71 protein-coding genes, 1 pseudogene and 1 other annotated feature (1 of these 73 running past the window's edge) are annotated in these 81,661 nt (G+C 40.5%); of the genes and pseudogenes, 26 read left to right on the top strand and 46 right to left on the bottom strand.

What is annotated here, in order from left to right:
• From B5D59_RS08605 to B5D59_RS08615, 3 genes are all read right to left on the bottom strand, one after another.
• On the bottom strand, positions 1-653 hold the 5' portion of the coding sequence (locus tag B5D59_RS08605) for a cation:dicarboxylate symporter family transporter (protein ID WP_009766589.1). It extends 631 nt beyond the left edge of the window; 653 of the gene's 1,284 nt are visible here — the first part of the coding sequence; the start codon lies at positions 651-653; the stop codon falls past the left edge of the window.
• Between the two features lie 90 nt (positions 654-743).
• Positions 744-1,631: a response regulator gene (locus B5D59_RS08610; RefSeq protein ID WP_009766590.1), complete on the bottom strand. Its 888-nt coding sequence runs from the start codon at positions 1,629-1,631 to the stop codon at positions 744-746.
• Positions 1,628-2,902 carry a sensor histidine kinase gene (locus B5D59_RS08615; protein WP_245799489.1) on the bottom strand — a complete coding sequence of 425 codons (1,275 nt, stop codon included), beginning with the start codon at positions 2,900-2,902 and terminating at the stop codon, positions 1,628-1,630. Before B5D59_RS08615 ends, B5D59_RS08610 begins: the two co-directional genes overlap by 4 nt.
• Positions 2,903-3,053: 151 nt before the next feature.
• Here B5D59_RS08615 and B5D59_RS08620 point away from each other — a divergent pair, with 151 nt between their 5' ends.
• The 3 genes from B5D59_RS08620 (at position 3,054) to B5D59_RS08630 (ending at position 6,004) form a co-directional block, all read left to right on the top strand.
• A complete protein-coding gene (locus B5D59_RS08620) occupies positions 3,054-3,479 on the top strand; it encodes a putative periplasmic lipoprotein (RefSeq protein ID WP_078817630.1) in 426 nt (141 codons plus the stop codon).
• A 258-nt stretch (positions 3,480-3,737) separates the two neighbouring features.
• Entirely contained in the window at positions 3,738-5,270 is a 1,533-nt protein-coding gene (locus B5D59_RS08625) for an AbgT family transporter (RefSeq protein ID WP_009766598.1), read from the top strand.
• Positions 5,271-5,431: 161 nt separating this feature from the next.
• Positions 5,432-6,004, top strand: a complete 573-nt coding sequence (locus B5D59_RS08630; protein WP_009766599.1) for a nitroreductase family protein — start codon at positions 5,432-5,434, stop codon at positions 6,002-6,004.
• Between the two features lie 98 nt (positions 6,005-6,102).
• Here B5D59_RS08630 and B5D59_RS08635 read toward each other — a convergent pair whose 3' ends face one another.
• Positions 6,103-6,975, bottom strand: coding sequence for a YitT family protein (locus B5D59_RS08635; protein ID WP_171805912.1), 873 nt, complete (start codon positions 6,973-6,975; stop codon positions 6,103-6,105).
• 313 nt (positions 6,976-7,288) lie between these two features.
• Positions 7,289-7,816, bottom strand: coding sequence for a YceI family protein (locus B5D59_RS08640; protein ID WP_040758686.1), 528 nt, complete (start codon positions 7,814-7,816; stop codon positions 7,289-7,291).
• A gap of 213 nt (positions 7,817-8,029) precedes the next feature.
• On the opposite strand from B5D59_RS08640, the gene B5D59_RS08645 reads away from it, so the two are divergent.
• The 3 genes from B5D59_RS08645 to B5D59_RS08655 all read left to right on the top strand — a co-directional run bounded on the left by B5D59_RS08645 (position 8,030) and on the right by B5D59_RS08655 (position 10,156).
• Entirely contained in the window at positions 8,030-8,476 is a 447-nt protein-coding gene (locus B5D59_RS08645) for a MarR family winged helix-turn-helix transcriptional regulator (RefSeq protein ID WP_009766602.1), read from the top strand.
• A 64-nt stretch (positions 8,477-8,540) separates the two neighbouring features.
• Positions 8,541-9,479, top strand: coding sequence for a ring-cleaving dioxygenase (locus B5D59_RS08650; RefSeq protein ID WP_078817631.1), 939 nt, complete (start codon positions 8,541-8,543; stop codon positions 9,477-9,479).
• Between the two features lie 74 nt (positions 9,480-9,553).
• Positions 9,554-10,156 (top strand): alpha/beta hydrolase, encoded by a 603-nt coding sequence (locus B5D59_RS08655; protein WP_009766604.1) that lies wholly within the window; start codon positions 9,554-9,556, stop codon positions 10,154-10,156.
• A gap of 63 nt (positions 10,157-10,219) precedes the next feature.
• Here the strand turns inward: B5D59_RS08655 and B5D59_RS08660 are convergent, their stop codons facing one another.
• A complete protein-coding gene (locus B5D59_RS08660) occupies positions 10,220-11,113 on the bottom strand; it encodes a DMT family transporter (protein WP_078817699.1) in 894 nt (297 codons plus the stop codon).
• 213 nt (positions 11,114-11,326) lie between these two features.
• On the opposite strand from B5D59_RS08660, the gene B5D59_RS08665 reads away from it, so the two are divergent.
• The 5 genes from B5D59_RS08665 (at position 11,327) to yedF (ending at position 15,256) form a co-directional block, all read left to right on the top strand.
• Complete coding sequence (locus B5D59_RS08665) at positions 11,327-11,824, top strand: RNA polymerase sigma factor SigV (protein ID WP_078817632.1); 498 nt, start codon at positions 11,327-11,329, stop codon at positions 11,822-11,824.
• Positions 11,821-12,693, top strand: a complete 873-nt coding sequence (rsiV, locus tag B5D59_RS08670; RefSeq protein ID WP_078817633.1) for an anti-sigma-V factor RsiV — start codon at positions 11,821-11,823, stop codon at positions 12,691-12,693. Before B5D59_RS08665 ends, rsiV begins: the two co-directional genes overlap by 4 nt.
• A gap of 150 nt (positions 12,694-12,843) precedes the next feature.
• Positions 12,844-13,707: a polysaccharide deacetylase family protein gene (locus B5D59_RS08675; RefSeq protein WP_078817634.1), complete on the top strand. Its 864-nt coding sequence runs from the start codon at positions 12,844-12,846 to the stop codon at positions 13,705-13,707.
• A 111-nt stretch (positions 13,708-13,818) separates the two neighbouring features.
• Positions 13,819-15,027 (top strand): selenium metabolism membrane protein YedE/FdhT, encoded by a 1,209-nt coding sequence (gene yedE / locus B5D59_RS08680; protein WP_078817635.1) that lies wholly within the window; start codon positions 13,819-13,821, stop codon positions 15,025-15,027.
• Complete coding sequence (gene yedF, locus B5D59_RS08685) at positions 15,017-15,256, top strand: sulfurtransferase-like selenium metabolism protein YedF (RefSeq protein ID WP_078817636.1); 240 nt, start codon at positions 15,017-15,019, stop codon at positions 15,254-15,256. The genes yedE and yedF overlap by 11 nt, the downstream gene beginning before the upstream one ends.
• A 164-nt stretch (positions 15,257-15,420) precedes the next feature.
• Here yedF and B5D59_RS08690 read toward each other — a convergent pair whose 3' ends face one another.
• The 6 genes from B5D59_RS08690 to B5D59_RS08715 form a co-directional block, all read right to left on the bottom strand.
• Positions 15,421-17,073: a BCCT family transporter gene (locus B5D59_RS08690; RefSeq protein ID WP_009766611.1), complete on the bottom strand. Its 1,653-nt coding sequence runs from the start codon at positions 17,071-17,073 to the stop codon at positions 15,421-15,423.
• Positions 17,074-17,198: 125 nt separating this feature from the next.
• Positions 17,199-18,281 (bottom strand): tartrate dehydrogenase, encoded by a 1,083-nt coding sequence (locus B5D59_RS08695; RefSeq protein WP_078817700.1) that lies wholly within the window; start codon positions 18,279-18,281, stop codon positions 17,199-17,201.
• Between the two features lie 19 nt (positions 18,282-18,300).
• A complete protein-coding gene (locus B5D59_RS08700) occupies positions 18,301-19,743 on the bottom strand; it encodes an aldehyde dehydrogenase family protein (protein WP_078817637.1) in 1,443 nt (480 codons plus the stop codon).
• Positions 19,736-20,830, bottom strand: a complete 1,095-nt coding sequence (locus B5D59_RS08705; protein ID WP_078817638.1) for an aromatic ring-hydroxylating oxygenase subunit alpha — start codon at positions 20,828-20,830, stop codon at positions 19,736-19,738. Before B5D59_RS08705 ends, B5D59_RS08700 begins: the two co-directional genes overlap by 8 nt.
• A 43-nt stretch (positions 20,831-20,873) precedes the next feature.
• Positions 20,874-21,122 (bottom strand): ferredoxin, encoded by a 249-nt coding sequence (locus B5D59_RS08710; protein WP_078817639.1) that lies wholly within the window; start codon positions 21,120-21,122, stop codon positions 20,874-20,876.
• A gap of 24 nt (positions 21,123-21,146) precedes the next feature.
• On the bottom strand, positions 21,147-22,181 hold the full coding sequence (locus B5D59_RS08715) for an NAD(P)/FAD-dependent oxidoreductase (RefSeq protein ID WP_078817640.1): 1,035 nt from the start codon (positions 22,179-22,181) through the stop codon (positions 21,147-21,149).
• A gap of 247 nt (positions 22,182-22,428) precedes the next feature.
• Between B5D59_RS08715 and B5D59_RS08720 the strand changes: the two genes are divergently transcribed.
• Positions 22,429-23,793: a sigma-54 interaction domain-containing protein gene (locus B5D59_RS08720; RefSeq protein WP_078817641.1), complete on the top strand. Its 1,365-nt coding sequence runs from the start codon at positions 22,429-22,431 to the stop codon at positions 23,791-23,793.
• A 181-nt stretch (positions 23,794-23,974) separates the two neighbouring features.
• Here the strand turns inward: B5D59_RS08720 and B5D59_RS08725 are convergent, their stop codons facing one another.
• The 5 genes from B5D59_RS08725 to B5D59_RS08745 all read right to left on the bottom strand — a co-directional run bounded on the left by B5D59_RS08725 (position 23,975) and on the right by B5D59_RS08745 (position 29,484).
• Positions 23,975-24,874 carry a stalk domain-containing protein gene (locus B5D59_RS08725; protein WP_078817642.1) on the bottom strand — a complete coding sequence of 300 codons (900 nt, stop codon included), beginning with the start codon at positions 24,872-24,874 and terminating at the stop codon, positions 23,975-23,977.
• A 232-nt stretch (positions 24,875-25,106) separates the two neighbouring features.
• Positions 25,107-26,693 carry a 2-isopropylmalate synthase gene (locus tag B5D59_RS08730; protein ID WP_078817643.1) on the bottom strand — a complete coding sequence of 529 codons (1,587 nt, stop codon included), beginning with the start codon at positions 26,691-26,693 and terminating at the stop codon, positions 25,107-25,109.
• A gap of 54 nt (positions 26,694-26,747) precedes the next feature.
• Positions 26,748-26,985: a binding site (T-box leader), on the bottom strand.
• 199 nt (positions 26,986-27,184) lie between these two features.
• Positions 27,185-27,829, bottom strand: coding sequence for an FMN-dependent NADH-azoreductase (locus B5D59_RS08735; RefSeq protein ID WP_078817644.1), 645 nt, complete (start codon positions 27,827-27,829; stop codon positions 27,185-27,187).
• Positions 27,830-27,980: 151 nt separating this feature from the next.
• A complete protein-coding gene (locus B5D59_RS08740) occupies positions 27,981-28,319 on the bottom strand; it encodes a winged helix-turn-helix transcriptional regulator (protein WP_009766622.1) in 339 nt (112 codons plus the stop codon).
• A 328-nt stretch (positions 28,320-28,647) separates the two neighbouring features.
• Positions 28,648-29,484: a TetR/AcrR family transcriptional regulator gene (locus B5D59_RS08745; protein ID WP_078817645.1), complete on the bottom strand. Its 837-nt coding sequence runs from the start codon at positions 29,482-29,484 to the stop codon at positions 28,648-28,650.
• A gap of 100 nt (positions 29,485-29,584) precedes the next feature.
• On the opposite strand from B5D59_RS08745, the gene B5D59_RS08750 reads away from it, so the two are divergent.
• Positions 29,585-32,671: an efflux RND transporter permease subunit gene (locus B5D59_RS08750; RefSeq protein WP_078817646.1), complete on the top strand. Its 3,087-nt coding sequence runs from the start codon at positions 29,585-29,587 to the stop codon at positions 32,669-32,671.
• 82 nt (positions 32,672-32,753) lie between these two features.
• Here B5D59_RS08750 and B5D59_RS08755 read toward each other — a convergent pair whose 3' ends face one another.
• From B5D59_RS08755 to B5D59_RS08785, 7 genes are read right to left on the bottom strand one after another with little or no spacing between them, the layout of a single operon-like run.
• Complete coding sequence (locus B5D59_RS08755) at positions 32,754-33,344, bottom strand: malonate decarboxylase holo-ACP synthase (protein ID WP_176132537.1); 591 nt, start codon at positions 33,342-33,344, stop codon at positions 32,754-32,756.
• A 2-nt stretch (positions 33,345-33,346) separates the two neighbouring features.
• Complete coding sequence (locus B5D59_RS08760) at positions 33,347-35,029, bottom strand: biotin-independent malonate decarboxylase subunit beta (RefSeq protein ID WP_078817648.1); 1,683 nt, start codon at positions 35,027-35,029, stop codon at positions 33,347-33,349.
• A complete protein-coding gene (locus tag B5D59_RS08765; RefSeq protein ID WP_078817649.1) occupies positions 35,022-35,318 on the bottom strand; it encodes a malonate decarboxylase subunit delta in 297 nt (98 codons plus the stop codon). Before B5D59_RS08765 ends, B5D59_RS08760 begins: the two co-directional genes overlap by 8 nt.
• Positions 35,269-36,138: a triphosphoribosyl-dephospho-CoA synthase gene (locus tag B5D59_RS08770; protein ID WP_078817650.1), complete on the bottom strand. Its 870-nt coding sequence runs from the start codon at positions 36,136-36,138 to the stop codon at positions 35,269-35,271. Before B5D59_RS08770 ends, B5D59_RS08765 begins: the two co-directional genes overlap by 50 nt.
• 13 nt (positions 36,139-36,151) lie before the next feature.
• Entirely contained in the window at positions 36,152-37,798 is a 1,647-nt protein-coding gene (mdcA, locus tag B5D59_RS08775) for a malonate decarboxylase subunit alpha (RefSeq protein WP_009766629.1), read from the bottom strand.
• A gap of 2 nt (positions 37,799-37,800) precedes the next feature.
• On the bottom strand, positions 37,801-38,727 hold the full coding sequence (locus B5D59_RS08780; RefSeq protein WP_040758704.1) for an ACP S-malonyltransferase: 927 nt from the start codon (positions 38,725-38,727) through the stop codon (positions 37,801-37,803).
• A gap of 9 nt (positions 38,728-38,736) precedes the next feature.
• A complete protein-coding gene (locus tag B5D59_RS08785; protein WP_078817651.1) occupies positions 38,737-39,387 on the bottom strand; it encodes a GntR family transcriptional regulator in 651 nt (216 codons plus the stop codon).
• Between the two features lie 189 nt (positions 39,388-39,576).
• Between B5D59_RS08785 and madL the strand changes: the two genes are divergently transcribed.
• Positions 39,577-39,987 (top strand): malonate transporter subunit MadL, encoded by a 411-nt coding sequence (gene madL, locus B5D59_RS08790; RefSeq protein ID WP_078817652.1) that lies wholly within the window; start codon positions 39,577-39,579, stop codon positions 39,985-39,987.
• Position 39,988: 1 nt separating this feature from the next.
• Entirely contained in the window at positions 39,989-40,753 is a 765-nt protein-coding gene (gene madM / locus B5D59_RS08795) for a malonate transporter subunit MadM (protein ID WP_078817653.1), read from the top strand.
• A gap of 280 nt (positions 40,754-41,033) precedes the next feature.
• On the opposite strand, the pseudogene B5D59_RS08800 reads toward madM, so the two are convergent.
• From B5D59_RS08800 to B5D59_RS08815, 4 genes and pseudogenes are all read right to left on the bottom strand, one after another.
• A pseudogene (locus B5D59_RS08800) lies at positions 41,034-41,340 on the bottom strand (tRNA-binding protein).
• A 155-nt stretch (positions 41,341-41,495) separates the two neighbouring features.
• On the bottom strand, positions 41,496-42,134 hold the full coding sequence (locus B5D59_RS08805) for an O-methyltransferase (protein ID WP_078817654.1): 639 nt from the start codon (positions 42,132-42,134) through the stop codon (positions 41,496-41,498).
• Complete coding sequence (locus tag B5D59_RS08810) at positions 42,118-42,450, bottom strand: hypothetical protein (protein WP_078817655.1); 333 nt, start codon at positions 42,448-42,450, stop codon at positions 42,118-42,120. The genes B5D59_RS08805 and B5D59_RS08810 overlap by 17 nt, the downstream gene beginning before the upstream one ends.
• A 585-nt stretch (positions 42,451-43,035) precedes the next feature.
• Positions 43,036-46,143, bottom strand: a complete 3,108-nt coding sequence (locus B5D59_RS08815; protein ID WP_078817656.1) for a hybrid sensor histidine kinase/response regulator — start codon at positions 46,141-46,143, stop codon at positions 43,036-43,038.
• A gap of 272 nt (positions 46,144-46,415) precedes the next feature.
• Between B5D59_RS08815 and B5D59_RS08820 the strand changes: the two genes are divergently transcribed.
• Positions 46,416-47,852 carry an S-layer homology domain-containing protein gene (locus B5D59_RS08820; RefSeq protein WP_078817657.1) on the top strand — a complete coding sequence of 479 codons (1,437 nt, stop codon included), beginning with the start codon at positions 46,416-46,418 and terminating at the stop codon, positions 47,850-47,852.
• Positions 47,853-48,216: 364 nt separating this feature from the next.
• Here B5D59_RS08820 and B5D59_RS08825 read toward each other — a convergent pair whose 3' ends face one another.
• Both B5D59_RS08825 and B5D59_RS08830 read right to left on the bottom strand, forming a co-directional pair.
• Complete coding sequence (locus B5D59_RS08825; protein WP_078817658.1) at positions 48,217-48,525, bottom strand: monooxygenase; 309 nt, start codon at positions 48,523-48,525, stop codon at positions 48,217-48,219.
• Between the two features lie 16 nt (positions 48,526-48,541).
• Entirely contained in the window at positions 48,542-49,465 is a 924-nt protein-coding gene (locus tag B5D59_RS08830; RefSeq protein ID WP_245799490.1) for a DsbA family protein, read from the bottom strand.
• 599 nt (positions 49,466-50,064) lie between these two features.
• On the opposite strand from B5D59_RS08830, the gene B5D59_RS08835 reads away from it, so the two are divergent.
• The 5 genes from B5D59_RS08835 (at position 50,065) to B5D59_RS08855 (ending at position 55,276) form a co-directional block, all read left to right on the top strand.
• A complete protein-coding gene (locus B5D59_RS08835) occupies positions 50,065-50,646 on the top strand; it encodes a TetR/AcrR family transcriptional regulator (RefSeq protein ID WP_078817659.1) in 582 nt (193 codons plus the stop codon).
• A gap of 265 nt (positions 50,647-50,911) precedes the next feature.
• A complete protein-coding gene (gene yiaA, locus B5D59_RS08840) occupies positions 50,912-51,382 on the top strand; it encodes an inner membrane protein YiaA (RefSeq protein ID WP_078817660.1) in 471 nt (156 codons plus the stop codon).
• A gap of 539 nt (positions 51,383-51,921) precedes the next feature.
• Complete coding sequence (locus tag B5D59_RS08845; RefSeq protein ID WP_078817702.1) at positions 51,922-52,827, top strand: LysR family transcriptional regulator; 906 nt, start codon at positions 51,922-51,924, stop codon at positions 52,825-52,827.
• Positions 52,828-52,975: 148 nt separating this feature from the next.
• Positions 52,976-53,563: a LysE family transporter gene (locus B5D59_RS08850; protein ID WP_078817661.1), complete on the top strand. Its 588-nt coding sequence runs from the start codon at positions 52,976-52,978 to the stop codon at positions 53,561-53,563.
• 276 nt (positions 53,564-53,839) lie between these two features.
• Positions 53,840-55,276 (top strand): flavin monoamine oxidase family protein, encoded by a 1,437-nt coding sequence (locus B5D59_RS08855; protein ID WP_245799493.1) that lies wholly within the window; start codon positions 53,840-53,842, stop codon positions 55,274-55,276.
• Between the two features lie 306 nt (positions 55,277-55,582).
• Here B5D59_RS08855 and B5D59_RS08860 read toward each other — a convergent pair whose 3' ends face one another.
• Positions 55,583-56,644: a flavin-containing monooxygenase gene (locus B5D59_RS08860; protein ID WP_078817662.1), complete on the bottom strand. Its 1,062-nt coding sequence runs from the start codon at positions 56,642-56,644 to the stop codon at positions 55,583-55,585.
• A gap of 216 nt (positions 56,645-56,860) precedes the next feature.
• Here B5D59_RS08860 and B5D59_RS08865 point away from each other — a divergent pair, with 216 nt between their 5' ends.
• The gene (locus B5D59_RS08865; RefSeq protein WP_078817663.1) at positions 56,861-59,011 is read left to right on the top strand and encodes a type IA DNA topoisomerase; all 2,151 of its coding nucleotides are present in this window, start codon (positions 56,861-56,863) and stop codon (positions 59,009-59,011) included.
• A 96-nt stretch (positions 59,012-59,107) separates the two neighbouring features.
• Here the strand turns inward: B5D59_RS08865 and B5D59_RS08870 are convergent, their stop codons facing one another.
• Entirely contained in the window at positions 59,108-59,710 is a 603-nt protein-coding gene (locus B5D59_RS08870; protein ID WP_078817664.1) for a class I SAM-dependent methyltransferase, read from the bottom strand.
• A gap of 245 nt (positions 59,711-59,955) precedes the next feature.
• On the opposite strand from B5D59_RS08870, the gene B5D59_RS08875 reads away from it, so the two are divergent.
• The 3 genes from B5D59_RS08875 (at position 59,956) to B5D59_RS08885 (ending at position 64,611) form a co-directional block, all read left to right on the top strand.
• Positions 59,956-61,422, top strand: coding sequence for an MDR family MFS transporter (locus B5D59_RS08875; RefSeq protein WP_078817665.1), 1,467 nt, complete (start codon positions 59,956-59,958; stop codon positions 61,420-61,422).
• 307 nt (positions 61,423-61,729) lie between these two features.
• Positions 61,730-62,992 carry a DUF5068 domain-containing protein gene (locus B5D59_RS08880; RefSeq protein WP_078817666.1) on the top strand — a complete coding sequence of 421 codons (1,263 nt, stop codon included), beginning with the start codon at positions 61,730-61,732 and terminating at the stop codon, positions 62,990-62,992.
• Positions 62,993-63,477: 485 nt separating this feature from the next.
• A complete protein-coding gene (locus B5D59_RS08885; protein WP_078817667.1) occupies positions 63,478-64,611 on the top strand; it encodes a response regulator in 1,134 nt (377 codons plus the stop codon).
• A gap of 29 nt (positions 64,612-64,640) precedes the next feature.
• On the opposite strand, the gene B5D59_RS08890 is transcribed toward B5D59_RS08885, so the two are convergent.
• The 8 genes from B5D59_RS08890 to B5D59_RS18690 all read right to left on the bottom strand — a co-directional run bounded on the left by B5D59_RS08890 (position 64,641) and on the right by B5D59_RS18690 (position 76,000).
• Positions 64,641-67,685 carry an ATP-binding protein gene (locus B5D59_RS08890; RefSeq protein ID WP_078817668.1) on the bottom strand — a complete coding sequence of 1,015 codons (3,045 nt, stop codon included), beginning with the start codon at positions 67,683-67,685 and terminating at the stop codon, positions 64,641-64,643.
• A gap of 39 nt (positions 67,686-67,724) precedes the next feature.
• The gene (locus tag B5D59_RS08895) at positions 67,725-69,836 is read right to left on the bottom strand and encodes a cellulose biosynthesis cyclic di-GMP-binding regulatory protein BcsB (RefSeq protein ID WP_078817669.1); all 2,112 of its coding nucleotides are present in this window, start codon (positions 69,834-69,836) and stop codon (positions 67,725-67,727) included.
• On the bottom strand, positions 69,837-71,105 hold the full coding sequence (locus B5D59_RS08900; protein ID WP_078817670.1) for a glycosyltransferase family 2 protein: 1,269 nt from the start codon (positions 71,103-71,105) through the stop codon (positions 69,837-69,839).
• Entirely contained in the window at positions 71,098-72,807 is a 1,710-nt protein-coding gene (locus B5D59_RS08905; protein WP_078817671.1) for a DUF2334 domain-containing protein, read from the bottom strand. The genes B5D59_RS08900 and B5D59_RS08905 overlap by 8 nt, the downstream gene beginning before the upstream one ends.
• Entirely contained in the window at positions 72,797-73,648 is an 852-nt protein-coding gene (locus B5D59_RS08910) for a diguanylate cyclase domain-containing protein (RefSeq protein WP_176132539.1), read from the bottom strand. The genes B5D59_RS08905 and B5D59_RS08910 overlap by 11 nt, the downstream gene beginning before the upstream one ends.
• Positions 73,632-74,705, bottom strand: coding sequence for a glycosyl hydrolase family 8 (locus B5D59_RS18015; protein WP_176132540.1), 1,074 nt, complete (start codon positions 74,703-74,705; stop codon positions 73,632-73,634). The genes B5D59_RS08910 and B5D59_RS18015 overlap by 17 nt, the downstream gene beginning before the upstream one ends.
• A gap of 24 nt (positions 74,706-74,729) precedes the next feature.
• Positions 74,730-75,638 carry a sensor domain-containing diguanylate cyclase gene (locus B5D59_RS08915; protein WP_078817673.1) on the bottom strand — a complete coding sequence of 303 codons (909 nt, stop codon included), beginning with the start codon at positions 75,636-75,638 and terminating at the stop codon, positions 74,730-74,732.
• Between the two features lie 242 nt (positions 75,639-75,880).
• On the bottom strand, positions 75,881-76,000 hold the full coding sequence (locus B5D59_RS18690) for an LPXTG cell wall anchor domain-containing protein (protein ID WP_425441340.1): 120 nt from the start codon (positions 75,998-76,000) through the stop codon (positions 75,881-75,883).
• Between the two features lie 16 nt (positions 76,001-76,016).
• Between B5D59_RS18690 and B5D59_RS18200 the strand changes: the two genes are divergently transcribed.
• Positions 76,017-76,391 (top strand): hypothetical protein, encoded by a 375-nt coding sequence (locus B5D59_RS18200; RefSeq protein WP_176132520.1) that lies wholly within the window; start codon positions 76,017-76,019, stop codon positions 76,389-76,391.
• Here the strand turns inward: B5D59_RS18200 and B5D59_RS08925 are convergent.
• The 6 genes from B5D59_RS08925 to B5D59_RS08950 form a co-directional block, all read right to left on the bottom strand.
• Positions 76,338-76,664: a hypothetical protein gene (locus B5D59_RS08925; protein WP_139365980.1), complete on the bottom strand. Its 327-nt coding sequence runs from the start codon at positions 76,662-76,664 to the stop codon at positions 76,338-76,340. The genes B5D59_RS18200 and B5D59_RS08925 overlap by 54 nt on opposite strands.
• 393 nt (positions 76,665-77,057) lie before the next feature.
• Positions 77,058-77,711 (bottom strand): hypothetical protein, encoded by a 654-nt coding sequence (locus B5D59_RS08930; protein WP_078817676.1) that lies wholly within the window; start codon positions 77,709-77,711, stop codon positions 77,058-77,060.
• Positions 77,712-77,885: 174 nt separating this feature from the next.
• Positions 77,886-78,287, bottom strand: coding sequence for a hypothetical protein (locus B5D59_RS08935; protein ID WP_078817677.1), 402 nt, complete (start codon positions 78,285-78,287; stop codon positions 77,886-77,888).
• Between the two features lie 74 nt (positions 78,288-78,361).
• The gene (locus B5D59_RS08940) at positions 78,362-79,741 is read right to left on the bottom strand and encodes a sensor histidine kinase (protein WP_078817678.1); all 1,380 of its coding nucleotides are present in this window, start codon (positions 79,739-79,741) and stop codon (positions 78,362-78,364) included.
• Complete coding sequence (locus tag B5D59_RS08945; protein ID WP_078817679.1) at positions 79,738-80,409, bottom strand: response regulator transcription factor; 672 nt, start codon at positions 80,407-80,409, stop codon at positions 79,738-79,740. Before B5D59_RS08945 ends, B5D59_RS08940 begins: the two co-directional genes overlap by 4 nt.
• The gene (locus tag B5D59_RS08950) at positions 80,406-81,212 is read right to left on the bottom strand and encodes a YihY/virulence factor BrkB family protein (protein WP_078817680.1); all 807 of its coding nucleotides are present in this window, start codon (positions 81,210-81,212) and stop codon (positions 80,406-80,408) included. Before B5D59_RS08950 ends, B5D59_RS08945 begins: the two co-directional genes overlap by 4 nt.
• Between the last annotated feature and the right edge of the window lie 449 nt (positions 81,213-81,661).

Below are 81,661 nucleotides of genomic sequence, written 5' to 3' on the forward strand. Positions count from 1 at the left end.
TCCAAACCGAATTTGGAAACGGTTACGCCAATTAGCGCAAATACCCCGAATGGTGCAAACTTCATGATCATATTTGTTACCCAGAACATCGCATCCGCGACTCCTTGGAACACCTCAAGCACCGGCTTTCCGCGTTCACCGATCGCTGCAACGCCTAGCCCAAATAAAACAGAGAAGAAAATAATTGGAAGCATATCAGCGTTTGCCATGGATTCCACGATATTACTCGGTACGATACCAACCAAGACATCCATGAAACCGCCATTCTGCACTTCTTCCGTCGTTTCAACATATTGCGAGATATCTCCTTTTTCAAGAGAAGACATATCGATTCCTTCGCCTGGTTTGAAAATATTAGCAGACATTAAACCGACTATGATCGCAATCGTTGTGACAATTTCAAAATATAGAAGCGTCTTACCGCCTAATTTCCCTAGTTTCTTAATATCTCCTGTGCCTGCCACTCCTATAACCAATGTAGAAATAATAATTGGAACTACAATCATTTTGATCATATTAATAAACATCGTGCCTATCGGCTGCAAATACGTTTCCACTTTAGGATTACCATAAAAAATGGCACCGACTGCAATACCGAGAACAAGCCCGATTAATATTTGATAGGCTAAAGATAATTTAAATTTCTTTTTCATAGATAATCCTCCTTTAGCTTACTCCTGAAAACGCTTTCTCGAAGTAACTTAGGATTATCATAAAAGAATCCTACAAAATTCTACACCATCCTACAAATTCTTTTTTTGTTCTTCCATCGTCTCGATATATAAAACTTGAAGAAACTTCTTACTATTGACCTTGACTGCCTTCATCCCAAAGCTTTCCTCTTGAATTTGTTTCATCCGTTGAGTAATTTCCTGAAAATCAAAGAATCGTGGCGCGTAATACTCAAACTCCGAAATCGTATAATCTACTGCTCCGAGCGAAGCTAAATGATCCATCGCAGTCAAGATGGATCGGCGAATCCTCTGCTCCATCGCTTTGCTTTCCTTTGGTATTTCCTTCGCTTGGACACCCATCTTATGTAATGCCGCCTCGTAAAGCTCTTTCAATGGCGGCAATTGAGCGGCATTTTGTTCTGCGAGCACTTCTACAATTGTCACAATGTCCCGGCTGCCGCTTTCCCCGATTATCCCCATGTCATGAAGTTTAGCTAGCACAATTTCCTTTATTGTACGTTTCACTTTTGGCTGATCCAACGTTCCAATCAGAGCGAGCGATTCACGAATTGTGGTTAGGGAATTTTTCAAACGCAGTTGTTCCGCCGTTCGTCGCAATACGCTTTGTACTTCTATTTGGTTGATCGGCTTATGAATGAAAAACTCCACCCCGACTTGATAGGCTTCTCCCACCATCTCTTTACTGACTACTTGACTCAACATAATGAATTGTCCATTAAATCCTTGCGATTTCAGCTGTTGGATCGTCTCAATACCATCCAAATCCGGCATCAACAAATCAATCAGCACCAAATCCGGCGTCAGCGACAAAATTTGAGGGATGGCTTTCACACCGCTATCCGCCTCACCAATGACCATACCGAGTTCCTGCCCTTCCAGGATATTCTTCAGCATCAAGCGGCTCGCTTTGTCATCATCTACGATAAAATATCTCATACCTGTATCTCCTTCTTAATGGATTGCATGGGAATTTTCACTTCAAATAATGTGCCGACATCCAGACGCTGCATTTGAATTTCGCCTTGCATCGCATCGACGATTGCCGTCACATGCGACAATCCGATACCCGTTGCCGCCACTCCCTGTTCATTGAATTTCGTCGTGTATCCCGGCTCAAAAATCACTTCTTCATGCTCTGCTGGAACCCCTCTGCCTGTATCTTGCACATAAAAACAGACCCATTCTGCGTCACTGTCGACACTAATTTTCACAATACCCTTCCGCTCCGTCGCCTCTACAGCATTGGAAGTCAAATTATTAAGGACCGCCAGAAGTGGTACATGCTGGTCCGTCTGAAAGTCAGTGGCGATTGATTTTTCAATGACACAGTCTTTGCCTATCAATTCACTATACTTTTCATTTGCCGATACGACCAATTCAAGTAGATCTGATAGATAAAAGGCCGCCACTTCTTGTCGGCTTGCCCATTTCGAAAGCCCCGCCAAAATCCGTTGTGAATCCTTTTTCACCTCATGGATCTCTTGGGCAATCTGAAGCGCCTGTGTGCTGAGCTCTCGTTTATCCTCTTTCTTCAACTTGCGATACAAATCGTGGCTGGAAGCTGTAATTTGCTCAATATGATTCATCGACTTCTGTAAATAGAGCGCTTCTGCATATAACTCCGCCCCTACGCCGAGCATTTCCTCCATACGTTGTTTTTCTTTCGATAAAGCTACTGAACTATACAGTCCGACCGTAAAGAAACTACGCAGCAACGCTACTCCCACAAGGATACCCCACTCTTTCATATTTAACAGTGAATCATCCATCCACCAATTCCGAAGTGCATGCTCCGACGTATTGCCGATCACTTCGAATAATAAAGCCAATGCCCCTAGCTGCAATGGCAAAGACTTGTACTTCTCCAAATCGGCAAAATGCCAGCCAACCGCTACTATAAAGTAAAACAGAAAAACCGGAACATGCATCTGCAAACTATCAATTAGCGCAACGCCAAGCCACGTCTCTTCAGCTACCCGAAAAAGCACAACCGTAACCGCTGTAATAAACCCAGTCCGCAGCATGGAAGCTGGCGGATAAATAAGAATCAGCAAAAAGAACACAATCCCGCCCAGCGCAAAACGGAACGTCTCATCCGCGAACGGCAGCACTTTCAATTCACCAGTAAGCGCCGTAATGATCGCAATGACGGCAATGCGTGCAGCTTCAGAATGTAATATTTGGCGCCACGTCGATTTTGAGTTCATCCCCATACTCCTAATTAAAAAATTCTGATGTATGTAGTATAACAATTCAAAAACATTTGTGCAGTTAGAGCAGAAACTATCATGGTTATTACAGTAAACTATTTTCTTTTCCTTTCAATTTACTTATGATTACATAAGGAGGCGATTTAGATTGAAAAAGCTAATCATTTTCATGATGACTGCAGTGCTGTTAGCAGCCTGTAGCAATGAAGAAACACCTGATACTCCAGAGACACAAGAAACTCCTGCTGCCGATAAACAAACCAATATGGGTATGGAAAAAGGGCTTAAGGCGGGAACCACTGAACAAGATTATCTTTCCCTTTCTCAAGACAAAGTTCCTATTAATTCAAAAGTGAAATTTACTGGAATCGTTTTGAGATTCGAACAAGGAACATTTGAATTAAAAAGCAAAACCGATGATTCTTCCAATGAAGTAGTATGGGTTGACGACATTCGGATGAGCGATCGTACAGAAATTCCAGAAGGCACGACGGTCACTGTCTACGGAACTTATGATGGCAAAAATGACGATGGAGACCCTCGCCTTAAAGGAATTTTTATTGACGCAGAATAGATGACAATAGATGAAAAACAACCCACCTCCGTCAAGTAGAATGTGGGCATTTTAATATCTATATACATAAAAAGGTCATTTTCTAAAAATCTATTTTAACTATTCTCCCTCGTCATAACAGTCGAAACCTTTTTCCAATTTAATTATTTCACTAAAGTATTTATTTGGGGAGCTATCTTATATATACTGTACTAAGTTTAAAAAATTATTTATTTTTTTAAATAATGAATAGTAATTTATAGACGGAAGGAGATCTTCATGAATACGGAAAAAAGAGGCTTTTTCCAAAAGTTTTTAGATATGATCGAGAAAACTGGTAACCGATTGCCCCATCCGGTAACGTTGTTTGCGTTGCTCGCTCTTTTAGTTATCGTCTTGTCTGCAGTTGTTTCTTCTTTCGGCATCAGTGCCGCCCATCCAGGAAAAGAAGGGGAAATGATCGAAGTCCATAACCTGCTTAGCGGGGAAGGAATTCATTACATCATTACGAATATGACGGACAATTTCATTGGTTTTGCTCCGCTCGGCGTCGTGCTAATTACGATGCTAGGGATTGGAGTTGCAGAAGGTTCTGGGTTGATCAGTGCATTGCTGCGTGGATTTGTGATGTCTGTTCCGAAACGCTTGATTACACTCGGATTGGTTTTTGCTGGCGTTATGTCTAGCGTAGCTTCCGATGCAGGTTATGTTGTATTGCCGCCACTTGGAGCTGTTTTATTTGCGGCACTTGGCAGACACCCATTAGCGGGTCTGGCCGCTGCCTTCGCTGGAGTTTCGGGCGGGTTCAGTGCGAACTTACTACTGTCTGGTACGGACGCGCTTCTTGGTGAATTGACGATTATGTCTGCAGCAATCATTAACCCCGAGTATGCGGACGGTATGAACATTGCCATGAATTATTATTTCATTGCCTTTTCGGTATTAGTGCTGACAGTTGTTGGTGCTTGGGTGACAGAGAAAATTGTCGAACCACGACTTGGCGAATATAATGGTGAATATCGTGAGAAAGTAGAGAAGCTAACTGCTATTGAGAAGAAGGGTTTAGTATGGGCTGGTATTTCTGTAATTGTTGCTGGAATTCTAGTTGCATTACTCGTTCTATTCCCAGGTGCTCCATTACGTGGCGATGAAGGCGATATGCCGATTATTAAATCGCCATTCATGAAGTCACTCGTTCCAATTATCGCATTCCTATTCTTCGTGCCAGGTTTGGTCTATGGAAAAGTAACAAAATTAATTCGCGATGATAAAGACGTGGCTGCAATGATGTCAACGACGATGTCTGCAATGGGTATGTTCATCGTATTGTCTTTCACTGCGAGTCAATTTGTCGCATTTTTCTCTGAATCGAATATGGGATTGGTTTTAGGCGTGTATGGAGCTAATTTCCTTGATAGCATCAACTTAAAAGGTATTCCATTGCTGCTGTTATTCATTCTCATTGCTGCTTTCATCAACTTGTTTATCGGCAGTGCATCTGCAAAATGGGCTATGATGGCACCGGTATTTGTGCCGATTATGATGCAGCTCGGTTATTCACCCGAATTAACACAGATGGCGTATCGGGTGGCAGATTCATCAACCAATATTATTTCTCCTTTGATGACATACTTTGCGATTATTATCGCATTTGCACAGAAGTATGATAAGAAAATGGGGATCGGAACACTAGTCTCTGTTATGTTCCCTTATTCTATGTTCTTCTTGGCTTTCTGGAGTTTAACTCTCATCGTTTGGATGCTTCTCGGAATCGACTTAGGGCCTGGCTCTCCGATTTATTATGGGAATTAATATGACTCACCACTGAACATTACGTTCAGTGGTTTTTTCTATACCCATCAACCGTAAGCGTTTTGTGTTTATCACTTTCCTTACACATGGTATGATAGTAGTTGATAATGATTTTCATTTGCATGTATTAGTATTATAGGAGAGGAGAGGAGTTTTCTATCATGAGTTACGCAGCAAAAAACGAAGTAGAAAAGTCCATAATTGGCAGAAGGTCTATTAAGGCGTTTAAAACCGATCCAGTGGATGTGGAGGAACTCATTGAATTACTCAATGTCGCCAAATGGGCACCGAATCATAAGCTGACGGAACCTTGGCGATTTCAATTATATACAAGTAACGGAAAAGAGCAGTTTGTACAAGCCTATATAGATTCCCAGCCAAAAACAGACGGCGAAGTACCCGAAAGAGTAAATCGGAAAGCTGATTATTTCCGAAATATTCCCCTTCATCTCGTTGTGATCATGCCGGAAGATCCGCGACAAAGAAGATGGGATGAGGATTATGGAGCAGTCTCCACAATGATTCAAAATTTTCAACTTGCAGCTTGGAAACGTGGCATTGGGATGATTTGGCGATCAAATGATTGGATATACGATCCAGTATTCAGGGAAGGCATCGGCGTAAAACCTGGCGAGAAAGTCGTCGCTACACTGATGATTGGCTATCCAAAACATATACCGGAACCACAAGATCGTACAGATATTCGAGAACTATTAACGATTATAGATAATTAAACATAGCGATTACCGCTCCCTAATTGACAGGAGTGGTAATCGCTTTGATTTATTGCTATGCCGGACCACAGTACAAATAACTTTTTTAGGCAGACACTTTAATGAATGTCACTCTTGGTAAAACTGCCGCCCTTAACTTCCGCAACGTCATATACGGTAACAAAAGCATTCTTGTCAATTTCCCGAATGATCTCTTTCATTTTACTATCTTCCAAACGATTGATGACGCAAGTGATTTCCTTGTATTCTTTATTGCTATAACTGCCTTGAATAAGCTGGTATGTTGCACTGCGTCCCAAACGTTCACGAATTGTCTCTACCATTAATTCAGGCTGGTCTGTAATAATATTGAAGGTTTTTGATCCACTTAAGCCTTCTTCAATAATATGGATTACTTTGGAAGCAATGAAATAAGCAAGCGCAGATAAAATAGCTCCTGTAAGCCCAAATACCGTCGAAACCACGATAAAAACAAAAACATTCAAAAACAGGATCAGATCGCTTGTCCCGAACGGTAACTTTCGGGAAAGAAGTACGGCTAACATATCAATCCCATCTAATGCGCCGCCATTACGCAAGGCAAGTCCCATCCCTACACCTATGATCACACCACCTACCACGGTCACTAACAGAGTGTCCCCTTGAACAATCGTTGGTATATGGTGCATCAGACTAGTGCTGATCGCCAATGAACCAATGCCGATCACCGAATATATAGCAAAACTTTTACCGATCTGTTTGTACCCTAAATATACGAATGGGATATTCAGTAAGGCAATCAAAAGGCCTAGAGGAAACCCAAACAGCTGCGAACCAACAATACTCAAGCCCGTTATCCCACCATCCGATACATTGTTTGGGATTAACACCGATTCAAGTCCATACGCTGTTATTAAGGACCCGATAATAACTAGTACTCCTTGGAAAACCATCCTAAGTTTATTGTTCTTTTGTTTTGTGACTGAATTCATGTGATCACTTCTTTCAATAATAGCGTTCATAACCATATTTCTTAATATTATACCCTTTTTCGTTACAGTCATTCGTTTTCGGATGAACCATTTCCTGATCAATTATGTCGAGGCATAATTGCTTCCAGGTTTTGAACGGCTAGATTAACTGAGTATGAGGAAACAGACGTTTAATTTACCACATTTTATCTTGGAATACACACATTATTTTATCCTGTTACCTAATCCTGTACTCCGCTTCCCTGCGAATCAAAGTAAATAGGAAAAAGCACAAGTTCATGAGTTCGAACTTGTGCTTTTTCCTATTATTTAATTATTGAGCTGGATTCACTTGTAATTCGAGATCAATTTTAATGTCTTTACCTACAAGGACACCACCGGTTTCAAGCGCAGCATTCCATGTTAAACCAAATTCTTCACGGTTCAATTTCATTTCGCCTTCGAACCCATAGACGTCTACGCCCCATGGATTTTTTCCTTTTCCGTTAAATGAAACATCAAATGTTACATGTTTTGTTACATCCTTAATGGTTAGGTCACCCGTTATTTTATAATCATCGCCATCTTTTTCAATGTTTTTTGATTGGAATGTAATCGTCGGATATTGCTCTGCGTCAAAAAAGTCTTCTCCACGTAAGTGATTGTCTCGGTCCTCTGATTTTGTATTGATAGATGCAGTTTGAATTACAAACGATATATTTGCTGTTGACAAATCCGTCATGTCTTCCGCTTCTACAGTTGCAGTGTAGTCTTCAAATGTGCCTTTTACTTTTGAAACCATCATGTGCTTTACTGAAAAACCAATGTGTGAATGTGAATTGTCTACTATCCAATTTGTCATTATCATTGTCCCCTATCTTGAATTTGTTTATCTCGTATTTGAGATATATTAATTACAAGTATAGATGAGCAATGCTTTCTCGTCAAGCGATTACGTTTCAGTGTAATTGCGATGCTTTATGCATTGCGCCGGGTAGACCTATAGTATTGACAAAGAACATGAATCAATACTATAATTGTCTCGAATTCAAGATATTGAAAAGGTGTGAGCTATATGAGTGAGATTCAGAATGAAGAAGAATTATCCCTTAAACTATTTGTCGTATTAACTCGTGCTTTGAATTCCATAAAAAAGCGTGCGGAAGAAGATATTAAAAATTTAGGTTTAAACCCAACTGAATTTGCGGTTCTTGAGTTGATCTATAACAAAGGCGAGCAACCAATACAAAAAATAGGTGAAAAAGTATTGATAGCGAGCAGCAGTATTACGTACGTAGTAGATAAGCTCGAAAAGAAAAAATATCTCGAAAGAAAACCATGCCCTAAAGATCGGCGTGTCACCTATGCAGCGATCACAGAAGCCGGTAATGAGTTAATGAATGAGGTATTCCCTAAACATAAACAAGATATTAAAGAAATTTTTGCAGGTTTAAATACAAGTGAAAAAGAAATGATGATTCAACAGCTCAAAAAACTAGGGTATTACGCAGAGAAACTATAAATTCTACCTAATTAACTTGAATTAACCTCAATCAATTCAACTGATACTATAGGAGTAAATTTCAATGAAACTAGAAACAAGTGGAATTCATCATATTACGGCAATTGTTGGTCATCCGCAAGAAAACATAGACTTTTATGCTGGCGTTCTAGGTTTGCGTTTAGTGAAGCAAACGGTGAATTTTGATGACCCGGGCACCTACCACCTCTATTTTGGAGATGAGGGCGGGAGCCCAGGAACTATCATTACATTCTTCCCATGGATAGGAGCTCGTCAAGGAATTGTTGGAGACGGTCAAGTGGGTGTTACTTCTTATGCTGTTCCCAAAGGAGCACTTGCTTTTTGGAAGAAACGATTAGAGGATTTTCAAATACCTTTTCATCCTGTTGAGCGCTTCGGTGAACAGTGTTTGAAATTTGATGATCCGCATGGTTTACACTTGGAAATCGTTGAACGAGAAGAAGGTAAAGTTAATACTTGGGTGTTTGGTGGTATCAGTCCGGATGTATCAATCAAAGGATTTGGTGGAGCTACGCTATTTTCTTCTCACCCCAACCAAACAGCTGAACTATTAGAAAATGTAATGGGACTAGAACTTCTCGGAGAAGAAGGAGACTTAATCCGATTCCGTTCTTCTGCTGATATCGGCAATATTATCGACTTAAAATCCATACCGACAGAAAAAGGCCAAACGGGTGTCGGGACCGTTCACCATATCGCCTGGAGGGCCCAAGATGATGCTGAGCAAATAGAATGGCAAAAATATGTTGCAGCCAAAGGCTATGGTGTCACTGCTGTGCAGGACCGAAATCACTTTAATGCCATTTACTTTAGAGAACATGGAGAAATTTTATTTGAAATTGCTACAGATCCTCCTGGATTTGCTCTTGATGAATCAAGAGAGACAATGGGCGAAAAGTTAATGCTACCTATGCAGTATGAAAAGTTTAGAGAACAGCTGGAGCAACGTTTGATTCCTATTCAGGTAAGAGAGCTATCATAATAATCTTGGAAACAACAAAGTTTTTAAATGAATCCAATCCTAATTGGAAATTCGGTTTTGGAAGGAGACTTACTATGAAACATCTATTTACCCAAGGGAAAAACCCGGATAAACCAGTACTTCTATTACTACATGGAACAGGAGGAAACGAATTAGATCTATTGCCGATTGCCGCACGAATTGATGACGAAGCCTCTATTTTAAGTGTCCGGGGAAATGTATTAGAAAACGGGATGCCCCGCTTCTTCAGAAGACTGGCCGAAGGAGTATTTGATGAAGAAGATTTGATATTCCGCACGAAAGAATTGAATCAATTTCTAGATGAGGCTGCCGAGAAATACGGCTTTGACAGAAATAATATTATGGCGATTGGTTATTCTAATGGAGCAAATATCGCAGCAAGCTTATTGTTCCACTACTCAGACGCATTAAAAGGTGCAATCCTTCATCATCCGATGGTGCCTAGAAGAGGTATTGCTTTGCCCAATTTGGCCGGTACATCTGTATTTCTTGCAGCTGGAACGAATGACCCCATCTGTCCTCCATCTGAATCAGAAGATTTACAATCCTTATTGCAACAGGCAAATGCCAACGTCACACTTCATTGGGAGCAAAATGGCCATCAGTTGACCGCTGAAGAAGTAGAAGCAGCTCGAAGATGGTATGTAGAATTGTAATCACCCATAACGCGTTAAGGTACCTATGTAAGAAACAAATATAATAGGTACCTTACGTTAATTTTAAGGTAAAGATTGCTTTTTATTTAATGGTTTTCGATAATTCACAAAGTAAATGCTGATTACGACTAATACTAACCCCGCAACGAGCTTGTAAGTAAGTGGCTCTCCTAAAAAAAACGTACTAATGAATACCGATATAACCGGGACAAGAAAAGTGAAAACACCAACTTTACTCGCTTCTCCTGCATTAATTAGACTATAATAAACTACGTAGGCCACGGGAATTCCCACTGTTCCTCCGAATATAAGGCCGAATAAATACATACCATTCCACTCAATTGCAGACCAACTTTCTGTAAAGGAGCCCGCAATAAGAAAAACCATACCGCCTATTGCAAACTGCATAGCTACCATCCAATAAGCATCAACTTCATGACTAACTTTCTTGACGTAAATCACCCCAAGTGTCCAGAAAAGAGCAGTCAGTAAGCCGAGTACCACTCCAACAACCGATATGTGGGTAGTTAAACCATCCAAACTTACGACAATGATTCCAATGAATCCAGTTACGAGACCCATCACTTTAATAAAACTCATATTTTCTCCTAACCATATCCAAGCAAATATCCCTAAGAGTACCGGCTGGAAATAGACCAACACCGAAAAAAGCCCACCAGGTAAATGGTTGAGACCCATTGTATGCAAACCAAAAAAGAGAATCGTATTGAAAAATGCAGAAATACAATATTTAGGCCAATTTTTCCGCCACTTTAATTTTTTCCGCATCCTAAAAATAAAAAGTGCAACCAAGCATCCCCCCAGCAGAGCACGCATACCCGAAAATAATAGAGGCGGTGCGTAGGCTACGGACGATTTATAGATCGGCCAGCTAACACCCCAAATGAGCACTAAGAACAATAAAGCCGCAGTTGACTTCGTAACCAGCCTACCCACTGTTCCATCCTCTCCACATGCAATATTAAGTCTACTTCCTAACAGTTTATTCATCCAACTAACGTAATGATCCAAACAAGAGACGTGGTGTACTGTGGGTTCCATTCCCCTCTGCTAATTGAAAATCATCAAAACTTTTTTAGAACATCGTCCGTCAAATGATTATGACGTGTTCGCGACGTGTTGAAAACTGAAGAAGGTGGATCTTTTGTCATGACAAAAAAAGAAAAATTCGAGCTAGTAGAAAACTTCATAGTGGAAAATCGAGAAGCGCATTATCGACTTGCTTACAGCTATGTTAGGAATAAAGAAAATGCCCTCGATATTGTACAGGAATCTATATTTAAAGCATTGAAATCAATTGATCGTCTCGAAGAAATTACTTACTTAAAAACGTGGTTTTATCGAATTCTTGTAAATACTTCAATTGATTTCATCAGAAAACATCAACGGATGACCGTAATGGATGATGATATTCTCAGTATGCATTTACCTCAAGCAGAAGATGAAATAATCGACATGGATTTGCGTGATGCCATCGATCAGTTAGCTCCATATGATAAAACTCTTATTATTCTTCGCTTTTTTGAGGATTTAAAAATCGATGAAATCGCAACAGTAATGAACGATAACATCAATACGATTAAATCAAGGTTATATCGGATATTAAACAAATTACGCATTAAAGTCGGGGAGGATTTTAAAGTATGAAAGATATGAATAAGTTAAAAAAAGACTATGAGGAAATAGAGATTCCAAATGAATTGGAGAATGTTGTGAAAGAGTCAATTCGACAGGCAAAAGCACCACAAAAGAAGCGCTCTTTTCTTAAACAATGGTCGATTGGAGCGGCAGCAGCGGCAGCTTTATTTGTCGGTAGTATCAATGTAAGTTCGACTTTTGCGCAGGCAATGGTAAACGTTCCTGTTTTAGGATCGATTGTTGAAGTTTTCACCGTTCAAAACTTAACGCTGGATGAAGACACCTATCAAGCTGACCTTTCTGCACCCGCAATTAATGGTTTGGAAAACGAAGGTCTGCAAACTTCATTGAACAAAAAATATATTGAAGAAAACAAGGAACTCTACAAACAATTCGAAAAGGAAGTCGAGGAGATGAAAAAAGCAGGCAATGGTCATATGGGGATCAGTACCGGTTATGAGGTGAAAACCGATACCGACCAGCTCCTTTCGATTGCCCGCTATGTCGAAAACACAATCGGCTCTTCTTCGACAACTATGAAATATGACACAATCGATAAGCAGAAAAACATCGTCATCACGCTGCCAAGCCTTTTTAAAGATAATGCGTACATTGATGTTATTAGTTCATATATCGCAAGCGAAATGAAAAGGCAAATGGCAGAAGATGAAGAAATCACTTACTTCTTAGCCGATGAATCAGAATCGGGCTTTGAGTCAATTCAACCAGATCAAAACTTCTATATTACTGCTGATCATAAACTTGTGATTTCATTTGACGATTACGAAGTCGCACCCGGTTTCATGGGCGTCGTGACGTTCGAAATTCCTTCATCGATCCTCGGAAACTTATTGGTCAGTGACACATATATTAACTAAGCGCTTTACACGGCGGCGTAGCGGACGGTGCATTGTCTGCTATGCCACTTGTACATAATGATTTTTTAACTCTTTATATAAAGAATGAGGTACTCCCTCATTCAATATAAAGTCAGAAGAGAAAGACAGCCCCAGGAGGATTGAATAACAATGAATGTGTCACAAGATACATATGCCGAAAAAAGAAAGGGAAATAAAAAGCGATTTTTCATCTTACTTCTCATACTGCTCATCCCTATTTTTTTTACCGGTTTTTTTGTAGGGAAATCATTTTCTGCTCCCAAAAAACCTATCGAACCCGAAGTAATAGAAGACGTGGAAGCTCCCCTCGTTCAAGAGGAGCAAAAGCCTAAAGAGGAAGAGCAATCTAAAGAAGAAACTAGTGCAGTTGAAAAGCCCACAGGAAAGGTAGTGTATCTCACTTTTGACGATGGCCCCAGCAAACTGACAGACGAATTTCTGAACGTCTTACAAGAGCATGATGTGAAAGCAACGTTTTTCATGCAAGGAAAAAATCTGAAGAAAGAATACTTACAAGAAAGTGTAAAACGCGCAGTAAAAGAAAGACATTATATCGGTGCGCATAGCATGACGCATGATTTTAAAAAATTATATAAAGAGAACCAATTTGTACCTGAGATGCGAGAAACATTAGAATTGATCCGGGATATTACTGGTGAATCCCCGCAATTAGTTCGCCCCCCTTATGGTTCGGCGCCCGGGTTGAAAAATGAACAAATTCGCCAACAACTTGTTGATGCTGAAATAAAAGTGTGGGATTGGACAATTGATTCTCAAGACTGGAAATTAAAAGACAACCCAAATCAAATAATAGAAAATATTAAACTTGGTACAAAGGATGAAAAAGAAATTGTCTTGATGCATGAAAAGACTCAAACTTTGGCTGCACTTCCTGAAGTTATTAAATTTTATAAAGAACAAGGATACCAATTTGCTATTTACGATGAGTCTGATCATTTCGTTCTCAACTTTCTGAATGACATACGACTGTAAATCTTTTAAGAGTTTTTTTGTCCGACTTAACTATTGGATTATAATTTCTCTTGATTTCTCCTCAATTAAGACTAAACTAGAAAAAGGTCTTTCTATGAGGAGCAAAAAGACATGAAAACAATGATTCAAACGACATTACAACGTTATTGGAACCCCTATGTAGTCCTATTGATTGCCGGGATTCTCAGTGCTTTATATTTTGGTCTGACTTCAACTGTTTGGGCAGTGACCGGTGAATTCACTCGGTTGGGGGGAGATCTCCTGAAACTTTTTGGAGTGGATATTTCCGGCTGGCAGTATTTCGACATGGTGCACTTGAAAGGAACAACGTGGAGCCGCCCCGATGGTTGGATTGTCTGGGGAATGTTCATTGGCGCTCTAATCATGGTGTTATTAAGTAATAGTTTTAAAATTCGCCTCCCACAACAGAAGCGCCGCTACGTTCAAGGACTTGTCGGGGGTATTATTGCGGGATTCGGAGCGCGTTTGGCACTCGGCTGCAACTTGGCTGCATTCTTTACAGGTGTCCCTCAGTTTTCCTTTCACTCCTGGATTTTTATTGTCGCAACAGGAGTCGGAACCTTTTTCGGGGCAAAGTTAACTAAAATGCGCTGGTGGAAAGGCCGTCCTTCCCTAACCCGTGGTGCCGCGAAACCTTCTACAGTCAAAAAGCGTGTCATCCAGCCTTATGTTGGCGGTACAATTGCAGTCCTTTACATTGGTCTGGTAACTTACTTCTTCGCCACTGGGCAAAAATTGCTAGGCTTAGGTGCACTATTCGGACTCGCTTTTGGTATTCTTATAGAACGCGGGCAAATTTGCTTCACTTCAGCTTTCCGCGATTTATTTCTAGTTGGACGCAGCATTATGGCAAAAGCAATTATCATCGGAATGGCTGTCAGCTCTGTACTAACTGTCATTGTGATTTCTGTATATGACTTGACGCCAATCACTCAAATCGCTGCCCTTAGCACGTTTGTTGGCGGTGTGTTATTCGGTCTCGGTATTGTGATGGCCTCTGGCTGTGAAACCGGTATGATGTACAGGTTGATGGAAGGTCAGGTTCTTTTCCTGCCCGTCTTTGCCGGCAATATTATCGGTGCAACCTTCCTTGCCTATGCATGGGATCATCTTGGTGTGTATGATGTATTGGTTAAAAGCGGTGCCAAGATCAACCTGTTGGATTCAATCGGTCCGATCGGTGCTATTGCCGCAACGCTTGTTATGCTAGGTTTACTGTATACCTTAACGATCTACTGGGAAAAACGCTATCACCACAAGCTAACTATAAAAAGAGGAGCGGAAATACATGCAAAATGACAAAGAAGCCGATTTCACACTCGACCTACGCGGAGAATCTTGCCCTTACCCAGTCATCTATACGCTGGAGGCACTGGAGGGAATGAACAAAGGTGAGCTTTTACAAGTCATCACCGATTGCCCAGGTTCTTTCCGGAATGTTCCGGAAGAAGCAGTGGCGCACGGATATACCTTTGCTCAGGATCCCATTAAAAATGGACAAGAATATCTATTTTATATTTACGCATGAGAAAAGGCAGTGTCCCCGGAGGACACTGCCTTTTCTTTTTTAACGTAGGGCTGTCCTGGTAACGAATTCTCGGAACAGCCCTTTTCATTTAATCTCTTACTTTACCAATCGGTGTCACCGCTTACAACGGTACTGGCTCACCCATTGCTTTTTGATAAAGCAAATCATTTGTTCATGACTACCATTTCCTTTTCCCGTGTCTCATCCACTTTTGCTAAGATGGCCGGTTCTTTCTTCGTCTCTTCCACTTCTGCTAAGATGGCCAGTTCTTTCTTCATCTCTTCCGGCTTTTCCGGTTTAGTAAGTTCCGCCTTCTCCTTCGCTTCTCTCCCAGAAATGATTGCAGCTTCTTCTCTTAACCCGATAAATGTAGAGTAGCACATGAAAAGCATCAAGACTGCGATTGGAATGGCTGTGGCAACGAGAGCCGATTGCAGCCCTGCTAAGCCGCCTGTCATGATTAATACGACAGAGATAGCTGCAATGATCACTCCCCATACGATCTTCGTCAGATGTGATGGATTCGGATTGCCATTTTCACTGATCATACCAAGTACAAATACTGCAGAGTTTGCGGAAGTGATAAAGAAAACAATGACTAGCACCATGGCTAAAATACTCAAAAATACGCTCATCGGCAGATATTCGAAAAATTTAAACAGTGCCGAAGTGACGTCGGATTCCACCGCAGTTGCTAGTGCTGTTGCGCCCGCATTCTGGATGAACGTAATCGCCGAGCCGCCCATGACCGAAAACCAAGTGAAAGATCCCAATACTGGGATGAAAATCGCACCAAACATGAATTGCTTTATCGTTCTGCCTTTCGAAATCCTGGCTACAAAGCTGCCGACCAACGGAGCCCATGCGATCCACCAGCCGAAATAGAACAACGTCCAACTTGAAATCCACGAACCGTCTCCATATGGCTCCGTACGGAAAGACATGCCGATGAAGTTCTGCGCATAATCACCTATTCCTTGGAAGAGGATTTTCAAAACCATCTGTGTCGGACCAAAGAAAAACACCAACCCCAATAAAGCGAACGCCAGGAACATATTCAGGTTTGATAGATGCTTCATCGCCCCTTGAAGACCCGAGACTGTCGATGCCACATAAATAATGCTGACGACTATGATGATGATAGCTTGTGTGGAAATGCCGATCGGCACGTTCCAGAGATAATTCATGCCGCTATTGACTTGCAATGTCCCGAAGCCGAGCGAAGTCGCAATCCCAATGACAATGGACAGGATGACGATGACGTCGATGCTCTTTCCGAAAGTTCCTCGAATTTTATCGCCGACCAACGGGTAAAAGACAGAACTCAAAGAGGCGGGAAGCTTTTTCCGGAACTGGAAAAACGCTAATGATACGCCGACCACTGCATAGCAGGCCCATGCCGAAACACCCCAATGCAGGAAAACGAATTGCATTGCTGTCTTTGCAGATTCTTCCGAATAACCCGTTCCAAATGGAGGGCTTATGTAGTAGGAAACCGGTTCTGCAACTCCCCAGAAGACAAGGCTGATTCCTATGGAAGCACTAAATAGCATACCGATCCAAGTGGCCGTCCTATATTCTGGTCGGTCGTCATCATCTCCCAACCGGATATGACCGAATTTGGATATCCCGATATAAATACAAAAAGCAAAAAAAATGAAAACGCTTCCCAAAATGAACCAACCTAGATTATTATAGATGAAACTAAGTGAGGAATTGGAGAAGTGCTCTAGCTGCTTCGGTGCAAATATACCGATACTTATTAAAACTAAGCTAACAGCCAATGAAGAATAAAACACAGTTTTTTTATCTCTCATATTACCGCTCCTATTTCAAAGACCCACTTGTGTGGATGTGCCGAGAATCCCCACACACAGCCAAACGAGCGGGCATTTGTTATATTTTAATCGGTGTTATTTGCATAACACCGATTAAATTGAATTTAAGCTTTTACTGACTGCAAGTTTCCTATGATGTCTGCAATCCGGTCGCCAACTTCGGAAGTAGAGGCGCTGCCTTTCATATCAGGCGTGAGAACTTCATCCTCCACCAATAATTGCTCGATGGCGTCTACTACCTTTTTGCCGTATGCTTCATAACCAAAATGATCAAGCATTTGACTTGCAGACCAGATTGTCGCTAAAGGATTACCAATTCCTCTTCCTGCAATATCCGGCGCTGAACCGTGTACCGGTTCAAACATCGAAGGGAATGTGCCTTCCGGATTGATATTCGCGCCGGCAGCCAAACCGATTCCCCCTGCAATCGCCGCACCGACATCCGTTAAGATATCGCCGAATAAATTCGAAGTCACCACTACTTCAAATCGTTTCGGATCTGTAATCATCAGCATAGCCGCAGCGTCCACTAAATAAGAAGCTGTTTTCACTTCCGGATAATCTGCACTCACTTCCTCGAATACCTGATCCCAGAAGACCATCGAATAATTCAGGGCATTTGCTTTACTGATACTTGTCAGGCTGCGGCCTTGTTTTTTAGCTGTCTCAAACGCATAGCGAATGATTCGTTCTGTACCTTTGCGGGAGAATACACCATTTTGCAGAACCACTTCATGCTCCTGACCTTTAAACAGCCAGTCTCCCGCCCCCGAATATTCACCTTCCGTATTTTCCCGGATAAACAGCATATCAATATCTTTGCGCTCCACATTTTGCAGCGGGCAATGCGCGCCGTCCAATAATGTCACCGGACGGATATTGACGTACTGATCGAAACTCTTGCGGATGATCAGCAGCAGATCCCATAAAGAAATATGATCCGGAACGCCCGGGAATCCGACAGCTCCCAAGTAAATGGCGTCGAATTTCTTCAACTGTTCGATTCCGTCTTCCGCCATCATGCGTCCGGTCTGCGTATAGTACTCACAGCCCCAGGGGAAGTATGTGAAATCGAATGCGAAACCGCCGTCCAGTTCCGCAACCTTTTTCAACACTTTAATCCCCTCATCAATGACTTCCGGTCCGATGCCGTCTCCGGCGATAACTGCTATGTTATAAGTTTTCATTCTGCATCCATCACTTTCATCATTGATTCCAGACAACGAGTTTCATTTCTGTCATCTCTTCAATGGCATATTTTAGTCCCTCGCGCCCTGTTCCGCTTTCCTTGACACCGCCGTAAGGCATTTGATCCACCCGGTATGTGGGTACGTCGTTGATGATGACACCGCCTACTTCCAAGTTTTTCGAAGCATATAAAGCATGCTGTACATTATTTGTATAAATACCGGCTTGCAGACCGAAACGAGAGTCATTGACCAGCTCAACTGCCACCTTTACTGAATCGACTTTATTAACAACAACGATCGGCGCAAATACTTCCTGGCAAGAAACTTTCAGCGCATGATCGGCATTGACGATGATCGTCGGCGCAAGAACTCCATTTTGTGCATAACCGCCGGCAAGAATTTCTGCATTACTTTTCTTTGTTTCCTCAATCCAGTCAAGTGTACGTTCCAATTCTTTTTTTGAAATCAAAGAAGAGATGTACGTATCCTCCGCTAACGGATCGCCTAGCTTCAATTGCTTTGCTGCGGCCGCAAATTTAGATGTAAATTCTTCATAAAGATCTTGATGAACGTAAATACGTTGCGTTGAGATGCATACTTGACCTTGATTTGAGAAAGCCCCCATAACACAACGATCGATAATCGAATCAATGTCGATATCCTTATCAATAATCAAAGCGGAGTTGGATCCCAATTCTAGAGTCGTTTTCTTCAATCCTGCTTTATTGCTGATACCAATGCCGACACTCGGGCTCCCCGTAAAGGTGATCAATTTTATGCGTTCATCTTTGACGAGAACATCACCAATCACACTACCTGGTCCAGTAATAACATTCAACACGCCCGCAGGTAGACCCGCATCTTTGAACACTTCCGCAATGAAAAGTGCAGACAATGGAGTTTGCGAAGCCGGCTTCAGAACGATTGAGTTTCCTGCAGCAATTGCCGGTCCTACTTTATGGGCTACCAAGTTCATCGGGAAATTAAAAGGTGTAATGGCGCCGACCACACCGATTGGTTCACGCAGCGTATATCCGATCCGCCCAATACCACCGGAAGCGGCATCAAAAGGAATTGTCTCACCGTGAATACGCTTCGCTTCTTCCGCAGCAAACTTATAAGTCTCGATTGTTCTTGAAACCTCGCCTCTTGAAAACATGATTGGCTTGGATGATTCATTTGAAATGATAGTTGCTGCTTCCTCTGCTCTTTCCGTAAGGATTCTTGCAGCGTTTTCTAAGATCTCTGCCCGCTGGAATGCGGGCATATTGCCAATCACCTTTCGTGAATTGTACGCAGCTTCAATCGCTTTTTCCGTCAATGCCTGATCCGCCATGGCGATATCGGCAATTTTTTCATCGGAATAAGGAGAGAAAAGAGGTGCATAAGTTGGTGCTTCCACATATTCTCCATTAATTATTAGTTGTTTAGCAGTTGATTTATCAAGTAGTTTATTCATTGAGCGCCTCCAGAACCATTTCATGGAATTGTACGATTGCTTGTTCAGATTGAGAGTAGCGCCCTCTTTCGAACGCACGTGATTTGAAGCCGAGTTGCTCTAGCTCAACCAATTCGATATCTTCGAAGCGAACTTGCTCCGCGAATGTCATCAGGTCTTTCTCTTCTTGCGTTAGTTTTTCTAGGCTATCTTCGCTGAAATAGTATGTGTAAACGATTTCAGTATTTTCATGATCGATCGGTACCAATTGAATTGTTGCCATGTTAGCTGGCCCCGGATAAATTGTAAGCATCAAGTTCGGCCACAACCAGAAAAACGATCCGCCTTGCATTTCTGCCTCATCCAGATTCACTTCCCCGTATTGCTTGTCGGGTTTCACCATGGAACCTTGAATCGAATAATTCTCACACGTGATGATTTGATAATCATCCATATCAAGTGTATCAATGAAGCTTGGGTGTGCCACGTGGCAATGGTCACATTCTAGATAGTTTTCAATAAATGCTTTCCAGTTCGCTTTGATATGACGAGACTTACGGTGAGTAAATTGTAAATTTTTCAGAAACTCAAATTTCCCCAGTCGATCGAAGAAGTCACCATAAGACTCAGCCAACGGTTTTGCATTATCATCCAAATTAACGAAAATCAAAGATTCAATAACTTCCATTCGGACGGAACGCAGGCAAGCATCTTGTACACAAGCAGCATCCTCTTCACTGCGGAAATTCGGTGCTTTGTTTAAGGCGCCATCTGTTTTGAATGTCCAACCATGATACGAGCATTGTAAAATCTTCTTTTTGCCCGAATCACTTTTCTCAAGTTTTGTCGCTCTGTGCGGACATACATTATAAAACGCGCGAAGAACTTCATCTGTTCCTCGGATTATGATAATTGGGTCATCGCCGATCTCAGCAGTAAAAAATGCACCTTTCTTTTCCACTTGGCTCACATGGCCGACCAGTTGCCAGCTTTTTGCGAAAATGAGTTCCTTTTCTTTCTCTAATACACTCGGATCTGTGAATAAATTATAAGGCATAGTTTTCTCAAACTTTCTATCTGTTGCATTCTGTACTTTATTATAAGCCATTTTTCATTCTCCTTTAGGTTTCTATTTTATTTTTTCAGTTTAATTAACTCGCTTCTACTTTCTGACAAGAAAACGGTGTGTCGGACATTTTGATAGAGTTCGTCGGACATCCTTCAAATGCATCTTCCAGATCCTCGATCAAATCCTCAGGGACTTCAGTAGTCCCTTCATTGTCATCTAGCAGCGCATAGGCAAAACCATCAGCTGTGTAATCAAATAAATCAGGTGCAACAGGGTTACACGCTCCGCAAGCGATGCACGTGCTTCGCTCCACCATCGTAAATTGAGCCATATCTCCGCCTCCAACTTTTAATAATCAGTTCGCCCCGACTTTCACTTTCTTCGAAGCTTCTTCTTTATCTCCCATGACACTCGTGCTGTGCAGCGGCTGCATTTTCGCTGTTGGATCTATAAATACTTTGGCACTGCTGACTGCAACCGGTGCCTCTCCAAAACCTGAAGCAATCAGTTTCACTTTGCCTTCATATGTGCAAATATCTCCAACTGCGTAAATTCCTTCGATATTCGTTTCCATTTTCGTGTTCACTACAACAGAGTTTTTTTCTATTTCAAGACTCCAGTCTTTAATGGGTCCGAGAGAAGAGACAAAACCGTAATTGACCAGTACATCATCAACCTCCAGCTCTAAAAGCTCTTCTGTTTTTGAATGTTTGAGGAGCACTTTTTCAATTTTCTCTTCACCTAACAATTCAACCGGAACGTATGGAGTCAACCGCTCTACTTTCGATTGCTTCAAAAGTTCCACGCTATGCTCATGGGCCCGGAATTTGTCGCGGCGATGAATGATTGATGCTTTTTCAGCAATTGGTTCAAGCATGAGTGCCCAATCCACTGCTGAATCTCCGCCGCCGAATAATGCGACCTTTTTTCCTTCGAACTGATTCATATTTTGAACAAAATAATGAATATTTTTTTCTTGAAACTTCTCTTCGCTTTCGATCTCCATTTTGCGTGCTTGGAAGGCTCCATTTCCAGCAGTTATAATAATCGTTCGAGAATAGTGGATTTCTTTATTCGTAGTTAATTTGAATACGCCATCTGCTTCTTTCTCAACTTGCATCACCGTTTCTCCTAAACAGACAGTAGTTTCAAATTGATTCATCTGTTCTATCAGATTGTCTACTAGCTCTTGGGCTCTAACCTTAGGGAATCCCGCAATGTCATAGATATACTTTTCGGGATAAAGAGCGGCAAGCTGACCTCCAAGTTGGGGTAAGCTTTCAATGATCTTAACGGACGTTTGGCGAAGTCCCGCGTAAAATGCTGTGAATAAGCCGACCGGACCGCCGCCAATAATTGTGATGTCGGAAATTTCAGCTGTTCTATTCATGTTGTACCTCCTTGTAGCCATTCATTTGGATAGTGTGATATGTTACGAGGCAACTAGGGATTACCCTTGTTTTTTCCACGTTACTAAATACTATTGCAAGTATTGTGCCAACTTTTAAAATTGGCATTGTAATAAGTTTTCTATCGTATTTTTTAAAAAACACTGATACAATTGAGTCAAAATCCGCTCAAAAGAATAGCGTTTTTTCCAAAACTGACTCACAAAATGTTTAGGAAGGTGACACCGTATGGCCGATAATACAGAACAACCGAAAATGAATTTATCTCTGGAATCACTACTGAGAATACTGGATTACTCATCAGATGAAATCTTTGTATTGGACAAGGATACAAGGATTGTCTATGTCAATCGGATCTGTGAGAAGCATTATGGAGTTAGGAAAGATGATGTAGTAGGAAGATATAATGACGATTTTTTTAACGAAGGCTACTGGACGCCTTCCGCTGTTCCGCCCGTGCTGGAGAAAAAAGAGCCCGTATCGATTCGGCAGCAAACAAATATCGGCGCTGAGCTGCTGACCAGGGGTTTCCCTATATTGAATGATCAAAATGAGATTGAATATATGGTGTTCACTGCAACTGAAATCAAGGATTTTACACGTCTAACAAAGACGGAGGAAAAACATTTACAGGATAATGTAAAATCAGAATTCACAAATTCCGTTATCACGAACAATCAAAAAGTACGTAAAATCTTAAGTTTTTGTGAAAAAGTCGCTCCTACAGACTCGACTGTATTGGTTCACGGCCAGTCCGGTACCGGCAAAGGCGTTATTGCCTATCATCTGCATAAATTGAGTAAAAGAAAAGACGGTCCTTTTTTAAATGTGAATTGTGCAGCAATTCCAGAGGAATTGCTGGAATCGGAGCTGTTCGGATATACAGCGGGCTCGTTCACAGGAGCTAATAAGGAAGGTAAAATTGGTTTGTTCGAGGCAGCTGATAATGGGACGATATTTTTGGATGAAATCGGAGAATTGGCCTTGCCTTTGCAAGCAAAAGTGCTTCAAGTCATTCAGGATAAGAAGTTTATACCGGTCGGAAGCAATGTGAGTAAAACGGTTAATGTCCGCATTATTGCCGCAACAAATCAAGATCTACTCAAAATGGTCGAAAACAAAACTTTCCGAGAAGATTTATATTACCGGCTCAACGTTATCGATATCCATATGCCGCCCTTGCACGAACGAAAAGAAGATATCGTACCGTTAGCATACAGTTTTTTAAGTAAGTTCAATGAAAAATACAATTCAAACAAAATAATTTCTGAAGAGTGTTTAACAGTACTCTTCCATTATTCATGGCCAGGTAATGTACGCCAGCTAGAAAATCTGATGGAACGACTGGTAATTACAAGCGAAGCAGTCATCGAAGTGGAAGATCTGCCAGAAGTGATTCTAGAGAAGGTCAAAGATATCCCTGAATTGGTCTACTCAAATTCATTAGAAAAAGCATTGGATAATGTGGCGGGAACGATGGTCAGAAGATCCTATCAGAAATTTGGATCTTCCAGAGGAGTAGCAACAGATCTTCAAATTAGCCAGTCCAAAGCCTCGCGACTAATTCGTGAATATTGTCAGGGTGAAGAGTGACTATAAAGAATTGAAGCGTTAAGAATCCTAAGCGTGTTTCCCGATTGAAGGCACTCTATGTACAATTAACATATGAATAAAAAAGCTGTTCATAGAAAGTCATATTTTAATGACTTCCCTGAACAGCTCCTTCTTAACTTCTATCAAAACTCGTAACTGAGCTTACTTCGCGAGCACAACATCATTGCATCATATCTTCAATAAGCTCAACAGGTACATAGGTCTTCCAACGTTCAAGCAAATCAGGTGCTACGTCAAATTGACGAAGTGATTTGTTGTAGCCATACGCCTTTTCACCTCGGGTAATCGTGTAAGAACGAGCATCTTTGGATATGATAGCCCCTTTGCCCGTGGACTCGACCTTATATCCAAGTTCCACAGCAAGTGCCCGAAGCGGTACCATCTTCACCCCATTTACCATGTGGTGGTCGGCAGCAATCATTTCCTCGATAACAGAATTCTTTTCGGAATCTGAATCATCTGCATTGCCGTCAAGAACCACTACTTTTTCTGGTGTAGTCTGGGCAGGGATGCTTCTAGTGGTCATCGTATAGAAAACCAGCAAATCCTTTTCTGGTAGATCAGCGGCAGTTACTTCTTTGCCTGAAACACTAGAAAGAACCGTCTTTTCATCCACATTTAATTTCAATGATAGATGTTTACTTAACAAGTCTTCATCAAATGCCTCAACCGCTACGAAACCTGTCTTTTCCGTTTCCACAATAACAACATCGGGACTGTACTGTGGCGGATAAATCATAATCATCGGTTTGTCTGCATTCGTGTACGCAACAATCTTATCCCCTTTTTTTAATTCTACCTGTTTGCCGGTGTTATCGAAGACTAGCGTTTCTTTCATAACAGCCAAGACATTCGTCTCTTCACCATCTTTGAGTGAATAAAGAGTTGACTGCTCGCCTACCTCAACACTTTCAATCGTCCCTTCAACTTGTACAAATGACGGTTTTACTTGCATCTCTTCTGAATTGCCTCCCTCATTTGCAAAAACTGCAGCGGGTGTAAGTGCTCCGCCTACAAGTAGTGCAGACATCGCGAATGGCACAGCTTTCTTCATCTTCATAAAAAACCAACTCCTTTTATGTTTTCATAAGAGTAGTCGTATGAGAATGGATAAAGTTACAAGAATAAAAGTCTTGTAGCTGATCCTAATTTATATTACGAATAAAAACAAGTTCTCAACCGACGTAGAACGGTTTGAGAACTTGTTATAAAGACATCTGTTGGAACTGCCGCCCACGACTTTTGAGAATAGACCCGCTGCGTTCATTGACTCCATTACACCCCCGAGAAAATTAACTATTTACGGCGGCTGGTTGCACAGGTGCTTCCTTTAGACTGGTAACAATCACACTGTTAATGGCATTCATGTAAGCCAATGCGCTCGCTTTTAGTATATCTGTATCTGCTGCTTTTGCGATATATGTTTCCCCTTCATGTTCAATCGTAATTTTCACTTTACCCAGTGCGTCTTTCCCTCGCGAAACACTGCTGATATCGTACTCCACCAACTTGACGTTAATTTTCGTTATATCGGCTATCGCGGAATAAAGAGCGTCAATTGGGCCAGAACCGACTGCACTGGACATGAAGACTTTTCCGCCTTTACGAATCTTCACGCTTGCAGAAGGAAAACTTGAATTGCTGACGACTTGTAAGTCTTCAAATTCAAAGAAATGGTCGCTGTAATTGGTCACATTCGCCTTTTCATGCTGTTCATAATAATTTTCGACGATTACATATAGATCATGATCATACACTTCTTTCTTCGCATCAGCCAATGCTAGGAAACCTTCGAAAATCCCTTCAAAATCCTTTGGTGCCAACTGGGCAAACCCAAGATTTTCAAGTGCATTTTTCACAGCATGTCGTCCGGACCGCGCTGTTAAAATCAGCTCCATATCATCTAGGCCAACATCTTCGGGATGAACGATCTCATAGGCGTCTCTTGATTTCAGTAAACCGTCCTGATGAATACCAGAAGAATGAGCAAAGGCATTGTCTCCTGTAATCGCTTTGTTCACTTGCACATCCAATCCCATAAAGCTGGATACTAGACGCGATGTATTGATAATTTCTTTTGTGTTAATACGTGTATTTACGTTATAGACAGCATTCCTTGTTTTTAGTGCCATGACCACTTCTTCCAACGCTGCATTGCCAGCGCGCTCGCCAATTCCATTAATCGTACACTCTACTTTATCCGCGCCATTTTTGACAGCTGCCAAAGTATTGGCCGTTGCCATACCTAAGTCATTATGGCAGTGAACGCTCAGTAAAACGTTAGGATTCAGATTTTTCATTCGATCATTCAATTTGTAAATCATTGCACCGAATTCCTCAGGTTCAGCAAAGCCCACCGTGTCGGGCACGTTAATCATGGTAGCCCCCGCCTTCATGACAGCTTCGATGGTTTTCCATAAATATTCAAACTCGGAGCGTGAAGCATCCTCCGTTGAATATTGTACTTCCGGCAATAGGCTTTTTGCGTATTTTACTGCATTCACGCCAATTTGCAGGATTTGATCTCTGGATTTATTGAATTTCTTCTCCACGTGGATGTCAGACGTACCAAGCACCATATGAATCATAGGGTTTTCAGCATATTTTACCGCGTTGTAAACCGAATCGATATCTGCTTGAACTGCACGCGCCAATGCGGTAATCATTATATCACTTGTGTTACCTACTTTCTGGGCGACTGCTTGGACCGCGTCAAAATCACCTTGAGAGGATGCAGGAAATCCAGCTTCAATAATATCGACACCTAATTTCTTGAGCTGCTGTGCGATCTCTACCTTTTCATAAAGATTCAGTTTAGCTCCCGGCACCTGCTCGCCATCACGTAACGTTGTATCAAATACCCAAATTTTTCTACTCATTTCTCTGCACTCCTTTTTTAGTAAAATTAAAAAAACCCCGCCTCTATATCGAAATATAGAGACGAGGTTATACTCGCGGTACCACTCTAATTGACCTGTCATATAGACAAATCCACTTATCAACAGCTATCACTGTCTATCCCGATAACGGAGGAAACCGACATCCCTTACTATTAAACGTTCAGGGAGTGACTCCTGGATGAGTTCAAAATGTGCGCCTGCTGATTTTCACCTACCATCAGCTCTCTAAAAAGACACAAACACTTCTACTAGTTCCATTCTTGGTCTGCAATGTGTTATTGAAAGCAATGATACGACGGATATTTCAGATTGTCAACAGTTTTCTGATAACTATTTTAAAAGTATTTATTCGTTCAACCAATTTCAGCTCCTCGCACCAATAAAAAAACCACCCGCACTTGACGGATGGTAAGAGTTTGCAAATAAATGCTGTATTAGTAACTCCGGTGAAAACTTGTTACATTTTTAAATTACGCGTGAACAGTCAGTTCGAGTAAACGATTAGCAGAAGCTTTTACTTCTTCCATGCCTGAAGCAATGATTTCTCCCGCTTTATCAGGCATTGCGTTGTGGCCTTCTATAATCACTTCATCAATGATTTGCATACCGAAGACACCACCGACGACATTGCGCATATAGTTAACAGCCATCTCCATTGGAGCCGCTTCAGGAGCTGAGTAAATACCGCCACGAGCGTTTAGGAAGATTGCCTTTTTCTCTGTCATTAAGCTGACCAGGTTACCTTCAGCATCGTATTTAAATGTAAAACCAGCAGCATACACATAATCGATGAATGTCTGTAATTTAGCCGGGATTGTTAGATTCCAAAGTGGGAATGCAAACACAATTACGTCAGCAGCTGAGACTGCATCCATTGCCTTTTGTTTCGCAGCTAAAAGGCGTGATTCAATTTCTGTTAATTCTCCACCGTTTTGCACTTTACCGAAAGCATTAAAGATTTCTTGTCCAAAATAAGGCGTGTCTTCTTCAAAAACGTCGTAAGTTATAACGTTGACGTCTTTACCCTCTAATTCAGCCATAAATGTTTCGTACATTTTACTTGAAACCGCTTCTGTAGCGGGACGATTGTTTGCTTTTACTACTAAAATGTTCATACTCAAAACTCTCCCCTTGTATCTATTTCTCTTGCTGTATATCTTTATTATAATTTGGTAACCACTTTTACATAAGTACGCACTTAAAAGTGGCATAGTATCAAAAAGTATACTACTAATAATAAAGTTATTTTTTTACGATGTCACTCAATTAATCTTGGACTTTTTGCATTTTACGTAATGTATGTGCAGTACCCCATTCATGCATCGCTGTTAAAATAGGTTCTAAACTCTTTCCATAGTCCGTCATGGAATACTCTACCTTCGGCGGCACTTGGGGGTAGACTTTTCGACTGATAATATCCTCTTCCTCCAGTTCACGAAGCTGAGTGGTTAACATTTTCTGTGTGATTCCTGGCACCCTTCTTTTTAGCTCACTGAATCTATGCGTACCTTCATGCAGTAGAACCAATAATATGATCGGCTTCCACTTTCCTACCAGGATGCCAAGCGCATCTTCTACTCGACATAACTCCGGTTGCACTGCCATCTATTATCACCCTCTAGTAGTATCTTTTTATACACTACATGACTTGTAATCATGTACTTCCAATAACGCATCCAACAACTCATATTAACATTATAGAAATGGTTTTGAAAGGGTTGATAAACTTGGAAATGTATTATATTTACCCACTGTTGCTGTTTGACTGCTGGTATTCATCTTTTCAAGAGCGAATATCATGTAACTAGCTACGTACAAGGCAAAAACCATTGCCCTACCGAACAAAAAGTAAGGGGTTTCTCTTTCAGTACGCATCCCTGACTGAAGGGAAAATCCCAAAGAGTACGCCAGGTGGATGGATTAGCTGTTTCCTTTAGAGTACTTCAAAATAATCCCGAAGCAAATAAGAGGTCCATTTACACTGGGTGTGATTTCGGATGTTTTCAAGTAAACCTTTTACAATCGCAGGGCTTAACGCTGGTTCGATTAACTGTTGCTTGAGGAGGATTAATGACTCTTTTTCAATAGATTCTTCAATTTCATTTATATTTTGTTCAATGAGTTCAAGGATTTGATCCTTCGTTGCTTCTTTTCCCTTTGATTGGTGAAGCAGTTGAACCAGCTCAGTTGAAATGAACGGGATTGTAATATTTCTTGCCAGTACATTTGTTTTTTCCACAAGCGACCGGGCTAGTAAATCTAAATCCAGCGGTAAATTGTGAAATAAAAATAACTCTGCATATGTTTTCATAAAGCCTTTAACACAGTACATTACGTCATGCTTTGTCTGATGGATCTCATCACCATATAGCCTTTCAACCATCGATAAAATTATTTTATCCATTGCTTGGTCGTAGATATGGCTCTTTTGAAGAAATTCCTCATTAAATGATCGTATTTGTTCTTTAATAAGAATCTTGGCAAAATCAGCGTGTTTACTAAAGGAATTGAAAATAGTGTAATAAAATTTATATAAAAGGTCTTCTTTATTTTTTGTGTTTTTGACCACATAGTCAATATCCGAGGTGAACTGCATCATAAAGTAATCAATCAATGCCAAAATCAATTCGTCTTTAGATTTAAACGTTAGATAGAATGCACCTTTTGAAATACCACATTCATCGGTTATTTGTTGCACTGATGTTGCTTCAAAGCCTTTTTCTGCAAATAATTCTATTGCCTTCTCCATAATCAGCTGTTTTTTTGTCATGAGTATCTGATCGCTCCTAAGGTTTTTCGTTGACATGTGACTTATTAGTCATTAGTATAGGAAATTGAATGAGGTTAGTCAAATAAGGGAAGGTGTAAGAGTGAAAGGTTTAGTCAATTTCGTCCTAAAGAATAAATTAGCAGTTTGGTTGCTAACAATCATCATTGTTGCATCGGGTATCTATTCAGGTACAAAGATGAAAACAGAGACACTTCCGGATATATCAATTCCATTTTTAATGGTTATGGATGTCTATCCAGGAGCCACCCCTGAGCAAGTCATGGAAGAAATTTCCATGCCATTAGAAAAAGCAGTCGAAAATCTCGAGCATGTGAAATCCGTTTATTCAAATTCTTATTCGAATGTATCCAATATTCAAGTAGAATACGAGTACGGCATAGACATGGATGAGGCGAAACGCGCATTAGACGCTGCATTAGATGAAGTGTCCTTGCCTGAAGAAGCCGAAAAACCAACGATTACAGCACTTAGCATGAATATGATGCCAGTCGTTGCATTAAGTGTAAGTAGTACGACTGAAGATATTGTGGATCTAACATCTACTGTTGAAGATATTTTACTTCCAAAGATCAACAAAATCGATGGCGTGGCATCCGCAACGATTACAGGCCAACATATTGAAGAAGTACAACTTACGTACGATGATAAAAAGATGGCAGAACTGGATATTACGCCAGATACAGTGAAAGAAATGATCCAAGCGAGTGACTTGGCGGTGTCATTAGGTCTTTATGAATTTGATGAAGGTGAGCAGGCTGTTGCGGTAGACGGCAAGTTCATGACAGCAACTGAATTAAAGGGTATGCTGATTCCTGTAACACCATCCGAAAGTAATCCATCACCTTTTGTGAAGCTTGGTGACATTGCGACAATTGAAGTTGTCGGTAAAGTAGAATCCGTTTCAAGAACAAATGGCGAAGATGCCATTGCCATTCAAATTCTGAAAGGGCAACAAGCCAACACGGTGGATGTTGTCAATGCCGTAAAAAAATTAATCAAAGAAGAAGAGAAGTCAATTGACGGTCTTGTCGTCGACGTATCACTCGATCAAGGAGAGCCAATTGAAAAATCTGTTTCAACAATGATTGAGAAGGCGTTATTTGGTGGAGCAATTGCAATATTAATCATCCTGCTCTTCCTACGCGATTTTAAATCAACGATTATTTCAATTGTATCTATTCCGGTATCAATTTTCATGGCTTTACTGCTATTAAATTGGATGGATATTACGTTAAATATTATGACGCTCGGCGCAATTACCGTGGCGATCGGTCGGGTAATTGATGACTCAATTGTCGTCGTGGAAAATATATATCGGCGCTTGCATTTGAAAACAGAGAAGTTATCAGGACGCGCACTTGTACGTGAAGCGACGATTGAAATGTTCAGACCAATTATGTCCTCAACTCTTGTAACAGTTGCGGTATTTGCACCACTTATTTTTGTAGGTGGGATGGTTGGTGAGTTGTTCATGCCATTCGCATTAACGATGACATTTGCACTCGGTGCCTCGTTAATTGTTGCCATTACAATTGTTCCTGCGTTATCTCATTTCCTATTTAGGAAAAAGCTATATGGTGAGAAAACAGAAAGTAACCATAAGGAAGCTGGAAAACTAGCCAATTGGTATAAAGGCATCCTTAGCTGGACGCTAAATCATAAAGTCATCACTTCTATCATCTCAATTGTATTGTTAGCTGGAAGTGTGGCGTTGACACCATTAATTGGGTTTAGCTTTATGGGTAGTGAAGAAGAGAAAACGATGTACCTAACGTATACACCCGAGACAGGCGAGTTAATGGAAGATACGTTGGCGAATATTGAAGTTGTAGAACAAGAGTTATTAAAGCGTGACGATATTGATATTGTCCAGTTATCTGTCACGGATGCGGGAGACCCAATGTCTGCAATGATGGGCGGAGGTTCGAATGGTGCACTAATGTTCCTCATCTTTGATCCAGACATGAAGAACTTCCCTGAAGCTCGCTCAGAAATCGAAGACTATGTATTCGACATTGGCCAAACTGGAGAGTGGAAGAGCCAAGATTTCACTTCGATGGGCGCGTCTACAAATGAAGTCAGCTACACTTTCTACAGTGAAAATTTAGACAAACTAAATGAAGCCGTAAAAATGGTAGAAGACGTTATGAATGATAACAACCGTTTAGAAGATGTTTCTTCAAGTGCAAAAGACGCGTACGTTGAGTACAAACTCAAGGTAGAGCAAGATGAATTGCTTCAGTACGGGCTAACGACAGGGCAAATTGTCATGATGTTAAACCCAACAAGAACTCAAGATGTCTTAACGACAATTGAAAAAGAAGGAAATTCATTAAAAGTGATTGTACAACAGGAAGAGGCTGTTCAACCAAAATCGATTGATGATTTACTAGAAACAGAAGTACCAACGGCACTTGGTACAACAATGAAACTTTCAGAACTTGTAGAAGTTGAGCAAGGAACAACGCTCAATGAACTTGCCCGAAGCCAAGGGGAATACTACGCAACAGTTTCAGGAAAAATTCTGGATGATGATATTTCAAAAGCTACATCAGAAGTCGATAAGGCAATTGATAAATTAGATTTACCGAAAGGTGTAACAGTCGATGTAGCAGGTGTTGCTGCAGATATGACAGAAACGTTTACACAACTAATTGTGGCGATGCTAGCGGCTATTGCCATCGTGTACTTCATCTTGGTTGTTACATTCCGTGAAGGGGTTGCACCGTTTGCCATTCTCTTCTCGTTACCATTTGCAGTAATTGGTTCATTTGTCGGTTTATTAATTGCTGGCGAAACCATCTCTATCTCTGTCATGATGGGGCTATTGATGTTAATTGGTATCGTTGTAACGAACGCGATCGTCCTGGTGGACCGGATTATCCGTATGGAACGTACTGGCATGAAAATGCGCGAAGCAGTTCTTGAAGCGGGCGCAACGCGTCTACGTCCAATTTTAATGACCGCAATCGCTACAATCGGTGCGCTCATTCCGTTGGCAATTGGATCCGGCGGTGGCGGCGGTTTGATATCCAAAGGACTTGGGATCACAGTAATCGGTGGGTTAATCAGTTCAACTTTGTTAACATTAATTGTTGTGCCAATCGTTTATGAGATATTATCTAAGCTCTTCAAGAAAAACCGTATGGAAATAGAAGAAGACTAACTGAAAAGCCCTACAAGGAGTTGTACTTCCTTGTAGGGCTTTTTCAACAAAGTGCCTGTTACCATATCACAGTAGGAGTAGCTTAATTGCTGCGAAACAAATTATCCCTTTGTACCAAAAAAACACCGGTACCTGTACGCAATAAGACAGTAGTTGATGTGACAAGTTCATTCAACAGGCAAGCCCCAAAATTAGCAACTTCGACCTGTAAATCTACCTGATGATTCAATTGTTGAACTTGTTCATGCAAGCGTTGGAGCGGTTTAAGCGATTCCATTCTCTCTTTGTAAAGAATGACATCGATATCACTCTCTTCCGTACAAGCATGAATTCCTGTTGCCATCGTAAAACCTACACTTCCTCCAATTCCCCAACGGATACCCCGACATAATTGTCTGAGATGTACAATTGTCTGTTCATGACTTTTTGGTATTTGTCCAAAAGCCGTCTGTTCTGGTGTTATTACTTTTTGTATATTATCTAAAGGTGTCAGGGCAGCAAATCGCTTGGTGCGTTCATTTCCCCTGAATCCAATGGGGACAACATTTTCGAGTGTTTTCATACGTCGGACAACCGCTATGTTTTTTGCCGTTTTTTCTGTTAACACCCATTCAGGCATAGATTCGCTGCTTTCGATCGCAAGGTCAGATTCCAAATATACGATGTCGTGCACTTTTACTTCCATTGTGAATTTATAGCATTCCGTACAGCAATTGAAGCTTTGCGACCTTTCTCAATTGCTTCTGGAGATTGAAGACGGATACGCAATGAACGGTCAGTGGTTTGCAATATATCATTAGTAGCTGATTGAATGGATTCCTTTACCTGCTGCAATTGCTCATTGGACGGTAGATCGGCATTAATGCCTTGAAGCAATTCATGAATCGCACCTAGCGATTTAAAAGAATGAACATCATATGCCATAGATGGAACAGTTTTTGCAAACTCTTCTAATTCTTCAACCGTGCGCATCGTCACTAAAGCAGCAGACTTTTTCGACATGACATGTACTTGAACTTGATCATCATCAAATGCAAGGATACGATTACCTTGCATACCATGTGATAGAAATGCTCCGGAAATTGCTTTGCCTACAACCAACGTTACGATAGGGTGACCCTGCTGACGGGCAGTGGCATATGCCTCTACACTAGCAGAACATGCTAAATAAATACCGAATAGTTCTTCATGGTAACCAAATGCTTGCCCCGGTACATCGACTATTGGTACGATAACTCTTTTTTCCTTAGAACCAGCATCTTCTTCAACGGCTTCGCGCACATACTTTGCGACTGTCCAAGCTTCCACTAATCCAAATTCACCATGTCTTGCTCGATAAAATTTATTTCCTTCGTCCGGAACGACAGCAATATATCGAAACTTTTTTCCATCCTGCTCTTTATCAGCAACCAATACTGTTGGTGCCGGTGAAATAGATGGCGCATGATCCGTAAGAACGTTGAACCAAGTACGTCCTCGACTTGCTGTTTTTCCATTGCTCGTGTCATACTTTATTTCATTAACCTTGGTACGATTTTGCAATAGAGTTCTGGATACTGAAGGATCTATTTTTCCATCTAAAGAAAGTTCATGCAACATACTTAAGAATTCTTCATACTGCAACGTCCGATTGGCGAATGTCGGGTTACTCCATACAGATTCAATTGCTTCTATATAGTTGGGTACATCGTCCTCCACAACCCGATCCACCAATCCACTCTTCAAGCGACCTTTACCGCCAATCATTTCCCAAATGAATTGCTTATTTTTGGAATTCAGTTCTTGAATTCCCGCTTCTTGCTCTACTACTTCGGGTCCGTTCATTCCCAATCGGCCTTCTCTTGTCATCACAAGGGCAGAACATAATCCTGCAGTCAGAGACATGCCGCCAAATGAACCAATTTTACCTGGAATAATGCCAACCACTGGAACGTACTCTTTCAAAGCCACTATAGCAGAGCTGATTTCAGCTATAGATAACAATCCATAGTTTGCTTCTTGCAGCCGAACTCCGCCTGTGTCATAAATGATAACCGGATAAATTAAGTTACCATTTTGGCAGTCCTCAAGCGCCTTTTCCAATGCTCCTGCAAATTTAGCACCTGAGACTTCACCGATCCCTCCCCCCTGAAAATTACCCTCAATTGAAATAATTAATGTAGGTCTTCCGTGAATTGTCCCTTTCATGATAACCATGCCGTCATCACTCTGAGGTACTATGTTCTGTGCTTCCAAGTGCGGGGATTCAAATCGATCAAACGGTCCTAACAATTCTCTTGCCGACCCTTCATCCAATATGGCTTGCGCTCGTTCTCTCGCTTTGCTTTCTACAAGACTAACAGGCAATGTACTAACCATTCATACTCACCTCCGCAGCTTGAGCTAACCGAATTGAAACTACACCGGGAGTAGCTCCGAAATCATTAATTGTTATAGAAGCAAGAATTTGTTGTTGGGCCATAAAACGTTCGATTACTCTTTTCCAAGTATCCGAATAACCTGTAATTCCAGTACGAATTTCAACAACCGTTTCTTCGCCTTTGGTTGGTTCCAGCAAAATTTCCAAATCACCTGACCCTACGACTCCAACATGTGTCTTACGTTGAATGGGTCGATTTGCCGGAAATGTATAAGTCAACTTCTCCATATCGCACACTCCTTTGATTTTTCGAGATCCAATTTGAAATAAAAAATGTTGCTGCCAATAAATCCGCCGAACCGCCAGGCGAGATCCATCGCTTTATAAACTCATCGTCTAGACGAAACAGTGCTTCATCGGAGAAGTTTTGAATTGCTTTACCAGCTTCCTTCTGCGCATAGTCTAATGCTTCCAATCCTCCCCTGTGAGCTAAGCAAGTATCGTTCAAATTCGATACCAGTGCCAGCAAGGTCAGCAGTTTCGCCACTGTGGATGTACGCGTTTCACGCATCTTCTTATAAGTAGGATAGCTAAAGTTCTTAATATGCGGAAAGCCTGATTGAGCTTCCTCCCTTGCGCCGGGCATTCCATACTTTTTCTTCACGTTTCCCCCATTCGTTTGTTGAACGGGAATCAACCGATCCGTTAGTTTAGCAAGCTCCGCAGCATCATCTAGTACTTGCGGAAATGAAATGTCCCCTTTTCGACGGGCTATCGCAGTACACAGCAATCCGATTGACCAAATAGCCCCTTTATGTGTGTTGACTCCATTTGTAACCGCATACATCCTCTTTTCACCTATACGCCCAATTGCACCAAATTGCTCACGCAAAAGGACTGTCGGCGATTTATCATAATGAAGATCAGCCATCTTATAAAATGTATCGTGCAAACAGATTGCAGATTCTCGCATCATTGGAATATTCAAGTCTAGATGTGAGCCATTATTACGCATATCAACCAGACCTGGTTTAGGTGTTAACTCTACCTCTTCAAGCAGTGCTGCCACAGCTTCATCCGCTATTTCCTTACATATCTTTTGGCGCACTTCAATCCTCTCCTTACCAGCTTTTAAATTTCGCAGGAGGCTCATATAGACCGCCCGACCATTGGACCAGTTCATCGATATTCTTCGCCGCTAATAATGAACGGTTCGCTTCTCCCCTCTGAATATTTAAATCTTCAGGTAAGGCAACAAGCCCTCGGTCACGTAACTGTTGTGTTTGCTTTACATCATGCTCCATGCCAAGTGGCGTCACTCCTGCAATCGAAGCAATCATTTCCCTTCGTTCAGCCGGGCTATCCGTTTTGTATAAATAAGCAATCCCTTCTTCCGTCACAACGTGCGTAATATCTTCCGCATAAATCATAACGGGGGCAACAGCTAAATTGGCTTGTTTTTTTACATCAACGGCATCCAAACGTTCTACAAATACAGGTGTATTCGCATCCTGATATGTCTCAGCAACCTGTACAACTAGTTTTTTTCCTCTTGCAAGCTCGTCTGTTGAAGTCATCATGTTATACCAAGCCTCTGTAGAATGACGGCGGCCTCCCGGGTTATGCCCCATATTCGGTGCACCGCCATAGCCGGCAACACGCCCCTTTGTCACAGTTGAGGAATTTCCATACGCATCCATTTGCAAAGTTGATCCAATAAAGAGATCTGCAGCATACTGTCCCGCTAATTGTGCCAATGTCCGATTCGAGCGCATACTTCCGTCCTTACCCGTAAAGAAAACATCCCTTCTTGCTTCTACATACTTTTCCATTCCCAACTCTCCACCGAAGCAGTAAATACTTTCTGCCCAACCAGATTCTATGGCTGGGATAAGTGTTGGATGCGGGTTCAAAACCCAGTTTTTGCAGATCTTTCCCTTAAGGCCGAGCTTTTCTCCGTAAGAAGGCAGTAACAGCTCAATTGCTGCAGTATTGAAACCGATCCCATGATTTAATGATTGCACACTATGCTTTTCATAAATTCCGCGGATACACATCATCGCTTGTAAAATTTGAATATCGGTAATATGGCGCGGATCTCGCGTAAACAATGGCTCCAATTCATATGGATGATCTGCCTCAACAATGAAATCCACCCATGAATTTGGGATGTCGACCCGCGGTAATTCATCTACAATTTCATTTACCTGTGCGATTACAATTCCATCGCTAAAAGCTGCAGCCTCAACAATTGTAGGTGTTTCTTCCGTATTAGGACCAGTATATAAATTTCCATGTCTATCCGCTTTGTCTGCTGCAACTAACACGACATTGGGAGTTAAATCAACAAATAATCGTCCATAGAGTTCGATATATGTATGGAGATCCCCCAGTACTAAGCGGCCATCTTCAATCATTTGGGCAATCCTCATACTTTGCGGACCTGCATAGCTCAGATCGATTCGCTTAGCGATTCCTTCATCAAATAGATCTAAATGTTCGGGTCTCGATACACTCGACATAATCATATGAAGATCATGAACCTTCTCTGGGTCTACAAGAACCAAAGACTGGGATAAAAATGAGGCTTGCTTCTGATTATTCCCTTCAAGTACAACACGGTCCCCGGGTTTAATCAGCAACTCCAGCGCATCCACAATTTTCTCTGTAGGAATAATCGATCCATTGACTAAATGACTTACACTTTCAACTCTTCGTTGTTTTTGTTCAAGCTTTTGCTTCCAAGATCGTTGTTGAATAATAACCATATCTACACTCCTTTATTTTTTTCTACATACAGACAATCGTCTATACCATTTTTACTGACGGCATAACTATGAATTTCAGAAAATGCGCTCGAAGCCAACCTTTTCAAAACGTCTCCCGGTGGCATCTCAATAAATTGACGCACGCCATATTCATATAAAACTGTTGTGGCATCATGCCAACGAACAGGCAGTGCGATACTTTCCGCTAAATCTTGTGCAATATCCTTTGACCTCCGTAATACTCTGGCATTGCGGTTTGCAATAAAAGGAATCGAAGGACGTCCAAGTTCAAGAGAATCTAATTCTTCTTTTAAAACAGTCTGGACGGGGAGAAACAAAGGAGAGTGAGATGGCGTTGTAACTTTCAGCATTTTAGCTGAACTGGCTCCCTTCCCGTCTACTTCATCAATAACTTTTTGCATTGCTCGTTTATGACCTGATAAAGTTAGTTGCGTCGGAGAATTTCGATTGGATACATAAACCGGATATTCATCTGTATATAAACCGCTAACAATCTCTTCTAATCTATTTTCTGACAGACCAACAATTACCGCCATTCCATAGTTCTCGTCTTGAAGTTCCTCCATTAGTTCACCACGTTTTTTCACAAGCAATAAGGCTTCCTCAAAACTTAAGACATTTGCTATGACTGCGGCAGCAAAAGCCCCGACAGAGTGACCAGCAACGAATTGAGGGCTTACTCCAAGGCTCAAGAAATATCGCGCCGTTGCAACGCTTGCAGTTAACATTGTAAGTTGCACATTTCTTGTACTAATCAACGCTTCTTCTGTTTGTAACATTTCTATAGGTTCTTTAATTATTTCCGATGCAGTTTCCAATGTATCGCTTATGATGGAATGCTGAGGAAGTTCATTCAAAAAGTTAGGGTATTGTGAGCCTTGACCAGGGAATAACCATGCACTTTTCATTTCAATCACCTATAACAATTTGCTTTTTACGCTGTATATTACATCTTCAGTATGTTTGCGCAAAATTGTTTTCAATTGGCTAATATCATCTTTCACTAAGCAACTATAGATCTCCTTATGTTCCTTTACCGACTTCTCAATCACTTTATTGCTAGAGAAATGAATAATTTGTATCCGCAGCAGAGGCAGAGATATCTTACTGTACATATCAATCAAAACCTTACTTTTACTCAGTTTCAATATGAGATAGTGAAATTGGTAATTCAAATGTGTATATTCCGTATAGTTTTCTACCTTCATCATTTTATGAACGACTAATCTCATCTCTTCTAATAACTTTTTCTCTTCACTCGGTTTTATCAAACGCTCGACAGCCAGCATTTCTATAGAATTTCGAACATCGAGCAAGTCCTTCATCTCATCAATCGTGTACCCCTTGATAAAAGCGCCTTTCCTAGGGACACGTTCAATAATCCCTTCCATAGTGAGCAAGTAAATAGCTTCCCTTACCGGCGATCTGCTGATGTTAAACTGTTCTGCGTAATTATTTTCTACAACCTGATCTCCAGGCTTTAGCTCGCTGCTCAACACTTGCTCTAATAATTGATTTGCCACCTTTTTTGATAAAGCATTGTCTAAAGACTTTTCGAAATACTCCATCCCTTCACCTCAGATTATGAATTTTAGTCGACTGTATACTAAACATACTAAACACTTTACCAACCATTTTCAATACAAAACTATGAATATTCTAAAATATTTAATATTTAGCTTGATTATCTTTGTGACTTTGCTTATTCTTAAGTCTAGAATACAGTCGACTAAATAAAAAAGAAATGGAGTGTTTAAATGGCGATTTACGGTGTGGCAATACTGGCAGGCTGTTTTGTAGTTGGGATGTTCTTCGGTGAGATTATCGGAACGATTATGGGCGTAGATTCAAACGTTGGCGGAGTAGGAATTGCAATGCTTTTACTCATTGTCGTTGTAGATAAGCTACAGAAAAAAGGAATGTTAAGCATGCCAGCTCAATCGGGTCTCGCTTTTTGGAATGCTATGTACATCCCAATTGTCATCGCAATGGCAGCGAGCCAAAATGTACTTGGCGCTTTAACGGGAGGTCCCTTGGCTATTATCGCAGGGGTGGCAGCAGTAGTTATTAGTTGGACAGTTGTCCCTTTACTTAGCGGGAAGAAGGCAAGGGAATCAGCGGTAGAGTTCAATCAAAGCCATCCACTGAAGACACAGGAGGTGAAGTAACATGTTTTTGGAAGCGATTACAAATGTACTTGAAGGAAACGGGTTGATTACTGGCTTTGTCATTGTCGGTGTTACCATGTATGTTGCGTATCTTATTTCAGGAAAACTTACAAGGGGTATCGTACACGGATCTGCAATTGCTATTGTACTAGGTTTGGTTTTAGCTTACTTCGGAGGTGTTTATACTGAAGGAACTAAAGGACTGGCGGATGTCTCCTTGTTTGCGGGGATTGGTTTGCTAGGAGGAAGCATGCTTCGGGATTTTGCAATTGTTGCTACATCATTTGGAGCAAACTTCGACGAAATTAAAAAAGCAGGTGCACGAGGTGTTTCTTCTTTATTCATCGGAGTGGGGCTTTCATTTGTTGTAGGCGTATTGATCGCTTTACTATTTGGCTATAACGATGCAGTAAGCTTAACTACAATTGGAGCAGGTGCAGTTACTTATATTGTCGGACCCATAACAGGAGCTGCGTTAAATGCCAGTTCTGAAGTAATTGCTATCAGTATTGCCGCTGGTTTGATCAAGTCGGTTTTAGTTATGGTAGGAACGCCATTTGTCGCAAAATATATTGGACTTGATAATCCGTTATCTGCAATGGTATATGGAGGATTGATGGGAACAACTTCTGGTGTAACAGGTGGGTTAGCTGCGACGGATGTACGATTGGTGCCGTATGGAGCCGTCACAGCTACCTTCTATACAGGTTTGGGATGCTTATTATGCCCAACCCTACTTTATATTCTAACAGGTTTAGTATGGTAATAATATGTTATTTTTTATTTTAGTAAAATAATGATGAGAATTCAATCTACTAACTGACAAACAAAGTTTTATAATAATGAATATACCGCCCCTCACTACCAACAGGTATAGTGAAGGGCTTTATTCCTGCAAATTTATTATAATACCAAATTTCATAGTATACGAATATAGTTGTTTTCATTAATAATTGTAGATCATAAAATGAATTATTCGTATAGTAAATTGAAAGTTAAAGTTAAATCACAATCAACAACGACTAAATCTATTCTTTTAAAGGTGGTTAGGCAATTGGCGTCCCGTTTTCAACCACTTTGCTGGTTTTAACAGAACAACATCAACCTCTTCTGGAATACCACCAATAACCAAACTTCCGATTTAAAACCCGCAATTCGTCTCCCCAGGAAATCGACCACTGCCATTACTTGTTGTCCAATCAGTTGTTCTGGGACATATCTCTTTGTAATTTGCGCTGAAGAGTATTTCATGCCAAATTCACCAAAATTGATTCGCATCTTGATCGCTGGGACCCGTGCTTTGTCAAATGGTTCTGCTTCTACTACGGTCCCCACTCGTATATCCAATTTCAATTAGTCGTCTATTGTCGCCAAATTAATCAACCTCTCGCATCAGATCTGTTTCAAATATTTAAAAAACCACTTTAAAGTAAACTAATTTGCAAACATAGTGCTGCTGCTCATACAAAAAATAGGTTCTCATACAACGAGAACCCGGTACGCTATTCTTACTTCTTCACTTCTGCAACCGTCATCCCATCACCAAGCGGAATCAGCAGTGATTCCAATTGTGGATGATTTGCTACTGTTTCATTGAATGATTGCATGAATGAAGTATAGCGTTTTGGTTGCACTTCCGGATCTGCCACACTTCCTCTAGCCAGTACATTATCGAGTACAATTAACGCCCCTGGCTCTGCAAGCTGAATGCAAGCTTCTAGATAATTTGCATAGTTTTCTTTATCCGCATCAATAAAGAAAAAATCAAATTGCTGTTCTTCTTCGTCTAATTGCGCAAGGCTGTCCAAGGCAGGTCCCGTTCGGTACAACACTTGATCACCAAAGCCTGCATATGCTAAATTGTTTGCCGCTAACTTTGCATACCGCTCTTCTAATTCTAGGGATGTCAAAGTTCCTTCGTTCCCAAACCCTCTCGCAAGACAAATCCCACTGTAGCCACCAAGCGCGCCAATTTCCAAGATATTTTTTGCACCTGAAATTGTTACCAGCATGGTCAGTAGTTTTCCTGAAGAAGGTGACACCGATATAGCGGGCATGCCGTTTTCTTCAATCGAAGCAATCACTTCCTCTAACAATGCATCTTGTTTCGTAAATACTGTATCGATATAATCATTGATTTTCCTCATTTAACTCAATCCCTTTCTCAATCGTATCTTTGGATGGTTTGCTATCCGTCATCTCATCCTCATTGATTTCAAAGAGTTGAACAAACTCATTAATGACCATATCAATAGCTTTTAATTCTCCGACTAAAATAGGCTGAATGGAATGAAACTCAGGCTGCTCAAGTTGCTGTTTGATCGTTGCACGCTTCAGATGCATACGCTCTAAAAAAGCAATAGCCCTTCCGCGACGAAACGTTTTTGGGCCGCGTGCCCCCTCTTCCCCACTATAGCGTCTACCGTAATGACGACTTTCTCTCTTTGCGCGTTCTTCTCTCATTAACGACCCCTCCATCTTATACAACTCATTGTATACAAATGTATACAATGAGTCAATCTTCAATCCTTTACTCAAAATTAATAAACAATGCTGGCGCGATTTCCAATTTGTTATACTGATTTTGACCAACGATGCTTATACTGTTTTACGACTACTCTCGCTGACAAATCAAATCTTTTCTTAAACAGGTTTAACGGATTGCTTTTAGATTTAAGCAGTTTTAGAAAAGCAGAGCGCTTGTGGAACAATTCTACGAGATGCCAATGACGATCTATTCATCTGAAAGGTTCAGTGATTTCTCTGATAACTTGTTTCAGGATTTATTACTTTGAAAATAAAAGGATAGAGAGAGCAGATATCCATCCTGCCCCTCTATCCCTTCTCACTTATATTCAGTAATCGAAAACTGGTGAATTTACAAGCCTATTATTGGCCTCCTTTTACTCCGCTAGTGATTTCTTTTCATTCATGTATTTCTATAAAGTGCTATGCCAATCTATTTGTCTGGATAATTACACTTCCTAATATAGTCTAGAACCACCCTACATCATCGGCTAAGGTTGGATTCTTGAAAAGTTTTGAACACTATCTTCTCACCTGAAAGGATACGACCGTCCCTTGATTTGGTGTACTTTTGATTTGAAGCCCTGTGCCGAACTGTCTTGTTAGACGTTGGTTTGTATTAATTAAACCTATACTTGTCTGACTGCCTTTCTTTCTTTCTAATAAGCTGTGCAACTGGGCTCCATCCATTCCAATGCCGTCATCTTTAATTGAAATCTCAACATAGCCCTCATAGAGAGTGCAATAAATTGTGATTGTTCCCCCACTGATACGCTTCATAACTCCGTGTCTGACTGCATTTTCAACTAAGGGTTGGATTGACAGGAAGGGAATTTTAAGATCCTTACATCCATCCATCTCCCACACAACGTTCAATCGATCTCCGAAACGTACCTGTTCGATATTCAGATATGATCGTACGATATTCAATTCCTCTTGTATGGGTATCAATTCATCTATGTGTTGGAATTGGTATTTACTTCTTAAGAATTCGCTTAGTTCCATTAGCAAACCTTTCATCTTATTCAAGTCAATTTCACTCAGTGCGATAACGGAATTTAATGTATTGAATAAAAAGTGAGGTTGGATTTGAGATTGTAACCATGCAGCCTCTAATTGCAATTGTTCGCGTGCGACTTCTTTTATCTCCGCAAGCGCCCGGACTCTGGCTCGTAATTCCAACATTTCAACAGGTTTCGTTACATAGTCGTTGGCGCCTGCCAAAAACCCTGCTTGTATATCCTTCAAGTCGCTCCTTGCTGTAAGCAGTAAGATTGGAAGTTCTGTAAGCGAATACCTTTTACGAATCATCTTAGTCAACTCATAGCCGGACATCCGTGGCATCATAACATCCGTAATAACTAAGTTCCATTCCTTTTTGTTTAATTGATCAAGAGCTTCTTTGCCGCTTGTCGCAGTTGTGACATCGTATTGGTCAACTGACAAAATCGATTGAAGCACCTGTAGGTTGATGGGGTCATCGTCCACGATCAATACAGGCAATCGCCTTCCCCTACCCTCCAATAATGCCATTTGATCTGTAGTAGCTGAGATTTCAGCATCCGTCAAATCAAATGAGGTCTCCTTCAAATAATTAAGGGGCAATTCGTACGGTACGGCGTATTGAGCTTCCATTGATGAAGCGTTTTCGGTTTTGCCGTGTTGATCCAACGGGTCTAACTCCAGCGAAAACGTAAAAGTCGATCCTTTTCCTGGCGTTGAGGATACTTCTAACTGTCCACCATGAAGCTCAACTAACTGTTTGCTTATATTTAAACCTAGTCCGATCCCCCCTTCGGTCATTGTTGCATCGACCGCTTGCTCATAGGGAGAGAACAAGTGTCGTAGAAAATCCCCATCTATTCCCATACCGGTGTCAGATATCATAATAAGCGCCCTTTCACCCTTCACTTTCGATCGAATGTAGATTTCGCCCTCATCCGTGTATTTGATCGCATTATGAAGTAAGTTGTAGATGATTTGAATGACCCGGTTTTCGTCTGCGATGACTGCAGGAAAATCTTCTGAGATTTCATTAATAACGTGAATCGGCTTAATCTCAACGAGAAATTGCAGCATATCCATCACTCCATTTACGATGGGTTGAATCGCTACCGATTTTGTGTGAATGCGTGGATGGCCTTCTCTAAGGCTGGCTAAATCAAGTAAATCATTTAGTAATAATGACATTCGCCGACCGACTGTTAAAATTGTTTCAAGCTCATGGACACTTTTAGTCTTTAATAAATTTCTTTCTCTCTTTAATACAGATTGAGACATATTAATAATCCCATGAAGAGGATTTTTAAATTCATGGGATGTGTTCGTCAAAAACTGATCCTTATGCTCATTCACTTTTTGTAATTGAACTGCGAGCTTCGCCGTTTCTGCATGCATTGTAAAATAATCCTTAAACCAAATTGATGCAAAACAACCAATTGACAAAATCAAGTCGAATGGATAATGAACAACACTTACGCCGGTTTCTCTCCAAAAGATCATCCAAGCAAAATGGTGGGCAACTATTAGTAAGGAAAGTAACAATAAAACATTCCCTGTGAAATTTCTATATATCTTCTTGAAAATAGTTATAAGGGAGACAGCAACAGCAAATCCCGCCAACAGATAATAAACCGGAAACAACATTATAATTTGACTCGAAGATAAAAACAGCGTAACGATGGCTGTTCCCATAGCAATAACCGAGTACACTGGGTTCATCAGTCGCCAGTATGGAAGACTGCGATGATCCATGCACTGAACCAGCGCAAGACCAGCGATCGGAACGAGGATATTCGCTAGACGGAAATCCCACTCATATCCAACGTCAAATAATAAGTGAAATAATTTTTCATCATTGCTTATTAAGTTCATTAACGTTATGCAAAATAAGAGCAAAGAAAAATAGAGTAGTTTTTTCTCTCGATTTCCCAAGAAATATAGCACAAGGGCATAGATAGAATGTAGAAAGAATATGACTGAAGCCAACACTTGCAAGGATAAAGAAAAATTTCTTTCTTTAGATATTGCCGCTTCAGAACCAAATTTAACTGACCGGATAATACCGCTACGACGAGCATCTTTGAAATTCGCTGCTTGAATGACAATGTCGATCACACCGTCTTCATCTGCAGTAAAGGTTGATAAATACGGCAAATTTTTTGCTGTGTATTCGTCTTTTGTTTTTTCGACTTGTCCTGATCCAGCCAAAAGCCGTCCATTGACGAAGACTTGCGAAGAGCTGCGAACGCTAGGCACATATATACTATAATTAAGCATCTCACTTTTATTCACATAAAGACGCAAGCGGTAGGAGCCATATCCATATGGAGTCGATTTTCCATCTTGAAACTCTTCATTCCACCTACCTGGGACTTGAACTAGTTTCTTCGGTCCATCACTTGCATTCATCAGCCCTTCCGGATCCATCATCAATTGTGACGGATAAAACTCCCACTCTCCGTCAAGCAGCAAAACTTCGCCCTCTTGTGCATGCCAATCACGTAAATCCAATTGACCATTTTTTATTTGAGTATCTGTGAGGTTGCGAAATGTATCCATCCAAAGAATACGAGAACCTGATAAAAAAAGTAATAAACCGATCATCAACAAAACATGGCTTTTTTTCATTTATGTATTCACGGAAATCCTCCGCTCCCCCTCCTTTTTTGACGTTTGCTCATATTAGGACTACTCGGATAATACACCACAGTATCATATTATGTAAATAGAGGAATCCCTATACAAATCTAGACCACGACGTAGTAGGGGTGTGTTTCTCACACAAAAACTTATTTTAGAGGACATTAATATATTTTGAAACCTTCTATGATTATCTACGTCTGTAGGTTGCTCACCTATCAGCAAAGATTCATAAATAAATATAGAAAGGAAGAAACCAAATGAAGAAAAGATTTATCACCATATTCGGTGCATTGTTGCTTGCATGTAGCTTGCCATTATCCGGCAACGCAGCAAGCAAACAATTATTTGAAGACGTACCGCCAACAAAGCACTTTGCAGAAGCAGTCAATGATCTGGCGGAACGCAATATAATCGGAGGCTATCCGGATGGCACATTCAAGCCGGGCAATTCTATTACGAGAGGACAGGCGGCCGCAATCATTGCGAAGATGATCAAATTGGATACGAAAAATGTCAAAAATCCTGAATTTAAGGATGTTTCAACGGTGAATGGCTATTACAAGGCGATTGCCGCAATGGCGCAAGAAGGTATTATTGGTGGTTATCCGGACGGGCGTTACGGACCGAATGATCCGATCAAGCGAGGACAGATGGCTTCAATTTTGGTCAAGGCGTTTGACTTGCCACGTCAGTCCGGAGAGAATCCTTTCAAAGATATCGGTTGGAATGGCAATTCGTCGCATTACAAGAATATTCTAATCATCTACCACCTCGGCATTACGACGGGAACGGCTTCCAATACATTTAGTCCAAATCTCTCCATCACGAGAGGACAAGCAGCCAAAATGATGAAAGCGACGGAAGAGGCGAAACCGACGAATATGGTGACGCTCGGAGCGGATGATTTTGGCTGGAATCGTTTCTTTACGACAGAAACAGAAGTGAACCCAGGGCTATTCGATATAATTTACGTAGAAGGGAAGAAAGGTTACCGAGACGATAAAATTCAATTGATTCCGAAAAAAGAAGGTTCAGGCACATTCATCGTATCGGACAAGCATTTCTTTGAAGCAGAGAATTACAAAAAATATTATGTACATGTAAAAAAAGAGAATGGCGAGTTGAAATTGACGATGAAGGAGACGAACGATTTTCTGCCGACCGCAGTAAAGCTTGAAATTCCCGAAAAGCAAGATGTCCAAATTATTTCACTTTCGACGATGGACGGAAAGAAACTGACTGATGATGTAACGTTTAAATCGTGTGATTATGTAAATATCTGCTTTGATATCGACAAGCCCGGCCAGTATATTGCCACTGTGCATTTCGCTGACGGCAAAGAAACACGTTACGGAATTGAAGCGAAATTGAAGAAAACACATTTTTATTATGAAGTGAATTCGTTAAGAGAAGAACTTTCTGCAAGGTATGAGCAAGGGACGGCATATGATATAGGGAAGCACAATATTGTTACGAAAGGCTATGAGCAAATTGTAGAAATCAAAAGAGATACCAGCACTAACTTGTTCACTGCACATCTGATTGGTAAGAAGGAAGGTATGATTGTGGTTGAATATGAGAAGCCTATACGTACAGAGTTTTACCATCAATCAGGCTTTCAGGTAGATGTTAAGAGAATCGGTTCTATATGGAATGTTTCGATCTGGTCGGATGGGTACATTACGGATATGTAATGGAGTAAAGAGTCGGTAAGCAAGTCCAACAGATATTAAATTAAAGAGAATCCTCATCAAAGGAATGGACGGTTAATTTTTTTGGTACAAATGATAGCTACCGGCCAAATACAATATTCACAGCTTTATTCCCACAAACATTATATGGTTTATATTTATTTGTAATGGACCTCTGAACTACTTTACGTGATCATTCGATTCAATTTTTTGTAACAATACAACCCCCTACTTTTTCGTAGCACGTAATAAAATCGACTGCCTAAAAGGAAGTCGATTTTATTATGACGGTTCTACCTACATATACGTTTCACTGAGGGTTTCATTTGTCTAATAAGCATCTTCCGAAATTTTTATATAAAGATTTCTAGTTATTTATCGGCCCTTTAGTAACCTCAGTCAATTTCGAATTGACAGCAAATATTTTTGCGTTGATGTCCGTAACTCCAAAGCCAGTTAATCGTTTGGAATGCATATCTAAATACTTTTCAGCAGTTTCTCTTGTTTCAGACATGTAAATTCCACCGGCTTCTTTCATCTCCGGATTCTCCGTCCAGATTTTCCACATGACCCCGTCTTCTTCATTGATGCTTTTGGCTAAATCGGTAAGGGCCTCCGCCATTTCATCCCCGAATGGGCCATTCATTTTAAAATTCACTTGTAAAACGTATGCCATAATTACTCTCCTTTGTTTATTTAGTAGTTGTAAAATAGGATTCGCCTAGAATTTCCTTTGCTTGATATTGATCAGGCGAAAGTTCTTTTTCAATAAAAGAGTGAACGTCTGGTCGTTCAACATCGTACATCGCTTCAATTTCTTTAGAAAGCAGAAGTTTTTCCTTCCCAAGCAAACTAGAAAGAGGTGACTGTTTTTTAGGTTCCAGTTCTTCCGTATTTAGTACTTGTTTCAATCCGTTAACATAGGATTCAAACGGACGACCACCTACAATTTTTACACCTTTATTTTCCTCATTGACCATGATAATTGTAGGAAAACCTCTGGCACCCAGGCTTCTAGTCAGACCAAAATCTTCGTTTAATAACTTTTGTCCGATTGGTTGTTCAGCTTCATTAACAATAGCTTCCCCATCTAGACCAAGTTTATTTACAATTTCAATCAACACGGAAATATCTGAAATATTTTGGTTGAATAAGAAAAGGGCTTCTCTCGTACGTCGCAAATATTCATATGCTAACTTATCATCATGGTATTTTTGGATCATCTTGAATACACGAGAAGGCGGGTAAGAGGACTGGACTGGATTATCAATCATTAAAGTACCGTCAATTGGCATCCTTGAGTGTTCTCCAACTTCTCTCCAGTGCCCTGCAACATCGGCAGGCTTATATATACCGTTTGCAGGATCGATCGGCCCGTCATGCCATCTCTCCAGCAAACCGCCCATAACCGTGTGAAAGTTAAAATAATCCCCGTATTGCTCTACAAAACGACGAAGCTCAGGTTCAATGGCCCAACAATGAGAACAAATGGGGTCCGTGACGTAATAGAAATTAACCGATTTTTTTACTTGATTGAAATCAGTCACTTCTATTTCTTCTTCCCCAGTCACTCCACATACACCTGTTTCTAAATCACAAATCATATTATTTTTCAATTCGTTTTCCTCCCTTTTGAATAATTGAGAAAAGGCAACAAAATCTTTGACCTTGCGTGAACCATTCATTGTATTTACTTTCTAATCTTTTTCTATGCAGCCAACCAAGTTAGAACTTCATTTAACATTATTTAAACCGTTTCTTCATGAAATAGTGCTAGATTAAAGGGGATCATTTCCTCAAAAGCCAGTGAAAAGATTTAGTTCCGGTTGAGTGCTTACTGTTGCAACTTTTGATACAGTTAGAATTAACCGCAAGTTGCTAGCTGCTATCACCCCAAGAGTATAACCATGAATTACAATTTTGACGTTCCTATTGTTCCGTTCAACATATAACTAATTGATAGTATCCGTAATCGCTCTGTTATATTTATTCTGCATCTACCGTGCTCCAAAGTGACAATGCCAATTGCATTCATCCCCCCTAATATGGTTTATTTGAATATCTTATATTTCTTTATTCTTCAAGGGCACGATATAATATTTTTCTTACATTTAAATTCTAAGCCCTAATGATCTAAATCAACACCAATAATTCATTGGATTTGTCGTTTATACAACACATTTAATAAATTGTCTAAAAAGTAGGAGGGATAACAATGACCGGATCGAAGACGGATCCACGAGTTCTACGCACACGCAAATTAATCATGGATTCCTTCATTGAACTTTCAAGTGAGAAGGAATTTAAGGATATTACCGTTAAGGATATTACAGCCGAGGCTATGATTAACCGTGCCACGTTCTATTATCATTTTGAAGATATATATGACTTATTGGATAAGGCATTATCGGAAGTATTGTTAATTAACCTCGATTGTAATCACTACCAAAACATTGAACTAAATGAAGAAATGCTAGTTAATATTTTCAAGGCGGTCACAAATTTTCAAATGTCATTATCCAATCGGTGCCATCGCGGATACGAAGATACCATTGCCCGTATTATTAGAGAACAACTTGAAATCATTTTTTATAAAGTATTGTTAAAACAAGGTCTAACCGGAGATATGCAGGCCCTAAAGATTACTGCTGTCATGTTAAGCTGGGGGCTTTATGGGGCTTCTGTAGAATGGAGAAGAAATAGTGTGGGGGTAAAGCCGGAAGAGTTTATTAAACCCGCCATTCCTTATATAATTTCTAGAATTGATGTTGGATCTACTAACGAAACAAAAGAATGAACACAATTTGAAATTAATCGCAAAGGCAATAATAGCTGTTATTGCAATGATTATCGTTTACACTAATATCGCCTGAACCCTATGTATTCAATTTGCAAAATAAAATATGCGCGATATCAAGTCATCAAGCAGTTGATACTTTCAGCCTTCATTAACCCTTGTGACGTTGACCGCATAATTTAAAGAAGAGATGGAATATTACAAAAAAAGTTGCCGATTTATATTCGTTTGGATATGATTGTCTAAAGAGAAGGGGGAACATTCAATGACTACGGATAATGAAAATTTATTTGATAAGGAAAAAAGTATTGATCCGAAAAGGAAAGTAGAAAGAAAAGACGGGGAACCCACTTCAGCTTTCAAAGGAGCTTCTTTAGCAGCACTACTAATAGGAGTATCAGCTTACCTCTTAGGTTTGTATAATGCTGTTATGGAACTGAACGAAAAAGGATATTATTTTGCAATTTTAATATTTGGACTCTATTCATCTGTATCTTTACAGAAAGCAGTAAGAGATAAAGAAGAAGGTATACCAGTTACGAATATTTATTATGGTATTAGCTGGTTTGCACTTATTATAGCTATTTTATTAATGGCCATCGGTTTATACAATGCAGGAAGTATTGTTTTAAGCGAAAAAGGGTTTTATGGTATGGCTTTTGTTCTTAGTATATTTGCTGCGATAACAGTTCAGAAGAACGTTAGAGATTCACAGAAAGCAAGAGAAATAGACTGAGTCACTTACCGTTAATTTGATGATTTCGACTGATTAAACAATACTATTTCACCCTCATTCTAAATCTAGAATGGGGGTATGCTTGTTAAAAAGGCACTAATCACCCATATAATTTAGACACTATTCCACTAACCATTAATACCCGATTCACTTTCATTTCCCCTCCCCCACCCAATATACTTTCTCGAAAAATCGCAATGGAAAAACAGTGGTATTTCATTCATGGTTCCTACATAATAAGAACTAATGTATCTTTTTATTGAAAGATGTGCCGTTATGACACCTGTCATCTTATTATGTGAATGACAAGGATCAAAGCTACAGTATAACTTCCAAGACATTATGAAAAGCCTTGTTTAGTAAGGATCGAAGGCTATATTTACGTTAGACTTTTCAAACGGAATAGAAGAGAATAAAAAGATGCTTGCTAATAATGAGTCACGAATTATTTCCTTAGGCGGGCAATGGATATGTATAAGAAGAACACCCGAACGTTTGATTATGAATTTATTCGGGTCTTTAAAAAGGTGGCGTTCAGTCTGACTTTACAACAATTAAAGTATGCAGTGGAGGTAGCAAGTAAGGGATCTATGAATGAGGCAGCAAAAAGTTTATTCATCTCCCAACCGAGTTTATCGAATGCAATTAAGGAATTAGAGAAAGAAATAAAAATCACCATATTCATTAGAACGAATAGAGGGGTTACGATTTCTAATGAAGGAGCCAAGTTTCTTGGTTATGCTAGGCAGGTATTACAGCAGTATAGCATGCTTGAAGAAAAATATATGGGCGAGAAACCAGCCAAGCAACATTTTTGTATTTCAACACAGCATTATACTTTTTCAGCGAATGCTTTTGTGGAACTTGTAAAGGAGTTTGGGGCTTCTGAATATGAGTTTACACTTCGTGAAACGAAGACATATGAAATAATTGAAGATGTAAAGAATTTACGAAGTGAGTTAGGGATTATCTATTTAAGTAATTACAATGAATCCGTAATATTAAAATTGTTAAGAGAAAGAAATATAACTTTTTCTGAACTATTTACTACAAAACCCCATGTATTTATTAGTGAAAATCATCCATTATCCGACAAAGAATCTATTGATTTGGATGAATTAGATGATTATCCATGCCTTTCTTTTGAACAAGGAGAACATAATTCATTTTACTTTTCGGAAGAAATTTTAAGTACACGAAGTGTAAAGAAAAGCATCAAAGTAAGCGACAGAGCAGCTATCGTTAATTTCATGATCGGTCTTAATGGTTATACCATTTCTTCTGGAGTTTTCCCTAAATTTCTTCATGGTAATGAAATTATTGCAGTTCCTCTTAATGTAGATGAGGTCATACGGGTTGGAACAATAAAGCATAGAGATGTCACACTAACGAAGCTTGGTGAAATATATTTGGATGCATTACAAAAGATTGCGCAGGATTTATAACTGAAAGTGAAGTTAACTCTCAGCTTGGTATAGTTATTATCTATATCAAGCTATATATTTTTGGTATTATATTATATCGAAACTTTTCATTATACTATATTCAATTAAAGAAATAAGTTGAATAATGGAAAGTAGAGTGAATTAAGATATGGGAGTTCAAGCATTATCTTCATTTGTTATTTACGTTCTAATAAATGCCTTCACGCCAGGACCTGGTAATATCCTAGCATTAAATACGATGACTAACTATGGATGGAAAAGGGGAAAACCTTTATTCATCGGCATCTTTATCGGTTATCTTTTTGTACAAACAATATGCGCAGTATTTATCTTTGGATTAGAGAACTTAATAAACCCGATAATGTTTGTCCTTAAATATGCAGGTGCTATTTATATTTTATGGCTAGCATACCAAATTTCCATTAGTAAGCCTGACAATAAAACTGCTGGGAAAAAACCTTCATTTTTGACTGGTTTTGTTTTGCAAATTTTTAATGTGAAAATATTCTTATTTGGTATAACTTCTCTAACAGGATATGTTGTTCCATATTACTCGTCATTTGGGTGGCTTTTATTTTTTGTTTTAATCATTGCTACAATAGGTACAATTGCTACCTTGACTTGGATACTTTTTGGAGCATTATTCCAAAAGACATATTTCAAATACTTCCGAGTAATAAATATTATATTGGCGTTATTACTATTGCAATGTGCAGTTGGACTTTTATTGCAGTGAAGTACAGGAAAACATCTAGCTAGCATACCTCCGCCAATCTTTACATATTTATTATACAGCTCCTATCAACCAAACACTCCGAGCTATTAAATGTATTTCAAATTATAGTACAAAGTGTGTTCAGTCTATATCGACAAAGAGATGTGTTCACCGAAGTTTTATTTAAATAAAATGGCAGTGTCCCATCGCAGAGCATTGTATGTAAAACTTTGGATGAGAAGGAGGAATGTCTTGCAAACATACAATTACGTATTCCCGCAAATACCTTCCCAGCAAATGATTTCAATTATTAAAGAGGGACTAAAGAAAACACAAAACCCTAAGAAAATCATTTTGATCGGTGCAGGGATGGCTGGTTTGGTTGCAGCTTCTTTACTTAAAGAAGCTGGACATCGTGTCACAATCCTTGAAGCTTCTGATCGGGTTGGCGGACGTATCTACACAATACAATCAGATTTTACAGATGAATTGTATTTTGAAGCAGGTGCCATGAGAATTCCCAACACCCACCTCCTGACATTAGAATATATAAAAAAGTTTAATCTCCCGCTTAATCCATTTATCAACAGCACTCCTGATGATATCCTATTTGTAAAAAACATTAAAAGCCGATTAAAGGTTTACGAACAATATCCTGCAATTTTCGGCTTTCCAGTTGCGCCACATGAAAGAGGGAAAACGGCTGTCGAATTAATCCAATTCGCAATAAAACCGGTCATTGATTTAATAAATCAAAACCCACAGTTGTATTGGCCGTGGATCATCCAGGAATTCGATAAATATTCAATGGATGCGTACTTAAGGCATAATCCATTTGGAACTAGATTGACTTCAGGCGCAATCGAAATGATAAAAGTAACTCTTTCATTAGAAGGATTCCCAGAACTCTCTTTTCTTGAACTACTGCGTGAATTCATGGTTCTGTTTACCCCGAATATTAAATTTTTCGAGATTACCGGTGGAAATGATCAACTTCCAAAAGCATTCGTTCCACAATTAAAAGACGACATCATGTTCGGATTAAAAGTAACCAAAATCACTCAATCCAACAATCAAGTTACAATTGATGCTACTCATACAAAAATCTCAAGGCCATTTCAAATAACCGGTGACCTGGCCATCGTGACCATTCCTTTTTCGGTTCTACAATTTGTTGAGATTGAACCAAGGAACTCTTTTTCAGAAAACAAATGGAAAGCCATACGCGAACTGCATTACGTAGGCTCAACAAAAAGCGGGATTCAATTCAAAAATAGGTTTTGGGAAAAAGAAGGGATATTTGGAGGTCAAACGGTTACGGATCTCCCCATTGCTTACACGCAATATCCGAGCACAAGACTTGGCACTTCTGGATCTGGCATCATATTAGCCAGCTATACCTGGGGGGATGATGCTCTCGTTTGGGATAGTTTGAACTCCCAAGATCGTTTGGAATATACACTGAAAAATTTAGCTGCAATTCATGGTGAACGGGTCTATCATGAGTTTGTAACAGGTGCAAGTTTTAGTTGGACACGAAATCCGTATTCTGGCGGTGCCTTTACGATGTTTAAACCCGAACAAATAAAAGAGTTATCTCCCTATATCTCATCTCCGGAAGGAAGGGTCCACTTTGCCGGTGAACATGCCTCTACTCAACATGGTTGGATACAAGGGGCAATTGAATCGGGAATACGGGTAGCTAAGGAAGTCAATGAATTGACGACATTGTAGAAAGCCCAGATAAATCAGTATCCTCGTGACTGAGTGTTGATACACTCGGTCTCTTAATCTATTATTATTTCACTGCAGATATGGAAAATGTAAAGCCAACACTCTGAATTATTATCTGACTTGTGTCTACTTTCTCTTCCGTATTAATCCAAATTAGAAAACCTCACCAATCTATGCGATAATAAAAGAACAAATGTTTCCATTATATTTTTAAAGAGATGCCGTTATGGAGCCTGTCATCTTATTATGTCAGATTTTTAATTCTGTACTTTAAATTTTCTTGGTTTTATTGAATTCTGCATCGTTTTAGAGTGTATTCTCTTTCACAAATTCTGCAATATGAGAAACTAAGTACTTTGCATCTTGGCTAACCCCACAGATCAACGCTGATCCGCGTTGATGTTGCCAAGGTAATCCTATGAAATATAGACCTCTTATCGGACTTATACCTCTTTTATGGACAGGTTTTCTATTTTCTGAGATAGCACCATCTATTTGAATCCAATCATAAAATGGAATAAACCCGGTTGACCATATGATATTTTCGAAGTTTTGGACACTATGATCTTCAAACGAGACTTCATTGCCTTCCACTTTGACTACCCTAGGCTTGACGCAGGCTCGTCCTTCTTTCATCAAAGCCTTTAATTCACTTCCAAAGATAGGGTCATGTTGTTTGCTGAACCACTTTCCTCTTTTGGTATTGATACCAGCATGCAATAACCCTATTAGATCCAGCCAATAAAATATACTTTTCCCTAAAAAGTGAAGAGGTAAAAATTTAAATGGACGGCTTACAGCCAAAGTTACAGGATTCTCATGGGCTAACTCAACCGCAATTTGTGCTCCCGAATTACCACCACCAACAACCAGTACTGAGCCTTTCAATAGTTGCTTAGGCGAACGATAAAGAGAAGAATGAATTTGGAATGGTCCTCCCGTCTTATTAACTGCAACTTGCGGAACAAAAGGTTTCTGGAATGCACCTGAGGCAATTACAACTTGTTTAGCTTCTAAAATTCCTCGACTCGTTTCTATATAAAACACTCCACGCTCTTTTTTTATAGTTGTAACTTTCGTATTAAGATGCACTGGCAAATCGTAACGACTGACGTATTGCTCTAGGTAATCTGCAATTTCGTCTTTTGTTGGAAATCCTTCCGGTGGGCCGTCCATTTGCATTTCTGGTAAGGAGCTATATTTTCTTGTAGTAAATAAAACTAATGAATCGTACCTTTGTCTCCATGTGTCTCCAATTCTTTCTTTAGAATCTATCAATAAGAAGGAAAGCCCTTCTTGCTTCAAATAATAACCCATAGCAATCCCCGCTTGTCCTGCCCCAACTATAATTACATCATAACGCTCCATTTATTCCACCCCTAATTTTATTTTCCAAGCCCCTTTCATTCAAACGATCATTTGAACTAAGTTTATTATATATTATTTTAGCAATCAATTAGTTATGATTATTTCTTTAAATATTAATTTCAGCTTCTAGCCAAATATTAGATGACCTGACTCATTTATGCGATAATACAACTATAAGAACTAACGTTTCATCTCATACGTGAAAGAGGTGTTTCTATGAAACCAGTCATTTTAGCCGAAAAACCATCCCAGGCAAAAGCCTATGCAGAAGCCTTTAATGTAAAAAATCGACAAAAAACACATATCGAACTAGCGCAAAGTCAGCTTTTTCCGCAAGGCGCAATCATCACATGGGGCATCGGGCACCTCGTCGAATTAAAAGAACCAAAAGCGTACGACAATCGCTGGAATCGCTGGACGCTTGGGAGTTTGCCGATACTACCGGAACGTTATGAATTTCAAATTGCGAAGGGAAAGTATGAACAATTTCAAGCGGTGAAGAGATTGATGCGCGCGACCGACGTCGTCATTAATGCTTGTGATGTGGACCGTGAAGGATCCAACATCTTTTATTCCATTTACAACATGACTGGCGCACGCAATCAAACGATTAAGCGACTTTGGATCAATTCCTTGGAAGTAGATGAAGTACGAAAAGGTTTTGCGAACTTGCGGGACAATCGGCAAGATTTGCTGCTCTATGAAGAGGCTAAAGCACGACAGATCAGTGACTGGCTTGTCGGTATGAACGGTTCTCGGTTGTACACACTTTTATTAAAGGCAAAAGGTATTCAAGAAGTCTTTCCGATCGGCCGCGTTCAGTCCCCGACGGTATACTTAATCTATCAGCGACAACAGGAAATCGAAACGTTTGTATCAGAACCCTTCTTTGAAGTGGAAGCACTTTTCACGTCTGAACATGGCAAGTATAAAGGCAAGGCAAAGGTAAAAGAACCAATGCGCGAAATTGTGCAAGAACTGTTAGCGAAACATCAAATTCAGCTAGATACTCCTGGTGTTGTCACGTCTGTTATAAATACAGACAAACGGATGCCGCCGCCACAGCTTCATTCATTGTCTACTTTGCAGGCGACGGCTAATCGACGTTGGAAGACAAGCCCTGCCAATGTACTGAAAACGATGCAGACACTGTATGAAAAGAAACTTGTCTCCTATCCGCGTACCGATACACGGCATATTACACCGAATGAATTTGCCTATTTGCGCGACCAAGTCAATGCATATCAACAGCTCATTCACCATCCATTCACGGCGTCTCTGACACCTAAAAAACGCTATGTGGACAGCTCAAAGGTTCAGGAACATTACGCCATCATCCCGACAAAAAAGATTCCTACTGAAGCGGCTCTTGCTAAATTATCGGGAATTGAGCGTAATCTCTATGAAGAAGTGGTTCGCACGACGCTCGCTATGTTTCATATGGATTATTTGTATACCGAAACGAAAGTAACGACGAATGTTAACGGATTGCCATTTTTCACAGTCGGGAAAACAGAACGTGACCTTGGCTGGAAGGCACTTTTCGGCACCTCAAAGGAAGAGAAAAAGGAAGAGAAAGCTTTACCGCCGCTTCAACTTAACGAACCGGTTACCAGTGAGATTGCTATTAAGGAAGGCAAAACACAGCCACCAAAACCTTACACAGAGGGCCAGTTAATTGCCATGATGAAAACATGCGGAAAATTAATTGAGGATAAAGAGGAAACGGAAATTTTGAAGGAAGTAGAAGGACTCGGTACGGAAGCGACCCGAAGTAACATCATCGAAACGATCAAGAAACATGGCTATATCAGCGTTTCGAAGAACGTAGTATCGATAACCGATAAAGGACGCGTACTCTGCCAAGCAATTGAAGGAAACTTACTTGCCAGTCCTTCCATGACAGCGAAATGGGAAAGTTATTTGCGTAAAATTGGGACGGGTGAAGGATCGGCACAACATTTCTTAGATACAATCGCCAAGTTCATTCAAAAGCTGTTGAATGAAGTCCCGGAACAACTGGAAGACCAAACGGTCACGGTGACACTGCCGGCTTGCACTAAAAAATCGAGATCTTCTTACACGCCGCAAGAGATCGCCCCTTGTCCAACATGCAAACAAGGAACGATCGTAGCTCGCAAAAGCTTCTATGGCTGCAGTAATTATAAAAATGGTTGTAAGCAAACATTCCCCGGTTTATTTCTCAAGAAAAAACTGACCCCAAGTCAAGTGAAACTGCTATGTACGAAAGGGAAAACCAATGTGATCAAAGGTTTTACCGCTCAAAATGGTAGCACATTTAATGCAGCGCTCGCATTAATAGATGGGAAGTTGAGTTTGGATTTTAACATAAGGCAGGAAAAATAACAGATTCATCCCCCACTTATATAAGTGGGGGATATCAATTGAATTCAGATAGAATGAAATGACTTACACATAGTATATTTCTTGGATGTAATTCTTTTACTCCAGCGGTTTTTGACCAACAAATTGAATAACATGGGATAGTCCATTGTGAAGCTCTCCTTCGTGGCGCGAAACCTCTCCCATGAAAAAGTGAACAATGTGCCATTCCTCGAAGAGTTCCAAAAATTCTTCGGGTTTATATAAAAAATTGATATCTTGTGGTCCGCCACTTTTATAAGGGAGCTGATATTTTGAATAAACCTCCGTCAGAAAATAACCGCCTGGCTTTATGGCTTCTTTTACACTTTGAAGAGTTTTTTGCCTAAGCTCTGTCGGAAAATGACCAAAAACGCACACGATTTCATCCCATTTGTCTTTCTCCCAGCTTGCTTCGTTTAAATCAACCAGCTCTGTCGAGATCTTGACATCCCGTTCTTCTGCAAGTTTCCTGGTTTTTATAAGACCCGATTCGGCATAATCCCATGTAGTGACGTTCATTCCCTGCTCTGCTAAGTAAACAGCATTGCGCCCTTCTCCTTCTGCTATGGTCAGTGCATCACCTGAAACTTCTATTTTCTTTTGAAATTCCTTCAAAAAAACATTTGGTTCCTTGCCGTAAACGTAATTCTCGGATTGAAAACGTGTATTCCAATGGTTCATTATTCGCTCTCTCCTTCCATATTTTCACTCAAGTACTCATTTGAAAAGTAGTAATCCCAACGTACCATAGAAAAAGGGTCTTTTCATGTATAATGCAAGCAGACATTCATTAGAATATCCTTGAAAAAACACTTGAGTTGGAACAAACGGTTCTGCTATATACGTATAATGATCCGTAAAACTTGCACTCACCGGGTAGTCGATTATAATTATAATGCTTTAGTAATAATGAAAGAGGTTGTGTAATGGAAAACAAACAATATGAGTACTTAGCGGATAATCCAAATGTGAAAGTATTGCCGCTCATGTTATCGCTAATTATTGGCGCTTTTTTTGCTATTTTGAACGAAACGTTATTGAATATTGCGCTCATTACACTAATGGATGAGTTTTCGATTAAGTTGGCAACAGTGCAATGGATGGCGACAGGCTTCCTGCTCGTCATGGCGATTGTCATCCCGATTTCTGCCCTGCTCTTGCAGTGGTTCACAACGCGTCAATTGTTTCTGGGAACAATGACAGTATTTACAATCGGCACGATCATCTGTGCAAGTGCCCCTAACTTCCCTGTACTATTAACAGGACGATTGATTCAAGCGGTCGGTACAGGACTATTAATGCCCATCATTTTCAATGTATTTTTATTGATTTACCCACCAGAACGCCGGGGAAAAATAATGGGGCTCATCGGACTTGTCATTATGTTTGCGCCTGCAATTGGACCTACATTATCAGGCGTGATTGTTGAATATTTAGGCTGGCGTTATTTGTTCATCATTGTCATTCCATTTGCATTATTTTCAATTGCCTTTGCGTATAGATATTTAATCAATGTCTCTGAAGTAACCAAGCCAAAAATTGATTTTACTTCGTTAATCCTTTCAACTATCGGATTTGGTTCAATAGTATATGGATTTAGTTCCGTTGGAGAGAGTGCGAATGGATTTCAAACTCCAAGTGTTTGGCTATTCATCGGGATTGGAGTCATCGGAATCTTCCTTTTTGCGTGGAGGCAATTAAAGCTAAAAGAGCCGATAATGGACTTGCGAGTATTTCGTTACCCAATGTTTACACATGCCGTGTTCATGTTTTTAATTATCATCATGGCTATGTTCGCGTCAGAAATTATTTTGCCAATTTATATGCAGGGTCCTCTTGCGCTTACAGCTGCGACGGCTGGATTGGTGCTTTTGCCAGGTAGTATTTTAAATGGGATTATGTCTCCATTCATGGGCTCTCTATTCGATAAATTTGGTCCTCGTGTGCTGATGATTCCAGCGACACTGGTATTGAGCGGTACGATGTTCATGATGAGCCAATTGACAGTAGATACCCCAGTATGGATAGTCGTCGTTGGCTATATCTTGATCATGCTATCGGTTTCCGCCATTATGATGCCTGCCGAAACGAATGGACTGAATCAATTGCCGAAGCGGCTTTATCCACACGGTACAGCTGTCATGTCGACACTACAGCCGGTTGCAGGAGCGATTGGCGTATCCGTCTTCATTAGTATAATGAATGCTCGCCAATTACATGTGTTGCAGCAGTCTGAAACACCGAAAGATCCTGCAACAATGAATCTTGCACTCGTAGCGGGCGTGGAATTGGTCTACTTTATTGCGTTTGCGATGTCGATCGTAGCACTGATTTTATCGTTTATTGTGTATCGCGCGACGCCAAGAGAGGATCAAGAGATTTCAAAACCATGACTACTTTGGTTATTTAGAGATTTGAAAGGATTTAAATAACCCAAAAGGAGTTTGAATATGTACAAGATACTTCTTATAATAACTGATTGATTTTCAATGATAGATACCGTTTATACTATCTCCTCCCTCTTTTCGCCTGTTCACTAGGTGAAGAGAGTTTTTTTATTGTCGCTTTTTTAGGACTACCTGTATTAATTACCTTTATATGAAACCTTAAGGACTATTTCTAAAAATGCTTCTTTTTACCAATATATAACCTGCTACAATAATATGGTAGATGACTCGTAAATGAAGGGGGCCCAATAATATGAATATGAAACGAAGTGTGATCGGCAGCATCTTGGCGGCAGTTCTCATCCTCGGTGCTTGTGGAAAAGCGCAAGAAAAGGAAGATGAAGTATCCGCTACTGAACTACCTGAAAATGAAACTGAAGTAAAAGGCAATCAAAATAATGATAGCGAAACAGCTGAAACAGAAAAAAACAAAGAATCTGATGAACGCGGTGACAGCGAATCCGCAGAAAACATAAATCCGTATCTGGAAGAAGAGACGGGCGGCGACGTAGAAATCGTTTACACGAATACCGATCCCAATCTGAAACACGCATATTCGGAAAAAGTGTCACTCGCCATTGAAGAGTACCAAATTGCCCATGTCACGAACATGAATGAATCGGCCAAGCATAATTTTGATGATGAAGACGAAGGATATGTTATTACATATAAACTAGGATTCGAAAACAATTTGGATGAAGATGTATTTTACAATGCAAGTACGATGATGCTTTCCGATGATGGTACTGAAAACTTATATATGCGAAGCAGCCTTGTGGATCGGGATGATTGGCTAAAAGGTAATGAAGATAATACCGTTCGTCAATACGCTCCTGGAAAATATACTGGAATGCAAGCGTACACCATGACAAAGGATCAGTATGAGCGCTTGGTAGCCCCAACGTTCACTGTTGATATTCCCTTGCTGGAAGATGATTTTGACAAGCGAATCGGCAAGGAAGCCATTTTTAAAATTCCATTCAACGAAGATGGAGCAGAAAAAGCATCGAAAAGTTCTGATCTTTACGCCGATAAAATGGTAACGGACACCATTGCAGATAAAGACTTGTTCTTCGCAAAGGAAGATATGAATGAAACACAGAAAATTGATAAAGTTACCATTACACTTGACGGCATACAATTTGCCAATATTAAGCCGACAACAGCTCATGCTGAGCGATTCCGCAATTTCGGCGATGGCCCGCTCGTTGCATTAACGGCAAAGTTCCAAGTGAAGAACGATAGCGGAGAAGCCATCACGAAATCATTGATTCAAAAACGGTTAATTTTAGACCAAAACCGAGGTACCATGTTATCAGAAGGTATGCTAGAACCTACTCTCTATGGTGACTTGCAGCCTGGTGAAAAGGAAGAAATTTTGGCCGTCTTCCTTTTCCGTAAAGACGAGTTCGATTTATTGAAGGAACTGAAGATTCAATTCGGTCCGTTATCTGACAGCAATGCCAAAAGGTTATTTAAAGAAAAGTCGGTCACATTCGACTTGCCTATGAAGTAATAAAAAAGCGATGTCCGATAGGTTTTGACCTATTGGATGTCGCTTTTTATTTCTTCTAATCGTCTTAAACTAGTTTAATGGTCGACCAGTTTTCTTCCATACTACGAGCTTCGATATACTGGGTTCACGGCTCTTTTAAATTCCTCTTGTAAACTTCATTCACGAACAGAACATCTTTCCATCTGTACATTGATAATTTTTTTGATGAGCACTGTAGATGACAGATACATTTCCTCTACATACACTAGTAGAAGATCGTCACTTTGCTGTTTCATCACAGTTTCATAAGTACCACTACCGCATAGCATGCAATTTATTTTGAACTGCTACAAATCCCTTTTCTCAAAAGATTACTCATTATTAAATATTACTGGCGCTATTTATTAGTAAATGAAATTTTCAAGCTTTCTTTTTCAACTCTGTAAATTTTACAAGAAATAGAATACAATGGATACATTGGTTATGTCCTAAAAGGGGGAGTAAGGATGATTCGGGCAATCCTAGTCGATGACGAACCATTAGCATTGCAGTTGTTTTCGCACAAGCTTCGTACTTTCGAAGATCTTGAGGTCATTAAAACATTCGCTAACCCGCTTCTTTTACTGGAAGGTCTGCAACAGCTCTCATTTAACGTTGCATTTTTAGACATTGAAATGCCAGGAATCAATGGAATTGATTTAGCTGAGCATATTTTATCTGTTCATCCATCTGTTTGCATCGTTTTCGTTTCTGCTTATAGAGATTATGCGATAGAGGCGTTTGAGTTGAATTCGATTGACTATATTTTAAAGCCTTTAACGGACGAAAGATTGCAAAAAACCATTTTGCGTTTACGACAGCATCTTCTGGCTACACCCGCTCAGCAGCCAGGTCTGGTTCCGTATGAAGAGTTGAAAATCCAATGTTTCGCTGAGTTTACAGTGTATTCTAATGGCCAGCCGGTGAAGTGGAAAACGGCTAAAGTAAAAGAGTTATTTGCTTTCTTTATCACACATCATCGTACATTTATCAACCGAGATGTTTTGATCGATATTCTCTGGCCGGATACGGAATATGACAAGGCTAAAATTCAATTGCATACTGCCCTTTCTCATCTGCGAAAAACACTTGCAACTATTGGACATCCAAAAGTCATCACTTTTGCCAATCAAAGTTATTGTTTGGACCTCTCAAATTTTCAGTGTGATGCAATCAATATCGAACATTTGCTCATTAAGCATTCTGAAATAACCCCCGATAATGTTCAGCTTTTTGAAGAAGCTATAAATCAGTACAAAGGCGATTATATGGAGCAGGAAGGCTACGAATGGTCGCATATTCATTCCATGAACATGCGTCAGTCGTTGTATCAGCTAATTGAACGCACTATTGATTACTATGACTTAATCGGAGAGGCAAAGAACAAACTATTCCATCTCACACGATTATTTCAGCTAGATCCATACTCAGAGCAAGTCTTGCAAAAGCTTCTAGAACACTATATACAGAGCGGGAATCGAACAGAAGCTATAAAAGTCTATCATGATTTTAAAGCACGTGTTATGGAGGAGCTGGGCATTTCGCCCAACCACTCCACAGATGCTTTGTATAAACAAGTTCTTTTTAGTGATCAATTGTAGAATGGGAGGAAACCGGCAGGAATTTCTCCCTATTTTTGTTTAGGCGTGGAAAATTGGACAATAGTGCCAACTTGCGGAGTACTCTCGATGGTCAAGCCCTGATTGCCCAACTGACGCAACCGTTTATTCGTATTTGGTAGACCGACCCCTTGTCTTTTATTACTAGAATCCTCGAAGATAGCCTCTATCTCCTCTTCCTTCATTCCAAGTCCGTTGTCAGAAATGGCAATATCCACGAAATCACCATTTTCCATAACTTCAATATGAACGGTACCGCCTTCCGGACGTTTCAATACGCCATGTTCTATTGCGTTTTCAACCAAGGTTTGAATCGACAACGGCGGAACTTGCGCCCCATATACTGAGTCGATATTCATTTCAACATTCAAACGTTCGCCAAAACGTTGCTGTTCAATGAAAATATAAGATTCAACGAGTGCTAATTCTTTTTCTAACGGAACTGTCTGCTCTAAATTTTGCGCCGTGAAACTCCCCTGTAAATAGTTTCCGAATTCTTCTAGTAGCTTGATCATTTTCTCTGGGTCAATTTCACTTAATGCACTTATCGTATTGAGTGTATTGAAAAGGAAATGCGGCTGGATTTGTGCTTGTAGCCAGGCCGCTTCCATTTGTACTCGTTCGGCTATTGTATTGTTCAACGTGGTAAGTGCTCGTACACGCGTCATCAGTTCCAGTTTTTCAACCGGTTTCCTGACGTAGTCATTTGCGCCAGCTTCAAATCCCATCTGAATGTCGATCAGCTGTGTTCGGGCGGTTAATAATAAAATAGGTAGTTCTGCTACTGAAAACCTTTCTCGTATACTACGCGTCAACTCGTAGCCCGACATATACGGCATCATGACATCCGATATGATGAGATCCCAATTGCCAGCATCCAACTGCCACAAAGCCTCTTTACCAGTCGTACAAGCAACGACCTCATATCCTTCCGCCACGAGCATTCGCTTGATAATCGTTAAGTTCATCGGATCATCGTCCACAACTAGTATTCGTTCGGCTGTGCTGTACAATGTTCTGTCCAAAAAGTCAGCATAGCCAGACGACTCCGCTTCAGCCAGTTCAATCAGCGGTATACTTTCGCCATCATCTTGTACAGCAGCAATAGGTAATGTAAAGGTGAAGGTAGAACCTCTTCCTTCTTCAGATTCTACTTGTATAGTCCCTCCATGCAACTCAATAAGTTGACGGCAAATGCTCAATCCAAGTCCAATTCCTCCACCACCTGTGAACATAATGCCTCGTTCGTCCTGTGTGTAAGGTGAAAATATCGTGTTTGCGATTTCTTGGTCTATACCAATACCCTCATCCTTGACATGAATCACTGCCATCTCTTGATATACTTCCGCCGAAATCCTGATACGGCCGTGATCAGTAAATTTCATTGCATTGTGTACTAAATTAAAAAGAACTTGAAATAAGCGATTTTCATCTGCTCTCACCAGTGGAAAGTTATCAGTAATTGTATGTTCTAATGTAATTGATTTTCCTTCCTTCATAAACTTCAACGTATCAAAGACATTGGTTATAACAGGCGCCAAACGAATTGCCTGCTGATCTAGACGAATTTTTTCTCCTTGCAACTGTTCTCTATCTAACAAATCATTCAAGATCATGGACATCCGACGACCCACCGACATAAGAGTTTCCAGATTCCGTTTCATGTCTTTTGTCATTGTGCCCTTGCCACTATCGTAAATTGTCTGTGAAATATTCAATATTCCATGGAGGGGGTTCCGCAGCTCATGAGAGGTGTTTGCCAAAAAGTTGTCTTTTTGCTGGATCTCTTTCTGCAAAGACATCGTCAATCTTTGGCTTTTTTTGGTTTCCATGAAAAATCTTTTAAACCCAAACAAACCAAATAGCAAAATGCCAATTAGCATATCAAACGGATAATACGGTAGATCAGGGGCAATTCGACTTTTATAGGAACCCCATATAAGACTAGATAATATGCTGACTACTGCGAGTATAAAGTATAAAAAATCATCTTTCTTAGGCAGTGTTGAACGATAAATTAGAACAGGTAGCGGTAGCGGAATCAGCATGATAAATGTGTAAACTATATACATATATATTTCTACAGGCAACAATGTAATAATAACAAAAAGAATATATAAAGTATTCACAAAACGAAAGTAATAGGTTGCCCACTTACCAAATGGTTTGCCTTCTGCCTTCACTAACGACTTGATGAAAAGTACTGAAAAGTAGGCACTGCTTGTGTATGCAAGATAAATAATTTTTTTCCACCAATCAAATGGGATGTGCGGGAAAAAATAAAGCAGCAACTTGTCATCATCTATAGTAATCGATAGACCCATTGATAAAAGAGCCAGAGCTAAGAATAACATTTCTTTCTTTCTGGAAAATAAAAGATAGGTCAGTAAAGAATAGATACTGTGCAGCAAAACTATAGCCGCTATAACGATTTGCCAAACATAGTCCTGAAACACAGACTGCTCCGTTGCTGACCATTCCCCCAGCCCCATTGGCTGGATTATGCCTCCTTTACGCATTGAGTGAAAGTTCGAGACATGAATAAGAATTTCTAATTCTTCTACGTGACCATTAAGCTGCAGTGTGCGCGGACGGTAATCCGGTACTTCCTCCTGCTTATTTATGGCGGTTCTTCCAAGAGTCGCTTCTTCTTTACCGTTTATAAAAAAACGGGAAGCCGACACGAGATCTTTTGTATAAAGTCGATAAGTGTCAGCTTCCTCTGCATCTAATTGAATCATTAAGCGATAGGTTCCATAGCCAAATGGGTCGTTATTATCTGAGAGGTGATTCTTCCAGTTACCTGGCACTTCAATTTCTATTGGTTGATTTTCCGGATGTTCGCCCGGCTCAAGAAACTCCTCTTTGTAAAACTCCCATTCCCCGTTCAATGGAAGCATTCCTTCAGAAAGAGCTGGAGTCCCTCTCAAATCCAATACTCCATTTTTTGCCTTCGGTGTATTTTCGCTATAATTCGACTCGATCCACACCAATCGGAAAGAAGTGAGAATCAGCAAGAGTGTTATAATGAATAAAAGTAATTTTTTTGGTTTCATAAAGAGTTATTTCGACATGATCTCGACTAATTCCTCTCTTTATATATTGAGGCGCCTCTTTCGGATGATATAAATAATACCCGATAAGGAAATAATCAGAAGTGCCACAAGTCCTCCAATCCACACGCCGGATAACTGTTCTTCCACCCGATCGCTCTTTACTTCTGAGCTAGGTGATTCTAATTGAATGGTGGATGCATTGGTATACATTTTACCATTTTCCGACTTAACGACCATCGTTGCAAACTCTTCCGTTGTGCTTAGAAATTCAATTACTTTCCGATCAATGGATGCTCCTCCATCGACATTTTCCCAAACCATCATTGTATGTTTCTTTTCACTCCATACGCTTGGTTGAATCCAATTGACTGTTTCGACGGTTTCAGGTAAAAAGCCAGCAGAAGCCAAATCGGGTTTCCCTTTTTCATGTGATACTAACAACTCCGAAACCTGTTTCTGAAGGGCCGGTTGAACATTTGGCCCCCCAATAAAAAGCAACTGATGTTTTTTTAGGCTATCTTCTGAAACTTCATCCGCAAGCACTAGCTGCCAATTCATGGAACGTGTATTGACGAGAAGTTTTTCGTATAAATACAGCAATTCATTGTCATCAACGCTCTCAGATGAAGGTAAAACAATTAATATATCTTCTCCTTGATCAACGAATGGGAATGGAAATTCCGCTATCGAATGCTTTTTCTGTTTCTCCGCCTTCGGAAGTATGAAGAAACTGTCTTCTTCAATATAGAGCCAACGACTTTGATCCGTCGTGATACAAGGATTCCTTGTCAATAAACCACTCGTAGTGAATTGTAGACTGATTGTCCGGTTGTCTTTAAGCGTATTGTGGTCAATCGGTAGTTGGACCGTATATACTCCATTACGCTCCTCTTTTAACTGTTGAATATTAATGGAGTGCGGCACTTTGTTGATCCATGCAATTAATTCAATATCTCCCTCAAGCAATTCCTCTGTTGCTATCTCCTCCTTCTTATCAGGAGCAAGGGCCGTATGTTTTAAGTGTAACTCCAATATCGGTGACTGTTCTTTATCCAACGTATATGGCAGATGGTAAAAAAATTGCTGACTTTCCCGGTTCAGACTGTCCAGTGTCATATTGGATAGACCAAAATGTTTTAAAGAGACAATCTGCGTATCCTGGGCTACTGGTAACGTTGGGATTGTAGATAATACTAATTGTTCTCCGGATAATTGTTCTATTAAACGAGGTTCAGTTAGAATAGATACTCTATTCTCCAGTTCTTCTGGAGAATTAGCGATCGCAAAAAGTGCATTCACTTCATGCTTTCCATCTGTTAAGATCTCAAATGAAAACGTAGTTGCATCATCCGTTAGCGGGAACTTTGTCTGTTGGAACAAATCCTTCATAAAGGAGCTTATAAATTCATCTTCACTTCCTAAAAACAAGACATTATTCGTTATTTTCCTGACTTCAGACTCTCTCAATATGCGAACTGATTTATCTTCATTTCCTACTTTCGATAAAAAAGCTCCTACCTTCAAACCACTATTAAGAGTAGCCGTTGAGGCATTCTCAGGAAGGATAATGGTAATTGGATTTTTTTCCGATCCAGTAAAGGCATCGGGATAATTCTTTAATGAACGTTTCTCCAATAATTCTCGCTCCAGATTAAAATATGAATCGATATGGATGGTCATCCAGTTTCCTGTAGTTCCCTGTTCTACACATATTCCTTCTTTAACCACTCCGTAATAAGAAACAGTCACTTCATGAAAACCTTTTTTTAATGCCTCTTCCTCTAAAGGTATGACGAGTTTTTTTGTCATTTTTTCACCTGTCAACGATTTAGAAAGCAACGTTTTCCCATCTATACGCACAGAGACAGAGGAAGGTGCAATCAGCAACTCTGAATGGCTCAAATTCAAAACAAGTGCCTGGTCAGTCCTCTTTTGATCTTCCTGAAGTTCGTAATAGAAGGATGTTTCCTGTTCTGGGCCATTAAGTTCAATTGGCTGATTGGTGATTGGCTGGTTATTTGATGTATTTTTATTCGTATCCAGCTCGATTTCCGTTACATGAAGCTGTCTGGTTATTTGTGCATCCGCACTTAAGGTCTGCCATCCCATGATTCCCAATAATGTAAAAGCTGTTATGAAAAGGCTTCTCATTTAGTTTCCCTCCACTTTCTTTTCTGAAAAGCGTTCCGTTTTATACCAAGTTACCTCTTGCCCTAATAACACTCGTTTGATCTCTAAAAATAGTGAATACATGACAAGGAGAATCCACATTTGTGAATACGTAAAATACATGAGAAGAATATATAGAAAATTTTTGCGAGTCATCTCTGTTCGTTCAATACTTAGCGCAATCGCAACTTCCGCCACAAACAACAGGAAAGCTAAACCCCAAAGAATCAATGCTACATTGCCGATCTGCAAATGAAGATCGTAAAACAAGTTCACAACGAAAAGCATGTTTGAGATGATTACACCAAAGAAAAATAGAAAATAGGTAAAAAAGAAGTAAAACAAATCAAAGATAATCCGCTTTCGCTTCAATTTAAAAAACTGAGTCAGAAACTTAATGACTACATATTGATTGCCACGTGCCCATCTCGTTCGTTGTTTCCACCAAACGCCAAGTGTCTCGGGTTCCTGTTCCCACGTAATCGCTGCTGGAAAGAACCTGATATAGTAACCTAGATCATAGACTCGGACTGTTAATTCCGTATCTTCGGCAAGAGCTTTCACATCCCAGCCGCCAAGCTGTTCCATGATATGCCTATGAATCGCAAAATTAGTTCCCGGGATCGTCGCAACTTTGAACCAATTCCAGCGTCCTGCTTGTGCCATCCACTGAAAACAGATTGTCTCGATATTGATAAAGCGGGTCAACCATGTGCGTTCCGCATTACTGACGCGAAACTTACCGACCATCGCGCCCGCAAGCGGATCGTTAAGAAGCCCCATCACCAAGTGCCAAACCGCCATTCGTTCAGGTGTGTTGTCTGCATCATATACGACAATGATTTCTCCATCCGATTGGGCAAGTGCTTCATTTAACGCTGAGGACTTTCCAATCCCACGATTAGGTGGAGATGTTTCAATCACTCGAATAAAAGGGTGTTTTTCAGCAAACCCTTGTGCAATTTCTCCCGTTTGATCTGATGAATTGTCATTAATTACGATAATGTCCAGCTTATCTTTTGGGTAGTGAAGGCATGCCATCGCTTTCAATGTTTGGCTGATAACCATTTCTTCATTATGTGCGGGTATGAACACGCTAACGGTCGGTAAATGGTCCATCTTTCTCTCCCACTTGGTAATCACCCGTTCGTACGTCTTAAAATGCCGATACCCCCCCTGCATTAAAAACATGTGGTACAGCAACATGAGCCAAATCAAACTGAGTGCGCTGTAAAATAATATATTAGCCACTATTCGGTCTCTCCTTAAACAAACGTTTTTTCAAGCGAAAACGTAGATTCACTACATAGGTAAAAAAGACGGTGAGAAACCCTGTCACAATGAAAACTATTAGCCAAAGCATGGATTGAAACGGATTTTCTTTAACATTTTCAAACAACTGACCAAATTCCGTAATCGTTGATTGCACTTCTATACCTTTTGCATTTTGTATAATAGTCACACGTTCACTTGTAACGTGTTGATTCGTAGTGGAATAGTCTAGCCACTCCATATTGGGCACCGATTCCATTAACCGAATGACCTCAGCCAGATACTCCACTCCCAAGTATGGGTGATAAAATCCACCGATCACAGAACCCGGAACCTCCTGCAGTTTGGTTACCGAATTCTCCATTTCTTGAAATGGATCAGGAAGTGCAGGGTCGATGTATCCTATCGTTTCTGGATATAGTGTCATACCCGATAAAATAGCGGGTTTTGATATAAATAAAGGGGCATCCATAACACTCCAATTTAAGTCGCTCAATTGAATCTGCCCAAAGAGAGATGAATAGTAGTCAGATGTCACTTCGTATCCGTTTGAGCTCATCGTGTAGTGGGGTGCTTCAAACGCAATGGGATAGAGCCCTAATTCTGTTAAATCTTCAATTGACTTGGTATGCTTACGTTGCACATACTTTGTTTCAACTTCCAGTAATTCACTTTGATACTCCTGATAATCCCTGTCGGATGAAAATGCATCACGTGAGAGAATAGGCGTGGGTAACTCGTCAGTCTTTTCGGTTGTGATCGGCTGGTTCAGTTGCACATCCCAAAACTCAAATCCCTCTCCCGTCTCATCAAAACGGTAAGAATGCGTATAACCATGCGCAATAACCATCCCTCCCTTAGACTGCAAGTCAAGCAAAACCTCCACTAATTCTTTATTGGATGAAAGCGGCATTTGTTCTCCCGTCTCACTGTTGACGTATACTGGAATAACAGCCATAAAAAACGGGATATTGCGGTCGGCTAAATAATTCCCCGTTTCCCGAACAAGCTTGGGATCCGAAAATGGCGAAATATCTTCCAAACGAATATATGCCGGGTGCGGGACAGACGTTGGCACATCCAAAAGCACATATAGCGAGCGAGAAAGAGCAAGTTTCTCTTCCGTTCCAAAAGCAGTCGTAGCCACGTATGCTGTATTTCCGCTTTTGATAATTAGCGGAAGGTTTTTGTCTACTGTTCTACCCTCCGATAAAATTTCGCAATCCCCAGGAGGAATTGCATGGACCACGGACTTAATCTCCTTCAATGAATGTCCGTCAACGCTCCGTATGGAGTCCTCTCCCAAAAAGCCCCATTCCCCAAATCGTTCCAATTGATCTGCGTTCCATCCAAAGACAAGAAGTTGACCAGGAAACATCTCCATTTCCTTTAAAGCAACTTCCGGCAACCTTCCTTCCTCATCTCCTACGAAAACCAGGTGGTTATATGCCTGCAATGAATTGGGCATAACGTCTTTCACTGAATATAGATCGATTGCTTCCGAGAACCCTGCCAATGTTGCTTCTATGAAATAGACATGCTCGTTGAGTTCACCATCCGCCGTCATATAAATAAGCGCAATATCATTCTTTTCTTCCTCACTAGTTGCAGCTGTATAGAAAGGGGAAAAAATGTACGCGGAGAATAGGATCAATACTTGGACCAACAGTTTATAATTCACGCGCAACCATCTCACTTTCCATTTGTGAAATGAAGTCCTCGCAATCCAGTAATTCCGTTTGTTTTCCGTAAACGCTATAGGCCGTACGGAATGCCAATGTCACAAACTTTTGATTCAATAGTTGATGATCTTTTAGCGACTGTGCCAATTTGTCATAAACTACCTCAATTGACGTATCATCCGTTTGTGTTAGTAAAAGGGCGAGTCGATCAGCGGAATAGCGAAACTTACGATCGGTTATTCGGACTGCTTGCCGCACTTTATTGGCAATCGACGAGAGAAGATGAAGTCTCTCCTCCTCTCCATACAGCTTTTGAAAATCTTTATAGTACTCCATTTGAATCAACACAAGGGTAAAACTACCGCCGTAACGTTGAACTCGCTTCATTTCCAACTCCAGTTCCAACATCAGTCGATTCCTGTTATCAAAGCCGGTAGACGCATCTACGGCAACCAACTGATTGATCTCTTCTTGCAGCTTTCGGTTCAAACGGCCTTGATTGACGATAGATTCCTGCAGTTTTCCAGCCGTCAGAACTGCAAACAATAAAACAAATCCATACACCAGTAAAAGCGGCAATGGTAGAATCAAGGCGGCAGTCGAACTGAATGAAAGATAAAGCAAGAACGAACCGACCAGAAATATAATGCCCAAACTACAAAGCAGCCCAACCAGCGACCCTGCCAATAAGGTCAGCACGGTCAACAATGACAACAGAACCGCGAGCAATATACCCTGTGTATGTTGTTGAATCAAAACGAATACTGCACCTTGCAAGCAAATTACTAATAAAGAAATGAACATCAGTGTTTTCGTTTCTACATTAAAAAATGGTTTCATCGATTCCTTTCCTTTCGGCAAGTAGTGCCAATAAGTTGTCAAACGTATGGGTATCTTCGGAATAAACATCGGTGTATCCCCCATAGTAAGGCAATCCTTCATCCAACTGCTGCATTTCTTTCATAGAATGATATAGTTGTCTTGCAAAATCATGCTCTCCCAACTCCAAGCACATAAGGATGGCAAGTGCATAAACAGCAGCTGCTTCGAATGCGACGACTGGCTCCCCACTGTTCAAACTATATCGACCATATAATTTTCCTTCCTTGGCGAACGCTGATTTAGCAAATTTCAGAAGAGGCTCCACATCCCCATTCCATTGGGCACGATGATAGCCAACGTAAAACTGGTCAATTAAATTGACTTCCGTATCAAATGAGAATTTATCGGACAGCGTATTATAGGATTTTGGGTAAAAACCGCGAGAACTTGCCGGAGCACCAACAAGCAATTGCTTTGTTTGGCTCTTCCATTCTTCCGGCAATGACTGCATCTGCTCAAAACCATCTGGAATGATATAGCTGAGGGTGATCGTATCCCCTTGGTACTTACTCTCCAAGTCAATATGATCTACAAACCACCTATTACGGGTCTGGTAACGAAGAAGAGAAGCTTCCATATTCTCAGCTAGTTTCGTATAAACAGGATGATTCCACTTCTCACCCGCTCTGTACAATGCCGCCATAATTCGTAAGTCATCAATAAACGCGTTGGCTGGCGCTTTTTCATTACCACGCAACTCCCAAGCAACTAGATAGTGTTTCGTTAAAAAGTACTTTTTAAGTGTATCTACTGTATCGCGGAACTGTGCATTATCGTTTTTCTCTAACAAATAGTCCATCCAAAGACCAACTGTTTCTGACAAATAGATATCCTTCTGATCCAGTAAGTCGGTCTGTATGCGCCCATCTCCTTTTACTAAATACTTTTGGATAAATTGTTCAGCTGCTAAATTTTCTTTAGGTTTACTACTGTCCCTGCTCTCTACTGGAATCCATACACCATAGATCCCCAGGGATGCTACAATTATTACGATGAATAGTGTTCTTTTCTTCATATGCCATATCCTTTTCTTACTCATTTATGAGGTATACAATTTAAATGATGAACCTGATTGTTGTTTCGCCAAAAACATCGCTGAATCTGCGTACTCTAACAGCATGGATATGTCCGAGCTATGAGCCGGATAAACACTTGCGCCGATACTGAGATGAACTTGAATATTTCCCTTTTTTGTTTGAAACGGTTCGTCGCATACTGCTTGAACGGCTTCAATCTGGTCAGTACAGTCATCCAGATAATCTAGCAAGATAATAAACTCATCCCCACTAAAATGAAAAATCCTGTCTTGCATGAAGGAAAGTTCCTTAAAACGATGAGCCAACCCTTTTAACACCTCATCCCCCGTCATATGTCCGTACGTATCGTTGATATGTTTAAACTGGTCTAGATCTACATAAAGAATAGCGAGTTTGGTTTTTAATTGATCCGCCTTCTGCAAATAAGAAGCAATGGTTAAATAGAAAGACCTCCTGTTAGGTAAATTGGTCAGGTCATGGCGGCATGCAATTTGTCTCCATGTGTCTCTTTCATCTCTCGAGGTTATATCGTTAAAAATAATTAAAATACCTGTAATGGTGTCTGCACCTTCAGTGAACGGAATAACAGTTGCTTGCAACCATAAAAATTCCTCACTTTTTGCCTGTAAAATTAATAACCCATTCCATTGACCTTCATGGCTGGCTCTGTCCAACAATTCATTCCACGCAGCTTTTGTTGGAAGGTCCGATTCTAATACTTGGAAGTCAGATAGATGGAGCTCTGACGGTTCATATCCAAATATGTTCTGGAAGTTTTCATTTAGTTCTAAAATAGTCCCTTCCGAATCTGCCATAGCTAAGATAAAAGACGAATTCAACCTTTCTTTTATCATATTTATAAATTTTTTATTACTTACTTGAGAATTTTTAATAGGAAAAGGGCTAGGCATTTATTATTCCTCCTTCACTTAGTATCAATGTCATGTATTGGTATAAATAGTATATGAGATTGTTCTTACAAAACTCTTAAACTTATAAGTCTAATAAATCATTCCTTTCGCATAAATATCCTGCATATAGTGTTGATATTTGGTAATTATAAAAATTTGCCAAAAAAAGCAGCAGAAGAATATAGAAATATTCCTCGCTGCTTTCATTCAATATTTAAAATGCGCTATTCTTCAGTAATTCCTTATGCGTGCCTTTTTCTACGTATCATCCAAAAGCCAGCAAGTATCAACACAAAGCCTGCAGCTAGTGAAACAATTGGATATGCCTCGCCTGTTTGTGGAAGATTCTTTCCTCCCGCCACCTTAGCAACTTCGTTTTTGTCTGAAATGTTAGCAGAACCAATGTCAGACGGCTTTTTCGTATTGTCCGGCTTGTTCAAATTACCTGAGTTGCCTGGCGTGCTAGGCTTACTCGCGTTGTTTGAATCATCTGGTTTGCCCGGTATTCCTGGTTCATCCGGGTTGCTCGGATCTTCTGGATTACCTGGGGTGCCGGTATTATCAGATTATTCTGAATGCATTCCGTTGGTTCGCTGTTTGCCGATTCATCAAACGAATAGTACTTTGCAACTTTATTTATATAAAATAATAAATAACAAATTTAATACGGCGATGTGCCGATTAGTTCTACTTGCACAATCAGCCGGTCGGACGGTTGCCAGCTTCAAGCAGTGTACACGTGACGAGTATTAGCTGCGGTGTTTCTTTGTCTTCAAGTACTGAAACATCCGTCTTGATAATACCGCGAGTTCCGTTTAATAGAGAACTATTTTTTTCATTGGGAATTGTGGATGCTTTTACACTTTTTTGCTGAGCCGGAAACGACATGCCACCCATTTCGCCCAACTGATCGAAAGCGGCAAGAAGTTCCTGTTGCTGTCGGTCATATGTGATTTTTTCGTAAAATGGATAGCCAATTAGTAGCAATCCAGCAATGACAAGTATCCACCCTAGCGAATTACGCACGATACCATCCACTCTCCAATAAAAGTTCAGTACTAATCTATTGTAGAAATCAGCTCTTACAAAACTCTTAAAGAAAAAAACTAAGAAAAAAAGACTGAAACCAAATGAAAATCGGTCTTAGTCTCCTATTTTTTTGCAGAACTAGTATAGTAATTAGTAACTTAACACTCTCTTATCTTTAGTCTCCAACAACAAGAACGTATGTTATCTTTGTCTTAATTAAACTAGAGTCTATTAAGTGAGCTCCTTTTCATACGATAAAATCAGTTTGAGTATAAACACCATACTTTACATGATTGCTACTGCCTGTAATATCCTCTTACCCGTCTATTCATCAGCCCCACTAGTTAAAGTGAGATTTTAAAAAACATAGCATCACTAGCCTTATAGTATTCATTCCTCTTGATCTAAAAACTCGACCTTCAACCGTTCACCATACGCTTTCTCACTTTCTCCATCCTGCTTCGGAATCTTCTCCATCACAAGTGGCGTCAATTTCTCCCACAGCACATCCATCACATAAAAGTCCCGATCGAATTGGTAATCTAGTTGGTAAAGCGTCAAACCGAGCGCTTCCGCATAGTTCTTCTTCTCCTTACTGCGAACATTGGCTACATTTTTTTTAATGAATTCCGTCACTTCCTCCTCTGCTACACGAATTCCATATTCCTCTTTCGCAACACGAAGCGCATCCACGTATCGACCTGTCTCTTTCTCTGCCATCGCCCGCATGAACTCTGTTGAATGTTCCTGCTTCGTTAAATTATTTTCCACACGTATACGGAATTCCGCCTTCTTCACAGAAAGCAGCTCTTCCATCCCATCTTCAATATGCCCCAAATGAATCCGTTCCAACTCCTCTGTAATTTCCGGCATCTCCTTCAGCACGTCTTCAACTGCCACGTTCATCTGCGCATAATCGTGCACTGTAAGTTCCGGCTTCGGCTCATTCTGCTCCGAACTAGCCGACTGCTTGATCAGCACACTTGCGGCGATCACTAACCCAAAGCAAATCATCGTCAGTGTAAAGCGATTATTTCCTGTCATTGTCATGGCCCCTTTATGCTATAAGTCCATCCAGTATGCCATAACCCAACTGTTTTTTTTGTTGAAAACACTGACTATCGAGAAAAAACGTTCTTTACGTTTCGACAGACACTCCCCCCAAAACACAAAAAGCCCAAGAACACGGAATAACCGCTTTCTTGGACTCTCGACTAATTAACGAACTGCTTTTGTTTTCTCTACCATAAAAGTCACGATGACAAATAGCGCAAAGCTGACGAGCAGAACTGTTCCACCGACAATATAGAAAATCAGCGAAAATGTCTCATTAATATTAAACGGCTGCATGAATTGCAACCACATACCGGCAGTCAATCCAATCGCCCCGACGATTCCTGTCCAACCTTGGACTGTCAGAAGCTTCTTTGCACGCACTCGGTAAATTTTGTAGAATACGCCCCATGAAAATACGGACAGCCAACCCACTAACAAAATATGCGCATGAATTGGACGAAATGCATACGAACCAGCCCCCGCCATATGAGAACCAAGCACCGTACCAATTAAACCAAAAATTGCAGCAACGCGTATCAAACGTAAACTCCATTTATCTTGCATTTTATATTTCCTCCCATCGTCTTTCTATTATCTTTATACTACCTGAGCAAGATGAACGGAAGATGAACAACTGATTACAGTTTTGGCAAATGCACAATAAATGTCGTACCAGCCTCAAGTTCACTAATCACTTCTATCCTGCCGTCATGAAGGCGCACTACTTGTTCTACAATTGAGAGACCTAGACCAGTTCCCTCAACTTCGCGCGTTCGGGAGTGATCTGCCCGATAAAAGCGATCAAATACGCGTGCTTTCGTATCCTCCGACATACCGACTCCTGAATCCTCAATAGAAAAATATACTTCATTCTCTCGTTCTGTCAGCTGAATATCAATTGTTCCTCCGTCAGGTGTGTATTTCAACGCATTCGACAATAAATTCTCCCATACTTTCTCTAGGAAAGCTGGATCCCCTTCATATGTCACTTCATCAATCTCCAGCATAAGCGACATCTCTTTCTCCTGCAAAAGCCATTGTGATTTGCGTACCGTCTCCTTCACTTGCTGATCGACACGGAACACTCTCTTCTGTAATGGGGAAACTAGCTGATCAAGTGAAGTCAATAGAAGCAACTGTTTCGTCAGCGTCGATAAGCGCTCTGTCTCCGATTGGATAATGTTTGCATAATGCTTGCGTTCATTCGCAGGTAAATTTTCATCTGACAGCAAGTCTGCATAGCCTTTAATATTTAATAAAGGGGACTGAAAATCATGCGACACATCACTAATGAAAGCCTTTCGTATCTGATCGTTCTCACTCAATCGATTGATCATTTGTTGAAAGCTTTTCGCCAATTGACCAATCTCATCTTTTCGGTCAATTGCCATATCGCCGCTGAATTGCTCTTCTCCAACCCGTTTTGTTGCTCTTGTCAGCACGACAATTGGCTCAATCAGCTTTCTCGCAACAACGAGCATAGCCAGTAAACTGATAATGGCCATAACAATTACCATGCCGCCTAATAAGTAATGAATTTCGGTGAATAGCATTTTAATATCAGGACGCAAAAATAGCGCATATGTATCGCCTTCACGGCTAAAGGGCACTCCGACTGTATTCGCAGATTCATTCGAAAAATACCCCGTCACAAATGTTTCTGCCTTTAAATCCCGCATACCATGGTACACTTGTCCGTTCCTTACCTGTTCAATTGCCTCTATCTCCAAATTATTTACCCGGAACGCTTCACCGTACAAAGTAGGGGTGTTGTCAGGCGAAATAATCATTAGCTTGTAACCTGCTGCGGCAAGCATGTCAAAATAAGCCGTCAAATCAAGTCCGTTTTCCTCTTCAATAAACGATGCGATCTGCTCGGCAACAGCAACATTCTTCGTATCATTCTGTTCTTTCAAATAGCGATGATAATACGTATTAACCGCTAAAAACGCGACCAACGCACTCGTCAGCATAATTCCGACCGTCATCACAAGAAATTTTCCATAGAGCGACTTCATTCTGAAACCTCTAGCTTATACCCTACACCACGCACAGTCACAATTTTCACTTGTTCTGTCAGCTTTCCAAGCTTGTCTCGCAAGCGCTTAATATGAACGCTTAACGTCTGTTCATCACCCTCATAATCAAATCCCCATACACGCTCCACCAATACTTCGCGTGTAAATACTTGATTGCGCCGGGATGCCAGCACCGACAGTAACTCAAACTCCTTCAGAGGCAATAATAAAGACTTCTTTCCAAGCACTACTTCATAACTTTGACGATTGATCAGCAAAGGACCGATTTGAATCATTCGATCAACCGCTTTATCATAGCGCCGCAAAATTGCATGAATACGAAACAACAATTCCTTTGGCTCGAATGGTTTTACAAGATAATCATCGGAACCTGCCAAAAAACCACGCTCCTTATCCTCCAACTCACCTTTCGCCGTAAGGAGCAATACTGGGATTTCCGTATCCTCTCTCAGCCTCTTCGTCAACGTATAGCCATCCATCCCCGGCATCATGACATCCACTACCGCCAAGTCCGGCCACTCCTCTGTAACCAACTCTAAGGCTTGTTGTCCATTCATCGCCTTCACCACGATATATCCCGCCTGTCTCAAATGAATGCTTACCAGCTCTAGGATATGTATATCATCATCGACCACTAAAATCTTCATCTGAAACGCCCTCTCCTTTTCCATTCAGCATTCAACAATCCCGATAGTAAAATAATAACCGCCGTCAAATAAAACCATAACACAAGCATAATGATACCTGCCAATTGACCATACAATCTAGAATAATCCACCCTGGATACATAATCACCAAACAGCAAAGAAACCAACTGCCACCCGAAAGCTGAAAAAACAGCACCTGGCAGCGCCTCTTTCCATTTCATTTTACCCGTCGGAACAAGTTGATAAAATAACAAGAAAAATAGCAGCAAAAAAATTGTTCCGAGTCCCCACTTAATATTCGGCCAAATATATAGCCAGCCCTGCCAATCTTCTAACACGTCATAATACGCAATCACCGTATGCAGCAACTTCTCCAGTAACGGCAAAAATAAGGACAACGGCACGACCAACATAAAAAGAACCGTCACACCTATATTCCGTATTAAACTAATCCAGAAGGGCTGCCGTGGCCTTTTTTCGTTCGTTAGATCCAATGACCGGGCAAATGACTGAACCGCAATAGATGATGTCCATAGTGCAGCCAGCACACTTAATAGAAGTAGCTTCCCATGGCTTTTATAAATCATCGACTGGACACTTTGCTCGATTAGTTGAAATGACTCCTCAGGAACAAAGGGTCGTAGCAACGCCAATATACTTGCCTCTTGAACCGGCAAAAATTGAACTAGAGATAACACGACCAGTAAAAAAGGCAAAACGGATAACAGCAAGTAATATGCATTCTGTGCAGCTTGATCAAAAAAGCGTTCTTTAAAAAAGCGCTGTACGATAGTAATGATCATAACACTCTCCCCTTACTACCAATATACCCTAATGAAGCCCTCTCAATTAATATAAATTAAATATTATTGGTCTCATTTCGATGGGCTCTATTGGTTATCTTATGAGACAGTCATTTGATTATTCATTATGCGAATTAATGAAAACACAGAAAAGCCGTTTGCTATGAGGACCATAGTGAATGGCTTTGTATACGTAGCAACGTCCGGCCGTCTTGGGGGAAGACTCGACTACCTCACCGGGCATTACTGCGTTGAGACTCTGGAAGGGGTGATGAGCGCAACTGACACATCTTCTTCCTAATTTTTACTGTATCCATTAACAGCCTTTTTACTAATTTATTTTAATTATATAAAAACACAAAAAAGCCACTCACTATGATGACCATAGTGAATGGCTTCGCATGCCTAGCAACGTCCTACTCTCACAGGGGGAAGCCCCCGACTACCAT

Origin of the sequence: Sporosarcina newyorkensis (assembly GCF_900167515.1) — a bacterium.
GTDB classification, from domain to species: Bacteria; Bacillota; Bacilli; order Bacillales_A; family Planococcaceae; genus Sporosarcina; species Sporosarcina newyorkensis.

Coding starts and splice junctions, on each gene's coding strand:
- B5D59_RS08910 (WP_176132539.1), bottom strand. CDS start 73,648: ATGAAACCATTTTTTAATGTAGAAACGAAAACACTGATGTTCATTTCT.
- B5D59_RS08950 (WP_078817680.1), bottom strand. CDS start 81,212: ATGATCATTACTATCGTACAGCGCTTTTTTAAAGAACGCTTTTTTGAT.
- B5D59_RS08690 (WP_009766611.1), bottom strand. CDS start 17,073: ATGAGAGATAAAAAAACTGTGTTTTATTCTTCATTGGCTGTTAGCTTA.
- B5D59_RS08815 (WP_078817656.1), bottom strand. CDS start 46,143: ATGAAAAAAAGCCATGTTTTGTTGATGATCGGTTTATTACTTTTTTTA.
- B5D59_RS08705 (WP_078817638.1), bottom strand. CDS start 20,830: ATGGCTTATAATAAAGTACAGAATGCAACAGATAGAAAGTTTGAGAAA.
- B5D59_RS08915 (WP_078817673.1), bottom strand. CDS start 75,638: ATGCCTAGCCCTTTTCCTATTAAAAATTCTCAAGTAAGTAATAAAAAA.
- B5D59_RS08835 (WP_078817659.1), top strand. CDS start 50,065: ATGACCGGATCGAAGACGGATCCACGAGTTCTACGCACACGCAAATTA.
- B5D59_RS08885 (WP_078817667.1), top strand. CDS start 63,478: ATGATTCGGGCAATCCTAGTCGATGACGAACCATTAGCATTGCAGTTG.
- B5D59_RS08760 (WP_078817648.1), bottom strand. CDS start 35,029: ATGGTTAGTACATTGCCTGTTAGTCTTGTAGAAAGCAAAGCGAGAGAA.
- B5D59_RS08665 (WP_078817632.1), top strand. CDS start 11,327: ATGACAAAAAAAGAAAAATTCGAGCTAGTAGAAAACTTCATAGTGGAA.
- madL (WP_078817652.1), top strand. CDS start 39,577: ATGGCGATTTACGGTGTGGCAATACTGGCAGGCTGTTTTGTAGTTGGG.
- B5D59_RS08715 (WP_078817640.1), bottom strand. CDS start 22,181: ATGAATAGAACAGCTGAAATTTCCGACATCACAATTATTGGCGGCGGT.
- B5D59_RS08635 (WP_171805912.1), bottom strand. CDS start 6,975: ATGAATTCAGTCACAAAACAAAAGAACAATAAACTTAGGATGGTTTTC.
- B5D59_RS08610 (WP_009766590.1), bottom strand. CDS start 1,631: ATGAGATATTTTATCGTAGATGATGACAAAGCGAGCCGCTTGATGCTG.
- B5D59_RS08740 (WP_009766622.1), bottom strand. CDS start 28,319: ATGGCAGTGCAACCGGAGTTATGTCGAGTAGAAGATGCGCTTGGCATC.
- B5D59_RS08640 (WP_040758686.1), bottom strand. CDS start 7,816: ATGACAAATTGGATAGTAGACAATTCACATTCACACATTGGTTTTTCA.
- B5D59_RS08780 (WP_040758704.1), bottom strand. CDS start 38,727: ATGAAAAGTGCATGGTTATTCCCTGGTCAAGGCTCACAATACCCTAAC.
- B5D59_RS08765 (WP_078817649.1), bottom strand. CDS start 35,318: ATGGAGAAGTTGACTTATACATTTCCGGCAAATCGACCCATTCAACGT.
- B5D59_RS08860 (WP_078817662.1), bottom strand. CDS start 56,644: ATGGAGCGTTATGATGTAATTATAGTTGGGGCAGGACAAGCGGGGATT.
- B5D59_RS08825 (WP_078817658.1), bottom strand. CDS start 48,525: ATGGCATACGTTTTACAAGTGAATTTTAAAATGAATGGCCCATTCGGG.
- B5D59_RS08655 (WP_009766604.1), top strand. CDS start 9,554: ATGAAACATCTATTTACCCAAGGGAAAAACCCGGATAAACCAGTACTT.
- B5D59_RS08735 (WP_078817644.1), bottom strand. CDS start 27,829: ATGAACATTTTAGTAGTAAAAGCAAACAATCGTCCCGCTACAGAAGCG.
- B5D59_RS08785 (WP_078817651.1), bottom strand. CDS start 39,387: ATGGAGTATTTCGAAAAGTCTTTAGACAATGCTTTATCAAAAAAGGTG.
- B5D59_RS08695 (WP_078817700.1), bottom strand. CDS start 18,281: ATGAAAACTTATAACATAGCAGTTATCGCCGGAGACGGCATCGGACCG.
- B5D59_RS08890 (WP_078817668.1), bottom strand. CDS start 67,685: ATGAAACCAAAAAAATTACTTTTATTCATTATAACACTCTTGCTGATT.
- B5D59_RS08875 (WP_078817665.1), top strand. CDS start 59,956: ATGGAAAACAAACAATATGAGTACTTAGCGGATAATCCAAATGTGAAA.
- B5D59_RS08930 (WP_078817676.1), bottom strand. CDS start 77,711: ATGACAGGAAATAATCGCTTTACACTGACGATGATTTGCTTTGGGTTA.
- B5D59_RS08855 (WP_245799493.1), top strand. CDS start 53,840: ATGATTTCAATTATTAAAGAGGGACTAAAGAAAACACAAAACCCTAAG.
- B5D59_RS08625 (WP_009766598.1), top strand. CDS start 3,738: ATGAATACGGAAAAAAGAGGCTTTTTCCAAAAGTTTTTAGATATGATC.
- B5D59_RS08810 (WP_078817655.1), bottom strand. CDS start 42,450: ATGAGAGAAGAACGCGCAAAGAGAGAAAGTCGTCATTACGGTAGACGC.
- B5D59_RS08880 (WP_078817666.1), top strand. CDS start 61,730: ATGAATATGAAACGAAGTGTGATCGGCAGCATCTTGGCGGCAGTTCTC.
- B5D59_RS18015 (WP_176132540.1), bottom strand. CDS start 74,705: ATGAAGAAAAGAACACTATTCATCGTAATAATTGTAGCATCCCTGGGG.
- B5D59_RS08650 (WP_078817631.1), top strand. CDS start 8,541: ATGAAACTAGAAACAAGTGGAATTCATCATATTACGGCAATTGTTGGT.
- B5D59_RS08720 (WP_078817641.1), top strand. CDS start 22,429: ATGGCCGATAATACAGAACAACCGAAAATGAATTTATCTCTGGAATCA.
- B5D59_RS08630 (WP_009766599.1), top strand. CDS start 5,432: ATGAGTTACGCAGCAAAAAACGAAGTAGAAAAGTCCATAATTGGCAGA.
- B5D59_RS08935 (WP_078817677.1), bottom strand. CDS start 78,287: ATGCAAGATAAATGGAGTTTACGTTTGATACGCGTTGCTGCAATTTTT.
- B5D59_RS08850 (WP_078817661.1), top strand. CDS start 52,976: ATGGGAGTTCAAGCATTATCTTCATTTGTTATTTACGTTCTAATAAAT.
- B5D59_RS08820 (WP_078817657.1), top strand. CDS start 46,416: ATGAAGAAAAGATTTATCACCATATTCGGTGCATTGTTGCTTGCATGT.
- B5D59_RS08805 (WP_078817654.1), bottom strand. CDS start 42,134: ATGAGGAAAATCAATGATTATATCGATACAGTATTTACGAAACAAGAT.
- B5D59_RS08710 (WP_078817639.1), bottom strand. CDS start 21,122: ATGGCTCAATTTACGATGGTGGAGCGAAGCACGTGCATCGCTTGCGGA.
- B5D59_RS08895 (WP_078817669.1), bottom strand. CDS start 69,836: ATGAGAAGCCTTTTCATAACAGCTTTTACATTATTGGGAATCATGGGA.
- mdcA (WP_009766629.1), bottom strand. CDS start 37,798: ATGGTTATTATTCAACAACGATCTTGGAAGCAAAAGCTTGAACAAAAA.
- yedF (WP_078817636.1), top strand. CDS start 15,017: ATGCAAAATGACAAAGAAGCCGATTTCACACTCGACCTACGCGGAGAA.
- B5D59_RS08645 (WP_009766602.1), top strand. CDS start 8,030: ATGAGTGAGATTCAGAATGAAGAAGAATTATCCCTTAAACTATTTGTC.
- madM (WP_078817653.1), top strand. CDS start 39,989: ATGTTTTTGGAAGCGATTACAAATGTACTTGAAGGAAACGGGTTGATT.
- B5D59_RS08615 (WP_245799489.1), bottom strand. CDS start 2,902: ATGAACTCAAAATCGACGTGGCGCCAAATATTACATTCTGAAGCTGCA.
- B5D59_RS08870 (WP_078817664.1), bottom strand. CDS start 59,710: ATGAACCATTGGAATACACGTTTTCAATCCGAGAATTACGTTTACGGC.
- yedE (WP_078817635.1), top strand. CDS start 13,819: ATGAAAACAATGATTCAAACGACATTACAACGTTATTGGAACCCCTAT.
- B5D59_RS08745 (WP_078817645.1), bottom strand. CDS start 29,484: ATGACAAAAAAACAGCTGATTATGGAGAAGGCAATAGAATTATTTGCA.
- B5D59_RS08940 (WP_078817678.1), bottom strand. CDS start 79,741: ATGAAGTCGCTCTATGGAAAATTTCTTGTGATGACGGTCGGAATTATG.
- rsiV (WP_078817633.1), top strand. CDS start 11,821: ATGAAAGATATGAATAAGTTAAAAAAAGACTATGAGGAAATAGAGATT.
- B5D59_RS08725 (WP_078817642.1), bottom strand. CDS start 24,874: ATGAAGATGAAGAAAGCTGTGCCATTCGCGATGTCTGCACTACTTGTA.
- B5D59_RS08945 (WP_078817679.1), bottom strand. CDS start 80,409: ATGAAGATTTTAGTGGTCGATGATGATATACATATCCTAGAGCTGGTA.
- B5D59_RS08700 (WP_078817637.1), bottom strand. CDS start 19,743: ATGAATAAACTACTTGATAAATCAACTGCTAAACAACTAATAATTAAT.
- B5D59_RS08675 (WP_078817634.1), top strand. CDS start 12,844: ATGAATGTGTCACAAGATACATATGCCGAAAAAAGAAAGGGAAATAAA.
- B5D59_RS08865 (WP_078817663.1), top strand. CDS start 56,861: ATGAAACCAGTCATTTTAGCCGAAAAACCATCCCAGGCAAAAGCCTAT.
- yiaA (WP_078817660.1), top strand. CDS start 50,912: ATGACTACGGATAATGAAAATTTATTTGATAAGGAAAAAAGTATTGAT.
- B5D59_RS08730 (WP_078817643.1), bottom strand. CDS start 26,693: ATGAGTAGAAAAATTTGGGTATTTGATACAACGTTACGTGATGGCGAG.